This is a genomic window from Paenibacillus hamazuiensis (assembly GCF_023276405.1).
Classification (GTDB): Bacteria; Bacillota; Bacilli; order Paenibacillales; family NBRC-103111; genus Paenibacillus_AF; species Paenibacillus_AF hamazuiensis.
The window spans coordinates 1-115,343 of the sequence record NZ_JALRMO010000001.1 but is presented as its reverse complement, the minus strand read 5'-3'; the positions used below and the strand labels follow the sequence as shown (position 1 = coordinate 115,343).

Here is a 115,343-nt window from a genome sequence, read left to right as displayed (position 1 = left end):
CTGCGGCAGCGCGGTCGCCGGCGTTACGCACCACCTCCGCTGCCGCCCGCCGGGGCGGCTCCGCCGGAGCAGCGCGTTCGGCGGCAGGCCTGGCCGGGGCGGCTCGTTCGGCGGCCGGGGCGCTTCCCGCCTCGGCCCTTTGCGCCGCCGGCTTCTCCGGCGCCGGCGCTTCCGCTCGCTTCGGCGTCTCTGCAGCGGGGCGTGCGGCTTCTTTGGCCGGCTTGCTTCCCCTCAGGTTAAACACAACCAATCCGATCAGGGCCGCGATCACGATAATAGCAATGCCGTACAGCATACCGATTCCTCCGCTTCTTAGCTGTTCCTCGTCAGTTTTTCGGTGATCTCCGCCACCCGGCGTCCCAGCGCACGGCCGAGCGCCAGGTCGTTCTCTTTCGGCAGATTGGGAGGATCGTCCTCGGACAACTCCACCGGACAGGTTACCCCGACGCCGTAATACGAGCCGTAAAGCGCGTTCTCCGGAATGTTGCCCGGAAGGCCGACCACAATCATGCCGTGATGAAACATCGGCGTAATCAAATTCAGCATGGTCGCTTCAATGCCGCCATGAACGGTGGCCGTCGTGCAGAAAACGGCTCCGACCTTCCCGATAAGCTTGCCCTTGGCCCATAAATATCCGAGCCGGTCGATCCAAGCTTTCAATCCGGCGCTAATCGTGCCGAAATGGCCCGGGCAGCCCCAGATGATCGCGTCCATCTGCGCCAGCTCGTAAATATCCGCCTCTTTGACATGGTGCAGCCATACCTCCGCCTGCCCGACCTGCTTCGCTCCTTCGGCAATGGACCGGGCGAGCGCCTCGGTATGCCCGCCTTCGCTGTCGTAGACCACGTAAATTTTCATATCGATTCCCGCTCCTTATGTTTTTACCGGCTCCAGCTCGATCGCCTCCTCCAGCTGGGCCGGAGGCTGCTGCAGCACTTCCACCTTATCCTTTTTGACCTTCTTTATAAAAAAGGACAAAAAGAGTGCGATGAGCGCAAATATTGTCGCCACCAAAAACGCGTCATTGATTCCGTTGATCGTGGACTCCCGCATCGCCAAGCCATATACCGTTTGCACAGCAAGCGCCTGACCGGCCTGCGCCGGTATCCCCGCCGCTCCGGCAAGCGCACCCGCCAGCTCCTGAAACGACGAGACGATCTGCGGATTCGCGACTGAAATCACGTTGGCATAGTCACCCATATGAACCGTCGATCTTGTCGACATCACGGTAACAAGCAGGGCGGTTCCGATCGAGCCGGCGATCTGCCGCATCGTATTGGACATCGCCGTCGCGTGGGAGCCCAGCTGCAGCGGCACCTGATTCAAACCGGCGGTTTGCACGGTCATCATCATAAACGACATCCCGAAGCTGCGGACGGTATAAAGCGTCAGCATATGCGCATACGTCGTATCGGAGGTCAGCCGGCTGAACTCCCAGGTGGACACGGCGGTGATGACGAGCCCGATAATGGCCAGAGGCCTCGCCCCGATCCGGTCGAACAGCGCGCCGGATATCGGCGACATGACACCCATCAGCAGCGCCCCCGGCAGCATCAGCAGTCCGGCCTGCAGCGGCGTAAAACCGCGGATGTTTTGCAAATAAATCGGCAGCAGGATCATTCCGCCGAACATCGTGAGGTTAATGGCGGAGCCGATAATCGTCGTCAGTGTGAAGATGTTGTAATTGAAGACGCGCAGCTCGAGCAAAGGCTCATCGACCGACAGCTCCCGCCAGACGAACAGCGCGATAAAGATAGCTCCGACCACAAGAAACCCGACCACCGTCAAGCTTCCCCATCCGTGACTCCCCGCTTCGCTGAAGCCGTACAGCAGCCCTCCGAAGCCCAAGGTCGACGTAACGGCGCCCCACGTATCGAACTTGGGGAAGGTTAGCTTGCCTACGCTGCGCAGCCATTTCAGCGCAAGCACAATATCGATCAGGCCAAGCGGAACCATCATGATAAACAGGATGCGCCACGTATAATTTTCCACGATCCACCCGGCAAGCGTCGGGCCTACCGCAGGAGCGAAAATCATGGCGATGCCCATCGTTCCCATAGCCGCTCCCCGCCGTTCGGGAGGGAAAATCGTCAGAAACACGCTCATCACAAGCGGCATCAAAATCCCCGCACCGATCGCCTGCATGACCCGCCCGATCATCATCACGCTGAAGCCCGGGGAGATCGCGCAAACGATCGAGCCGACGGTAAAAAAGCCCATGGCGGCCAAAAACAAACTGCGCGTCCGGTATGTAGCGATCAGATAAGCCGTGATCGGAATGAGCACGCCGTTAACCAGCATATATGCCGTGGATAACCATTGGGCCGTGGTCGCCGACATGTTGAAGTCCGTCATGAGATGCGGCAGGGCGATGTTGATCAAGGTTTGATTCAAAATGGAGATGAAGGCTCCGAGCAGCAGGACGGCGAGCGTTCGGCCTACATGGATAGGTTCCACCCGAACACCCCCTAAATATGGATGCGGACGGTGGCGCTCATCCCGGGAGCCAAGGAGACCCCCTTGTAGCCGTCTAGTAAAATCGTAACCGGAAGCACTTGGGCGACCTTCGTGTAGTTCGCCGTCGTGTTCGAGGCCGGCATCAGCGAGAAGGAACCTGCGGTCGCCTGGCCGATTTTATCGACCCGACCGGTCAGCACCGTACCCGGGAACGCATCGACATACACATCGACGGTTTGCCCCGGCTTGATATCGTTGTACCTTTTTTCCTCGATGTTCGCCGTGATCCACAGGTTGTTAAGGTCATAAGCCCGGGCCAGCACGGATCCCGCCGCAACGAACGAATTGGGCACGACCGACTGCTGCACGACGGTGCCGGCCGTTGGGAAATCGATATCCACTTTGGCTGTCGCCCCGGCCGGAAGTATGCTGCCTATCCGGTCCCCGCCCGTGAACGTTTTCCCCAGTTGACCGCTCCAATCCGTCAACCGGCCGGAGGCGGTCGCCGCGATGGCGATCTGCTGACCGTCCACCCTGGCGTTATCCGTGCTGATGTAATTGACGCTCTGGTTGTAGTAGTAAACGCCGGCACCGAGCCCCGCGATAATGATGATGATGAGCAGCAGATTGACAAGAAGCATTTTCGAATTCATCGTTATCCCCCTACAGAAAGTTTTCTAAGATTAGGTTGCATTAAACGGTAACTGATTATTCAAAAAAGACCAGCATTTAGGGTATAATGTAATAGCGACGCTCATTTACATAACAGTAAAGTCCAAGGAGGGAACCACACCATGCTCAAGCGCTTCTACATGCCTCTGTTTCTTCATCCGGACACTTGGAACAAGCTGGGATTACGCAAGCATTTTGACGATTACGTCAGCAAATATTACGGATTCCACTAAAAATCCCGCCGAAACAAAAAACCTCCGCCACTGGTTCGTGGAACGGAGGTTTTTGCTTCTGCCCTATGATTAACGCTTGTTATTCGTATCCCTTGCGTTTTGCAAAGTTTGCGCCAATTGAGCGGAATTGACTTTGCCGATAAAAACTCGCTGCAGCTCGCTGAGGGCGGTTTGCGTAGTCGCCGCGTCGATCGCGACATCCAAGTTGAGATCTCCGCCTTGGACATTATTAAAAATGTTGCTGATATCGACGAGCAGCGGGGAAAACTCGTTCGGATTCAATTTGCCTTCGATTTTTTGCGCAATGCCGATCGGATTTTTCTTGTCGAGATTTACTTTCGGATAATTCTTCATCAGGTATGCGGCGAATTTCTTGGCCTCCTCCACGTGCTCTCCATTTTTAGCCACTGCCAGTCCGATACCCGGGGAAAGCAGGAACTCATTCGGATTGCCTTTGCCGGCAACGGTCGGGAATTTGAATACGCCGATTTCGCCGCCCGGGAAAGCCGCGCTGATTTCTCCTGCCGCATAGGTCGTATTATAAATCATCGCCGCTTTGGAAGATTTGAACAAGCTCTTGGCCGTATTGTTGTCCATCGACGTCGCCCCGTCCTGGAAGGCGCCGGCCTGGACAAGCTCCTGCAACTTATCGAGCGCCTGCACGAACTCCGGATCGGTAAATTTCTTTTCTCCGGTTGCCACTTTATCGAGAAATCCGACACCATGGACTCGGGTGAGCAGACTGGTCAGGAACAACGCCCCGGTCCAGGCGTCTTTCTCACCGACAACAATCGGTATCGTTCCCGCAGACTTGAGCTTTTTCGAGATTTCAATCAGCTCTTCGTAAGTTGCGGGAGGCTGAACTCCGGCTTGTTCGAACAGCTTCTTGTTATAGTAAAACAATCCGATATTGTTCTGCATCGGCAGCGCGTATAATTTGTTGTCCATCTTGTAATAATCGAGAACGCCCGGAAGGAACGTATCTTTAAGTTCCGGCATTAAATCGTCCAGCGGAGCGAGCAATCCGGCATCGGTGTACGGCTTCATTTGAGCTCTGGGATTGACGACAGTGAGATCAGGGATGTTGTTGGCTGCCGCTTGCGTTTTCAATTTGCTTTTTTGCTGATCCGTGCTTACGGCGTCCCATTCAATCGTAATATTGGGGTTTGCCGCCATATAGTCGTCCGTCAGCTGCCGCAATACCTGCGTTCTTGGAGTCGAGGCGTCGACCTCAATATGCTGGAATACGAGCTTAACTTTTTTCCCGGAAGCTGCGCCTCCGGGCGTAGTACCGGACGCACCGGCACCCGACTTTTCGTTTTGATTGTTGCCGCCACAGGCCGACATGATCAGGAGTATGACCGCCATCATGGAAACAAGCGCTTTTTTCGACTTCTTCATTTGCCCAATCCCCCACTCCGCTAATTTAGAACTCAATTAGGACATGTCTCATATCCACATTATAAGAATCTTGGTTTTTCATGTCAACTATATGTTATTAAACATAACATAAAATTCGGAAAGACGACTTCTTTCCGCCCTTACGACGCAAGACATTCGGCCGAACGGAGAACGTAACATTACCCCTTGACCGCCCCCGCAACCATACCGCGAGTGATACGCTGAGCCATAAAAAAGTAAAAGATTACGACCGGAGCAGCCGACATGACAAGAAACGCTCCCATCGAGCCGTAATTGGTCGAGAACTGGCTGATGAAGCTGTACACGCCAAAGGGCAGCGTTTTCAGCTCGGATGAAGAGACAAGAATCGATGCTTTGATATATTCATTCCATACAGAAATAAATGTGAGAATGACGACGGTCATGATCGGCGGTTTCATAATAGGCAGGATGATGGAAAAAAACAGGCGATAGACGGAGGCCCCGTCCATAAATGCCGATTCTTCCATTTCATAGGGAATGCTGCGCAAAAAACCGCTCAGAATAAAGACCGCCATCGGGATCGCGAAGGCAATATAGGGCAAAATGAGCGCGAGATACGTGTTCAAAATCCCCATATTTTTAAACAGGATAAGCAGGGGCAGCAGCACCGACTGATGAGGGATCATGATCCCAATCATGAATGCCGCCATGAAAAGTCCGCCGTATCGCCATTTGAATCTTGTCATTGCGTAAGATGCCATGGAGCCTAAAGCGACCACAACAATCAGCGTGGCTCCCGTTACAAGTATGCTGTTAAACAGCGACATCAAATAGTTTCCGCTGACAAAGGCGTTGCTGTAGTTGCTCCACAGCATCTTGTTCGGCAGGGAGAAAAAGCTTCCGTCCAATATTTCCTCGTCTGATTTGAAGGAATACAGAAGCAGCCAAACAAGCGGGTAAACCTGGGTAACGAACAGAACGGAGAACAACGCCCAGACTGCCGTGATCATCGCCTTTTTCCGCCACTGTCCCCTTTGGGAGCGGTCTTTGGCCGTAATATGCGCGCGATGTTCGACCGTAGATATTTTCATTCGTCCTCCTCCTCTCTACGAGATTCGCTTCTCGTACCGTTGGAAAAATTTATTGAGCAGCGCCGTTATCAACAAACATTCCAACACAAGAAAGACTGAAATCGCGCTTCCATATCCGTATTTGAAAGAAAGGAAACCCATATTGTACAGATGCGTTGAGACGACCTCGGTCGAGTTCGCCGGCCCCCCGGCTGTCATTACGACGATAAGATCGAATGCTTTAAGCGAACCCGTAATGGCGAGGATGATCGATATTTTCAGCACCGGCATGACAAGCGGCAGCGTAATATGCCAATCAGCCTTGAAACCGTCTGCACCATCGATTTTCGCCGCCTCATAAAGCTCGCTCGGAATATTCTGCACTCCGGTAAACTGAATGAGCACATGATAACCGAGGTACTGCCACAAGGCTACGAAAATAACCGCATAAATGGCGATATCGGGATCGGTGAGCCAACTCTTGGCCCAACTTCCGAGACCGAGCTCGACTAAGATGCTGTTCAGCATGCCGCCGAGGGAGGCCGGGTTATAGATCGACTTCCACAGCTGCCCGATAACGACAACCGACAATATGACCGGCAAAAAATAACTGGACACGAGAAAATTCGGCCTTTTCACAAACCGGGTCAATAAAATCGCTACCAGCAGAGCAAACGGCACTTCCAAGACGGAGAACAGAGCGAATATAAACGTCCGATACACGGAAGGCCAGAATACCGGATCGTTCGTAAACATCTCCGAATAATTTCGAAGCCCTACGAATTTGGGCAAGCCGACTCCCGACCATTCCGAAAAGGAGTAATAGAAAGAAAGAAAAATCGGCGCAAATACGATCCACGCATACAAAATAAAGCAGGGCAGTATAAATATCGCTATTGTTCGTAAGGAAACTTTGAGCACACCGTTCATCTATGGGTCCCCCGTCCTGCAGTCTATGGAAGGCGCTGTCAACGAAAGCCTTAACAAACCTTTACTTCCATTTAACCTCATGCAAACAAGATCTGTGCATGCCGCTTCAGCCAAGCCATGCTGTTGGCGACGCTGTCGAGCGGCGGCTTCTGGCATCTATCCTGCTCGACCACCAGCCACTCCACGCCCGATTCGCAGGCTGCCCCGATCACTTCGGAGATCGACACAAGGCCGGTACCGAGCTCAAGGGTTTGTGCCTGCCCCTGGGCGTCGACGCTGTAATCCTTAAGATGCAGTAGCGGCAGTCTGCCGGCGTAGTTACGGATATACCCGATCGGATCCTGCCCGGCATACTGAACCCAGCACACATCCAGCTCGATCTGAATATGCCGTGGATCCGACGACGCCATCAGCACATCGAACACACATTCGCTGCCGATCCGCCTTTCGAATTCAATCGCGTGGTTATGGTAGGTAAATACGATGCCTTCTTCGTGCATGCTCGCTGCCGCCTGACGGCAAGTTGCGAAGATATGCTGCCAATCCTGCTCCGTCTCCGTGCCGGCGCCCTTCAAGTGGGCGCATGTCAAATAGCGGCCGCCGATTGTTTTCATGTAGCGAATCTCTTCTTTCACCGCTTCGGAATCGCCAAGCTTATCGATTCCGAGATGGCCGCCGATGGCCGTCAGCTTCAGCTCCTGCAGCAGCCGAACAAGATCGCTTGCCTGCCAGCCGAAATAACCGGCAAATTCGATCCCCTCGTATCCAAGGGCGGCAACTTGACGAAGCGTACCTTCCAAATCCCGGGCCATATCTTCACGAAGAGTGAAAAGCTGCAGGCCAACTCGTGTTTTCTTCATTTCTTCCCGCTCCTTCGTTTCCAAAATAATAGAACGTCCCTATCCGGCATCGGCCGTCGGCGCCACAGCTTCGTCACGGCCGGCTGCCAGCCACCGGTCGATTTCCAAAATGGAAGAAAGCATCACATTGCCGACCTTCTCGATATCTTCGGGGGTGCTGTACTCCTCCGGAGAGTGGCTTTTGCCGTTGATGCTTCTGACGAATATCATACATGATCTGGTTACTGCCGCCACATGAACGGCATCGTGTACGGCCATACTGGAAAGATGCATGTACGGTTCGTTTAATCGCTTCGCCGTGCCGGCCAGTATATCCACCAGCTGCGCGTCGAGCATTTCGGGATCCTGATTCAGAATCAATCGTTCCTCGATGGTCACTCCCCGCAATTCGGCGATTTTTTTCCACTCCTGCTGAATAGAGGACAGCGCTTGACGAATTCCTTCCTTGTCCCCGCCTCTGATTTCAAGTATAAAGTCAACCTGGCCCGCGATCGTATTCGTCGCATTGGGCTTGACGTTCAGCTTGCCGACCGTCCCTACCAAATCCGAAGGAACCGATCTGCACACATCCTCGACAACCAGCACCATCTCGGAAGCGGCAGCCAGCGCGTCGACCCGGTGATCCATCATCGTAGTTCCGGAATGATTCGCTTCTCCGACTACTGTAACGTGCGTGCGATAAATTCCGACCACCCGGTCCACCACCGCAACGGCGATGCCCTTGCTCTCGAGCCGCTTCCCCTGTTCGATATGCAACTCCACAAACGCCTTTTTCTCGCTTCGCAGCTTCTTGAATTCCCCGTAACGCTCCAGATCCCCTCCGACCTGAACAATGGCATCCTTCAGCATAACGCCGTTCAAATCGGAAGCTTCCAGCATCTGCTCCTTGGACAAACGTCCGGCAAAAGCCCGGCTCCCCATGGTCGATAAATTGTAATCGTTCGACTCTTCCGCAGTGAACGATACGATCTCCAGATCATGATCCGTGCCGACATTGTTCTCCATCAAAGTGCAAACGATCTCTTTGGCCATAAGGACTCCCAACGCGCCGTCGTATTTGCCGCCGTTCGGGACGGTGTCCAGATGGGAGCCGATAACGATGCTCCCCGTCTTGCGTCCGCTTCCTCGTCTTTTGGCCCATATATTCGCAGCAGGATCCACAAAAACGTCGAGTCCCATCTCTATCATCTCGGATATGAACAGACGACGGACCGTCTGGTCGGCGGCCGAGAAGCTCGGTCTTGTGATGCCGCCTTCCTCGTTCATCCCGTATTGGGCATATCGCTCCAAGTCCGCCATCAAACGCTCAATGTTTATTTGCATGTATGGTGCCTCCCGCATGTCATGAAACCTTATGTCTGCCGATTAGTCGGTTACTCATCGCCTTTGACTCCAAACGAAGGCGCTTTGCCCGGCTCCAACGCTCTTAATTTGTATTGATCCGCTTGAGGTGCATACAATGCCCAAAGACGTTTCATGTCCTGCAGCGGATCGTCACTGTAATCGATGCGAAGGTCGACATAAGGAAAGGGGATGTCCGCCTGAAATACGATAAGGGCAATCGAATGCTCCTGGTCCATTTCCCCTCCCATAGCAAAGCCGGCCTCAATCGAAGCGAGCAGACGGTCCGCCAGCGGGAGATCCGCACTTGAGGCAAACAGGCGTCCCATTTCCTCGGGAATGCGGGCGTCGCTGAGCAGGTTGCCGATGCAAGCGACATCGTCCGCACAATAATCGCTGTGAATACCAAGCGCTTTGTCTCCGCTGAACACGGCGGATCGGCCGGATCGGTCGACCACGGCAAGCTGTCTGTATGCCTTATGAGATGTGGCGCCGACCATCGCCCCCATCGCTTCGTCCGCATCGTAACCGGCGCCCAGTGCAGCCAGACCGATGTCCGCAAGCCGGGGATCGGTTACATTCTGGGTCAGCACGACGCCCGTTCCGGACTTGATGCGCACACAGCGTGCCCCAACGGCCGGACTGCTCGACGTCACGACGGCGCCGATCGCCCCCGTACGCCGGCAGCGGCCGGCGACGGAAAACGTGCTTGTCGCCGGGATGCTCATTCGGCCGCACCCGATCCGCCGATGACCGCCTCCACATCGATTTCGACCAGCATCTCCGGCAGCGCCAGACCGCTGACGATAAGACCCGTGCTGCACGGATAAACACCTTTGAAATGCTCCGCAATAACCCCGTAAGCGGTGCTGCGGAAGGAGCGGTCCGTCAAATAAACGGTTATTTTGCACACATCGTTCATCGAACCGCCCGCTTCCTCCAATAACCGCTTGATGCAGCGGCAAGCATTGTGCGTCTGTTCGGCTACATCGTTCAAGCCGTGAAAATTGCCGTCCAGATCGAAGCCGGTCTGTCCGCGCATGAAAATTCGGTCCCCTGCCCGCACAACCATGCAAAATTCATTGACGACATGATGCTCTTTCTCGCCCATATGCGCCGGGTAGAACTTGGCGGTTTCGAACTTACGGAAGCGTTGGATCGTTGTCATGGGATATCTCTCCTTAAGTTAGCTGGATGGTTTATTTGCCGGAGACGGGCCAGCCTAACAGATGTTCGGCCTCACTCCACTGCTTGTTTTCGATAAGGGCGCGAATTCGGCTCGACGAGATGACGCAGCCCGCTTGGCATACGACGGGATCGAGAATGCATACCGCAAATTTTTCCCGAAGCGTATCGATTCCGCCGTCCCGGTCCCTTCCGAATCGGAAATCCGAGCCTTCCCAGATTTCAACCGGGTTCAACATTTCAAGTTCCTCGATAAAAACAGCCGAGCCGCGTGACACATAATCGGCGTTGAACGGCGCAACAATAGCGTGATCGACGCCCAGCGCTTTCAATCTGCTCAGCTTCTCCTCCCGCGAGGTCAGCATAAGGGTATGCTGAAAAAAAACTTTCGGCGGCGGGTCGAACGTATAGACGACCAGCGGAACCCCGCATTCATCCGCCCGGCTGCGCGCCGTCGCTATGAGCTCCCGATGCGCTTTATGGACGCCGTCGAACGCCCCTATGGTCAGGACGGAGCCCGGAAGACGAAGCGATCTGGCCGCGTGTACGTGCATTTTATCCTCTCCCGTAACAGGCTGGAGCAGCTGACGATCGATTACACCTTGCTCGGTTCCGGGTCCAGCTGCAAATCGGCCGCTTTCACAACAGCGCTGCGCATCGGAGACAGATCGAAGCTGTTGAATACGGCGTTATACTGGGCGAATGGCGGGCTTTGGGCGAAAAGCTCAAACGTCACCATATGGCCGGCATGCGAGGAGTTCATCAAATCCCTTGCAAAATAAAGCAGCTTGGAGCGGTTCTCCGCACTCCATCCGCCGACGGAATAATATTGGTCAATATATGTCTGCAATTCGGGCGCCGCAATCGTATCCGCATCCGGAGTCACCGCAAGCTGTCCGCCGACCAATTCCCGCGCCAGATGCACCATCGCCGGGAAATTGCTGAGAGCGAATACCCGTCCTGTATACAGAAGCGACTGGTTCGGCATCATCAGGCCGCCCGGACTCGGCTGAGCGTCCGCCACCGCAGCGGTCAGATGGGCGTTGATCGACTCCCTGTACGTAATGAGCTGGGCCAATTTCTCCCTAACGGCCGGAAGCTTGGTGAGCCCGGTCTGCTCCACGTTCAGCAGTGCCGCCCCGATCAAATAATCGGCGCGCTTCAGTATGCGCAGGACATAGTTGAAAGCCGAATAACGGTGCAGCGTGTTGCGGATATATTGAGCGGATTCCAAAGAACGGTGGAAGAGCACATTTTCCCACGGAATCAGTACGTCATCAAAAATAAGAAGGGTATCGATTTCTTCGAACTTTGTGGAAATCGGGTAATTGCGCGGATCTTTGCCTGCGCCGAGAGACGAACGGCATATATGCTTAAGTCCCGGGGCCCCCATATCGCAAATGAAGCCGCAGGCATAAGGTTTCATCGCCTCGTCGCCTTCCGCCCAATTCGTTATGGTCGGCTTGACGAACGCCTGGTGGGCGTAAGCCGCAGCCGTTTCGAACTTGGCTCCGCGCACGATGATACCTTTGTCATTCTCGCCGACAACATGCAGCAGACTGCCGCCTTTGCCGCTCAGCACCTGGCTGCGGTCGCCTTTCGGATCGGTGTTGGCGGATACGTGGAACAAGTCCTCCCGGGCAACGCGATCCACATGATATTTTATATTCTCGGCATAGGTCGGATCGATTTGATTCAGGCGATCCTGGGCGTCATAGAGCGACCACATCTCGCCGACCGTCTCATCGCCGACGCGGTAAACGACGCCGCCCAGATCGTCAAGCACCGTATCGACATAGCGACGAATGCCGGTCAGATCTTCTTTCGTTTTCGGAAGCTTGTAAGCCCGGCAAACGGTCGTTCCGTCCTCCAGCTTTGCGGTGGTGACCGCCTTGTATTTTTCCTCATGGTTAATGTCGTACATGCGGGCTTTCGCATCAATGATCGGCTTGAAGGCCGGGTGTTCCGTAATGCTGCCGACTTTCTCCCCGTCAATCCATACTTCCCTGCCGTCGTTCAATGAGCGACGATACTCATCCCCCGTCATTAAAGCCATTGCAAACTCCCCCTGCCCCGTAGTTGGAATAAACTCAGATTGATCCTCCGGCATTGTCGATCAGATAACGGCCCAGCTTCTTGGCTTCTTCGGTATGACGGCGAACTATCGCTTTGCTTGCCTCGAGATCGCCGACGATAATCGCTTCCGTCAGCCGGACGTGATCATGGGACAATGCGTCCAGCTCCCGGCAAGCCGTTTCGTCTTTCGCTTCGATAGCCCCGCGCAGCGCGCTCGTGATGACCGCCTCGGCGGTCAGTCGCCGGTAAGCCTCAAGCAGCGTCGCATTGCCTGCGCTTGCGACAATATAGTCGTGATACGCCGTGTTGGATTCGATATAACGGTCAACAGCTTCCAGACTGCCGCAATAATCCCGAACGGAATCTTCGGTCCGCCTTCGCAGCTCGTCAACCCCGCTTTGTTCCAGTTTGCCGGCAACCTGCTCCAGCGCTGCGATTTCCAGGGCGCAGCGCGTATCGAGCGCCTCCGTTAGCAGCTTCGCGCCCAGCGGCCGGATACGGAAGCTGCCATCGCTCTCCCGAAGGACCAGCCCCTCCGACTCGAGTCTCGTCACCGCATAATATACCGCCTGAGACGGACATTCCAGCAAAGCGGCCAACCCCTGCAGATCGAGATCGGCTTTAGCCGGCAGATCGCGCCGCACAACCATCCCTCGAACCTGGCGATACACACCTTCATCGGCCGCCCCCTGAAAACGCCCAAACTTCCCGCGAAAGTAGGCCAAAGGATTTCCTTCCGCCGCCGATGCCCGGACAGCTTCGGCAATAAACACGGTATGAGTCCCGCCGATGACTTCTTCGACTACGCGGCATTCGACTGTCGCAAGGGCGTGCTGCAGAAGCGGCCCGCCGAGTTCCCCTCTTACGACGTTAATGCCCTCAAACTTGTCCGTGTTCGGCTTCGCAAACCGGATAGCCAGCTCGCCCTGATGATCGTAAAGAATGTTGACACCGAAGAACCTTGATTTGGATATGGCATGACAAGTACCCGACTTTCTATGAATGCAGACAAGCAGCATCGGCGGTTCAAGCGAGAGACAGGCGACGGCGCTTGCCGTCAAACCGTAGTCGACATCTTCCGACCGGGTCGTGATAACGGTTACACCGCTCATGAAATGTCCGATAACGTGCTGAAAGCGTTCCTTGTCGATAACATTGTACGGATCCATCTTCCCCCTCCTCTCAGCGGTACTTTTTAGTTTTAGGATTTATTTAGGACGTGTCCTTAATTACATATTATCCATTCCTTTTTCGTATGTCAACTAAATTTATCAAGCCTTCAAAAAGCAAACGCATACATGACAAATATAACCTTTTCAAGTAATATAATATAACATTATATGATAATAAAAATAACTTACATTTCCATAAAATTCCTTATAGAAACAAAGCTGTGGTTTGGCAGCTAACCTTCGCAGCCTAAACGAAAAAAAGCGACGCCCTTATCCGATCTGGATAAAGCAGCGTCGCTTAAAAAACTACAGTTTGTCGCTAATCCGGTAAATGATCCGTGGTCTTCCTGACGCGGAGTGACCTTCTTCGCCGATTTTGACCGCGACTCCAGCATTCTCCAATTGATTCAAAATTCTGCGGGCCTGCCGCGGTGTGATCTTGAAGTGCTGCGCGATCTCCATTGATGAGATTTCTCTGCGTTCAAGCTTGTCCAGCAGATGGGATATTTTGGCGAGAGTTTTCGGGCTTATGCCTGCTTCTTGCGCAATCTGAACCATATCCCCTACGAGCTGGTAGTTATAAGTCATGGCCGCCTCATTATCGAGCGGACCGCTCACCTCACCGTTTAAGGAAGCGAAATAAGCACAATCCCCTCCCTCGTCCTGCGCGTGCTTCAGGGCGATTTTGGCATGCATCTCCGCTTCGATTCCGGTCAAGCCTTCACCGATGCCGACACTGATTCGGACGGGCAAATTCTCAAGCACCCGTTCGGGGATCGGATTGATCAGCCTGTCTTCCGTATATTTCTTATAAGCTCCGTGTGTGGTCACCAGGAAAAAGGAGTCCCGGCCGAGCGCGGTGAACGCGCCTTCAATATCACGCGCGTAATCGAGCAGCCGCTTGTGAAGCTCCAATTGAATTTGCTGGGCAGCGTATTCGGAACCGAGATAATGGACCAGATTGTTAAATTGATCGATTTGGATCAACTGAATCAGGATTTGGCCTTTTTGGGCATCTTTCAACATTCCGACCTGTATCGCGTTATCGATGCAAGATCTTATCGTAGATCGGGTCGGTCTGATCCGGAAAACGGGCACATTGTTTTTTTGCAGAAAGCCCATAGTGGCGCTTAATGTCGTAATGGCGGCATCTATTTTGCCCGCCTGCCACAGGTCCAGGTGGAACCGCCCCCACTCGTCCGGTTCTTTGTAGACCGTGTTCATATATACTTCTTCAAACGGCAGCTCCATTTCCTGAAACGCTTCCCGGACATCTTGCTCGGACAAAGTATCGATACTGATTCTAAGCGGGCGAATGGCATGGTGATAGTTCATTTCAAACAATGTCCGGTATAAAGCGGTTCCCGTATGCGGTATATAAAGCAGCGGCTTGGAATTCTCGATCCGGCTGGAGCGGACCAATTGGTAAGGAACCTCACCCGATACCAGAATGACGTCCGCTTCCTGCTGCTGGGACGCGATCAATTCCACGGTTTCCCGTACATCCTCGTAAGGTTGGAATTTCCAAGCGACATCCTGATATGCGGCAGACTCTTGCCGGATTGCATGAAGCGAATCGTTTGGCCCGATAACCGCTATTCGAATCGATTTTTTTCTAGCCATTGCCGCCCTCCCAACCTATAGTAACCGCCAAAAATCGTAGACTTGCGCCCTTTTCATAACAGTATGTATTTAAGTTTTTTGTGCCCATATAACAGTTCGATACGTCTTCGCAAAGTCCTTTTACCCGTAATAAGGACATGTCCATAATTAAAGATATTAATATTAATTTCAGGTGGTGTCAACTAATTGGGGAGATCTATCTGTAAATCCATGGATTTACAAAGGCAACTGAACAAGTCATGTAATAAAAGCAGCATGGCCGACAGCAACCATGCCGCTTCTATTGAGGTGATCGCTCCGTTAGATGTCCTCTTTTCCATCTTCTCCATCTTGTTTTTGATCGCCTTCAGAGGTTATTTCGCGAAGCTCGAACGTATGGATGAATTCTTGAATAATCGTATCGACCGCTTTTAATTCACCGCTGATCACTTGTTTGATGGATTCGTATTCGGGTTGATTCAGCTGCTGCAGCAAGGTCGAACGCCTTACGTTCAGCTTCTCCAGAAACGCGATGGCTCTGCTGCGCCGAAAGGTTTGCGCGCTTTGGAACCGCAGTTCGCCTTTGTCGGCATGTTCATGCCCTCTATGGCCGTGATGTCCTTTATGACCGTGATGCCCTTTGTGACCGTGTTTGCCTTCGCGCATAAAAGATTACCCTCCTTATCGTATACAAACGTATACATAATGCCTCACGTATACAAATGTATACGATCGCAAACCGGTTGTCAATAAGCTGCAATACCGAACGGAGCCCGTTCCGAAAAAAATCAGTTTAGCGATTTAGACCGAAGTCTAATGTGCTAGAATATGTTTATGTCTGCTAACGAGTTGTACAAGTATATTGGAGGAGGTTTATATATTTTATGGATTACAGGAATGTGCTTGAATCCGATTACATACCGGTCATTTCAGTAATAGATACTTGGTGGGGCGGCCGGCATATGGCCGACATGCTGCCCAAACTATTCTTTCAACATTTTCAAGACACAAGTTTTGTCGCCGAACAAGACGGTCAAATCATCGGTTTCTTAATCGGATTTGTCTCACAAACAATTCCGACTGAAGCGTACGTTCACTTTATTGGCGTGCATCCCGATTGCAGGAAAGATGGAGTTGCGAAACATTTATATCAGATGTTCTTCGAAAAGGTTCGTGAGAAGGGCTGCAACGCAGTTCGCTGCGTCACTTCTCCGGTGAACAAAACATCAATAGCTTTTCACACACGTATGGGATTCCGGATTGAAAAAGGAACCGGTATGGTTGATGATATACCGGTTACAATCAATTATGACGGGATAGGACAAGATCGAGTCCTATTTGTAAAAGAACTGTGACTGGCAGGAACATGCTAATAGGGCATCCAATTTGGATGCCCCGGCGTTTGTAATCCGCATAGGTCCCATCGTCACAAGCATATGCACGTGCGGGTTGAAATTTAAGGCTGTCGAGATATTCTCGACAGCCCCATGGCATCCTGCCCGATGTCCGATTGCCGTTCAGTGCCGGCAAAAGGTTTACCGTATTTCTCTCCCCGCATCATACAGGAGGTCCAGCATTTTTCCGATAATGGCTGCAGCCTCCTCCCGGGAAATCGGATTGTTTGCCCGGAACGTGCCGTCCGGGTATCCGTCCAGAATGCCGCTTTCGAACAAGCTGCCGATGTACGGCTTCGACCAGTCGGGCAGCGCCGGTTCATCGCTGAACGGCAGCTTGCTCAGGTCGCTTTGGCGGATCACCTCCTGCAGCATCCTTCCTGCCACCGCAGCCGCTTCCGCTCGGGTGATCGGACGTTCCGGCTCCAAATAGGCTCGTCCTTCGATGGACGTACCGGTGATCCATCCCCGGTCTATGGCCGCCGCCATATAAGGCTGGGCCCATGCCTGCACATCGCCGGCATCCGCAAATCCGCTCTCGGCCAAGCTGCCGGCCGTTGCCACCGTTCCGGCTACGCCGGCAAGCAGCTTCACGAGCTCCTGCCGCGTGATGGAACGCTCGGGTTCGTACCAATTCCGTCCGTCGTGGCTCACGCCGTTTACGACACCGATGGACGCCAGCCGGTTCACGTGATCCGAAGACCAACGATCCTTCATGTCCGCAAACTCAGGCAGGCCCGAATTCGAAAGCAGCGCGTACTTGCTGAAATGCTTCAGCCGCGCCGTTACAGTATGCGACGCCGGATCCAATTCGCCGCCGACATACTCCCATCGCTTGCTCCGTTCGTTGTACCAGTAGATGGCCAACGACTCCACGTTTACAGTCCCGGCGGGATCGAACCTCACTTTCAGCCGCGCCGGCTGCGTCAACCGAATCGGCTTGTCGAACTTGAATTCGTACATCGAGCCCATCACCTTGATCGTGCCGCTCTCGTAGGCTGACGGATTCTTAATCCGCCCGATGCCGAGCCCGACCCGATCCTTAGTGTTCATCTTCGGCAAAGTGAGCTCCGTCCGCTCGTCGATCGTGATGACGGTGTCCTGCTCCGGGGATAGGAAAGCGGACTTTATAAACTGTACGTTGCGCTCGTTTTCGATGATCGCTTTGATCATCTGCTCGAAATCGTTCGCCCCCGCCTTCGGTGTCCCGGCTTCCTTAACCGGAATGTTATCGTTCGATACGCTTGTGCCGGGGCTTCCCGCCGAACCTCCTCCCGAAGGCGAGTCCGAATCGGAATCGCCGTCCGAGCCCGAGCCCAAGTCGGGCTGAGAAGGTTTGTACCAGCCGCCGTAATCGGAGCTTGGCAGTTGGCCCGGGCCGCCGCCCAAAGAGGCCCGTACTTTGACGGTGAGCGCGTCCTCCAGCGCATACTGCTGCGATACGTTGTAGGCTGCCTTCAGAACGATGTCGCCTTCCTGCTTCGCCTCCAGCACACCATCGCCGGAAATACGGCCGTAGGAATCTCCGGCCAGCACGCTCCATGCGACATCGGCATTATCGATCACATATGCCTCGCCTGCCGCATCGATTCCGACAAGCCGGAAAGGCTGGCTGCCGCCCGCCGCGGCGACAAAGCCGCCATTCCCGCCGGTTGTCCCGGCCGATCCGTTCCCTGAGCTTGCGGGGTGAATTTCCACCCGGTCGAACGTCTCCACTTTCCCGTTCGTGACATCGGCTTCGTACACCGAACGGTTCCCCGCCGCGTCTTCCGCGGTCACGTTCAGATGCCGCTTCATATATCCGGTCATCTGCAGGTCTGCCGTAAAAATTCCGCTCTCCCCGACATCGACCTGCTTTCCGTTCACCGTCACCCGGCTATCCGCTTCCGCCATGCCTTTCACCAAAATCGTGCCATTGTCGTTCGGCATGACCCCGGGCCCCGGACTTTCCAGTTTCAATTCCGGCGCCGCGGTGTCGGCAACGATCTTGATGCCTGCCGCTGAGGAGTCTCCATGCTCGTTTACAGCGCGCACGGAAATCATATTGGCGCCTTCCTTCAAGGTGACGGCCTCCTGCCGGTCCGTTCCGGCAACGCTGCCCAAATCGGCATTTTCCGCCAGCATATCCATCGTCACCGTTTGATCCGAATGCACCTTCACCTGCACCGAGCTGCGGTTCACCAAGTAGTAAAGTCGGCCCTGTTCGTCGTATGCTTCTTGGAAAGGCCCATCCGCCGCATCCAGACTGATCGTGAGCTTCGCCGGACTAGGCTCGGGCAAATATACGCCGATGGAGCGAGCCTGGCCGCTGAAATGCTTGCGGCCTTCTGCCGACTTGTACGCCGTCACCGCTACTTGGTAGGTTACCCCCGGCTTCATGCCGATCTGGCGGCCCGTCTGGTCCACGAAAACTCCGCCTACGTAAGCTTCGCGCTGATCGCCCTTCACGTCGATCACACCGGCTCCCTGGACAGGCTGGCCCGCGGCATCCAGCAGTTGGATGTAATAGCCGTCGGCAGACTCGTTCATGCTCCATTGCACATGAAACACGCCGTCCCCCACAGGCGCCGCCGTCACCGCGGACGGAGCGGCCGGCTGATAAGGGTCTGTCACTTGCACGGTGTTCGTGCTGTATCGGCTGTCATAATTGGTTCCGTCCTTGGAAACAACAGCCCGGATATAATAGGAGCCTGTAGGCAGAGACGACGGCAGCGTCAGCTCCGCGGCGCCCGCATTCACGTCCAGTCCCTCCGTCAGCAAATGTCCCGGGTCCTTCTCATTGTTTTCGCTGATGTACAGACTGACCTTCTCGTCCTGCACATGGTCTCCCTGCCAGCTCACGCGAACCTTGTGATCTCCTGTCGTTTCGGCGCTCACCGACTTCAGGGAAGGCGGGATCGCGACATTGAGCAGTGCCGATTGGATCGGGCGATCGGAGACGACTTTCCAGTCGCCCGATTGCGGGTTGACGACGGAAACGTACATTTTTTGCTCCAAAGTCCCGGACTCGCTGACGTCGGCAGGAATTTCCTGAACCCGGAAGTTCTCATTCTCCTGAAGCGCATAAGGCCGGCCCGCCGGATCGGTTACTTGAACGTTTGGCACGGCACCGCTATACGTCAGCTCCAGCAGCGCGATCTCCTGGTTGCCGATATGTATCGTGTGCTGCATCTGGCTCGCATCGGCCAAGATAGCCGAAGGTCTGAAATCGCTCGACGCGTACCGCGCCCCCGATTCGGCGATCCGACGGATGTTGCTGCCGAAAATGAGAGTCCCCGTCGGCTCCCCGGTCGCTTCGTCAAAATACACTTTCCGTCCGATCCCTTGCGGCTCGAGGAACAGATCTTCCGCTCTCGACGAGGCGAGTTTCGGCATGCTGTCGCCCCAAATATATTTGAACGAGATAGGAATCTGCAGGAAATGCACCTTGGCGTAAACCTGTTCGGTGCTGAGCTGACCCTCGCCTCCCGCCAGCGCTAACCCGCCGATGATCGGGATTTTTTTGGGTACCTGTACTTCAATCTTACCGCCTCCGGCAAGCGAGACCGGACCAAACAACCCGTGTTTGGATGAATCGAAAGCAAACACCGCGTACACTTCTCCGGTAATGACATCAAACACTTCCAGCTTGGCGCCGGCTTTTAGCGACACGCCGAATTTTTCCAGGGAATCCTCCACCGAAATGCTGCCGTACACTTCCTTCAGCAGCTTGAACTTGGCGATTTCCAGTTCCCCGGAAAACTCAATGCCTCTCATCGACATTTGCAGCGTCAAATTGTCGCCCTTGACCACCTTCGAGATATCGAAGCCGCCGACCATCACCAGTTGAAGCGGCGGCAGCACGTTGAAATTGCCGGTCACGGTATCGTATAAATTGCGGAAGCCTCCGCCGCCTTTGTTAATGTAAGCGACGACCGACGGCGGGACCAACGGGATGCCCGGCTCCGCCCCGACGACAAATACGAAATTGTCGGGCACCGGGATGTTTCCGCCGGTAAACCGAAGCGTAAACAAACCGTTCAGCTCCACCACCTGAAACTGGACATTGGCTTCTATCTCGTACTTCCGGTCAAAGGTGTCGATGGCGATCCTTCCGCTCGCGCCGAGATCCATCCCCGGCACAAGATCTTTCGGCAACCCCGCTTCTCCTTCCGCCCTCAAACCCAAAAGGCCGTAGGAACCGCGTCGGCCGAACGGATCGTCCGCAGGGCGGATTCCGAACCTGGCCTCGTCAACCGATACGCTGACGACGGAATCGTCGTCGTCGTCCTCCTCGTCCTCTTCTTCGCCGCCGGATCCTTGCGAACCGTTCCCGTTGTTTCCTTGATTCCCGTTTTTTGAACCCGTTTGGCCGCCTCCTCCCCCGCTGCCTCGAGAGCCATTTCCGCTTGGAGAGCCGCCTGTCGATGAGTTTTTCTTCTTATCCTGGAACATCCCGAAGTCCAACGACAGCGAACCCCCGAACGAAACCGATTTGTCGCCGATGACCGCGTTTTTGATTTTGACAGGGAAAAAATCCATCTGCTGTATAACCGAGACGCTTTTAAAGGCGGACCAAACGATTTCGATAGGCGTTTCGCCGGCGTCCTCGTTCGCCTCCAGCGAGTAATGCTCGCCATCCTCCATCTCGATGCTGAAATCGCCGAACACAAACGGGAAGCTCGGAATGGACAGCATCCCGTTGCCTGTGATGGAAATATAGTCGCCTCCGTGGGCTAAATCGCGCGGTTGTTTTTGCACTACCATCCTCTGCGACTGTTCGCCGTAAAGTTTCTTGAGATCGCTGTTCGTATCGAAGCGAAGCACCGAATTGACGGAAGTGCCCGGCTGCAGCTCATACGCGCGCCCGTCGCTGAATGCGAGCTCCTTGATCTCGCCGCGCAGCTCCAGCAGGATCCGCTTCGAGCCTTGGTACTGCCCTTTCAGCCGGGCAAGCGCCGCTTCGTTTTCCACAGGCACCGCATCGTAGCTCTCGCCGTCGCCTACTACCAATAAAATGCCGTAGCTTCTGGACTTGTACTTCTCATCCGTCGTCAATTCGATCGATTTTTCAAACGAACCGTAGCTTCCTGTTGAAATGCGAAGCTTATAGGAACCCGGTTCCAGCTTGTCTTTCCCGGTCCAACCGGCATCGTTCAAAGGGATGCTCATGCTTTTGTCATCGTTAATCGTTATATCCGCGATAGGAATCGTATAAGCGTACTGGTCGCGCTCCCGGATCAGCTGGACCTGCCATTCCGCGGAGCCCTTAAGCGCTTCGTAGCCTGTCCCCTTTACGGCGATCGATTTCCGATTGTCGTACATGTAGAGCTTTTTCGGAGAAATGTCGAGCACCTGCATGCTCGGCTGCTGGCCTCTAAGCGCAGGCAGGATGACATAGTCCGTCTGTAAAATTTCTTCTTCCCCCTGCGCCTGGACGGACAGCTGATACCTCGCCGCCTTGAGCGATTGCTGGGGCCTCGCCTTCACCTGCCAAGACAGCGACTTCGTTTCGCCGACGCCGACGGCGGCAAGCGATTTGGTCGCTTTTTCCCCATCGGCAAAATCGAGCTCCTGCGGGAGCCGGACGGTCGCCGCTACATTCGTCAACGCCCTGGCATTCGCATTCGCGTTGTCGAGCTCGGCCTGAATCGTAAAGATTTGTTCGTTATATCCGTCCTTCGCCGCATTGAGCGTCAGCTTTTCAGGGGAGAAGATCTGCAGGTTATACGCCGCTTTCTGCAGCGATGTGAAGAAGCTGCCCAAGCCGTAATACGTTTCATAGCTCCGCTCCTCCCCTCCCTTGAGGACGGCCGGATTCCAATAAAGCGCCACGGCGCTGTCCGCCGTCTCGTATTTATTGTACTTGCTCGTAAAGTCGAGCTCCGGATTCACCGCATATTCCCACTTCGTATCGGAGATGCCGTTCCAGTGCGCTACGATCATCCGGTCCGGACTCTCGTTGCCCCATCCGCTCAGGAGCCCGTAGGAGATCACCTTCGGGGCGAGCGGGTCGTCAACCGCCTTCCAATAAGCAGGAAGGTTATCCAGCACCGTTTCCTTTTGAATATACTGACTGCCGCCCGATATCATCAGCGGCGAAGCGTCATCCGCGCCAAGCATCGTATCGAGCAAAATCCGCGAGCCTACGCTGGCGTCTTCGGCCGACGTATTTTTTACCTTGTAAGCGATCTTGACATTGCCCACATTCGGATTGGACGAGTCGCCCGACAGCGTAATCGTCTGCGTGATCGTCAGCCCGGCAACATGCCATACCGACTGATTGGTCAGGCCCTGCGTAACCGGACTGTAGGTAAAGGAGCCGTCCGTGCCCAAAAATCCGTACGGATTGCCGTAAATATAATCTTTGCCGTTAATTCGAAACGTGGTAAAGGAGGTCTCCGGCACCTTATGTTCAAACAGCAGAGGTTTGTTGCTGTCGCTGTCTCTGAGCGGCGAACCTTCCTTGGTGCTGACGCTGAATCTTCCCGTATCCTTATGGACCGAGACGGCCACGAAATCGTTATTCATGGCCATCTTCTTCTCTTCACCTGCGGCATGTATAATGCCGGCAGCCGATGAAAGAGACAAAAGCACGCTCAAACCTGCCGATATCCATTTTTTTATCATGCGAATCCCACATTTCCTCCGGCTTTTTTAAGGTTGAACAAACATGTACACATAAAACAGCTTCTTCTGCCGCTCCTGGTCCTGCACCAATATCGTATAATACCCGCTTCGGTCTGCGGTGAGCGAACCGTTTTCCACAAACCGGTCGACCGTTTTGAAATCGCCGATCGTTTTCTTGCCGTACGCCCACTTGGCTGTGACATCGCCCTGCACACCGAACAGGTCCAGCTTCACGGTCCGCCCGTACACAATCACTTCATCTTTATTGGGGCCCGAGCCGTTGACAAACACGTTCAGGCCGCTTCCGCCGCCAATCACTCGCGCTTTCCGGACGATCGACGCCTTATTTCCCGCCCGGTCGGTTACCATGTACGTCATGTCGTATTCGCCCTCCTGGGACGTGTTCACCTGGTGCTGAACAGTTACGTTCGCGGTCACATCGCCGTCGATCGCATCGGCAGCCTTTACGTCCGCCCCGGGGTTTACCTGATCGCCGACACGCAGCAGCAGCATCTCGCCGCCGGCGAACTCCATAATCGGTGCCTCCCTGTCGATGTTGCTCACTTCGATCCTTTCGGAAATAAGGTTGTTCAGGTTGTCTTTTGCTTCCAGCCACTGAACGCCGTTTGCCTTGAACACGAATTGATTGCTGCCGTTATTGTTTAAAATGGTCAGCGGCCTGTCCGACTGGACGGCGACCGTCACATCGTCCCGCGTGGGCTCCGTCGTGCTGTAGGCCAGCGTCACCTTCGGCTTCGATTTGTCGATGTTGCCGACGACAGCTTCAATCTCCGCCATATTGCCTGCCAAGTCCCGGATCGTAAACGTGAACCGGCCGTTGTCCGTGAACACGTATTGGTTTTTCCTGCCGTTATTTAGCACGAGAACAGGCTCGTTCGCCGTGACGGTCACAATCACCTGATCTTTCGTCTGCTCCTTCGTGCTGTAGGCGAGACCGGGTATCGGCGGGGTTCTGTCGATGTTATCGACCTTGGCCTTTACCGTCGATTCGTTGCCTGCATAGTCCTTTAGGATGAAGGAAAATTCCCCGTTGTCCTCAAAATCGTGCACCGGTTCCCCGCCGTTATTGACGACCGTGACCGGCTCGCTCGCCAGCAGCGTTGCCCGAACTTTGGCATTCGTCGGGCCTGTGGCCGAATACTGAATTTGCGCCGTCGGCGCCACCTTGTCGATTCGGTTCACGACAGCCGTTACCGTGTTCCGGTTGCCCGCCGCATCCGCGATTTCAAACTGAAACTGACCGTTGGAAGTGAACGTATGCTGCGTGCTGCCTTCGTTGTTCAGTATCCGGACAGGTTCTCCCGAATTGTCGGCGCCGCTCAGCGTAACGGTCACGTCCCGGTTCGTCCAATTGACGGTGCTGTACGTAAGCCGCGCCGTCGGCGGCTCGCGGTCGATCCAATCCACAAGCGCCGTCGCCTGGCCTTCATTTCCGGCGGCATCCCGATAGAAAAACGTATAGGAGCCGTTCGCTGTGAAAGTATGTTGGTTGCTGCCGCCGCTGCCGATGATCGTCACCGGTCTCGTTTCGTTGTCGAAAGTCAGCGTTGCGGTGACATCGCGATTCGTCCAGGAGGTTTCGCTGTAGGTCAGCACCGAATGCGGCGGATCCTTGTCGATGGTATCCACGCTTGCCGTCAGCTCGGCCGTGTTGCCCGCTTCGTCCCGGAAACGGAAGGTGAAGCTCCCGTTCTCCGTAAAGACGACCGTGTCGCTGCCGCCATTATTCAAAATCGTTACGTTCGAAGCATCGTCTTCAGCCACCAGCTTGACCGTAACGTCCGAGTTGGTCGGATTTTTAGTGCTGTACACAAGTTTGCCCTTCGGCGCCGTCTTGTCAATCCGGTTAACCAGCGCGCTGCCACCGTTTTCGATGCCGGTATCCAGATCGCGTATGAAATACTTCAGCTCGCCGTTCGTATTAAACCGGTACACCGCTTGCTTGATAATCGGAGTGTCCAAGCTGTAGACCGATTCGGTTACCCTCCCGGAACCCGCGCCATAGACGGAGCCGGCGACGGTGGCCGAGCCGGCGGCGCGATAAACCGATCCGCTGACGCTGCTGCCATCTTCAGCGATCAGGCTGAGCAGCTCCGCATCGCCGGTCGCCGTCAGGTTGAATAGCCCCCGCGGGGGATTGCCCGCAACGCTGACCGTAACCTTTACAGGGCCGCTTGTCCACGTGTTCGGTTCGAGCGTCACTTGCGCCGACGGCACGCTCGCATCGATGAAATCGACGACCGCCGTTGTCGTTCCCCGGTTGCCCGCCTCGTCCCGGAATTCAAACGTAAAGCTGCCGTTCTCCGTAAACGTATGCTCCCGGCTTCCGTCCGCAGGGCTGGTGACAGTCACGTTTCCCGCGATCTCCAGCATCGCGGTTACCGGGCCGGCGGTCCGGTTCGTCGTGCTGTAGCGAATGCTTCCGGACGGCGGCGTGTTGTCGAGCGCAAAATAGGAGCTGTGCCCTACCCTTTCGTTGCCGGCCTGATCCGCCGCTTTGACCCACAGATACCAGTAGCCGTCCACAGCGGAAAGCTGCGCGGTCTCACCATTGCCGATCGGCAGCCACAAGTCCTCCGCCGGCTCATGCTCCCCGTCCTGGGACCATCGGATATATAGTTTAAGGTCCTCGTCAGACGTGTGATCGTCCTTCGCATATACGACCGTGTTTGCCGATTGCGCCGGTTGCGTGCTGCCGTTTACAGTAAACCCGAATTCCGGCAGCGTCTTGTCGATATTGTTGACGGTAACCGAAAACGAATTTCGGTTTCCGGCCAAATCCTCGATGTCCAGCGTGTACGTGCCGTTTCGGTCGAACATTACCACCGGCCCTGTCTGACCGATAATTTTGATCTGTCCGGAAGGCGTCTGGTTATCCTGCAGCTGTACCGTTACCCGGACCGGGCCGTTCGTCCACCCGGTCGGTGTCTGCGCCAGACTCGCCACCGTCGGCGGTGTCTCATCGTAGGTGACGGTGGCAGGCACCTCGGCGCTTTCATTGCCCAGCGAGTCTTTGAATTTTACATAAATGGTGTGGACACCGTCCGTCTTGGGAATGATCGCGTTCAACGCCCCGTTTCCGGTAAAGGATTGCCATTCGCTCCAAAGCTGGTCGTCGATTTTAACGGCGGCTCCGGTTACTTGCGACGTGTCCTCGGCGAACAGCACAACCTGCACATTCTCCTGGTTCGTATATTCGCCGGCGATGCTCGCCGTGCCGACCGGACCCTGGTTGTCCAGTAAAAACGCGCCGCTGTGCGCCGTGTAGCTGTTGCCTGCATCGTCGGTCACGATCGCATGAACGTAATAAGTCCCGGTAAAATCGGCCAAATTGATGACCCCGTCGCTTGTCGTCACCCAGCCGGTTTCGGTGCCGGTCAGATCGGCCTGTTGTGTGACAATATATTTCATCGAAGCCGTATCGCCCGGCGTTCGCAGCTCTACGGTAAAGGAGCGTGCCGGTGCTCCTCCGCTGCCGCTTGGGCTAAAAAAGCTTTCCGGCGGCGTATTGTCGAGCATGAATCCGGCTTGAGCGTCCACCGTATAGCCGACGTTGCTTTCCGCCGGATATGCCGGATTGTCTGTCGCTTTAATGAACAAGTAGTAGGTCCCCGACACATTCGCCGGCGTCGAAATCATTTTCGTCGGCTCTCCCGTCCCGTCATAGAAAAGCGTCCAGTCGGTCGGCTGCAAATCGGCCCGTTCCGACCATCCGTAATAGGCGGGACCCAGCGTTCCTTTCGCATCCTCCAAGGTCACCTCCACTAGATGAGTCCGGGCCGGCTGATCGATTCCGCTGTAGCTCAGCGTCACTTTCGGCGGCGTCGTATCGACGATAAACCGGCTTTGACTGTTCCGGGTAATTGCGTTGCCGGCCTTGTCCCTGGCCGTCACGGACAGCACATAGGAGCCTTCCGCGGCGGGAGTGGTCACATCGCTGCCGCTGCTGATCGTGCCGCCGCTCACGACCTTCGGCTTGCCGGTCGCGCCATCGATTGCATCAGCGTCGCCCCAGGAATAATCCAGCGTATCCAGCCCGGACAGCTCGTCGGATGCGGTCACCCTCACCGTGTGGATATGACGGGCCGCTCCCCCCTCGGCCGACAGTTGAATCGCAGGCGGCGTATTATCGAGCAAAAACGAAGCGGCCTTGGTCGTCTCATTTCCGATGGTATCGACCGCTCTTGCATGCAAATAATACATTCCGTTTATATCCGACCCGGCAGGGGCGCACAGGAACGCCCCGCTGGGCACCATATCGGTCACGCCGGACCATGCCGGTTCGCCGTCGCTTGCATCCCATTTGTAATAGATGCCGCTTAGTCCGATGCCTGCGTCCGACGACGTAATCTGCACGCGGTCCTTAGGGCAGCCTGCCGCGGGAGCGGCGGAAGCGATCGCGATCTCGGGGCCTTGCGTGTCGATGCGGATGTCTTTCTTATCTTTAAAGGCTTGCACGCCCTCAGCCGGGAGCGTAATATCCGACGTGTTGTAGGCCGCATCGCGAATGTATTCGGGGTGAGTCACTCCGCTGATATCCAGATCAGCGACGTCCTCGTTCGGCTGAACGGTATATGTAAACTGCAGCGTATTCGTACCCGAGCCGCTACTATAGGCCGCCGTGGCTCCGTTATTAAGCGTCAGGGAAGGCAACTGCCCGCTGTCAACATAGACGTTCTCGCTAAACTGAAGCTGCAGATTGATCGCCTGTCCCGACTTGTACGCGTAATCCCCGGTTGAACTCGCCATCCCGATCAGCTTCGGCTTAACGGTGTCGATGTGGTAGTTGTGCAGGTTCAGCCATGCGTCCAGATTCGCCGACGGTCCGGGATCGAAGGGGATGCCGTTTCCGTTTCCCCAAAAATTCGTATCATTCCATGCATGCAGCTCCAGCTCGCCGTTGATCGTGTCGGGGGTGACGACGTATTTGAACGTCAGCGTATCCTTGCCGTAACCGTCGACGGCAGGCACATATATCAGTTGATTTTCCGGCAAGGTTACGAGCCATAGAGAAGGAGGACCATCGTCCCAATCCAGCTCCATATTAAATTTGGCATAAATATACAGATCATCCCCCGCTTTAAATCCCCGTCCGCTCGGATAGCTCGTAATATTGGACGTCATGGACAAAAGCTGCAGGCTCGTTGCCGCCCGCACCGGCTTGTCCGCCGTGAAGCAGCTCCCCAGGAGCGTAAGCAAAATGGCCAACGCGAAAATCTTTCTCAAGTTCACTCACCCTTTTGCAAAATGAATAGCGAATCAGGGACCTCCAACAGTAAAGCGGTCCAAAATCAGTCTATATGAACGTTCTCTCAAAATTCTCACAAACTAACGTCGACTCTACATATTTGCCAAAAAAGAAAAAGTCGACCATCTAGGCCGACCTTTTTCGGATTGCGGTATATTTTGCAGTTGGGATTACTGGGAGCAGCAGGTTTGATACCAAATTTGGTTCTCGGACTGTTCGTTGGCGTCTGGGTGAGCCGAATGTCCTTCAACAGGTGCTGGTCTTCACAGACATGGCTCGAATACTGCTTCTCGGTTTGATTCCGGTCCTGAACGCGTTCGGAATCTTGAACATGTGGCATCTATACGCGATAGTGATATTGGCCGGCGTTTGCAGTCTCTTTGAAACTGTGACGGCGCAATCTTTCGTCCCATGTCTTGTTCCGCGAGACCAACTGTTTTCGGCCAACAGTGCGCTCATGCTGAGCAATACTACAGTGAACACGATTGGATCGACTGTCGGCGGGTTCCTGGTCACGATTCTCACGGCCCCCCTTGCTATCGTAGCGGATGCAGTTTCGTTCTTGCTTTCCGCGCTTTTCAAAGCTCGAATTCGTACCTCGTACATGTCCACCGTCCAAAGCGATATGCAGCAGAAACAACCTATGTGGGCAGAAATATTCGAAGGTCTGCCCGCTCACTGCACGAGTCGGACTGGGCCCAGCCTATATCATAGGACAGATCGTAGCAGCCACCGCGGGAATTGTACTTGCGACGGTCAGCGGCCCTTCTTTATTGGCGTTTGTTATTACAGCCTTTGCACAGGTCTTACGTGGAACCGGACCATCTCTCTACGGCATCCCCCAGCAAACCTTACGGCAGACCTTGATCGTCCCCGAACTTCTTTCCTGGGTAATTGCTACCTGGCGATTCCTCGTTTACGGAATGCAGCCCGTAGGCGCACTACTCGGCGGACTGCTCGGATCAGCTATCAACCTGCGCGCCACCATGATTATCAGCAGCGTAGTCATATTCTTGGGTATCACGATTGCACCGAGTTGCAGATTTTGGATGCTTTATTGTCCAACACTGTTGGCGGCTCTTTTTTAGTGTTTAAATGTCATTTGAAGTACATTCGTTTCTCTTCCAAAATTTCTGGCCACTTTGATAGAAAACAGCTCTCTTTTAACAATCCAATTCGGCGCCACGAGGTACTTTTTGTACATCACATTCGGGGAAACCATGTCAATGTTGATATTTGCGGCAATGTCCTTTGGATCGCCGAACTTGCGCAGTCTCCTATAAATAAAGTGAGACTCGGGCTTAAGCAGCCGGATCAAATACCGGATCATATTTATTATAAAAAGGCAGATAAACGGAGCGCATACGGAAAGCAACGCATTCACATTGTTTTTCAAAGTCCCTGACGCATCCAGTTTAAACGGCAGTACATTGATCGGATCTTTGGAGAATTTTACAACGGCGTCGTATATTTCCTGCTCCTGTACCATCCCATACAAAGTGCCTGATACTTCTCCGGGCTCAAGCTTGTACTTGGTGTTTGCGGTTACCATCAGGTATTTATCCTGCACTTTTACAAAATGCAAATAATAATGGTTGAGTTCCTCAAATCTTTGAACATATTCATTAAAATCGGGCATGTTTCGTTTCAGCGTAATAGGCTGTTCCCCTTCATGCCGGAAAGTAACGTATCTGTTTTTAACCTCCTTAATATCTTTGACAGACGTTATTTCGCTTGCGTCCACCTCGACCGGACCGTTCCAAACATCGCGCAAATCGTTGGAATAGGCAAATAAAATCGCTGTTATGGCCGCAAACATCAGCAAGTTTGCCAGTAAGAAATTCCGGTTGCACCTTCCGATCTCTTTCTCGATAAAAATAACAATCCCCCCTAAGTAGATTCGCTGCGTCAAGTAATATAAATTCGACAAAATCCGCTCTTTTCCTTTTTTTGTCACATTACTCAACTCCATAATTTTCTATGAAGCGAAAATCCTTATGGATTGAACGATATCCTGTATATAGCGGCACCGTCCGTATTCCGCTGATAGCAGATCAGCATTTGGCTGTCTTTGCTCCATATCAGCTTATCTATAAATTGGTTCGATTCTTTATAAATCACTTCATGGTTGACGATTTGATTATCGTTAAGGCTCAATGCGTGTATTTCCGTCCCGTATCCGGCCGTATCGCTTTTTACGACGCTATAGGCCAACTTTTTGCCGTCCTGAGATACGCTCATATCGGTGACTTTCTGATTTTTCAAATCGATCAGCGGCTCCGGAGTATCGCTTTTCATATCGTAAAGGAAAATACCGTACTGATCCTGGAACAAACCTGTCGCCGCCAATTTTGTATCGCCTACTGGAACCGCATCAAAAAACTGCCCCTTCAAGCTGATCTTCGATTGTTTTTTCGTTTCCAGATCAACCGTCAGCAACCGGGTATTGTCATTGTTGTAGTACAAACATACCGTTCGGCCATCTTTTAACTGGGTTAAACTCAGGGACGTTTTCGGATTTTTCCCGGCGAACTCTGAGATTTTCAGCAAATCTTCCCTCTTTCCGCTTTTTGCATCCTGAACGAACAAATAATCGTCCATGCCTATGAATCGGATGCCGTCAGGCAGCCATTGGGCGGAAAATGTACCGTCAAGCGCATATAGCTTTTTGTTTGCCGCGGCATCGTACACATAGGTTACGTTCAGCTTATCGTCCGTCCCTATGTAGGAAACGAGTATCATTTTACCGTCGGCGGAGACGCTGATGCTGCTGCTTCTTACTTGGTTTTGCTGATCGGGGTCACCGATGATCATGTTTTTGGACATGTCGTAAAAGCCTGTTTCAACCGAATATTTCATTTGCGGATTGGGCCTCGTAAAAACGATCGTATTCATACTCAGGAGATCCGACTCCAGCAAATGGAAGGGAATTGTATATCTTACAATTTTGCTTACGGCAAAAGGATTCTCCTCATTATTTGTCGATTGAACTTTAAAAAGATCCTTGTCGAGTACGGTCAGATAGGAAGCTCCGTCTCTGAAAGACAAGCCGCTTAACCAATGAAAGCCCGCTATAAACGCGCACAGGATCGCTATGAGTACCATCAAACTTCCGAACGATTTCATAAATCCCCACTCCCGAACCGCAAAACGACTTCAGTTCCCTCATTCCATTTGCTTATAATCTCGATATGGCCTTTATGTCTCTCAACGATCTCCTTGACAATGGCCAGGCCGAGTCCCGAACTGCCCAATTCCCTTGATGCCTTTGGGGAGACCCGATAAAACGGATCAAAAACTTTTTCGATCAATTCCTCGGGAATTCCGGTTCCCTGATCCTGCACTTTGATGAAGATGACGTTATGCTGCCGATACGCATGCACATGAACGATTGAATTGACATTCCCGTATTTGATCGAATTGTCTATGAGGTTTATCAATACTTCTTTGAGCCGGTCCTTATCTCCTTGCATGTAAAGCTTGTCCTCGGCATGAGACTCTATGGCGATATTGTATTTTTTTCCTTTGATCATCATCTCTTCGCAAGTTTCTTTGATGAGCCCGCTCAGGTCGACATCGGCGAATTCGTAGCCGAACTTCTTGGAAGACGCTTTGGACAGCTCGATCAGCTCGATAACCATGTTATTGAGCCGATTGCTTTCATTGATGATGCAGGCAAGCCCTTTTCTGGTAAACTCGTCGTCTTTTATCCCTAAATCGGAAATGGCCTGGGCATATCCGGTTATCGTAGTGAGCGGGGTTTTCAGCTCATGGGTCACATTATCGAAAAACGATTTATTTTCCTTTTGCACTTCCTCAAGCTTATCCCTGTCTTGTTTGATGATATCGATCTGCTCCCTGATCTTACGGACCATCATCTTAAACCTGGAGCTCAGATGCCCGATTTCATCCGTTGACGCGATATCGACATCGACATTGAAATTCCCTTCAGCAACTTCTTCGGAAGCTTCCGTAAGCTTCATGATCGGTTTTGTTATTTGTTTGGAAAAAAAGTAAGAGGTCACAAATATGACTGCGAAAATGACGGTGGCAAAAAGGCTGATCATCCGTTTGAATCTTTGGTTATAGTCAAACAGCTCCGTATAGTCTTTATAATATCGCACGATGCCGATGCCGGCTTCTTTAATCGGATACGACAAGCTAACAATCACTTGGTTCCCTGTAAAATTCGTCGTATACGAAACCTCGCCTTCCGTAGCCTTTGACAAATCTTCGGATTGGCCGAGGCCCGCGTAGGGCGCCAAGCCGTAGGAAAGCTTTTGCCCTTTCATATCGTAAATATCCACGGCGCTTCCCACCTGCGCGGTCAGCTGCTTGGATATATGTTCCGCTTCGGAAAGGATGGAAGCTTCGTTTGCCTCCATATTGTTAAATAACAAATACTGGCTCAAATAAATATCGAGATTTTTTTTGATTTCGATCATATCCGCTTTGACGACGCCTTCGGTGTTTTGTTCGGTCGTGTGAAAGGCGGCGTAGGTCAGCACGGAAAATCCTGCGAATACGATGACGGAAACGTACATCAAAATTTTAAACTGAATGGAATATTTCATCAGCATACCTCAGCCAAGTTTGTATCCGATCCCGAAAATCGTTTCAATGACGGATGAATGCTTGTCTTCTTCCAGTTTTTTTCGGATTCTTCGGACATGGATGTCCACCGTTCTGCCGTCGCCTATAAATTCATACCCCCAGACTTGATCCAAAAGCTCCTCCCTCGCGATGACCCTTCCGCGGTGCTCCGCCAAATAGACCAGCAGCTCATATTCTTTATTGGTAAATTCGATTTTGATTCCGTTTTTATAAATCTCGCGTTTCTCCTTGTAAATCTCGATTTCTTCGCCGATTTTCATCGCTTTATACTCGGGATGATCGGCCGCCGCCACGGAAATCAGATCGATCCTTCTGAATATCGTTTTGATTCTCACAATAACTTCCCTGATGTTAAATGGCTTCGTAATATAATCGTCCGCTCCCAGTTCCATACCGAGAATTTTATCGATATCGTCCGATTTGGCGGTGATCATAATTATAGGAATAATGTAATTGGCGGAAATTCTCTTGCACACCTCAAAGCCATCGATGTCCGGCATCATCACATCAAGCAATATCAGATCGGGAGCGAATTCCTGTACGAGCTGCAGCCCTTGCTGCCCGCAATGAGCCGCTTTGGTTTGAAATCCTTCGCTCTTCAGATAATGGGACAAAATATCCGAAATATTCTCCTCATCCTCGATAATCAATATCTTTCTGTTTCCCAACGGGATTCCTCCTGTGTCCATTACAAGATTCTTTCCACTATTATACCATCCCGACCAGGCGGACACATGAACGTGCAAAAAGAGGGGGAGACCCCCTCCAGAGCGATTTGATGGCATATATATTTGTCGCAGCTTACCTTACATGTTCAATATCGATTCCGTTCGTATCGAACAAACTGCCGTCGTCGCTCACATTTTTGTACTCATAGAAGTAAGTGTACAGCAGATCTGTTTTACCGTTCTTTTCTTCATAAATTTCACCCTGCACCGGCAATCCGCTTTCATTCAAGAAAACCGATTCCATGTATGTAGTGTTGAACGCCTCCGATTTATCGGTTCTGGACAGCTTTTTCAGCTCTTTCCCGTCAGCAGTCCGCACCAGGCCTTCGTCCGTCCAGCCTGGTCGCCTTGTGCCCTCTTGGTATTCCTTGATGTACTCTTGTTTTTCGGCCACCAAACCGACGTTCCCGGCATCAGTCAACATGATTTCTCCCCCAACGAGATTGCCGTCCGTATCGGTACCGACTTTGATATACCTTTTACCGTTATCCAGTAAATAACCTCCGCCGACTCTATGGAAGGAATCCGCTCCTTTGACAGGCTCTTTATAATCAAGCCGCTTATTGTGGGTTACAGGATCCGCCCATGTTTCATCTACTGCGGCGATGCTGCCGTCCGGGTTGAGCAAAGTTTTCTTCGTGTACTCGATGATTGCTTTGCTGTCGTTTTGTACGGTCGTGGACACGATAGAAGCGCTTGACGCTTGCACATTGTCTCCGGCGGTTACATTTACTGCCGCAAAGGCAGTAGCGGAAGAGATGGCCATCGCACCGATAATTGCAGCAGGGATCAATACTTTTTTCATAGACTGAACACTCCTATCACTGATTGTTTTTTTATGATGATCATCATGTTCTTATTGTAAAAAATAGTTTTTTCTAACGTTAGAAAAAGTTGTTTCCGACTTGTAAACTATTTCTGCAGGAACAAATCCCCTAAAACCTAAACGACAAAAAAACCACGTTACCTAACGTGGCTTAAGATGCAAATATGAACTTTGCCGCCGCGCCTCGACAGCGCGGCAGCTTAGTTTTTCCCCCATATTACTGGATGTAGATTGCGGTTACGAGCCCCGCGCTGCCCTGCAGCACGATCGGGCGGTTGGACACCAGATTGGATAACTCGCCGTTGATCGTTACAGAAGACGACACATTGTAAATCGCCGTTTGCACGTTTCCGTTCGAATTCGTTTGATTAATCGAAATCGTGGTGATTTTCCCTTGATTGTTGAATGTGACGCTGCTAAACGTACCGGATACGGTGAAGTTTTGATTCTCGCCGCCGGAGAGCTGCGTCACTTCTGCAAAGATGACGTCATCGTTGTAGGAACGGGCAGTCACGACATCGCCTGCTTGCAGAGCGGATGCACCCGCAATCGTCCCATTGCGATAAACGAACGCTTTCGTGCTGAGCGTATAGCTCTTCGTCTGCCCTCCGTTAAGCAAGGTCAGCGTGCTGCCTGACGCACTTACGACCGTTCCGGAAACCTGGCTGATCGTAGGCAGCGGGGAATTCGTTCCTCCGGCAAGCTGGGAAACCTCCATATAAAGCACCGTATTATTGTAATAATGTGCGGTCAAGACGTCTCCGATGCGAAGCGCTCCACTGCTTGTCAATCTGCCGTTGCGGTAAACGAATGCATCGGCATGCAGCGTGAGGCGGTACGTTTGCCCGCCGCTGGTTAACGCGAACACGTTGTTGTTTGCCGGAGCGGTCACAGTTCCCGTGATCACACCGGTCGCCTGTGTGGGCTGCGCGGCGGCTTGCGTCACTTCGACAATCGCCGTCGAGTTTCTGTATGCGTACGTGCTCACGACGTCTCCCACCTGGAGCTCCGAAGCGCTAACCTGCACTCCGCCCCGGTATACAAAAACGCCCGAGTTCAGCGTCAGGTTTTGCGTCCGATCCCCGGAAGCGACCGTCAGCACATTGTTTGCCACCGGAGCGGCCACTGTTCCCGAAAGTGTGCTGCCGTAGTCGTCGGAATCGGAGCTGCCGGCCTCCCGGGTCACTTCGACGTAGACGACGGCATTGTTATAGGACCGGGTGCTGACCGTATCGCCCACCTGCAAGCCCGAAGCGCTGATTTGCTCCCTGTCCCGGAAAAAGAGCGCATTCGCATTCAGCGTCAAAGTGACGGTTTGCCCGGCATTAAATAAGGTGAGCTGATTGTTATTCACAGCGGCTGCCACCACCCCGGTATAAACTCCTCCGACAGGACCCGGATTCGGTGTCGTGCTGCCGCCTGTTGGCGTCGCTTCAATAATGATGGCGTTGTTGTTGTACGCCCGGATTCTCACGGTATCGCCGGTCTGCAGTGCCGATGCGCTGACGCGTACGCCGCCCCGGAATATAAACGCATTGGCATCGATCGTTAGAGTGCTCGTCTGTCCGCCGCTGACGATCGTCAAAGTATTGTTCGTCACAGGTGCCGCAACGGTCCCCGTCACCAAACCGTCTACGCTTCCCGGCAATTGTTCGCCGGCGCGGTCCAGAAGAGCGGCGATTTGCGCACGGGTGACCGGCTGATTCGGCCGGAACGTGTTGTCCTCGAAGCCGTTGATCAACCCTTTCTCGATTGCCACCTGGACGTAACCGACCGAACCGGCCGGAATTTTGTCCGCATCCTTGAACGGCAGCTTGACGTTCATCTTGGCTTCCGCTTCGTCCTGCAGCTTGAGCGCCTTCACAAGCAGTCTCGTCGCCCAAAGACGGTCTGCCGGCTCGTTGGGATTCACGGTCGTATCGGCTTCGGAGAAAAGATCGTTTTCCACGGCAACCGCAACATATCCGACTGCCCAGGAAGGAACTTTGTCCGCATCTTTAAAATTAAGCTTGGTTTGCATTTCAGCCGCCGATTCCGCCTGCTCGCGAAGACCCATCAAACGAACGGCGGCTGTAATCGCCTCAATCCGGCTGACCGTCTGCGATGGCCGGAACGAGCCGTCCGAATAACCGTCGAATACTCCTCTCGCGGCCAGGTTGATGATATAACGCAGCGCCCACTCGAACTCCTTGCCGTTCATATCTTTAAAGTCCAATTTGACGTTGCCGTAAGAGCGTCCGTTCCCATTGTTCCAATTCGATTTGATTTTGTTGTCCCTGCCGTTGCCCTTGCGGTCGTCGTCCTTCGCAAATGCGGTCGTTCCCGCCCCTAACAGCATGGACAAAGCGAGCGTGGAAGCCAGCATTTTTTTCAAGCGAGATTGTTTCATACGAATCATATCCCCTTTGCATAAGCTTATGAATCCCGTTGGTAATTCTTACATAAAGAGGATTCGCAGAGGGGATTCTTTTTTCGGAGGGTCACCCAAAAAATTTTTTTTCATTCCAGGCGGTATTCCAATCGGAGCCGGGTCGAACACATTTGTCGGACATACCGATACGATTGATTGCATTGAATTCAAGAGATGCCGCTTCTGAGCTTTTCCAAATGTTTGACCGTCGGCGTTAAATTCGCCAAAAAGTAAGCCTCCCTCAGCCGTCGCGACGGCTCGCTCGCTTGCAAATAGGCGGAGCCCCCCTGGTGCAGCATATCGGCTTGAACGGCCTTTAACGTCAGAAGAACAACCTGCAGCCGAAGTTCCAAAAGCGACTTCCACTGCTCGGCAGGATTCGGCATGCCGCAGAACGAATAGGTCATCTCCCGCAGCCGTCCAAGTTCCTCGTTCAGCTCGCTCCGTTGAACCGGCAAGTAGCGGTTGCAGCCGCCCTGCCGCCCCTCCGCTTTCTCAATGGACTTGATGGAAGCCGCAGTCACGCCAAGCCCCAAAGGAATTTGGTAAAGCAAAAAAATCGGCCTGATCCGAACGATAAAATCGTCCGCGTTTTCGGAGAGGACCCACTCGTCCGGAATCGGCGTCCGATCGAACGAGCAGGCGTACGTTGCACTGCCGTTCAAAGCCAAATAACCGAGCTTTTCCTTCATGATCAGGTTCGGGACATGACAGGAAACGAAGGCCATCATTCGATAGCGGTCCTCCACCGATGCGACGATGCCGAACCAATGGTCCGCTCCCAGGTTGGACACCATCGGGAGCTGTCCGGAAACCGTATATCCTCCCGTATCCGCCCGCTCTGCCGACAGATGAAGCTTTTCCAGCCCCCCGTAATATTTCATCGGGTTGGACAGTCCTGTGCCTCCGCGCAGCTTGCCGTTTTCCAGCCCGGTCAGCACAGTATGCTTAAGGTAGCTATTGTCGCTTCTGCGCAAATAAGTGGAAGCAGCCAGATGGCACCATAGATTAAACGCTGTGGTCATACACGTTTTCGCGGTTTCCTCGATCAGCATGACGTCTCTTCGCACGGTTTCCGCCGGGGAGATATTGTCCGATCTGAGGAGACCGGAAGTGCCGAGCGTTGATAAATATTCCAGCGGGTAGCAGGCATCCGCATCGATTTTTCGAACAATCGGTTTCAGCTTCTCCCGAATGCATTGTTCCAGGACCGTCTTCCTATCAGCCGTCTCCATTCCGTTCAAGCTCCTTCCGGACCGTTTCAATCTAATTGCGCTTTAGGCAAAATTTCCGTAATGCTGTCAATCGGAGCTTTTACCGCTTCCCGCGCCCGCTTCACAGCAGCTTCATCCGGCGCATCGTAGAAGCAAAGACATTTGGTCATGTCCTCGCATACGTACGTTCTGGAGAACGCCACCTCCGGCACCTCGGCATAGTGAACCGAGTTCGATTTCTTGCGTTCCAGGTACTGTTCCATCGTAATGCCGTCGGGCAGGTTCCATTCCACCAAATAATTGACGGCGTCGGTCTTTCGCTTGACGGCTTCGACATCCTGACCAATCAGCCGTACCGGCTTGATCAGCGTGACGGAGATGCCCAGTTCGCGCAATCCCTCATTAATGAGGCCGCGGTTTTCGCCGTCGAATATAAAAAACGCTCTGGAAAAATCGCGGGATACTTGAACCTCGACGAGACTTACGTTTTTTCGGGCGAGCTCCCGACCGATCGTTGAGATCGTCCGCTCCAGTTGATCCTGATCTTGAACTGCTTTCGTTAATACGGACTCCACCAAAAACAATGCCATGTTTCATCTCTCCTTAAAATCATATATAATTTTAACTAAGTATATTTTGGGAACCTAATATCCATGCCAGTGGAAGCTTATATCTACGGAGGTTTTTTCCCTATGAAAGAACGTTACGATTTGCCTTGCAATATAGCTCAAACGTTAAACATTATCGGCGACCGGTGGACGCTGCTCGTCATCCATGAAATATTGGTAGGCCGAAGCACGTTTAACGAGATCAAAAAGGCGCTTTCCGGCATCTCCTCCAAAATGCTGTCCGACCGGTTAAAGTATTTGGAGGACGGCGGACTCGTCGTCTCCACCCTCTACTCCGATCATCCGCCTCGTTATCAATACAAGCTGACCGACAGCGGCAAAGATTTGGAGGGCGTCTTTAACGCCCTTCTTCTTTGGGGCCGGCAGCATCTCGAGAAATGTTACAAAAAGCTTATTCATCGGAAATGCGGCCACGAAATCGAGCTGACTTATTACTGCCCGCACTGCCGGGAAAATGTGGACGATGTGTCGGCCGTCGAAATTTAGCTCAGACGTCGCGGGTAATTCCCCACTGCCTGTTGATCCACCGCTCCAGCAAACGGATCGAACGGTCCAGCAGCAGCCCGCACAGCCCGATAAAGATGATGCCCGCCAGAACCAGGTCGAGACGAAGCTGGTTTCTGGCATCTACGATCATATAGCCAAGGCCCGATTGCGTGCCGACCATTTCACCGGATACCAGAAATATCCATGAAGTCCCTACTGCAATATGCAATCCGTTCGCGATAAACGGGAACACCGCGGGAAAGATGATTTTCGTCAGCAGATGATAGCGCGAAATTTCGAAATTTTGCGCAACTTTCAAATAGATCGGGTCCACCTTTCGAAGCGCGGAAACGGTGGACAGCAGCACCGGGAAAAAAGCGGCCAAAAAGATGATGACGATGGCCGGCGCGTCCCCGATTCCAAACCAGAGTACGATAAAAGGCGACCAAGCGATCGGGGACACCGGCCTGATCAACTGTACGACCGGATCGACGAACCCCCATAACCACAGAAGCCTTCCCAGAATAAGGCCGATGACGATAGCTGAAATCGATGCACTGACATACCCTGTGACAAAACGGAACAGGCTGACCTTCAAATGTACCAGCAGCGTTCCGTCCGCAAGCAGCTTCATAATCGCCTTCCCTACACTCCGCGGGGAAGGCAGCAAGCTCGGCTCGTACCCGCCGAAAACGACGACGGATTGCCATGCTGCGACCAATACGACGATTGCGACCAGCACATGGATGAATGTTCTAGCGGCTTTCATATCAGCCTTTTACTTGATCGAAAAAGGAATTGTCGACAAAATCCTTATATGCCGGGGGATTCGCGGACAACCCCATTTCTATCATATAAGTTCTCAACTGCTCGTAAGCATCTTCGGTTAATTTCAGATCGCCATAGGAGATCCACTGAAGAGACAGCTCCAGGACGTCTTTCTCCACATTCATATACTTTCCTAAAATGTTTTTGGCCTGCTCATCTTTTAACTCCGCTTTTTTCCCGGCCTTCAGGTATTCTCCGATGAATTCCAGCGCAGCGTCCTTGTTGTTTTTCAGCAAATCGTTTCGCAATACAAGCGCGCAGTCTACGGAATTTTTCCAGATTTCTTCGGATTGGAATAATGCTTTCCCCTTTTTAATGACCACGGATTTGGCGCCGAACGGCTCCGCCACCACGTATCCGGATATTCTCCCTTCGGCCAGCGCGGCCGGCATTTCGGCGGGAGCAAGCTCGATCACATTGACATCGCTGTACTGCATACCCGCTTTTTTTAACATTTGGTAGAGCAAAACGTTATGTGTGGAAAACTTGTGCGGAATGGCGAACTTCTTCCCTTTCAGATCTGCCGGCCGGTTGATGTCGTTGGAAGTCACGATAACGTTGCCGTCCTTATGCCCGAGCGCCACCGCCTTTAAATCGATCCCCTGCTCCTTCGCTTTCATGGCAAGCTCCACGAGTACGGATGCCCCGTCGATTTTCCCCGTGCTCAGCGCATCCATCAGATCGGGCCATGAGCCGAATTTGACAAGCTCCAGCTTGAACTTGGTAAAGCTGTCCTTGCCCAGCGCATCTTCAATATAAAGCGGTGCGGCATGGGTGATCGGCAAATAGCCGATTTTGATCGTTTTTGCTTCTCCGGATGCGGCACCTGATGCCGGTTCTGCGGCTTGCTGCTTCGTTTGACCGCACGCTGTAATCCCTATCACCGCAATGAGCAAAAACAATGACATCATACGCCTGAAGCGGTTGTTCATGAAACGTTCCTCCCGGTTAAATGCTGTACTCTTCCGCGGACGGTCCATCCGTAAAACGGAATTCATCCAAAATCAATTTCCTGTAATGCTGGAATTCGTCGTGTCCGCGGTCTCTGGGTCTGGACGATTGCAAACGAAATTCTCTTCGGATTTGTCCCGGACCCGCTCCCATAATAAGAACGCGATCCGATAAAAAGACCGCTTCGTCGATATCATGAGTGACTAAAACAATCGTCGTTTGTTCTCTCGCATGAATGTTAAGAAGCTCGTTTTGCAAGTAATACCTCGTAAATGTGTCCAATGCGGCGAAAGGTTCATCCATCAGAATGATTTTCGGTCTGATGGCAAGCGCTCGAGCCAATGCAGCCCTTTGCTGCATTCCGCCCGACAATTGATGCGGGAAATGGCCGGCGCGATCGCCCAGGCCCACCAGCTTCAAATAAGCAAGGGCGCGGCTTCTTCTCTCTTCTGCCGGCAATTCAAGCAAACCGAGCTCCACGTTGCTCGCAACAGAGCGCCAAGGCAGCAGCCCGTAATTTTGAAAGAGCATGACGCAGTGTTTGGCCGGCCCCTTCACTTCTTGTCCGGACGTGAGAATGCGTCCTTCGTCCGGTTTGTCGAAGCCCGCAATTAATCCAAGCAGAGTGCTCTTCCCGCAGCCGCTTTGGCCCAAAATCGAAACGATCTCCCCTTCCCGGACATGAAAAGAAACGTCGTTTAATATTCGTTCATGTTTGCCTCCGGCTGCGAAGCTTTTAGTTACATGATGTACCGCAACGGAAACGGCCGGCTCCAAGATGGATCCACCTCCTTCATCACCAATAATTCCTAGTTGTTTAATAGGTATTTATGTAAAAGTTATTTTATTATACTTTGTTAAATTATGCAACCTTGTTTTAATAAAAAAACACCGCCTCGTTTTGGCGATGTCTTATCCTTTCAACTGCCGTCCCTCCCATACCCCAAGTAATGTTTCCATAGCATTCGCGTTTCCCCCTTTTTGACCCGAAAATGCCGCTTGGTTTTTGCACCTATGTACGAAGCGAGGGAGCGCTGCAGGTAAACAATATGGACTCTAGCACCTTATTCGCTTCTTCGGCATCGGCACCGTCGATGATCAATTGTATTTCCTCGAATGTTCGGGATTGCGAAAAGAACGACACCATGCCGAGAACCCCTTTACAATTCAACACATACCCTCCCGATGAGAACGAGATATGGCTTTTGAACCGGTTTGCCTCATTAACGAAATCCAGGGTTTGCTTTAGCGACAACCCCTTAAGCAGCTTATATCGTCGTAAAATAGTCAACAGTACCTTCTCCTTCCTTCAACTGGTGAAATTAAAAAGGAGATTCCAACCTATAAAATAGGCGAATCTCCAGTCGTCCGGTTAATTCATAATTCCAATTGGAATACTATGTTTTATCGTATTATAACTTTATTCGTTTTTTTCGTCAATGCCTGTATATTATGTTTGTTGCTCCAAAAATACTATTTGACACAAATATATCGATCGATTAACATATATCCAATAATACCCACTTAAGTAGTATGAATTAAAAAAGTACCAGCCGTATAAGGAGGCAATAACATGACTTCGTCCCGCTTTACATGGTACAAAACTTTGCAGACCGCCGTTTTGGCCACCCTCATTGCTGCGGCATTGGCGCCTAATGCGGCATATGCGGAAGAATCCGCACCGGCTGTCGCCGAGAAGTTCGGGCTTGAGGCCAAGGAGTACCGGGAATATCTGCAAGACCGGTATGACATCGGCGTGTCTCCCTCCCCGACGAAGGGCGAATTTATCAATCATATCGCCCGAATTCTCAAGCTTGAGCCTAAACATTCGAATTCTGTTACCGATCTCAAACACGATAGTCCTTATTATCGCGCCTCCAATGCCCTCTATGAAAGCGGAGTGATCACCGACCCAAACGTACAGGCCGAACAGCCGTTAACCAAGCTCGGGGCCGTCTTCCTTTCCCTGAAAGCCGCGAATTTGAAAGAGCTCGCCTACACGTATCCGGAATCCAAAATTCGCAGCGCACTGCTCAAGATTCACGCCGAACGGGATGATTACGAGCTGCAGGCGGCTCAGGAATTGGCCGCAGCGGTAGATACCGGATTGCTTCCTGCGGAGTTGCAAGATTCCTTTCGCCCCGCTGAGGAGGCATCCGGTGATTTTGCCGCAATTCTTCTGGGGAAAATCATCTCGTTTCACGGCGATGATAAACATTATGTTGCCCGCGTGCAGGACGATACGGTTTTCAGCCGTGTATATCAAGCTTTCCGGGCCGCAGATCTGATTCAACCGGAAGAGTTGAAATCGATTTTCGATACCGCCCTTAAGGACAATCTGATTACCGGCTACAACCTGAAGGATTCGCGTTATAACCCGAATTTTGACCCGGAGCTGTCGTTGACGTATGGTCATGACGATATCACGCACGCTCTGCAGCTTATCGGCCTGCTGCGCAGCGAAGGATTAAACGCCAAGGTGCAGGTTGAGCCGAAAACCTCCGCTTATATTTATCTCAAGGAGTGGGGGGATCCGGTTCAGACCGACAACTTCCATGTCGTACGCATCGAGAACGGCAACTATATCGCTTATGCCAAAGAATACGACATTTCCTTTGAATTCGATACGGTTGATCAAAAAGCCCAATTTAACTCCATCATCCATCAATATGCAAAGAAAAATGCCGAAGATCAACCCGGGCTGATTTATTCCTCCTGGTGGCAGCCGCTATATTATTCGCTGACGGAACAAACCGATTACAAAGTCATCGCCAACAACAAGGTTGCTAACGGCTCGTATTATGCGCAGTCGTTCTCGCTGGAAAATAAAGCCGCCGAAATTGCCGCCGGTCTGAACAAAATCGCCCCCAAGGTCAAAATTGAATCGTACAAATTTTGGGTGGACGAGCCCTTCTATAATTATTTGCTCGGCGGATATAAATAAATGCCGGTAAAAACATGGCATAATTTTTATGCAAGATCATAAGTAAACCGATAGCTCCCACTGCCCAGATGCACCGATACACCCGAATTGGTTTGCCGGTACGAAAGAATCCCTAATGCTTCATTCAGAGGCATTTCGGATTCTTTCACATTTTCATGCATGGCATTCGGAAGAATGACAGTACCCGTTGTATTCGGCGGTATGATGGCTGTAACGGTTATCCGGCGCCCCTGCTTGCTCCAGCCCGAGACGATGGTCCCATACCGGGATTCATATTTCGCCGACGCATGGGACAGCCCGCATTCAACGTCCGGCTGGATGCGGATTTTCTTATATCCCGCTTGCTCTTTCCGGAGACCGGCGACTTCCCGGTACAGCCAATCGCCGACGCAGCCGAACGCGTAATGGTTAAAGGACATCGAAGAAACGGTGCCGTCCGGTTTAATGGCATCCCAAGCTTCCCAAATGGTCGTTGCGCCCCGCTCCACTTCATACAGCCATGAAGGGCATTCCGTTTGGAATAAAAGCTTGTATGCCAGATCCCGTTTGCCGTATTTACAGAGCACATCCAGCAGGAACGGTACGGAGACGAATCCCGTGTCGAGCCGGCAGCCATTTTCTTCGATGAGGCGGGCCAATTGCTCCGCCACTTTGCCGCGGGCCTCTTCCGGAACAAGATCGAACTGCAGTGCCAGCACATAAGCGCCTTGAAAATGAGCGGACAATGTTCCGTCATACTGCAAATATTGTTCCGAGAACGCTTTCCGAATACGCCGGTTCAAGTCGGAATAGTATTCTGCATCCGAATGCTTGCCGAGCACATCTGCAATTTTGGAAAGCAGCGCAGCAGAATAAGCGTAAAAGGATGTCGCTACCGGTTCTTTGGTCTTTATGGCGCTGTCCTGGGGGCTGGAAGCGCTTGGCATCAGCCAGTCGCCAAAGTGATATCCGGTATTCCAGAGATACTTCTGTCTTTCCTTCTGTACGTCATCCATTTGATCAAAGTTGTCCGGCATCTCGTTTTCCGCAGTCCGGCGGACGTAATCGATCCATTTGACCATCGGCTCATAAAATTCCTCAAGCACCTTGACATCGCCATACGCCTCGTACAATGCCCAAGGAACGATGATCACCGCATCGCCCCAGCCTGCCGAAGAATCTTTTCCCATCAAGGTGTGGTCGATATGTATAAAGCTTTTATGATAAGGGACGCCATTCGGCACCTCTCCGTTCGGCAGCTGTTCGAGCGCAAGGTTGCGGAGCCAGCGCGTTAAAAATGCGAGCACGTCCATATTGAATGCCGAGGTGGGAGCAAATACTTGGATATCTCCCGTCCAACCGGCGCGCTCCCTTTGCGGACAATCCATCGGGATCGACAGCATATTCGTTTTCTGGCTCCACATAATGTTCATCTGCAATCGGTTGATTCTCGCATCGGAGCATTCAAACGAGCCGGTATATCTCATGTCCGAAGATAGAACAGCTGCCGTAAAGCGTTCGGGCAACACGACGCCCGGATAACCCGATACCTTCACATAACGGAACCCGTGAAACGTGAACAAAGGCTCGAACGTTTCCGGCTCTCCTCCGCGGAGAATGTAGATATCTTTTTGATCTTTATGCCGTCCCTTAATATTGTTCAGAAAATTCCCGTGTTCATCGAGCACTTCCGAATGCTCCAGGGTGATTTCAGTGCCCGCCGGCCCTTCCACTCTCATGGAAACGCGCCCCGCTATCACCTGCCCGAAATCGATGACCGTTTCGCCTTTGGGAGTCGTTATCACCCGAACGGCAGGCAACGTTTCCACAACCCGCACAGGCTCGCCATAATGCGCAACCAGGCCCGACATATCGAAATGAGCTGCACTGACGGGATCCCATGCGGAGTCATCGTAATCCGGAAGTGTCCACCCGTCTTTGATCAGTCTGGCATCCACTTTTTCACCGATGAATATATCCGAGTAAATAAGATGACCGGTTGAACATTTGACTTGCTGATCGGAGACGATGATCTCCTGCGTTCTGTCTTCGTATTCGAGCTCCAGCTGAAACAACAGCCCTAACTTGTCGCCATATTGGCAGCTGTTTCCGGCGAGACCGATTCGCCCTGCATACCAGCCGTCCGCCAAAATAGCGCCGATGGCGTTCTCTCCGTTTTTCACCAAATCCGTCACATCGTAAGTTTGATATTGAAGGTAGCGGTCATAAGATGTAAACTCGGGCGCAAGTTCCTGGTTGCCCGCTTTTTGACCATTGATCTCGAATACATAGACGCCGTGTGCGGTTGCATACAGCCGTGCCTTGCGTACGGCGGATGAAGCGGAAAATGTTTTGCGCAGATAAGGGCATGGGTGCAATACGGACGTATCCGTCGGGTTATCGCATTGCAGCGCTTCGCGTAAGCTTAGGATAGGGTCCTCCGCCACAGGCTCTTGCTTCGGCTCGATCCACAGTGCCTTCCAATCTTCCCGCTGCAGCAGCCCCATTTCCCAATAAGCGACCGTACTCCAATCCGATTCGGCTTCTGTCTGATCCCATACTTTCACGCGCCAGTAATACCTTTTTCGGGAAGTTAGAGGTTCGCCCTCATAAGTGCAAAATACCGACTCGTCGGACTGCACCTTGCCCGAATCCCAGCAAAGATCGGTACATCGCAGCAGGTTTTCTTCACTGTCCGCCACCATAATGCGATAAGCCGCTTGAAGCCCCCCGCGCCGCTCCGACTTCAGCTGCCAGCTAAAACGCGGGGCCAACATGTCGATGCCTACCGGGTTGACCATCGATTCGCATAAAAGCTGTCCCGCCTCCAAATCCCCAGTTGCCATATGTTCGCCCTCCCAAATAAAACTTGGTTTCTGTACGTTTCAACCACATGATTATCCGAATCAAATATGATCTTATATGTCATTCACTCTTATGATAAGATAATCTTGAACCCATTCAAATATCCATACCAAGTCAGTTTATTAACCGTTTCAAACTTTTTGTGCAAGGAGAGGTTTTATGGACATCCAAGATGTCGATCCGTTCCTCCGCAGCATCAATGAATTTGAGCGCAAGCATTGGGGGCAGCCTTGGCTGCTGCAGCACACGGGTGACATATACGTCAACGATAAAATTAGCGAAAGCTTCTTTTTTAAAACGGATCAACACATTGCCATCAATAAGCATCCGCGATTTGCCATTATTCCGGAGCATCGGCATGAATTCATCGAAATGAGCTACGTTTACTCGGGAACGCTTACCCAAACGATAAATAACAACAAGATCACTTTGTCGGAAGGCCAGCTTATTATTCTGGATACGAATGTCGCTCATTCCATCGAAGCAGCCGGAGAAAACGACATCATCATTAATTGCTTGATGAGAAAAAGCTATTACGACAGCCATTTAATCCACAGGTTAGCCGGCAATAATGTGCTCTCCGAATTTTTTGTCAATGCCGTATATAAAAGCCAGGAGCACAGCGAATACATCCTGTTTCCGTCGCAAAGCAGCCCGCGGGTTCGCAGTTTTATGACGGAACTGGTCCGCGAATACTACAGCTCCGACATATGCTCCGAAGAAGCGATTGGCAGTTATCTGGTTCTGCTATTTACCGAATTGCTGCGTCTCCATAAAGATGCCAATGCCGGCAGCGAAACGGACAGCGTCAAGAGAACGGTAAACATGGCGGATATTATTCACTACATGGAGAGCCGTTATCAAACGATAGACCTGACTTCAGCGGCAAAGCATTTTCATTTTCATCCGAACTATTTAAGTAAAATCATAAAAGACCATTTCGGACAAAGCTTTATCAAAGTCGTTCAGGATATCCGGGTAAAAAAGGCAAGCCTGCTGCTCAAAAACACCGATCTTAACATCGCCGAGATTTCGGAACATGTCGGATACAAGAATATTCATTTTTTCTATAAAAATTTTAAGGAACGTTTCCGGATGAGTCCCGCGGAATACCGTGCCGTTCATCGCAACCATTGACACGGGCCTCTCCGCTCATCCTTTAACAGCTCCGCTGGCCATGCCTTGGATAAATTGTTTTTGCAAAACAAGGAACAGCAGGATAAGAGGCAAAGAGCCTATGATGACCGCCGCAAAAATCAAGTTCCATTGATTGACGAATTCCCCCGTGAAGGAATAGATCGAGAGCGGAATCGTCCTGGCTTGTTTGCTTTGCAGGAAAAGCAGCGGAACGAAGAAATCGTTCCATATGGTCAGCGTGTTCATGATTAATAATGTCGAAGTGACCGGCTTCAGCAAAGGAAACAGGATCGACCAAAACGTTCGATAAGGGCCGCAGCCGTCGATCAAAGCGGATTCCTCGATCTCCTGCGGGATGGACTTGAAAAATGCCGTATACAAAAAAATGGAAAATGGCAGGCCGAGGGCGATGTATATAAAAATAGGCCCCGGGTATTTGCCTATCAGGTTCAATTGGCCCAGCAGTTTGTATAACGGAATCATGGTCATTTGAAACGGAATCATCATGCCGGAAAGAAAATACAGGTATGTGACCGTTGCCCACTTCTTTTTCCGGCGGGACAGCGGGTAGGCCGCCGCCGAACTGAGCAAAATGATCGTAATAACGGAAGTTCCGGCTATCGCGATGCTGTTCATCAGCGAGCTGCTCATCGCACCTTGGTTCCATGCGGCGGCAAAATTCGCCCATTCCAGGGAGGCCGGCATGCTCAAGGGACCTTGCGCCAGTTCGGAAGGCGCCTTTACTGCGACGAATACGACGATCAGGATCGGAATCAGCACAACGATCGCCCATAAGGCCAAAATGAACCGGGTCAAAAGGCTGTTTCGATTGTAGAGATCCATATCAGTACTCGACCTCCCTTTTTCTAAGCAAAGTAATTTGCACAATCGATAAAATCAGGATGGTCATGAACATAACGACGGCAATTGCGCTCGCATACCCCATCCGGTCAAAGCTGAAAGCCTGCCGGTAAAGCAGGATGGAGAGATTTTCGGTCGAAGTGCCCGGCCCTCCGTTTGTCATGACGAAGATCGTATCGAAAATTTTGATGCCTACAATCATGTTGACAATCATATTCACCGTGAAGGACGGTGCAATAAGCGGAAACGTGACATTTTTGAACATGCTCCATCTTCCTGCTCCGTCGATATACGCCGCTTCGTAAACTTCGGAGGGGACCGACTGGAGCCCGGCAACATAAATAATCATGGTGAAGCCGACGAAATGCCAAATGCTGACAAAAATGATGCTGTAGATGGCAAGATCGCTTTGACCAAGCCAGTCTCGGGCGAGACCGTCCAGATGGAGCATTCCCAGCAGCGTATTGATTACGCCGTCGGACGGACTGTACATATAAGCCCAGATGTAACCGATGGCCAGAGCGCTCAGCATAACCGGAATCAAATACCAGACCCGCAATATTCGATGGATTCTCCCCGTCCCCTGTAGTCCGAGGGCCAAAGTCAGTCCCAAGACGTTTTTCCCCACAGTAAGGCAGATGGCAATCAGGAACGTGTTTTTAATCGCATTCCACACGTCCTGATCGGTCAACAGCTTGAAATAATTGCTTAATCCGACAAAATGCGTTTCCGGATTCAATCCGTTCCAATCCGTCAAGCTGTAATAAAAGCTGCTAAGGACCGGGATGACCAGAAACACAGTAAAAACAACGAATGCCGGGAGAATAAACGTTCCGTCCACCCAGTATTTTCTCATCGTACTCCCTCCTCACAAAAATACCGGACGCAATTCTGCGCCCGGCCCCTTTTTCTCGCCCGCATTACTGCTGAGCCGCCCCATCCTTGAACGCTTTATCCATGGCAGTTAACATTTCTGCAATTTTCTTGCCTGCAAATACGTTTTGGATTTGTTGGAACATAATCGGCTGAACCGTGTTCGGCCATACCGAGTCAAGGAAGGCATAACTTCCGACCTTCAACCCTTCCGTAATATCTTTAAGCGCCGGATCTAGTTCGGCAGTTACGTCTTTATAAACCGAAAAGGAATTCGTCGCTTTCAGGATCGTTTGCGCGATCTCCGGACTGGCCAGAAACTCGAAATATTTTTTCGCTTCCGCGGGGTGCTTCGTCTTCGCATAAATCCCGCCATAGATCGCCGGCATCGACGATACCCAAATTTTCTCCCCGGCTTTGACATAAGGGAGCGGGAACATTCCCAATTCAAGATTGGCATTTGCCGTTCGCAGCGCAGCAATGCGGCCATGCAGCGTAACCGTCATTGCGATCTTTTCCGAAGCCATCGTTTGCATCACCAGGTCATTGGAAGTCCCGAGCGGATCTTTGTTGAAATATCCTTTTTCATTAAGCTCCAAGTAATCTTTCATCATTTGTTCCCAGGGAGAGCCTGTAAACGTTATCTTCCCTGCGTACATGTTTTTGTCGAAATCCGGCTGATTCCGGTAAATAGCCGAAGGCGCCATCGCGTACGGAACAAGCTGGGTTACGAATTGATCCTTCATTCCAAGCCCGAGCGGAGTGATGCCGGCATCCTTGATTTTTTGACACGCCGCCAGAAACTCGTCCCAATTGGTCGGTACGGCAATTCCCAGATTGTTGAATATTTTTTTGTTGTATATGACGCCAATTACGTTTTGTCTGTTAGGCAGGCCATACACTTTGCCATCCTTGCTGGAAACCTCTTTCGCCCCGTCCGTTAGTCGGCTGACCCAAGGCTGGTCGCTTAAATCCATGAGATAGCCGGCTTTCACAAAGGAGTCTTTTTTCGTTCCGGCGTAAATGGTGAAAATATCCGGTGCATCTCCCGAAGCCAGTTTGGTTTTGATAACGGTTTCAAACTGATCGACCGGCGCCGTTTGCAAATCGATTTTGATGCCGGGATTTTGTTCTTCGAATTTGCGGTTCACCTCCGGCATTATCGCCATATCCGAAGTATTGGCCATATACAATTTCAAGGTAACCGGCTCGTTCTGCTTGCCGGCAGGCGTCCCGGTTTTGCCGCCGGCCCCTCCCGCTCCGCCGCACGCCGTTGCCGTTAAAGCCAACGCCGCCATGGCCGAGAGCATGGACGTTTTTTTGAAGCGTTGAAACGGTTTCATTTTCAAGTCAACCTCCCCTTTTGTCTTAAACACATCTTTTATTTTAAAGATTTCTTCATATGTTGAAGTTATAATTATTTTCCGATCCGGGGGGAATTTTTTTTCTGTTTGCCGTATTCGCTCGGAGTTATCCCGTAGGTTTTTTTAAACAATTGGCTGAAATACTTGGGATCGTCATAACCGACGCGACGGCTCACTTCCGCAAGGCTCAGCGTTCCGATATCGAGCAGAGACCTGGCTCGTTCCATACGGATCTCGAGCAAATAGTCGGAGAAATGGATGCCAAGCTCCGTTTTGAACATTCTGGACAAATAACCGGCGCTCACATGATGCTCTTTGGCGAATTGCTGCAGGGAATCGGGCGCTTCAAAGCTATGTTTGACTTGATGCATCAGCATTTGCACGAGTTCTCTCGCATCCAGGTTGTTCGTTCCGAGTTTATTCAAGTACTCCAACAATTGCTGCTGAAGCCAATCTCCCAGCTCCGCGTAGGAGGTCATTTTTTTGATGGACGATGCAATGTCGTCAACCTCTGCAATTTTTTTGCTAAGAGACTGGGTCAAATTGTACTGCAGAGCAGTGAGCATGTCCGTCATAAAGATCACCAGCTCTTTTACGGTCAGCTGGCGGATCTTCAGCTCATTTATCATTTTGTCGATTTCGGGCCGGACTTTTTGCAGTTCTCTTTTGGATAAGTAAATTTCGAGCATTCTTACTTTCTCCCAGGTTCGCGTGAGATCGGGATGGGCGTGCCGGGAATAACCGTCCGTGATCGTACTGGAATCGAGCCTCATTTGCTGTTCGATTCTCTGAACTCCCGACGCATAGGCGGAATGTAAAGTGTCGCCGCTTTCCTTGATGAAAAAAGTCGTATGAACGCAAGTGCCGGCTCGGCGCAAAGCCGCCTCATGAATTTTTCTCGCCCAGCCGCCAAGCTGGTGGACGATGGCCTCTTTAGACCGGCACGTTACAATCACGCATTGTTTTTTGGAATCGGGATATACGATGCGGGTTTCGGGAGGAAGCCCCTCAATGTCGCCGGCTTGAATTTGCAGATTAGGATCCCATACTTCGGAGCTGGTTTCGTTCCCCAAGAAGGACATCACAATGCCGCATGGCTCGCCTGCCAAATTTTCCGACGCATCGCTTGCTTGTCCAAGCAGCTCTCTGATCAATGTCCAATCGCTCAGCTTCCGATTTTTTGCCATTTCCTCCTGAAGCTCGCGGATCGCTTTATCCACTGCCTGATGAAGGGCGCTTTCTTTAAGCGGTTTTAGCAAATACTCTTTTACGCCGAGCTGCATTCCTTTGCGGGCATAGGAGAAATCGTCATAACCGCTTGTGATGATCGCCGCCATGTCGGGAAAATGCCGCTTTAAGGCTCCGATCAGCTCCAGCCCGTCCATTTGTGGCATTCGAATATCGGTAATGAGAACGTCGGGCCGAACTTCCCGGCACAGTTCCAAAATCTTAAAGGCGTTTTGAGCTGTATAAACGGAATGGCGGTCCGTGTACGTCTGAAGCATGTATTCGATTTCCTCCAAAGCTATCAGTTCATCTTCCGCTACCAAAATATTCATGATTGTGCCTTCCCTCCCTGTCAACGATAGAATCTGAATAGGGTACCGTTAAAACAACTCTTGTCCCAATGCCCGAGGCGCTTTGAATGCGAAGTCCAAACGTATTGCCAAACAGCAGCTGCAGCCTCTTTTGTACATTCATAAGGCCGATGCCGAGTTTTCTTCCTTCGTAATCGGGCGCATCCGAAAGATCGTCTCCGCCGCCCGCAAGGTGGCCCCGGATCCGCTTCAGCCGCTCCTTCGGAATACCCGGCCCCGTATCCGTAACGGAAATGACAACCGTTTCTATGCTTATCTGCCCGTTTTCGCTCCAAATCGTTCCGTGCCTGGCCGTAACTTCAACCGTACATTTGTCCAACGATTGCTCGACGCCGTAAATCACCGCATTTTCCACTAACGGCTGGATGGAAAGCCGGACAACCTGGGACCGCGTCAACGGCTCGGGCACATCGCAGCGGAATTCCAATTTATTGGGAAAACGCAATTCCTGAATGCGCATATAATTTCGGATATGCCCGATCTCTTCGCTCAAAGTTACCGTTCTTTTCCAATCCTGCAGGCAATAACGAAACAAATCGGCCAAAGATTCGGCCATAAGCGCCACATCCGGAACTTCCCGTTTACGGCAGAGCGCCTTCATAAGATTCAGGGTGTTAAACAGCATATGTGGGTTTATCTGCGCCTGGAGCGCCTGAAGCTGCGCATCTTTTTCCCGAAGCTCCGCTTGGTACACCCGATGAATCAGATGATCCACGCTTTCCAGCATCATGTTAAAAATGCGGGAAAGCTGCCCGATCTCATCCCGGCTGCCTCTCTCATATAAGCGCACTTTAAAATCTCCCATCTCAACCCGTTTCATCGTCACCATTACTTTGGATAACGGCTGTACGATTCTTGAGGCAAGATAATATGAGAATAGCGCGATGATGATGAGAAAGGAAATGCCAAGCCCTATCAGAAGGTTTCTTATTTTTATCGATTCTTTGACCGATTCCGAATACGGCAGGATGGATACCGTTTTCCAATGCGTGCCGGACGATTCGGCGGCGGAATATAAATAGCGCTCCCCATCCCAGACCATAAGACCCGACTTTCCGTTAAAGCTTTGAACCGCCGCATCGTCCAGCTTCTGTCCGGTCAGCCGATGATGGCTGTCAAACATCACGTTCCGGTCTTGCAGAACGATGTACCTTATCTTTAATTGCTGATCCAGCTGGGAATTGTTTACGGTTATGGACCCAAAAAGCTCGGTTTGCAAATCGATTTTCATGAATGCCAGACGTTTCCCGGTATCCAAATCGTTGATCGGGCGAATTAACGAAAAAACCGTCCCCGGATTCGGAACCGATGCGGATGCCGATCCCGTCGGCATATAGAGCAGAACGGGAGCGCTGGTGCTTGACATCAAATCGTACCACGGCTCGTCCCGTACGGAGAAATCGGACCCGGGATCGTCGCCGCGAGACAAATTAAAAACCCGGCCGTCTTCCGAGAATATATTTACCCCTTGGATATAAGGCCATGGCGAAGACAGCAGCAGCATTCGGTAGTTCATTTCGTTGTTATCTTCCTGCACCCCGAGTTCCGACGGTTTTCTGAGCACTCTTTGTATGATGGGATCGCTTAGAATGGACACGGATAATCTTTCGATATTTTGCATGTGGACATCCATCGTTATATTCATCTGTCGGATCGTGGCATCCATTAAATTAAGCGTCCGCTGTTCGTAGTCCTTTGCCATTTTGTAATAAACCAAGGTGCCGATCACGATAAGGCTGAAGCAGAAAATAACGGATATGGCGGCGGCAATTTTATTTTTTAAACGCCAGTTGGCTGGGTGCATCATCGCAAATTGTCTCCTATTGTTTTTTATTCTGTTTCATCGCATACCGACTCATGTCCCCCAAAGCGACAACCATCCTGCATTTTTCCGTCTGATTCGTTATAGGTATATAAACTTAACATCAGCTTGCGCTGGCTTTTCTCATTCTAAGTGAAACGACATAATCCGTAAAGTTGGAACCGATTTCTTTTTTTGAACATTAACACCCCTGCCTTAATAAAAAAACGAAAGAGCCCGCCAACCTGGCAGGCCCGCTGGTCCATCCGTATTTAACTGTCGTTTTTAGCTAAACAAAGCAATGCCGACCAAGGCGGATATAAGAATGACCGCAAGCACGTTCATCTTGTACTTGATGATGGCGGTGATCACTCCGGCTGTTATTAACAAACTCGCATAGATGTGCCAGTCAATGTCTTGACCGCCCTTTGGGTACCCGAAGTGAATCGCCGCATAAATAATAAGCCCCGTAACTACCGGACGAAGCCCGTAAAAAGAAGATCTGACCCACTTATGCCGGTTGATTCGATAAAAGTATGCTGCAATCAATATGATTAGAATTAGCGATGGCAGAATCATTCCAAGCGTAGCAGCGATCGAACCGATAATACCCGCCGTTTTATAACCTATCAACGTGGCGCTATTCGTGGCTATGGGCCCCGGCGCCATTCCTGCCAAAGATACGGCATCCGTAAACTCTTGATCGGAAAGCCAGCGATGGCTTTGAACCTCCTGCTGGATAACCGGAATCATCGCATATCCGCCGCCGAAGGAGATGAAGCCGACCTTGAGAAAAGTAATGAATAGACTCCAAATGGTATACATCATCTGATCATATTCCCTCGGCGATAAAATAATCGGAATAGCGGTATTCCCGTGAAGATGTCTCTTCACCTTCGGCATGTTCATTTTTTTCCAAACGCACCTTGTAGCCGAACTTCTCCTTTACCCATACGCACGGCAGTCCTACGAACAATCCGATCAGGATTGCCGCAAGCGGATTCAGATGGAGCGCCAGTAAAGCACCCGCCGTTGCCGCAGTCAAAATCAATGTTGTTTTGTCGTAGATCGCCGACTTTCCCATGTTGTATGCGGCAACTACGATGAGTCCGACAATGGCCGCATGGATGCCCTCCAGCGCCGCCTGAACCTTCGGATTCGAGTCCAGCATGGAGAAGAGCAGGGTAAGAATTAAAACGATCAAAAAAGTTGGCAGCGCAATGCCCAGTACGGCAGCCGCCGCCCCTTTGGTCCCCGCCAAACGATAGCCGATAAAAGCGGAGGCGTTAACGCCGATCCCGCCCGGCGCAGAGCCGGCAATGGATAACACGTCGGACATTTCGTCTTCTTTCACCCACTGCTTTTTCTCTACAACTTCCTTATGGATCACGGGAATCATGGCGTAACCTCCGCCGAAAGTAGATGGTCCGATAAGGAAAAAGGTCCAAAAGATCTCGAATAACCGTTTTCGATCCCTGCTCATAAGCATGCTCCCTCCAGCTTGTTCTGTTGATTTTATTTTACACCACTTTAATTCATTTTGGAATTAATAATTATATATCGTTTTAATAAGTTCATATTATCGCCGCAATATTATCCATTTTTTGTATAAAATTGACTAGGAATTATTGCGTAAAGTCCGATAAGATTAGTTGTTTATTTCAATATGGAATAAAGACCGAAAAATGAAAAACTTCCAACGAAGTCCTTCCAGGATGAACGACCGATTCGGGGGAAGTTTCTGAACATCATTGCATTAGAGTTGGGTGCGGTAAAACTCTAACGGTTGCCACGTAGGTTATTGCGAGGAAATTGCGGGTTTTAAAATTGTAACGGTTCTGGTTAAGGGTTATTTGAGCAATATGGCGATCTCATATCGGTAAATCTTCAAAAAAGCTCAGTGGCAAACGTTAAAATTTGAAAATGAGCATTTTCAGCTAAATAAGCGCTATCACAACCGTTACAGTTTATGACCATCGCTCGGGCCTTGACTTATGTGCTTTAATGCTCATTCAACAATCGGAAGATGCAGGGCTGAGCACGTTTACAAAAAAAAGAAAATTATCGCAATTCATCCTGTGCCGCCCACACGCGGCGTTACCCAAATCCGGTCATGCCGACGGAACGTGCCCGAGTCTCAGCAGCCTGAACAACTTAGTGCCGGTATCGGCGGTTCGTGCGGCGAGTACGATCGTGCGGCGCAATTCGGGTTCCGCTATCGGTATCGTGTGCAGTCCCAGCCGCTCCGCCTGTGCCCGGAACAGTTCAGGCAGCACGGTAATGCCGGTCCCGCCGGCCACGACGCCGAGCAGGAAGTCGCTGCTGTCTACTTCCAGCTTAATGTCGGGGCGGTAGCCGTGCTTCTCCGCAAGCGTTGAAAATCGGGTGTGCGTATCGCATAACGTCGTGAGCACAAAAGGCTCGTCTTTCAACTCCGTCAGGCTTAAAGCGGTGCGCCCTTGCAGCTTATGGCCTTCCGGAATGACGGCTAAATAAGCTTCGGTGAACAGCTCCCGGATCCACAGCCGTCCTCCCGCGCAAGCGGCATCCATAAGAGCGGCGTCGAAAGCCCCTTCCTGAAGTTCTTCCCGCAGCTCGGCCGATCTTTGCCGGACTTTGATAGTAATCGGGTTGCCCGCGGCATGATATTCCTGCAGCCGTCCGAGAAGCACCTGCGTCGCTACGCTCGGCAGACTGCCGAGTGTATAGCCCGGTTCGGCCGCATATTGGCGCATTTCCAACTCGATTGTATCGAGCGATTGCACGACGGGCATAATCCGCTCCAAAAACAGTTTGCCGGCTTCCGTCAAATCGACACCCGCGGCTGTTCGTCTGAACAGTTCGACGCCGTAGGCGGTTTCCAGCTGCCGTATGTGCTTGCTGACAGCCGGCTGGGTCAATCTAAGTTTGTCGGCAGCTTTGGACAAACTTCTCCATTTCGCCGCTTCCGTAAAACTACGGTACCATTCCACCTGCATCCGGCAGCCCTCCCATAACGAAATGTTATATCTATACTACGAAGAGGAAGTTCCATAACCGTCCTGTTCGCGTTATCATCAATTGTATCCATCATAACACAGCGTATAGATAATAGAGAAGTCGGAAGGAGAGGTACCCATGTCAATAAAAAAAGGATGGTGGCTGGGGCTGATCTGCTGCTTGTTCGCAGGGGCAGCCTTCGGAGCGCAGTTTCCGGTGGCGGGACATATTTTACAAAACGTGTCCCCGTTATACTTCGTAGGAATTCGTTATTTGCTTGCGGCAGTGGCGTTCGTGCCTTTGCTGGCGTTCAGGGAAGGCTTTAGTTCCTTTAAACCGGAAGGTAAGGCATGGCTGGTATGGCTGTTAGGCACGCTGGCGTTTACGGGTTATAACGGGCTCGTTTTCATCGGCCAACGTTTGGCGGGACCTTCCGGGCCGATCGTTTCTTCGGTGATGATGGGGGTCATGCCTCTTGTGACGGCTATCATTTTGCTCATCTGGAAAGGGGTTCGAATGTCGCTCACAACAGTCTTCTGCATCGTGGTCGGACTGGTCGGCGTGTTTCTCGTGGCAACCAAGGGCAATGCCGGAGGGCTCATTGCCGGCGGCAGCACCGTATGGGCCATTGCGCTCATGCTGGCTGCCGTCGTGTGCTGGTGCACGTTTACGGTCGGGGCATCGCTGTTCCCTTCCTGGTCTCCGCTTCGCTACACGACTCTCACCTGCATTGGGGGGACTATAAGCAATGCGGTAATTATTATCGCAGGCACCAAGCTCGGCTTGCTGGAACCGCCTGCATGGCACGATTTGACGGCGAACACGGTGCCCTTCCTCTACATGGGGCTGATTGCCGGCGTAGCCGCCGTGCTCGCCTGGAATACGGCCTGCAAAATCATTTCACCGGTCGATGCCTCGGTAATTACGAGCAATATCGTTCCCATAATGTCGACGGCAATTACCGTGATCTCGGGTTACCGCATCGGCGTTCCGGAGTTGGCCGGTATCGTTTTGACACTGCTGGCGCTTATCGCAAACAATGTCGCCGGACGAATGCGTGCGAGGAAACGGGAAACCGCACCCTCTGCCTGAGATAAATCCGACAGAGGCGCGCCAGATGGCGTGCCTCTGCCGCGGATCATAGCGCCGTTGCCTTGAGCCTGGAAAGAAATCGTCGATTAAAAGGGATAAGGACAAGGAAACCGTTCCCGACGATTAATCGACAGTCTGGGAAAGGCGCTGCTCCGAGCGACGGCGAACTGCCGAGAGCAGCCGCCGCATCCCAACTACGTGCCCACCGGTCCCAATGACGAGCAGCCGATAGAGGCGTCCGGCCAGGCCGGGAAAAGCAGCCCGACTTTCGGCGCTTATCCGCGACCTCCCGGGACTTTCATTTTCCAGGCGTACGATCATGGAATAGGACGAGAAACGGTGGCATCCTTCAAGCACCAGCTTTCGTCCCGGGACTGAAGAAACTACCCGAAAACCGGGAAACGTCGAACCCGCGGCAAGGGGCCGAGGTCCGGTTGCTGTGCAATAAACGGCTCCAACGAATCTCGCGTAGCGGGCCATTCCGGGGCGCGAGAAGGACCGCTCCACCGTTTCGCACAGACCGCGCCAAACGACGTCGGTCTCCGCCGCAATGATCGTCGTGTGCTCATCGATGTACGGCAATGAGGCGATGTGCCTTAAAGTCTCCGCGGTGTCCGATTGCGGAAGGCAAAAAGTATACCCGGGTCTTCCGCCGCGGGCGCTTCGTCTTCTTATTCCGACAATGAGAAGAAATATGAGGGCAGCAAAAAAGATGAACGATAAGATTGGCAAACCGAGATCCCCCCTGTATGAACGCGGCATATGCACCCGTCAAAAAAAGAACGACAGCCGGCCTTAATGGGCCGGCTTCGTTGCCGTTATCCGAGAATGAGCGACCTGCCTCCGTTGTCATCGAACCGGATATGTGCCAGCTTATCCGGGTTGGCCACCAGATAAATGTGCGATATTTTATCGTCCCGGTATTGAAACGACCAGGCCGTTTTATAGTTATCGGCACGTGCGATCATACCCGGCTCGCCATTAATGGACAGCAGCCGATACGAGAGCCCGGTTGCGGATTTTTTCCAAACCCCGTCAAAGAAACGGCCAATTCGTTCCGCCGTGAAGATGGGGTGAATAGGCGCGTTGACTTTACCTCCCCCATCGGATAGCAGGATGGCGTCCGGCGCGAGCAGCTGCAGCAGCTTCATGATGTTGCCGGCTGCAAGAAACTCGGCAAACTGTTCGACCTGAACTCCTCTGGTTGCCTTCAGCTCAGCGCTGTCTTCGGGAAAGTCGCCGATGCTCCGCTTCGCACGGTGAAAAATTTGCCGGCAGTTTGAGCTGCTTTTGCCGACAATGGCGGCGATTTCATCGTATTCGTATTCGAACACCTCGCGCAGCAAAAATACGGCCCGTTCCACAGCCGACAGCTGCTGCAGCAAAAGCAGATAAGCGGTAGACATCGATTCTTTCCGCAAGTAAGAACGGGCCGGATCGCTAATAGCCCCTCCGTTGCTGTCGCTTCTTTCCCTGTCGTAGGCGAGTGGTTCGGGCAGCCACGGCCCGACGTACATCTCCCGTTTTTTGGCGCTTGACCGCAATATATCGAGACAACGGTTCGTGACGGTTTTGCACAAATATGCTTTCATGTTGAGAATTTTCTCGCCAGAAGATGCTTCACTCAGGGAAAGAAAGGCTTCCTGTACGATGTCTTCCGCATCCATGACGCTCCCCATCATGCGGTAGGCCAGCGAAAACAGCAATGGTTTGTAAGTGTGGTACAGCTGATCCGTATCCACGATCATCCCTCTCTCTCAATGCAATGCGGGAACGGTTTGCAAAATGTGAAGCGCTGCCCGTCTGGCGCTGGCGAATGACGCATCGACAAGAAGTTCGCCGTGTCCGGCCCAATCTCCGGCCACATACAGACCGCCGATTTGCGGGACCGCCGGTCCCGGCGACTCTTTACGGCCCGTATGCTCGAAGTCCTGCAGCACGGTAATATTCGGTAAATACTGACGAACGGCCACTTCTTTCCGCCATCCGGGATGCAGCGTGTCGAGCGCCTTCTCCAGCATCGCTTCATCCGCTTTGGAGTCGCCGTTATGCACTCCATTGTACTTCAGCAAGTGCACGACGGCGGTTCCGTCATCGCTTAATTTCGCGGCTCTCGATTGGTTCGTAAACAGCAGCGGCTGATCGATTCCCATCGCAAACTGATGTTCCGGGTTCGGCAGCCGGCGCAGGCCGAGATCAAGACAGGCCGCTTTGATCGGCAGCGCCTGCTCCTTCCATTTCCGCAGCGAAGTGTGCTCAGCTCCCTTGACCATGCGGAAAACCTCTGCAGGGGATGCCGTTACAATAACGGCATCGGCCGCAAGCAGCGTCCCGTCCGAACAACGCACCTGGGAAACCCGCCCGTTTTCGTGCACGATTTCGGCTGCGTTTTTACCGGGCAGCATCGCTGCCCCATGATTCTCGGCCAGGAGTCGCAGCTTCGAGACGATCGTTTCCCAACCGCCGTCCACATACAGAACGGATTCGGTCAGCGCTCTTTTTAACTGCTTAATCGTAGACTGCGCCCACAGCAAGTCGGGATCGTTCACATACGTTGCGGTTCTGGTCAAAGCGTAGAACAGATGGCGGACCATCGGATCGCGCACTTCCCGCTCCGTCCATTCCCGCAAGGAGACCTTCGGAACGGCATGCACATCGATTTTACTGAGCTTCATCATGAACCGGGCGAATTCCATTTTACCGGATACGGAAAGCAGCGGAAAGGATATCATCGACATCATCCCGGTCGGCACCAGGTACGATTCGTTTTTCCATAATCCGTAGGTTTTAACGGAAGGAATGCCCCCTTCGAGGGTAATGCCGAACTCCTGCAAAATGTCGCAAGCCTCCCCGCCGCGGTATAACGCGTGTCCGCCGAGATTCAGCTTGACCCCGTTTTTTGTAATCGTGTCCGCCCTGCCGCCGAAGCGCCCCAATTTTTCCAGCACCGCAACCTTCCGCCCCGCCTTGGCCAAATATACCGCAGCTGTCAAGCCTGCAATACCTCCGCCTACGATTGCCACATCGAATTTGTCCATCGATCAACACTCCTTTTCATTATGGTATACACAAGACGGGGAGGGAAGCGGTTTTGTGACAATTTTTATCAAAAAAAAATGAAGAAGTGCGCATACCGGCCTTGCTTTCGGATGAACCTGCTTTCCATTTTAGGGAACGATAGTATATGATCGTCCGCCTTCATGTTCAAAACGGGTTGACTTACGAAGAAATCCAAGATAAAATGAGGCAGTAATTTAGTAAATTACTAATTTAGTAAATCAGTAAATAAGTAAACGGAAAGAAGGAAAGAACAATGAAAATACCTACCACCTTAAAACACAAGCCCGTTGTCGTATCGGAAAACTATGAGCAGGTTGACGGCCGATTAGCCGGTAATACCGATGCGAAAGGCCTTTCTCTGGGATTGGCCCAATGGAACGATAGAGGCAAGGTCGACATTTCCGCCAAGGTGTGGAGATATACGGGAGAAAAATGGTCGAGGCAATCGGAGGAACTGCCGCTCCATCGCGTTCTTGATTTGTCCATTCTGATTTGCCGGTCTTTGGCTCATTTTCGCGAAGCTTACCGATATGAGCATTTGTATGACCCGCAGCAGCCCGTCATCGACCGGGTCGGCCTGCAGGGGGATGCCATGACCGTGGCGATCTGTACGGACAATGAGAGAATTAATGAAGATATTAAGCTGTTCAGCAAAACTTTGAGCGAAGACGATGAGATGATCGGCGAACGTCTGCGCACGTTATCCAAGATATTAAAAGATATGGGGTATTAACATGTTTTCCAATCGTTATGTTCGAACCATTATCCTTTCCCGGGTGCTGCTGCACCTGGGAATTTGGATCCGGAATTATGCCGTACTTCTTTATGTTACCGATTTGACAAATAATAATTCAGATTATGTATCGCTTATTTCGGTTGCGGAATTCGCTCCGATCTTTCTATTCGCGCTTATCGGCGGGACCTTTGCCGACCGATGGCGACCGAAGCGGACGATGGTGTGGAGCGACCTGCTGTCCGCCTTGTCCGTAATGGCTGTACTGCTCGTTCTCATGAACGGCGGATGGATTGCGCTTCTTGTCGGATCGTTTATTTCCGCCAGCCTCTCGCAATTTTCACAGCCTTCGGCTATGAAGCTGTACAAGCGGCATGTGCCAAGCGAACAGCTGCAGGGCGTGATGGCGATGTCCCAAACGGTTGTCGCCGTCTTTACGGTTTTGGGTCCGGTCATCGGAACGTTTATATTTATACAGTTTGGAATCCATGTTTCACTTGTCCTGACGGCAGTTCTGTTCCTGGGGTCCTCTCTTGTCTTGTCGTCCCTGCCTCGTGACGCAGAGGAACCGAATCCCGGCAATGCCGGCGGCTTCCTGAAGGAGTTAACGGCCGGCATGCACTATATTCGCTCCAATCGATCCTTAAGAACGCTCAGCTTGACTTTCGCGGCTGTCGGATTGGCATCGGGGATAACCCAGCCGCTTCAGATTTTTATTGTCATCGAAAATTTGGGACAGGACAAATCGTTTCTGCAGTGGCTCGTTATGACCAGCGGGGCAGCCATGTTGGTTGGCGGAGCAGCCATAATGGGGATAGCCAAAAAAGTGAAGCCGCAGCTGCTGCTCACGGCAGGCTTACTTGTCGCCGCTGTCTGTACGGTTGGAATAGGCGCTTCTACTCTGATTTGGCTGACCATTGTTCTTCTGGTGATCAACGGTTTATTTTACCCCTGCATCCAAGGCGGAATCCAGACGCTTATTGTGCGAAACACGGAAGGTGCATTTATGGGCCGGGTATCCGGGGCAATCACACCTGTTTTTATGGGGATGATGGTGATCGGCATGTTCCTGTCCAGCTATCTGAAGGATACGTTTTCCCTGCCGGCGGTATATGTGATCAGCGGCGGTTTGATCGTTGCCGGCGTGCTTACGCTGCTTCCCCTTATCGCCGACAAAAGCGCAAAAGCGAAGAGAGCTCAGGCTTGAAAATTGCCAATATCATTTTGGAAGGGGATACACATGGACAAGAATAAACGCAAGGAGCTTCTTGAGGATTACAAGCAGATTAAAACTTACATGGGCGTCGCCCAAATCAAAAACAATGTGAACGGCAAAATCTACATCGACAGCTACCCCAATTTGAAAAACAAATGGTTCACCCTGCAGATGCAGCTCGATATGGGGAGATTTGCGAATGCCCAGCTCCAGAAGGATTGGAAGGAATTCGGAGCCGATGCGTTCACTTATGAGGTGCTGGAGCAGAAGGAAACCGACAAGGTGACCGACATGAAGTGGGAGCTGAAGCAAATCTTGAAGCCGTGGCTGGAGAAGCTGCAGCCCTACGGAGATAAAGGATATAATAAACCTCCGAAGGATTAGCAATCGATAGGAAAACCCGATAGATCTCAAAACATTTACCCGGTGCAGCGGTCGGTTTCGGCTGAAACGGGACATGGTGCAACGGTTGCAGGTGAGCTTAAAAAGGCCAAATGAGCGATTTCAGAACGGTTGCCAGATTGGTTATTTGCGAACTTTCATCTTATTGAGGGATATAAGATAAGAAATAAGCTCATCTGCAACCGTTACAATTTAAAAATGACGTTTTTGCGCCAAATAAGCTCGGCAGCAACCGTTACACTTCCCATGATCCATGTCGTACATGCTATCAAAGCTTTTTATGCCCGGTACATAGAATAATGCTCGGGCCGGCGTCCGGCGAGGCAGCCGGACCAAACCTGACAAACGTGTAACGTTCGGTGTAGATGCACGTATTTTTATCCAAATCGCTGTCGGTCCACCCCGGTTTGTCTTTAAAGCTGTCGGGCCCTACTTTGTAAACCTCGCCTTTGATGTGATGGTGAGGGCCGAGCAAGTTGCGGCAGCTGCCGACGAGCTCCAACTCCACCGTATTCGTACCCATGCGCAAAAACGACGTGATGTCCGCCTCATACGGCTCCCATAAAAACGTCCGAACGTCCAGGCCGTTCACGCGGAGCCGGGTGACGATCGCATCCGGCGGCGCGGAAAAGCTCCACCTCGCCGTACTCCAGCCGGTATCGATCACGACCTCCTGCTGCAGATGAAGCTTGCCTGCGAAAAACGGGAACCCCTGGCGCACCAGATCGCCGGTTCCCACCGCCTGAGGCGGCTCAGTCAAAACAAACGGACCGGCCGAATGAACGGCGCCTCGTTCTCCGTCCGTAAACGGAGAAATGGATTCAACCCCGAACGAGCCAACGAGATAGATGCTTTCGATTTCGGTATCGAAGGTCAGTTTGTTCCCCTCCGACTCGAACTGCTTTGCTTTTTCAATGGCGGCATAGGTTTCCGGGGCATTGTAAAATAACGTCTTTAAGCGGATCCGGTTTGTTCCGTTCGCAACTCTCCCGGCTATGTCGAGCTTGCGGAACGAAGCGTCTCTCCACCAGCCGCAGCTCTCCGGTGCGACAGGCTGTCCGTTCAACTCGATGAAGAAATTCTCCGGATTCTCCAACACCAAAAACATATCACGGGGAGCATCGACATTAAACCTTACCTGGAACTCGAACTCCAGCTCGACCTGGACGGGCCGACCGTAAGCAAGCAGCCGATCCTGCAAGAGCACCACCGGCGTAACTTCCGACCACTCGCCGTCTTCGATGCGGAAACGGCACGTATCCAACGTGAGGCTGTTCGGATCGGCATGAACGATCCGCCAAACGCCATCCAATGAGATTTGTCGTTCCGGTTGTCCGTTCCCCTGCCGAGAGTCCGTTTCGTCCTGCAGCCGGAACCATGGCCCGCGGAATCCGGATAGCCCCGTTTCGTCCTGCTCATTCCGCTCAGGCAGCAGCATCAGCATCCGAGATTGCCCCGGGCGAAGCTCCAGCAAAACCATCACACCGCATTCCGTGTCGCTCTGCCGGATCGGTTCCGCTTCGCCTGTTTCCAAATCGAGCAAAACGGCCGTACCTGATCCCCGCAGCTCCACGTGCAGGTGCAGGTAACTTTCCCGCCCGGAATTTACGAGGTAATAAAACGTAACCCCTTCCCACACCAACGTCTGTGCGTTCAGCGTGTCCGCCGCCACGGCGTCTCCGGCCTCGTCCGTTATACGCAGGAACGGCGGAGAGACGGGAGTAACGGTGGCGGCCAGCGCCACCGCGCTCCATTCCGGCCGGACGGCGCCGGCGATGAGCCGGTCCAGCTCCTCGTTCCGCTCGCCGTCGATGAGCTCCGGGAACGGGGGAAAGGCGATCAGGCGGCCGCCTTGCCGGACGAACTGTGCCAGCAAAGCAGCCGTCGCCCGGCTTATTGTTACGCTTGGCGGCATGACGACGACACGGTAAACAGCTTCCCCTACGATAAAGCGGCCGCCTTCCACCCTGCCGTGACGTTCGATGATGCTTTCGCTGCCGTAATCGTGCTCGATCAACGATTGGCACATCCAGCGCGTCAGTTGGGCGAACGATCGATGATACGGCTCAATATCCGCAGCGTCTTCGCCGCGCTGCTTGACCCAAGCCGAACGGACCGGGTGCAGCAGCAGCACTTCGGCTTGGCGTGTTCCCTCCGCCAGCAGCATCGATAATCGAGTGAAATAATCATTGAACGATTTATAATGCTCCCACCACGGCTGCTGAAAATACAAGGACGGCGGGTAGTCGCGTTTGCGTCCCCCCCTTAGAGAGTAGCTCTGCAAATGCTGGCACAACATATTGATACCGTGCACAAACTGCCATTCGCCGATCCTTTTCAAATCGTCAAATCCGACGTTCCAGCCTGCGCAGCCGAAGCTTTCCGTAATGGCCATCTTCCGTCCCAATTGGCGGGCAACGGAGCTGACCTGCTTCGGCACGATCGGCTCTTCGCCAATAAAACGCCCCAACCAGTCGCAGCCCGGAATATGCAAATATTCGTAAAAAGCCATCGGGTCTCCGGTGGATGTCACCTGCCTCATAAGCGCAGGCTCGTCGACCACATGGCCGGTGGAAAGCCATCCCTTGCCGCGGCACCAATCGCCGATCTGCTTTGCGAATGCGCGCGTGAACATCTCGGTCACGCAGCGCCAGTAGTCATACCTGGTCTTGCTGCAGCTTCCTGTCTCGAAAAAAAGGTCAGGAAGCACCTCTTTCAAATCATATCCGTTCTGAAGCGCAAATTCCTCCGCCAGCTCGAACGACCACGGCAACTGCCCCCTGGCGAACTGCGGTTCGTCGGTGAATACTCCTCTAAGCACACCGCCGAACTCCTCTCCGAGCCGTTCCCCGTATACCTCATGGGTCGACTTGAGGAAAGCACGAACCGCTTCCATGCTCAGGGTGTCCGTATAATAAGGATTCACCTCGTAAAACACCCTCAGGTCAGCACCGCTTTCCTCTCCCGCGGGCAAACGCCGGTATCCTTGCGGCGTCTTCGCAAAATACGCGATTGTTCTTTCCGCAGGGCTGGGGAAAGGAGCCTCTTGACAGATCAGCCTTTTTTGCTGATACGCGGCCCCTATGGCCGGAACTTTGCCATCCGCAAAGCCGCTGGGCCAGCCGTTTTCGTCGTACAGCCACGGATGCATGCCGAGCTCCCTCGCTTTTTCAATACAGGCCTCAACCGCGGCCATCCATTCCTCTCCCATATAAGGTGTGCGCAGCCCTTGCCGGGCATGCATAAAAAAGCCGCCGATGCCGGCTTTATGCATTTCCTCGATCTGCCGCAGCAGCTCACCTTTGTCCAATGCATCGTTCCATGACCAAAAAGGAACCGAGCGGTATTCGCTCGGCGGATTGCGAAACTTGTCCATGATGTTCTGCACCTTAAACACCCCCGTACGGCCAGTCGTTGCGAAACACCGTCACGAACCTGTCCGCGACTTTGACGACCCCGGCGTTAAAGTCGAGCGTTGTCGGATAAGGCACCATCTTCGCCTCCAGCACGGGATTCGCGGGATGACGGCGGATCGCCGGGCTTGATGTCAGGATTTCGGGCACAGCATAAGTCATAAGATCAGCCTCCTTCATATAGGGAAAATAATGCTACAAACCGACCTCTGTATGCAGTTCCCTGTATTCCTGCGGAGTCAGGCCGGTATATTTTTTGAACAGCCTCGTAAAATAAGCCGGCGTCTCGAATCCGGTCATCCGGCTGATGTCCTGGACCTTGTGGCGCGACAGCTTCAGCAGTTCCTTCGCTTTCTCCATCCGCACCTCGAGAATGAATTCCGAAATTCCTGTCCCCGTCAGCTGCTTGTATAACCTCGACAAATAGGACGGATTCATGTACACCTTCTCCGAAAGGCGGTTTAGAGACAAGTCCTTGTCCAGATGTTCGTGAATAAATCGGTTGATTTTCTCAACGAGTTCGTCGGAGCGGTCTGTCCTCTCCTGCTGCTTCTTTTCGAATATAAGCGACGCCGTTCTGTGCAGATGGGCCGATGCCTCGCGCCAGTCTGCGTGATAGCGGATATTCATCAGCCGGTCGAGCTGCTCGGCCCTCCATCCGTCGGGGTACGCTCCCGCCCGGTTGAACGTTCTCAGCAGCAGTTGGGCCGACGCGTAATACGCTTCGGTCTGCAGCGGATTAAACGGCGTTTCGGCCGCGACGGTTTGCAACACCTCGTCCAGCCACTCGAAAAACGGCTCTTGATGCCCGTTCTCCAGCGCCGCCTCGGCTCGGTCGATCCGCTTCAGCAGGCGGTACAGCTTCTGCTCCGTTTCCTCCGAATGCGCAAGTCTCGCTTCCGCAGCGGGTTCCCGCCGCTCTGTCAAAATGACCTCCTGCCCGAGGCCAAGCCCGCGTCCAAGCAGCAGCTCCAGCTCCATCCAACGGCGTCCCGCCTCCGCCCAGTCCGCCGGCCGCTGGCCGACGGCGAACGACACGGAAATCTTGAGATATTTTTTGCAGGCGGCTTGAATGTTGTCGAGCATGCCGCTGACAAACATGTACAGCGGATCCTCCCGCCCGCCCGCCGCGGGTTCAGCCCGGTCCCCCGGCTGTTCCGGCGGCACCGGCTGGACGAGCATCACGAATTTATTGACGGAATAGGAGGCAAATGCCACCCGGCACCTCGACAAATACTCCTCGGAAATATTTTGCACCGCATAAAGCAGCAGCGCCTTGTCCGGTCCCGACATGTCAGCATGCCAGTTGTCAACCCTGCCCAGCACAAGCAAAACCGGCCGTTCAGGATGAAGGCCGATAGCGAGTTCTTCAAACCGCTGCCTTCGCACGTGATCTTTCTCTGGGACATCGCTTTGAACCAGGTGCAATAAATATTCCCGCTGCAGGGCGGGCCGAGCCAGCTGCATCTGCCGCTTCGCCTTCTCCAGCAGCTGTTCGGCGTCCAGCTCCCGCGAAACGGAGTGGGCCGCTTTGTAAAAGGCGGCGATAATTTTCTCATCGCCTTCCGTCTTGAGAATGAAATCGGCTGCTCCATTTCTCACTGCGCTCTGCACATAGGAGAAATCGCTGTAGCCGGTCAAAAAAATGATTCTGCAGGCCGGCCATTGCGACACGATCAGCTCCTGCAGCTGAAGTCCGGTCATCTCCGGCATTTCGATATCGGTGATGACGATGTCCATCTTGTTGCGGCGGATCGTCTCGAGCGCCTCGACGGCGGAGTAGGCTTTATAAATCGTCAGCTCCACATCCCGGATTTCCTGAAACAGTTCATACAAGCCGTCCACAATGATCGGCTCGTCGTCAATGACGATCAGATTGAGCATGCGGCTCGCCTCCTTGCAGCGGAATCGTCATTGTGACCTTAAGCCCGCCGAGCTCGCTCCTCGCCAAGCGGAGGCCTCCGGCTTCCCCGTATTTGATCTTTAGCCGGCGATGTACATTGATCATGCCCGTCGTTTCGATCTCGCGCTCAGCGGCGAACAGCCGCCCGCTAAGCTCCCTCACCGTTTCGTCCGCGACGCCAGGGCCGTTATCTTCCACGACAATGCGGAACTCACCGACCGCCGGTTCATAACCGATATGCACGATTCCGTCCGCCAGCTTGTTGCGGAATGCGTGCTGGTACACGTTTTCAATAATCGGCTGCACGATGAGCCGAGGGACAACCAGCTTCTCCGTAAGCTGCGGGATATCCTCGAAAACCGCCTCGATGCGGTTGTTGAAGCGGATCGACTGGATCGCCACATAGTTTCCGGCGTGGGTCAGCTCCTCCTTGAGTGGCACCTCGTCGGCCCCGCTTCGCGTAATAAACCGGAAATATTCGCCAAGGTATTGGGTCAGCTTCATCACGCTGTCGGTCTCCTGCAGCTTAGCCATCCGATAAATGATGAAGAAACTGTTGTAAAGAAAATGCGGATTGATTTGCGATTGCAGCTGCCTGTACTCCGACACCTGCAGCCGGTAGTTTTTCTCGTATACCTCCTGAATGAGCCGCTTGATTTCCGCGACCATCCCGTTAAACTGCACAAACAAATAGCCGAATTCGTCCTCGCTCTGCCTCGCCACAGTGACCTCCAGATTTCCTTTCTCCACGCTGCGAAAGGCGGAGACGAGCTTTTTGATAGGTTGGTGAATCCATTTGTGGATCCAATAGGAAAACACCGCCACCGCGAGCATGGATAAAGCACACAGCAGCCAAAACCAGATGCGGTACTTCTTCAGAGGTCCGAGAAGCTCCGCCTCCTCGACGTAAGCGATTAAAGCGATGCCGAGCGTCGGCTCGCGGTCCATCGCCACTACGTAAGGCCGGCCGTTCAGCTGCAGCGACGGTGTGACGGAGGCCCCGGATCCATGCGGGTCTTGTGCCACAGAGGAAGCAAGCCGCGGGCCCACCGTTTCATCCGCTTCGCTTGAGACGATCCATCCGTTTTTTGTGGATGCGAGCACAGCGCCCCCGCTTCGTCCGAAGCGAAACTGGGACAGCGTTTGCTGCAAATTTGCCTTGGACAGCTCGATCGCAAACACGAACAAAGGCTCCTTTGACCCGATTAAAGCGATGCCGTCCGGATAAGAAAAACTGATATACTGCTTGTCCCGCCACGGAATGAGCGGCGAATCCATGAGCCGCGCAGCTTCTTTCATCGCTTCGTACTGTTCCTGCACGATCGCCTGCACCGATCCGTCATTCGCCGACAGTGTGCGGCTGATGGCTGGGATGTAAACGACGATATCCTCAATGAACGCATTTTCGCTTTTGAACTGCCGTAGCTGCTGCTGCAGCCTGACGATAGCCGCCGTTTTGTCGACTTCCGTCATAACCGGTGACTTGAACGCAAGATCCATCAAATCCGGGGAATTGATGTATTCCCGCTGCCTGCGGATGGCCCGGTTCAAATCCATCGCAATGAGATTTAAATACTGCTTGGCCGAGGCTGACATGGAGTGGGTGATTTCGCTGCGCACGCTTTCCGCGCCCATCGCGTTCATGCTCAGGCTGACGCCCAGCACCGGCAAAATGATCACGAGAAAGCTCATCACCAGCTTCGGATATATCGTCAGCCGCTGCCACCAGCGTATCCATAAAGTCATGGGCGAAAGCACCTTCCGTTCAGCAGAGTTCGTTAGCTCTACTGTACCATGCGTCTGTTCAGCAGGAAATACAAAGCTACTCCTTGACGCTGCCGAGCGTCATTCCTTTGACGAAATACTTTTGCAAAAACGGATAAACCAGCAAAATCGGCAACGTCCCGAGAAAAATTTGCGCCGCCTTCGAGGTCCGGTCGGACACCTCGGCGAGCGAGCTGAGATCTTGCGTCGCTCTCAGCAGCGAGTCCATATCGATGACGACCGTCCGCAAATAGCTCTGCAAGGGGTAATGCTCCGGTGAATTCATCAGAATCAGTCCGTCAAACCACGCATTCCAGTGACCGACGATGGTGAACAAGGTGATGGTGGCCAGCGACGGTGTCGAGAGCGGGACGTACACGCTCCTTAAGGTGCGCCAATGGCCTGCGCCGTCGATAAACGCCGCTTCCTCCAGCTCCTTCGGCAATCCCCTGTAAAAGTTCAGCAGCAGCACGACGTTGAACACATTCACCGCGCCCGGAAGCACGAGCGCCCATATCGTATCGATCAGCCCGACGTTTTTGATCGTGATGTACCATGGAATCAGCCCACTGCTGACCAGCATCGTAATGACAAAATACCAGACGTACACCGTTCTCCACCGGAACGCGCGCACTTCCTTCGAGAGGGGGTACGCCGTGACGATGATGAGCGACATGCCGACCGCGGTCCCGAGCACAACCCTTTGGACGGAAACCGCGAGAGAGGTCAAAAATTCTTTTTTCTGCAAAACGAATGCATACGAGCTCGTTGTAAACTCCACCGGCCAAAATTTCACAAACCCGGCGGTTACCGCCGCGCTGGAACTAAGCGACATGGCGAGCACGTGCACGAGCGGCAGGATGCATAACACCGAAAGCGAAATCAGCAGGGCGTAGTTCGCGATGTCAAACGCGATTTTGCCGGCTGAGGGCTTGGTTACCATAAGCGGTCACTCCTTTGCAAATTCAGCCGTTAAAAGATCCGGTAGCCCGCAAACCGGTACGCCAAGAAATACGAGAGCGAAACGAACAGAAACGAAACCAGCGATTTGAACAGCCCTACCGCCGTCGCTACGCTGTATTGGGCGTCCACGACGCCGAGACGGTACACGAACGTATCGAGAATGTCACCGCTTTGATACACTTGCGGACTGTATAAATTAAATACCTGCTCGAAGCCGGCATTTAAAATTTGTCCCATGCTCAGCGTGCCCATCAGCACGATGATCGGTAAAATCGAGGGAACCGTAATGTGAAGAGTTTGCTTCCAGCGCCCGGCCCCGTCCACGATCGCCGCTTCATACAGCAGCGGGTTGATGCCGGACAGCGCGGCCAAATACACGATCGTGCTGAAACCGAACTCCTTCCACTCGTTGGAAATCACCAAAGTGATCGGGAACCAGCTGTTATCACCCAGGAAAAAAATCGGCTTGAAGCCCAGCCACTGCAAAAAAAGATTAGCGATCCCAGTCGAGGGAGACAGCATATCGATCAAAATGCCCCCCAAAATAATCCACGACAGGAAATGGGGGAGATAAATGAGAGTTTGGATGCCCCTTTTCACAAACTCCATCCTCACTTCGTTCAGCAATAACGCGATGACAATCGGAACGATAAGACCGGCGACTATTTTCATCAATGCGATATACAACGTATTGAACAGCACCTGCATCGTATCCGGAAGTAAAATCAAGTAGCGGAAATTATCGAAGCCGACCCATTTGGACCCGAAAAAACCTTTGACCGGGACAAAGTTTTGAAACGCGATGACGTTGCCGAGCATCGGAATATAATGAAACAGAAATACAAGCAGAACGGCCGGAATCAGCATGATGTGCAGCGGCATTTCCCGTTTCCAGATGGACATAAATTTCCCCCCTAGTGTGGCGCCCCCCTAAAGCCCCCCACCGGGGGGACCCCAGGCCTTGCGCCCTGGACCCGCCCGCAGGAGCCGGTGCTCGCTTCTCGTCCGGGCACGCTTTACCTTGGTAGCGGTGTTGCATGGTGAATCTGCGTGCCTCGCTTCCGCGATTGTCTGCCATGGTTTGCCGGCGCAAACCTATGGCGGACACGCTTCACAGCCACAGTATGGTGTAAAAATCATTACTTACGAGCCGCAAAGGCGTCGTTTATCTCTTTTGTGATCTTCATCGCCGCCGAGTTTCTTCCAGTCGCTGACGAATTTGTCGAAGTCGTCGAGCGGAGCGCCGAGAATGATCGACGTGATCATTTGATCGCTCATCTTGTCGAGTGTGCTTTTCTTCTGCACCATCGTCGGCGTCGGAGCCAAATACATTTCGTCCTTGATGAGCTGGTTGTTGGTTTTATAATTGTTAATAATCGTGTAGACGCTGTCTTCGCCGAATACCTTGGCCGTTCCCCAGCTTTTCTGGTCGCCGCCCTGGTATTTGAGAATCGTATCGTAGGTCGATTTTTCCTCGCCGTTCAGCTTGGACGTGTCCTTCGATTTCAGCGCTTCCGCCACCTTGTGATGCTGGGTCAGGTTTTTGTTGGCCGCAAACAGCGTGACCGGCGGATATTTATGGAACGCCAAAGTGGTCGCTTCCTCGCTGGTGAACGCCGGATCGGCCTTCGCCCCCCACATTTTTTCGACGAACAGGTTCAGTACTTTGATCACGGCTTCGGGATGCTTGGCGTTTTTATTGATCGCCGTGAAGTAGGAGTTGCCGCCCGGCGCGCTGTTTTGCGCAAAAATCGGTTTCCCGTCGGCGGATACGACCGGGAACGGCTTCCAATCGGCGTTCGGATCGTTGTTTTTGTTCGCTTGCAGCGTGGTGAGCGGAGCCCAATTCGGACCGAAAAATAGCCCGTTTTTGCCCGAAGCGACCGTCTCTTCCACCTTCTTCGTATCTTTGACGCCGAACTCCTGGTCCATGAGCCCCGCTTTGTACAGCTTTTGCAGCTCGCCCAGCGCCGTCTTCATCTCCGGTTGAATACCGCCGTAAACCAGCTTGCCGCCGCCGTCCTTGATCCAAATATTCGGGTACGCATGGTAACCGTTAAAAAATCCCATAAGCCGCGGGTAGCCAGTCCACAACTCCTTGGAAGCAAGAAACCCTACCGTATCTTTCTTGCCGTTACCGTCCGGATCTTGATTTGCAAAAGCTTCGGCGATTTTCAGCACCTCGTCCATCGTCTTCGGCTCGGGCAGCCCTATCTTCTTCAACCAATCCATGCGGACCCAAAGAATCGGAGAGCTGTCGACGATCGAGGCCATCGTTGGAATGCCCATCAGCTTGCCTTTGAGTGTCGCCGTTTCGAGGGAAAGACCGCCGTCCGACTTCAAGTATTCCTTCAGCATCGGGGATCCGAATTTGTCCACCAGCGACGTTATATCCATCAATTGACCGTTATCCATCAGCTGCACGAATTGAGTCGGAGACAGCGACATAAATTCCGGCAAATCGCCCGAAGCGATCGCCACGTTCATCTTTTGCTCGTATTGGGCGCCGTTGACGGTCCAACTGTTTTTGATTTTGATGCCCAGTTCCTTCTCGATCGTTTTGGACCAGATATTGCTGTCTATGTTTTCTCCTTCGCGGAATTTCAGGTTAGGGTCCAGCGAACGGACGGTCGTAACCTCAATGGGCGGATCGTATTTGCCCAAAGGATCGGTGTTCACGGCCTGTGCCGGAGCGGAGGGCTGATCCTTTGACGCTGTGCCTTCACCCGTGCTGCCGCCGCATGCCGTCACAAACACCATAGCGGCGGAAATCATGCCGATTGCCAGTTTGAATTGGGCGCTGCCTTTCATTTGTATTCCTCCCCTTTTTTGCTGCTGTATTCGTTCTCATCTCCTATTATAAGAACACATCGGAACTAAACCTATATGAATATCTTTACCTACCCTATAAGCCGTTTACTTCTTTACGGGGAATAACAAGCAAAAAAAGAGAGGACGCCTCGAATTCATTCGTTCATGAATTCGAGGCGTCCTCTCAAATCGTTTATTATCACCGATTAATACACATCGCGCTGGTAACGCCCTTGCTCCTGCATTTCGTTTAAATACGCTTCGGCCGCTTCCCGGGTCATTGAGCCTTCTTTTTCAATAATGTCGATAAGCATGTTGTGAACGTCTTTCGCCATATATTGCTTATCCCCACAAACGTAGAAGTATGCCCCGTTTTCCAGCCATGCGAATAATTCCTTGCTGTTTTCAAGCATTTTATGCTGCACATATACTTTTTCCGCCGAATCGCGGGAAAACGCGGCGTCCAGTCTAGTCAAAACGCCGTCTTTTTGATACTTTTCCAATTCGTCCCGGTACAAGAAATCCGTTGCCGAGTGCTGGTCGCCAAAAAACAGCCATGCTTTGCCCGGCGCTTTCTGTACGGCACGTTCCTCGATAAAAGAACGGAAAGGTGCGATGCCCGTTCCCGGGCCAACCATAATAATATCTTTATCCGGAGACTCCGGCAGATTAAAATGTTTATTTTGTTGTATAAATACCGGGATCGTATCGCCTTCATGAAGACGTTCGGCGCATAAAACGGAGCAAACTCCTTTGCGTTCGCGGCCATGAGCCGTGTAGCGCACCGCGCCGATCGTCAGATGCACTTCATCCGGATGAGCGGCGATGCTGCTGGCAATGGAATACAGCCGCGGCATCATTTTTCTGAGCAAATTGACAATCTCTTGGGCGGAAGCTTTCCAGGGCCCAAAATCCCGTAACAAATCGAGCAAATCGCGTCCGTCGATATATTGCTTCAGTTGATCGGCGTTTTCATTGGACACCAGCTTTTGCAGCTCTTCATTTTCCGATAACTCCGCTGCCTGCTGGACAATTTTTTTCGTCAATAACGTAATTTCAAAGTGTGCTGCCAGCGCTTCTCCCAAGGGAAGCGTATCCCCTTGCTTATTAATGGAAACGGACAGGTCGGCATCCCATTTCATTTCTTCAAGAAGAGCGGCCACCAGCTCCGGATCATTTTCAGGGATAATACCGAGGACATCGCCCGGGACGTAGGAGAGTCCGGATCCTTTTAACGACAGCTCGAGATGTCTCGTTTCTTTGCTCGAGCCGGCTCCGTTTAAGTTTACATTTTTGAGAACTTTCGCTTGAAACGGATTGGATCTTGAAAATGTTGTCGTCACTGCACTAGTAGATTGCATACGTTCACCCCAAAAAGTTGTATATGTGTAGGATAACACAAAGAGCCGCGCAGTGACAACGAACCGTAGCTGTTCCGATTATTGCCTTGAACGAACCTGGATGTTATGGGGAAACGCAACCGCGCAGCTTTATGATTACGTTATGCTTTCAGCCATAAGAGCGGCTTGGGATCGACGGTGAACACGCTGGAATCGAAGCTTTTTTTCATGAGCTCGAGTTTTTTGGGCAAGTACTCCGGCACGTCCCAAAGATTGTCGAATTCGTTCGGATCGGTCCCATGATCGTACAGTTCTCCGACTTCTTCCCCATGGAACACGACAAGCTTGTATCTTCCGTCATAATACATCGTCGCGTATACGTTGTCGTGCGAGCCTAACAGCGCATAATAATATTCGGAATATACATGATCCTTATGAATGTATCCTTCGCCTTCCGTTCCTTGCAAAATCGGAAGCAGGCTTTTCCCCTGCACATAATAAGGAATTTCAATACCGGCCAGCTCCAGCAGCGTCGGGGCAATATCGACAAGCTCGACGAGTCCGTCGAATCTCTTGTTTTCCTTAAAATGTCCGGGCCATGAGATGATGAGCGGCACGTGGACGAGCCCTTCATAGAAATGAGCGCCCTTCAAGATCAATCCGTGGTCCCCGAGCATCTCCCCGTGATCGCTCATAAAGATGATGACGGTATTTTCCCGCTGGCCGGTTCGCTCCAGTTCGTCGAGCAGCTTTCCGACATTATAGTCGACGAGCTCGATCATCGCATAATAATCGGCCACATACTGTTTCTTCTCCAAATCGCTCATATGGGCGCAGCTCGGCCCGACGCCGCCCTGCCCGCCGTTCAAATAATCTTCTTTCTGGATGCGCGGTTTGTTGTCCAGCTCCCCTTTCTTCCACTTGGGCAGCGGCATATCTTCCGCGCGGTAGCGCTCCTTGTAGTTTTGCGGAGGATCAAACGGCTCGTGCGGGTCATACACGTTGACGCTCATGAGCCATGGCGCCTGGCTGTTATGTCTGATGAAATGGATAGCTTCGTCGGTAGCCCACGTCGTTTGATGATATTTTTCATCGATACCGCCGTTTCGTCCTTTGTAATGCTCGCTCCACTCGATTCCCTGCTGCTTCAGCCAAATCTGGTAATCGTGTCCGATCGGCCACGCATCGCGCTGGGCCGGGCTCCATTTAAAGACGCGGTACCCGTCGTCATTGCGCGGTTCGATCCGCCCGATAATTCCCGACAAGTGAAGCTTCCCGGCGAGGCCGCAGTCGTAACCGTGGTCGGCGAGCATCTTGGTGACCAGCACTTCATCCTCTGGAAAATACGGAGCTCCGTTTTTCGTCACTCGCGTCGTTCGCGGATACCTTCCCGTCAAAAAGCTGGCCCGGCTGGGAGAGCATACCGTGCTTTGCGCGTATGCCCGGGTAAAAGCCACGCCTTCGCTGACGAGTCTGTCCAAATTCGGCGTATGAATATACGGATTGTTTAACGCACCGATCGTGTCAAACCGCTGCTGATCGGTACAAAACCATAAAATGTTCGGTTGTTCCTGTTTCGTCTCTTGTTTCATGGCGATTCCCCTATCCCTTCACGCCCGAAGTGACGATACCTTGGACGTAATATTTTTGCAGGAAAATAAACAACAACAGCATAGGCAAAGCGATTAACGTTGTGGATGCCATAATGTAATTCCACTGAAGCCCCGCTTCCGATTTAAACATGCTCAAAGCGAGTTGCACCGTTTTCATTTCATCGGAATTCGTAATAATCAGCGGCCATGTGTATTGGTTCCAGTTATTGATCGTCTTTAACAAGGCGACGGTGGCGAAGATCGGAAGGCTGAGCGGAATGTACATGCTAAAGAAGGAACGCAGTCTGGAGCATCCGTCCACCTTCGCCGCTTCGTCCAATTCCTTCGGAAATCCCAGGAAAAATTGACGAAACAAAAACATGCCGAACGGATGCGCGAGATGCGGCACAATAAGCCCCCAGTACGTATTCAGCCAGCCCGTTCCTCCATCGCCCCATACATCGTTGCCGCCGGCAAAGGGAATGCCTTTGATTTTCATAAACACGGGGATCATGATGACCTGCTCGGGAATCATCAGACCTACCAGCGACAAGAGAAACAACAGATCTCTGCCGGCAAAGTTTAATCTGGCAAAAGCAAACCCCGCTACCGACATAATGATAATTCCAATTCCGACCGTAATCGTCGTGACCGTAACGGAATTTAGAAAATACCTCGGCCAGTTACCCTGACTCATCGCTTCCGCATAATTCGAAAACAGGAATGATCGAGGCAGCAGCTGAAACGCAGGCGACTGAATTTCCGCCATCGACTTCAGCGACGTCACAAGCATGATGATAAACGGAAGCATAAATATGCAGGCAAACGCAATAACCAATCCTTGAACGATCCATCTTTTGGCTGTAGTCTGTGTCATCCGATCCCCTTACCTTCAACCGATTTACGCCTTATGTTTCGAGGCGCCGAACTTCATATTTATCAAGGTGATGAGTACAACTCCAAGCAGCAGAACTACGGATTGAGCCGAAGCGTAGCCCATCTTGAATTCCGTAAAAGCCCGCAGGTAAATTTGGTGTACGACGGTTGTCGTCGAATTGACCGGCCCCCCGGCCGTCATGACGTTAACCTGTTCGAAAACGTTAAACGAAGCGATGATTCCCGTTACAAAGAGAAAAAATGTAGCCGGAGCAAGCGACGGAATCGTAATGTGCAGGAATTGATGCCATTTTCCGGCGCCGTCTACGTCCGCCGCTTCGTAATAGTCTTGGGGAATTCCCTGCAGTCCGGCCAAAAAAATGATCATATTGTAGCCGATGCCTTTCCAAATGCTCATCATAATAATCGAAAACAGCGCCCATTTCGGATCGAGCAGCCACTCTTTCGGCGACATGCCCAGTGACTGCAAAATTCGGTTCAAGATGCCGTGGGACGGGTCGTACAGCAGCATCCATACCATCGAAACCGCCACCATGGAAACGATATAAGGTGTGAATACGAGGGTTCTCGCCGCTTTCGTACGTACCCATTTGATATTCATGACGACGGCGGTCAGCATGCCGAGCGCCATCGTGGGCACAATCGTGCAGACCAAATAAATCAGCGTGTTTTTAACCGATTTGAGAAAGACATCGTCCTTCAAGAGCTTCATATAGTTTTGCAAGCCGATGAAATGCTTTGGCGCGAACATATTGAAATCCGTAAAGCTGTACATGACAACCTCGACAGCCGGTATAAATATAAAATACAGAAAGAGCAAGTAAAACGGCGCAATCAGCAAATAAGCGACCGGATCTTTAAAATGATTTTTCCGCAGCAGCGTTTTTGAAGACATATCGTTTGGTTTCCTCCGGATGTTATGCCTTACTTGGAAACTTCTTCTTTCAGCTTGGCAACCGCGTCCTTCAACGCCTGATCGACCGGTTTCGTTTTAAAGGCCGCTTCCTCGTAGCCTTGTGTCGCATATTTTCTGTAAAGCGGGGACCAGGTCACGTTCGGCCGCCCGGCGCCAACCGCAATCGCATCCATAACCGGCTTGTTAAAGGCGGGGTCGAGTTTAATATACTCGTCGACGAGCGATTTTCTCACGACCGCCGTGTTGGTGTCCTTCATTCTGGCGGTCATTTTCTCCTTGCCCATCAAGAACGTGATCAAATCCCAGGCAGCGTCTTTATTTTTGCTTTTTTCCGACATCGAGAACAGCCTGAGTCCGCTGAAGGTCGCCGGCTTTTTGCCGGGCACGTTGCTGACGATGCCGATTTTGTCGGCTAACGAGGGATCGTTTTTAATCATGTTTTTGATCGTGTCGGGCAAGAGGTAACTCATTGCCGATTTTCCCTTCGTAAACGGGATGTTGTCGACTTTGTTCATATCTGCGAAAGGAATGGAATACGGCATCAAATCGACCAAAAATTGCACCGCTTCCACTGCTGACGGCTGATCGAATACGGGAATCTCGTTCATTTCGTCGACAAGGATGTTCCCGTTTTGTCTGGCGAAAATTTCGAACAATAACGAGTCTTCCTGCTTTGGAATATCGAAACCGGCCCTTACGACTTGGTTTCCATCTTTCTTGGCAAGCTTCATCGCGTATTCCTTAAGCTCATTCCAGTTTTTCGGAGGCGAATTCGGGTCCAGCCCCGCTTCCTGGAAAAAATCTTTGCGGTAAGCGAATACATACGGTGTCGGAGCATAGCCGATTCCGTACACTTTTCCTTTAAATTTGCCGAGGTTGATAATATTTTCCTGGATGTCCGCCTTGTCTTCCCACTTTTGAATGTAATCGTCCAATGCGGCGAACTGATTGAGCTGGGCTCTGCTGGGCAGGTTGACGATGCCGACATCGAACAAATCCGGTGCGGTTCCGCCGGCAAACGCGGCATTCCACTTGGTTTCCACGTCGGCTATCGGCACAAAATCCGCCTCGATTTTCACATTCGGATGTTTCTGCTCGTAATCTTTAAAATCCGCAACCAAGCTTTTATTCAGCGGTTCGGAGGCGTTCCCCCGCAGCCAAAATTTCAGCACCACATTACCGGCCGCGCTTTTCCCGGTATCCTTATTCATCTGTTCCACGGCGGGGCCGCCGCCGCAGGCCGTTAATAAACCGGCCGTCAACGTTGACAATACGAGCCCTGAGGCAACTAACTTTTTCACCCAAATCCCCCCTGTAAGATGCAAAGGCGAAGCATTTTGTAAACGGTTTACGGAATGTTCAGCCTTTGTTTTTTCTTAATATAAGAGAAAAAAGAACAAATAACCATGCAGCCCGGTTATTTATTCTTCAGCCGTAATTAGATCTTTAATTTGGAGTTATCCTCCTCTTTCGCCGTGCTTAGAGATTGTTTCGCGATTCTTAGCTCTTCCAAAAGATGTTTGGGGGATTTGCCGAAGTATAATTTAAAGACTGTGCAAAAATGCGATTCGCTGGCGTACCCTACCTCGGGAGCGATTTCACTGATTTTCATTCTTTTTCCCGTCAGCATTTGCTTTGCGCGCTCCATACGAATCGACAATAAAAAACGGGTTACGGATTGTCCCGTCTCTTTTTTGAACAGCTGGGAGATATAGTTTTCATTCAAGTGAACAAGCCGGGCGAGCTGCGCCATGTCCACTTTTTGCGAGAAGTGGTCGTGCAAATAACGGATGATCCGGTTGGTCGCCTCACTGTAACGGTACATATGCCGGGATGCCGCTTCCAGCATCGCTTCAAGTTGCATCATAACGCGGTCCCGGAACGATTCCTTAAACTCGCCGATCGTAAGGAGCTCCTCCGGATCGTAAAGAAGCCGGGGGATTTCAGACGTCTCAGCCGCTTCCATCAGCTTATGGCTTAACAGCTCCAACATTCGAATTATCATTTTTTTCGCTTCCTGAGGAGGAAACCCGTGCCGCCCTTCTTCAAGAATCCCGTCCAGAACCGACAGTACGTGACTTGCCGCATGCCGGTCCGAACCTTGAAAGGTTCTGATCAATTCGTGAATGCTCATCAGGCAGCGGTCACGCGCCGCTCCGTCCCTCGAATGCCGTTCAAACACATGTACGCCGGAGGGGCCGGAATAAAATTTGTAATCCTTCGCTTCGTTCGCCTCCGCGTAGGACTGTTTCATGCCTTCCATGGACTCAAATGCCGTGCCGATTCCGATCGAAACCGTACAATCAAATCGCCGGCTTATTTCGCCATTGATGTTCGTGCAAAGATCGCGCAAACGTTCCGTTATCGAACTCCTCCCGACATCACATCTTTCAACTATGAGGACATGCTCGTTTTCATCCGTCTGTACGGCGGCAGAAATGGGAAAGCTCATCTTAACGCGATCCTGTATAAACTTGGACAGCAAGGAAAGATTCGCTTGTTTCTCTGCCTCCGTCATGTGAAGCGCCCACGCGGTATAATGGTCGGCCGAAAGCGCTAATATATACTTCGAGCGTGAGGAAGCGGCAAACAAATAGTCCGCGATCTTCTGCATCGGTTCGTGTCCGAGCGAGTTATGGCGAAGATAGTCGCGAATCAATACTTCTATAATTTCCGCGTTTTCCTCCGGGCTTCCCGCACCCCCGATCTGTCCCCGGCTCCCAAGGTGCGTGCGGATATTGCGCAGCGCTTCGATGATCTCCGCATCCGCCGTCTCCGCCTTCAGCAAGTAGTCTCTGGCTCCCATAACCAGTCCTTTTTTCACATATTCAAAATGATCGTAATTGCTGAGAATTAAAAATTGCGGCGCGCCGCCCCGGTCTTTGACCGCCCGAATAAGCTCGAGTCCGTCCATAACCGGCATGCGTATATCGGTAATGATTATATCCGGCCGACGCTGCTCATACATATGAAGCGCTTCTTCGCCGTTCGAGCAAATGCCGACAATTTCAAATTCTTCATCGTATTGTCGGATGACATATTCGAACCATTGGCGAATCGGCTTTTCGTCGTCGACAATAAGTATCCTTGAGATCGTTTTCATCCGATTACATCCTTTCCCGAATGACGGGGAGATGAATGGTCACCTTCGTCCCCCGGTTTTTTCCGCTTTGCAGCTTGATGCCGTATTTTTCGCCAAAATGCAGCTTGATCCGCTGCTGAATGTTTTCGAGACCGATCCCGTTGGATTCCTCCCGGCCGGACAGGCGGCCGCCCGATAAAGGAGAATTCCATTCGCTCAAATCCATGCCGACACCGTCGTCGGTAATTTCCACGATCACCTTATCCCCCTCGGGATAGACGCCCACCCGAATCGTTCCTTGGCCGTCTTTCGGTTCGATGCCGTGGAAAATCGCATTTTCCAAAATCGGCTGAAACAGCAGCCTTAACGTGTAAAACGAAAGGATCTCTTCGTTAAAGTCGTACACCACGTCAAATTTATCGCCGTACCTGATCTTTTGAATCAGAATATAATCCGATAAAAACTTCAATTCCTCCGAAAACGTTATCCATTCATGGCCTGCATTAAAGTTTTGCCGAAGCAGCCTGACGAGAGAGATGATCATGTTGTTGGTGACCTCGGGCTGATTCGTTCTTACCATCCACCGAATGGAATTTAACGTGTTGTATAAAAAATGCGGGTTCATCTGTGCCTGAAGCCCTTGCATTTCCGCTTTACGTTTCTTCTCGTGCTGAGCGACAATTTCTTTCATCAGCGAATCGATTCTCTCCAGCATCGTATTATATTTAGCTACGAGAAAGCCGATTTCATCTTTTCTGTTCACGTCGATCATATGGTTCAAGTTGCCGCTGCTCGCCAAGTGAATGGATTTCACCAGCTTTTTCAGCGGAGAAGAGATCGCAAACGCAATGAAATAAGACAATACGAACAAAATGACGAGCTCCGCCAGCGCGATCAGAACCACATATTTCTTGATGCTGCTCATGCCTTCCATCAAAGCGGACAAAGGCGTCACATCGACAATATACCAATCAAGCTGCTCCACTTTATAAAACGAAACCAATGTTTCGCCGCCCTCATATCTTGTGAGGAAGTAACCGGACCTGTTGCCGCTCAGCTTTTTAAAAAAATCGGCGCCCGCCGCACTGGTGCCGAGCTGCGATTTGTTTTGGCCGGATATCATGACGCCTTGCGAATTGAATATCATGATATGTTTATCTTCCAGATTTTTGTAGGTATCGTATAAAATATTTTCGCTGAAATCGAGAATGAGCAGCCCGGTTCCTTTGCCCGTGTAAACATCTCTCATATAACTGACCGCAGAAAAAATATAATTCCCGTCCAGCAGATAAGTGTCCGCCCAAAGCATCTTGTTTTTATCCTCTTCGAACGTGATCATCCAATTTTGGCTGCGCAGCTCGTCCTGCTCCCGCCGGTCGGTCCCTTCGTCGTTATAATAATTTCCGTTAAATCCGAAAAGGGTCAACTTATGTTTTAAAAATTGAAAGTTGTTGTTCACCGTATCGTTCAAAGCCTTCACTTGATTTTGCGTAACCAACTCTTCGTATTTGCGGTCCGTCCAGTCGCTTTTTACAAGCCGCCGAATATTCGGATCGAGAAAATACATCGAAGAAACCGATTTCACATTACCGTTTATAATTTGAATTTTATCGGCAATTTGGTTTAACACGTTTAAGTTGGCCTCGCCGGCTTTATTCAAAATATTTTTTTCCGCAAACGTGTAGAAAAAGAACGTGATCGACAAAATGACCAGAAAAAAGAGAGGGGAGAACGTTATGAATATTTTGTTTTGGATCTTCAAATTATTAAACAAACGAACCACTGTTCAGCTCCCCTCCGCTTTGTCGAAAAATGCCGCCGAAGATACGGATATTATACTTCACTTTATTCCATAATGGAATTATGCTTTTGCAAACCTTGTCTGCAAAATATGGTGCCTTCAAACAAAAAAAAACGGCATCATGTCAGATGCCGGGAATTTGAGATTTATTTAACCAAGCCAATCTTTTTAAGTATTTGTCCATTTAGATTATAACTTTCCGTTATAATCTTCTGAAACTCATCGGAGCCGGCGTAATTAAGCTCAATGCCCGCCGCGTTAAAAAGCTGTATCGCTTCGGGGTCTTCCATTGCCTTTTTGAAAGCATCATGGAGGATAGCGAGGATATCTTTAGGCAATCCTTTGGGGGCAATGATTCCAAAATAAATATCCGAAGCTGCATTGATCCCCTTATCCTTTAAAGTCGGTACGTCTTTATAAAAATCGCCCTTACTGCTGCCTAAATTGGCTATCAGCCGAATATTGCCCGAATCCAGCTGTCCCTTGATCTCCTGGGAAGCCGCGCTTGCTCCTTGAACATGACCGCCGAGCAAAGCGGTAAAGGCTTGGCTGCTGCTGTCAAACGGAACGTTTTTGGTTTGGGCGCCCGTAGCGTTATTAAACGCTTCCACAGCAATATGTCCCGGATTACCGGCACCTGCCGAGCTGTACGTGAATTTGCCCGGGTTTTTCTTAACGTAGTCAAACCATTCGTCAAATGTTTTCCACGGAGCATCGGCTTTTACAGCCAGCAGCAACGGACTGGAAGCTATTCGTATTACGGGCTGAAAACTGTCATGGCTGAAAGGAATATTTCCATAATGCGGTTGAACGGAAAGCGGTCCGCCGGCCACCAACGCAAGCTTGTACCCGTCCGGCTTAGCTTGAAAAACCTCCGCAGTTCCAACCGTCCCCGCGCCTCCCGTCTTATTCTCAACGACAATATTTTGTCCATTGGGCATATACTTTTTCAGTACTTTTTCCAATATGCGGGCAATTTGGTCTGTTCCGCCGCCTGCGGCATAAGGAACGATAAGTGTAATCGGTTTAGTCGGAAAATCGGCATCGGATCTTGCCCCTGCGTTTTTTTGATTCTTTTGAGCTTGCGGAGCCCCTTGAGCGCAAGCTGTTAATAAAAGCGCGAAAATCATTGTGATGAAAGCAAACTTATTCTTCATAGCGAGTCCTCCCAATCGAATATAGGTTACATATCGGCAGCTTCTATGCCGCCTTTCTTTTTCAGCCAGCCGAAGATGCTGAACGCAAGCAGGATGATGCAAATAACCATCAATGTCCCCGAAATCGGACGCGTAAAGAAGATCAGCCCACCGTTGTCCGAGGTCGCCAGCGATTGAAGCAGCGTAGACTCAATCTGCGATCCCAATACGAAGGTCAATACGGTGGCGGCGATCGGTATATCCAATTTTTTCATGATATACCCGATTATGCCAAATATTATCATGAGCCCCATATCCCACAAGCTGTTATTGACGCTGTACGCCCCCAATAAAGAAACAATCAAAATCAAGGGAAACAGCAGCTTATAGGGGACTTGGGCGATTTTAGCCCACATATTTGCCATCGGCAAATTAAAGATAAGCAAAATCACGTTACCGATGAACATACTCGCTATAACGCCCCAGACGAAATCCGGATTTTTATGAAACAAAGCCGGACCCGGCGTTAAACCGTGCATGACGAATGCCCCGAGCAGAATGGCCACCGTAGGGGAACTCGGAATACCCATCGTAAATAAAGGAATCATCGCCGCGCCGCTGTGGGCGTTGTTTGCGGTTTCCGGCCCGGCCACACCTTCGATCGCTCCTTTTCCGAACCGGGAAGGATCCTTCGCGATCTTTTTCTCCAAGGCGTAGGAAATTAAAGATGCGATCACCGAAGTAGCGCCGGGAATTAATCCGAGCAGCATGCCTATGCCCGTCCCTCTGCCGATAGCTTTGGCCGCGGGTTTCCATTCCTCCCGTTTCGGCATTAGACCTTGTATTTTAAGCGGCGTATCCGCCTCCATCTTGTTTTCGGCATTCAGCAAAATTTCCGAGATGCCAAACAGCCCCATCGCAATGATCGTAAAATCAAATCCGTCCAGCAGCTCCATCCGGCCGAATGTAAAACGAACCGCACCCGATACCGGGTCCATGCCTACCAGTCCTAAAAGCAAGCCAAAAACAGCAGCGATCATTCCCTTGATTAACGATTTTCCCATCAATGCGATCAGCATCAATAAGCCCAACATCATTAAAGAAAAATATTCGGGCGGACCAAATTTCAGCGCATACCGGGCTAACGGAGGACCGATAAACGTCAAAGCTATGATTGCGGTGACCCCTCCTATAAATGAACCGATTCCCGCGACGCCCAAAGCCGTCCCCGCCCGCCCCTGCTTCGCCATCTGATGACCGTCCAGGCAAGTAACAACAGATGCCGCCTCACCCGGTGTATTAATCAAAACCGAGGTGATCGTTCCTCCATACATACAGCCGTAAAAGATGCCGGAAAGCATAATAATGGCCGAGACAGGCTCCATGTCATACGTAATGGGGACAAGCAGCGCAGTTCCGGCAACGGGGCCTAAGCCGGGCAGCACCCCTACAAACATGCCGATGGAAACCCCGATTAAACAATAAAGCAAATTCCACCAAGTACCTGCCACCTCAAAGCCGTGTAACAACGATGCCAACGATTCCAAAGAAAGTCCTCCTTACCATCCAAATGCGTTAACAGGCAGCGCGACTTGAAGAACCGAGCCGAAAAGCCAAAACAGGAAAACGGATACACTTAACGATATGGCAATGTTGGCATACCATTTATATCCGCGGTAAAGCAGCAAAAACAAAAACAGGGTGCCGGTCAATACGAAGCCTATAAATGAAATCAACACCACAAACAAAACCAAACAACCCAGTATAAATAAAATGTTTCGCAAAACGTCGCCTCTTGGAAACGTCGTCTGACTGTTTTCTTTAGATTTAAACGAATCATATATATAAAAGCAGGACAGCACCATCAGGATGACGCTTAGCCAAACGGGGAAAAATCCCGGTCCCAATCCCAAGCCGATTTTTTTGTAGGGATAAGAAAAGGACGTTACAAGCAATACCAACGACAGCAGTAAAACAAAAAATCCCGCCCACACTCCAGGATTCATTTTTTTCAAAAATATCTCCTCCGACCTGCCTCATCTTGTAGACCGAATTTTAAAACTTAATCCCACCCGAACGGATTCTGGTGGGATAATTCTATAATGAATTACTTATAGCGCTTTCTAAATAAAGGCCTTAATTCGTCAATCGGCGCATTGCTGACTATCAACTCACGCATTTTATCCTCTTCCGCAATGATGGATTTTGCCGTCTCCAATACGATTTCGATTTTATCAAAAGGCACAACGCAGATCCCCGAATCGTCCGCGATAATGAGGTCCCCGGCATCCACCACGATATTATGAAGAGTTACCGGCCCGTTCATTTCGATGGCTTCGAGCCTGAATTTTCCGGTCATCGGAGTATGTCCGAAACTCCATACGGGATAGTCAATGCTTCTGATCGTCGAAACATCCCGCACTGCACCGTTAACAATGCTGCCTGCCAAACCGCGGGATTTGGCCACTGTGCAGGATTGTCCTCCCATATTCGATACATCCGGATTGCCGCCGAAATCAGTTACGAGCACATCCCCCGGCTCAGCCAGGTAGTAAATGTCACGTGTCGACATGCGGATAACATCTTTATCGACGTATCCCTGAGTGGGTGTTTTTCTTTCGGGAATATTTCTGATTGTAACGGCGTGCCCCACGATTTTTTTACCCGGTATAATAGGACGCAGATGGGATGCGGCAACGACTCCGCAAATCCCCATGGAATCCAGAATATCCGATACTGTTGTAGTGAGATCGTCCAGCTCCAGGAACTGATTGATAACATTCCGGCTGACGCGCGGGAATTTAATTTTTTTAACTCTTTCTTGAGGGATTAATCCCCATATTCTTCCCTGCTCCTTATACTCTTGATATTCTTTTTCCAATTGTGTGCTCATTGAAAATTCCCCTCGTCTTTCTTTTTTTGATAGCGTTTTCTTTTTCTATTTTATTAAAACACATAATCATTTATAATGTGTAATATGAATTTCTAATGTTAGTATAAATTTCATTTATGTAAAGGAGAGCTGCTGCTTGCGACTTGATCAATTACAATATCTCGTTGAGGTCTCCGATTGCGGTTCCATCACCATAGCGGCAGAAAGGCTGCATGTTTCTCAACCGAATGTCAGCCAATCCATTGCAAGCCTGGAAGAAGAATTAAAAACAACCATATTTATTCGCTCCAGATCAGGTGCGAAACCAACGGAAGCGGGCAAAGCCATTATAGACAGAGCAAGAGAAATCCTTAATCAAGTGGCCGAACTGAAAAAAGCGGCACGAACCCAAGATTCCGAGTTAACGGGAACGATTTCCATTGCGACGATCCCGAGCATGTGTATGACTTTATTGCCCAAAACCTTAGCTGTATTTAAAAGCAAGTTTCCAAAGGTTCAAATTGAGATTATTGAAGCCGGATCCATTAAAGCAAAGGACTCTGTTCTGAATGGAGAAGTGGAGCTTGGTCTCGTTTCACGCCGCCAGCCCTCCGATTTTGACGATGCAAAACTGCAGTTTGAGCCCTTGCTTATCGGAGAAACAATGGCTTGTGTAAGTAAATATTTTGCTTTATCTTCCAAAAAAAACATCTCTTTGGAAGAGATAATTAAACACCCGATCGTTATTTTTAATCAAGAATACAGGATGAACTCCTACATTCTCACCCGGCTGAAGCAGTATGGGGAGCCGAATATACTTTTTACCGCAAGCAATCCCGAATCTTTAAAAAAAGTGATCGCAGAAGGTTTGGCGATCGGTTTTTATGCCGATTTCGCTTTAAAAACGGATCCTTATGTAAATAATGGAGATATTATCCCGCTTCCTATCGCCGAACAGCAAATGAACACTTTATTTGGCGTATTGCGTAAAAAAAATAAGCATTTAACGCCGGCAAGCGAAGAATTTATAAGTGAATTGAGAGCGCAAGCCGTGCACTTTAAACGGATATACAATCTTGCGGATTTAAATATCATTTAATATCCATTCCCCGAATTTGCAAGAAAAGGGCTATACTTGTGGCTTTGTTTGGCTACTGCCGGACTAACCCCCGGCCTGATAAAATAACTACTGACTATGACAGGAGTTGTCACTATTAGCGGTTACACTATCAGAGAAAGATCAATTCTAAAGTTGAAGGAGCTGTGTAACTATGGAAGTGCAACTAAACCCGTATATTATGCTGGACGGAGGCGCTCGTGAGGCGATCGCCTTTTACGAGCAAGCGTTGGGAGCGAAGGTGGCATTCAAGATGACCTTCGGCGAAGCTGGACAAGCGGTGTCGGAGCAGGCAAGGGACCGAGTGGCCCATTCCGTCCTGAAGATCGGTGGAACGGTTCTGTTTGTCGCCGATACGGACCCGGGGGTTCGGTTCGCGCAGGGCAAGCAGGTAAACATCTGCATCACCACCGCCGATAAGGAGCAGGCCCGGAAGTATTATGAGGCGCTGAAAGAGGGCGGACAGGTCGATCACCCCCTGCAGGAGGTCTACTTCAGCCCCGCGTACGGGATGGTAACCGACAAATTCGGCGTCACCTTCCAGATTTTCACGCAAAAGGCGTAATGGCGGGTGAATTGAAATTCTAATGAGATAGCTTCGAGGAGCAGTATTTAGCATCCCTACAGAGATTGTCGATTAAATGGGATGAGGGCGGGGAAATTGATTTCAGGGCGAGTTTTGCGATAGCTTTGACACCGATAAATTCAATCAAATCAAAGCTATCGCAACATGTTTGAGCTTCGAAATCAATTCCTTGGACCGTTCCCACCGATTAATCGACAGTCTCCTACAATTCGTTAAACGTAACGTTAAGCCAAATTTTTCAGCCCTTCGGCTAAGGCTTTCCCAACCTCATCAGTGCATCTTCCCTCGGGACAGCCTCCTCTCGAATCATTTTTTCCAATATCACGTCCCGATTCCAATATGCTTCAGCGCCTCTTTCCGGCTCAGCGGCTTCAGTTCATGATGCAGGACGAAGTCCCTGACAGCCTGCGGGTTTGCCTTGGCATATTCACGCAGCGCCCAGCCGAGCGCTGCAGCCAAAGCTGCTCCGAGTCGATCCATCGGCTGCCGTACGAAGCCATAAGCTCGGGATAACGCGCGAAGCCCCCTAACTCAAGTCGTCATTTTCGCATACACGACAAAGAACATCATCATTTCTCCGACGATTACAAAATTAGGCACATAAAAAAAGTTGTCCACCGCAAAAAAACATCCGAGCACACCCAATAATATCGCCAAATGGTACACTCTCAGCCTCAGATGTTTCAATCTGTACCGGTGAAAAACCAGCGATGTGGAAATAAAATAAAGCAGCACGGACCCGAAAACAAAGGCCAGCATAAACGGATAATGCAGCTTCTCCTGAAATACCAATTGGATCGAAGCCGCAATCAAACCCATGGAAACATAAATGAATAAATGGCCGTAAATAATCGCCTGACCGGCTGTTTGTATCTCTTTGCTCACTTTCCGTTCAATATTGTCAAAATATTGCCACCACATGGCTATCACAAGGATAAACGTAAATAAGGCGAACAAAACCGATGTCCACGTCCAGTTGTTTGATTGTAAGACGCTGAGAATACCGATGATCGACTCGCCGATAAGAATAAGCGTAAATAAGGCAAAACGTTCCAGCAGGTGATGCGGATTTGTGGGTGTGACAACCAGGTACCGCCTGCCCAGTAACGGCAGCATGATATCTATGGCAATTCCGGCATACAAAATCACATAACGGACCCACGTGTCAATAAAAAGCGAGAAGGAAGATATCAATATCCCTATCAAAAAGCAAGTCCCCAAATATTTGGCGGTCATTCGCTGATGGTTATTGGTTGATTTGTGTACCGCAAGATATTGAATGGCCGTTAACGCTCTCGAACCGATATAACCGATAAAGAAAGGAATATAATATCGATCAAAATCAACGGATAAACTTGCCGTCATGATTAAAGCAAAAAACAACTGCAAGATCATGAAGATCCGATGAGTTCCTATATCTTGTCCAAAGCGATTGTTAAACAGTGTTTGTCCTACCCACCCCCACCAAATCGGAATGAATATTAAAACAAATTTGCTTAAGTATTCAAAGGGGATGATCCCGTTTTCCGCATGCAGCAAGACGTGATTCGCTTTCGACACGGCCGCTACAAAAAGCAGATCATAAAACAGCTCCAGCCATGTTACCTTTTTCTCGACCATATTCTTATCCCTTGTCTCCATCCGGCGTTTTCACTTCAATCTGCGGCAGGTTATCTTCGATTTGACCGCGCAGCGGTTCGAACCATTCCGGGAGCATCAATTTTTGACCCAATGCATCGGGAGCTTCATCTCGCGCGAACCCCGGAGGATCGGTTGCAATCTCAAATAAGATACCGCCGTCTTCCCGGAAATAAAGCGCTTTGAAATACTTCCGGTCCAAAATTTGAGTTGGCGCAAAGCCGCATGCGGTAACTTTCCGGTGCCACTCTTCATGCTCCTGAAAGTCTTTCGCACGCCATGCGATGTGATGGACGGTGCCTGCCCCTCCATGCCCGCGCTGCTTATCTTCAAGAGCAACATCGATCAGATTCCCGATAGCTGCGGGGGATTGAAAACGCGCGTAACCGGCGTCCACCCCTAGTTTTTTCAGCCCCAGTACGTTTTCAAGAACGTGTATCGTTTTCTCTGCATTTACGCTGAACAGAACGGCACCGCCTAATCCCTTAATCGCTTTGTCCGCAGGAATTCCACCAAACGACCAGCTGCTGTTTAATCCCTCCTCGCGCTCGACGATTTCCAGTTGAAGCCCCTCGTTATCGCAGAATTGAAGGTAGGATTGTTGAAAACGGATCGCTTTTGTTGGAGTTATTCCAAAGCTATTAAGCCGCTTCTCCCAGAAATCTAGCGAGCCGGGAGGCACGGCAAACGCAGTGATTCCTACTTGTCCACCGCCTATTTCTCCGCGGCGATAGTTAGGGTAAGGGAAGAAGGTGATGACCGTGCCGGGGTTTCCCGATTGATCTCCGAAATACAGATGATAAACCTCCGTCGCGTCGAAGTTAACGGTTTTCTTTACAAGCCTAAGACCGAGTACGCCGGCATAAAAATTGACGTTGTCCTGCGGGTTACGCGCAAATGCGGTAATGTGATGTATTCCTGCGGTTTCTAATATCATAAGATTTCACCCCTATTTTTCATATTTCCTTAACCGATCCGTCCTCAAAACCGACAATCACTTTCGTCGCCATCTTAATAAACAGTCCGTTCTCTACGACTCCCGGAATCATATTGATTGCGTTATGAAGCTGTCCCGGACGTTCTATCGTTCCAAAATCGCAATCGGCAATGTAGTTCCCGTTATCCGTAATGAACGGTTTATGATCAACAATCCTTATTTTTGGATCACACCCCAGAGTACGCAGCTGTTTCAGTGTGATTTCATTTCCGAATCTAACTATTTCTACGGGCAGATGGAATTTGCCAAGACGGTTGACCTGTTTACTTTCATCGACGATAATCATCAGTTCCTTGCTGAAGGAAGCTATGATCTTCTCCCGCAAGAGAGCTCCTCCTCCGCCTTTTATTAAGTTCCATTCACCGTCGACCTCGTCAGCTCCGTCAATCGTAATATCAATTTGTTCAATCTCGGAAATCGGTATTAGCGGAATTCCTAATTCCTTGGCCAAGTTTTCAGAGCTAACGGATGTTGCGACCGCCCTTATATTCAAGCCGTCCTTTACTTTCGCTCCTAATTTTTGAATGGCCCAATAAGATGTGGATCCTGTACCTAATCCAACTACCATATGGTCGCGTACATATTCCGCCGCTTTTTCGGCAGCCGCCTTTTTTGAATTCATTTGAACCTCCTGGACAAATTCATTGACTTAAGACCATACTACCACACCATTGTAATAAAATGTGAACCAGTCAAGAAAAACGAACCCGGAAAAAAAGCCGAAGGATCCTCAAGACGAGGAAACTTCGGCTGCGTTTAGTTATGTTCTTCGGTCGCTTCGCTACTCCGCTACCAATACGGCTTTTCGAACTTCGTTCGGATGGGTTTCAATCAATTCGATGGCCCGATGAATGTCTTCCAAAGGAAAACGGTGCGTCACAAACGAATCCGCTTTGATCGCCCCGCTGTTAATCCAATCGATCACCTCGTGAAACTTTTCCGACTGCAGACGCGAGCCGGCAATCGTCAGTTCCTTCTTGGTGATGTGAAGCTGGGCAATAGCGGAAGGGGTTTCGCTAAAACCTAGTACGACCACTCTCCCTGCAGCGGAAGTGATCTCGACCGCCTGCTCAAATGTTTTTACCGTGCAAACCGCGTCTATCGTTACGTTAGGTCCCAAACCGTCCGTAATCCGTTCCACTTCGGAAGTAATGGTATCTCTCAACGGATTTAACACATAGTCCGCACCTAAAGATTGGGCATAGGCAAGCTTGTCGTCGCTTAAATCCGAAATGATGCAGACGGCGCCTTTCAATTTCGCCACTTGCAGCGCACATAATCCGATGGGACCGGCGCCCATGATGAACACGACGTCTCCTTTTCTGACGTCTCCCCGCCAGTTGGCTTGCGCGCCGATAGTGAACGGTTCGACCAAAACCGCTTCGTGCCAGTCAAGCCGCGAATCCACTTTGTGCACGATATGTTCGGGAAGCACGATGTATTCTTGGCAGGCTCCGTCCTTATGAACCCCATAGACCTGCAGCCTCGCGCATACGTTTCTGCGGCCGTTCCGGCATGCGTAGCATTCCCCGCACCATTCGATCGGCTCCATAACCACCTTGTCTCCGACCGACAGCTTTTTCACGTCGAGACCGACCTCTTCTATTTCGCCGACCATTTCATGGCCGATCACGCGCGGATAGGTGGCGACAGGCGAGGTTCCGTGATAAATATGCATATCGGAACCGCAAATGCCGATCAGACGGACCTTGATCAGAACTTCGTTTCCTTTGCTTATGCGGGGCATTTCTTTCTCGATGATATCGATTTTCCCCGGCTTAACGACTTGTATGGCCTTCAACCCTGCTCACTCCGTTCTCTATATACTGTTTACATTTGCGGATTTAGTAAAGCTACGGCACGAACGGGAGACCCGGAGCCGTTTTTGATTTTTAAAGGCAGCGCTATGAAAAAAACGAAATGTGGCAATTTTCCCAAATTTGTCAAATTTTCTATAATGGGTATTCCATTCGGGAGGAATATGCGGTGGGCCGGATTGTCGCTGCCGAACGCATCGATGGACATGGCATCCGTACCGACCGCCCGCACTCCTTTGCCCGCCAAATAACGGGCCGCCTCTTCCCCGATACCCGGCCAGTCCTTCAAAAACATCGCATCCCCGGGTTTTACCCCCCAGTAACGGTCCCAGCCGAATTGCAGCAATACGATATCGCCGGTTTTCAGTACCCCGTGTTTATTCTCCCACTCTTGAACGAACTCGGAGCCAACCGTTCCGCAGGGGCCGATTTCCGTTGCGTCTATAACCGCAGCGCGGCCCATGACGTGGGCAAGCGGAACTTGATCGATTCCGTCTCCCCCCGCCACAAAATGCAAAGGTGCATCCATATGCGTCCCTGTATGCTCCGACATCGTCACGCCATGATGGCAGGACACATCTCCGAAATGGTAGGACTCGTACACGGTATGACTGAATCTCGCATGAGTCGGCCAACACGGGATATGTTCTTCAAGAGTATGGCTAAGATCGACGACGGTAAAACCGCTTAGGGAACCAACAAGCGTTTCGACACAATTTATCCGATTCACCCCGCAAGACCTCCTGACAGACTATGCTCCACCGATGGGCCGCTTTACTTTTGAGAGCCGCCCGTTTGATTTACAAGATTCGCTTCCACCCATGCCTTATCGTATTTCGGGCTGGCTACCGCCGTTGCTTCGAGATTGGCGTATTTCGGCAAGTCGTCCTGCGTGACGGTAAACGAAGGCATGATCATCACTTTCGGCACTTTCTTTCCGTTCAAAATATCCATCGCTACGTGAAGCCCCGCAGTGGCCACCCAAGGATTGGCGGCTACGGAAATGGTCGTGTACCCGTTTTTCTTATTTTGCTCGCTCCACCAGGTCAGGAAGTTGCCGCGATTTCCGCCTGTAACAAGCGGCACCGGTTTGCCGGCCGCCTCAAACGCCTGAATCGCACCATAGTCGTCGCCTCCTTGGCCTACGACGGCATCAACGTTCGGAAGGCTCGGCAAAATGGCGGCGATTTTGGTCTGGGCGACGGTGTTCGTCCAATCCGCATTTACGGTAGCGACAACCTTGATATCCGGATACTTTTCAAAAACTTTGGTATAACCTTCGTGCAGCTGCTTGTCCGCTTCCGTACCGGCGACGCCGCGCATAATGATGACATTGCCTTTTCCGTTCAGCCGTTTGACGACGTATTCGGCTTGAATTCTCGTAATTTCGGACAGGTCGAAATTGATCTGGTACGCATCCTTGCTCGTAACGGGGCCGTCGTTCACGACGATAACCGGTATACCTGCAGCCGTCGCCTTGGCGATGGCTCCATCCAGAGCCGTACCCGAGCCCGGGTCGACAATGATGGCGCTGACTTTTTTCAAAATCAGGTTTTCGATTTGCGTAATTTGCTGGTTAATATTGTTGTTGGCTTCCACGATCACATAGTCGGAGATTTCGCCGGATTTTTTCATTTCATCCGCCGTCTCTTTAAAATAGTTCTCCATGACTTGCCGGTAAGAATTCCCGTTAAAAGAATTGCTGAAGCCGATCACAATATCTTTCTTTTTGCCGTCCTTTTGATCCGCTTGAACGCCCGTATTTCCGGAAGCAGCCGTGTTACTCGCGCCCCCGGAACCGCAGGCGGCCAAACCTAACATGGAAATAATAAGTGCGCTGGCGATGAACAATTTGTTTTTAAACATTCGGATAACCTCCTCTTATTTTGCACATACGTCATTGTTGAAGTTTTTTTCTATTTCGCTTTCATGCAGCCGCGACTTTGCTCCCCGCCCTCCTTCCCCGCCTGAAATCGTCACTCGTTACCGGGCTGACTGTCTTGATTTGGATGCAGTCAAAATCAAAATCAGAGCCGCACCCTGGATGATATATTGATAACCTGCCGTCAATTTGGTCAGATTCAAAAACGTAACCAATAATGTCAGCAGAAGGGCCCCGCCCAAAGTTCCCGCCACGCTGGATTTGCCTCCGGAGACAAGAGTCCCTCCGACCAGCACGGCTGCGATCGATGTCAACAAATACGCGTTCCCCATATCCATAAACGCACCGCCGATATAGGCCCCGAGCAAAACACCGGTCAATCCGGCCAAAAAGGCGCTGAACATAAATATGAAAACGGTCATTCGCTCCGTTCGGATGCCGGCCTTTTGGGCTGCACGGCTGCTTTGTCCCATCGCATGAATTCTTTTGCCGAAAGGCGTTTTGTATAAAATGACGGCGACGATGAAACTTAACAACAAACTGATGATCATCAAAGACGAAATGCCCATATACTGAAACTTTACGAACTGCGACAACACGTTGTTAGGCACGCCCGGAGTATGCCGGGAATACACCAACACCCCGGAAAAGGTAATATATCCCGTTGCCAGCGTCGTGATGATCGGAGGGACGCGAAGTTTGGTAATGACGATTCCGTTGATGCACCCGATGGCGACGCTGACCAGAAGCGCAGCGAGAAGTCCCGGAATGATATAGGGATTGCCGCCTTCCATAATGGAAGTGGATATAAATGCGGACAACGTTACGATATACGGCATCGTCAAATCGATGGCGCCGTCTCCGCTGGTGATCACCGTCATTTGTCCGAAGCCGAGCAATACGAGAAAACTCGCCAAGGTGGCATTGTACAGCACCGTTTGCAGTGCGATGTGCCCGGAAATCAAACCGATCAAAACCCAGAGCAGCAGAGACCCGAGCACCGCCCAAACCCAAGTGTTCCTTCCGATCCAGTTGCCTGCTTTCATCGTTAGCTCACTCTCTTTCGAATAACTAAATTAGCCGCCAAAGCCGCTAACAGCACGATGCCGACCGCCGCCGACTGGAAATCCGTACTGATGGAAGAAAATACAAGCAAGGAAGAAATAAGCGAAATCGCTACGGCCCCTCCGACGACGCCGATCGGTTCCACAATTCCCCCGGCAAAAGCGCATCCGCCTAAAATGATCGTCGCTATGCTGGTGAGTGTGAACGTGCTCGACGCATTGACGTCGGAGCCATGGCTGATTGCCGTAGCGGCCAATCCCGCCAGGATGACGCATACTCCTGCCATGGTATACAGCGTAACCCTCGCGCCCAGGTGAGACCATCCGGCATGTGATACCGCTTCCGGATGATTGCCGAACCCTCTCAGAATGACACCGTAGCGGGACCTCTTAACGATCCAAAATGTCGCCGCAGCGGCGACGATACAAATGCATGCCGGCATCGGAACGACGGGTACGGGCAGCGAGAACAGACCGGTAAGCCATTCCGGCGCCGTTCCGCCGGGGGTAGGCTGAATCAATAAAGCGATTCCAAGCCACAGAAAAGAAGTTCCGAGCGTAACGACGATCGACGGTATTTTTCGTATATGGATCAAGGTGCCCATTGCCGCGTATGCCCCCGTCAACAAGATGCAAGCAGCTATTCCGATAACCGGATTATCCGCCAGGAGCGTGGCCGCCAAAACATTGGCCAGGCCTAACGCCGAACCGATCCCCAAATCGATATCCCCGGCCAGCGTAATAAACATTTGCGCAAGTGCGGCGAACACAAGCGGGATCGCGGCTCCTACCAGCAGGTTGATGCCCATATACGAGACCGTATTGATATTGAAGGCGGCGTTTAATCCCAGCAGCACCAGAAGCGTAACGAGAGGGAGCGTTGAACGGCTTCCTCCCAGCTCCTTCAGAAAATGGAATGCCGCTTTATCGTTAACATCACGGACCGCCGTCTTTGAAATGGAACCGTTTTCTTTGCTTTCCTCAAAGGAAGCTTGAACGATATTGCCGGGTGTTATGTCGCTGTCAACCAACTCCCGGACAACACGGCCCGAGCGCATCACGTAAACCCGATCGCACTGCTCCATTTCGGCATCTTCGGTGCTGTACAAGACGATCGACTTTCCGCTTGCCTTCGCTTCGTGAAGCAAACGATAAATTTCCTGCTTGGTCTCGATATCGACCCCTCGCGTCGGATCGTCGAGCAGGATAATATCCGCTTGCGAAGCAATTCCTCTTGCAATCAATGCCTTTTGCTGGTTTCCCCCGCTTAATGCGGTGATTGCGGCATGCTTGCTTTCCGCCTTAAACTTCAATTTTTGAAACCACTCTTGGGCAAGCGCTTCCGCTTTATCCCTTTGAATGATGCCCCACCGGGTCACCTGCTGCAGACCGGAGATGAGCATATTGTCGGATATGTCCCACAGATGAAAAATGCCTTCGGTCTGCCGGTCTCCGCTTATAAAGGCAACGGATTTATTGATCTGTATGCCCGTTCGCTTCCGGCCCATAGCTGCGTTGTACAATTCGTTAAGCAGCTGCTTTTGCCCGGACCCCTCAAGTCCCGCAATCCCGACAATTTCTCCCTGCCGCACTTCCATATTCACTTCACGCAAATGTCTCGTATCCAGATGGTTGACGGCGATCACCTGTTCCGCCGATTTGCTTGTCTCTCGTGTTATCCGTCCCTTCTCGGATACATTTCCCCCAAGATGTTTAATCAGATCCGCCGTGCTGATCTCGGCCGATTGACCTTCCCAGGTTTGTTCGCCGTTTTTCATCAGGACGACCCGATTCGAAACCTGCTTGATTTCCTCCAATTTGTGGGATACGTAAATAATCGAAACGCCTTTTCCGCAAAGGTGTCTCATATAATCGTGAAGCTGCTTGATGCGGTCCATCGTGAGCGAAGATGTCGGTTCGTCCAGAATGAGAACCTTCAGATTGTGCGTGCTCATTGCTCTAGCAATCTCTATCATTTGCCGCTCCGCCAAGGAATAATGCTCGACGGTTTTGGAAACGTCAATCCGATGATCGGGGAATACTTCATCCAAAGACTGCCGGGCAAACGTTTTGGCTTTGCGCCTCCAGTTTCCGTCTTTGAAGTCAGGCCCGTCAAAATGGGTCACCATAAAATTTTCGTACACGTTCAGATTCGTACATAACGAAAGCTCCTGATATACGCAGGCAACCCCATGCCGGTTAGCCAGCTTCGGAGATCAAATTTCACCATGGTCTCTCCGTCTATGAGGACAGAACCTTCGGTAGGCTGAACAACGCCGGTCATAATTTTCATAAGCGTCGATTTCCCGGCCCCGTTGGCCCCGACCAAACCGATGACTTCCCCCGGATATATCTCCAGATTCATCTGATGCAAGGCCCGGGTTACGCCATAAAATTTGGATATGTTCATCATCTTCAGCACAGGAGTTGCTCCCGGATTCGAATGCGGCACGCTGCTTTTACTCCCTTCGTTCATATCGAGCAGTAATGAATCGATCAATGTCCCACCTCCAAAATGAGTCGTCCGAGACAAGAAATGTCAACTGTTATACTAGCATACAAGTTTTGGCGAGCTTATACGATATTCAAGCGCGTATTTGAAAGCGCGCCCGCTAACTCTTAAAATAATGAGGATATTTTTGAATAATCTGGTCCATGCTGTCCTCAATCCAACGAATATGATCGCAAAGCAAACGTTCGGTTTGTTCGACGTTTTTGGATACGATCGCTTCGAAGATCGCTTCGTGCTCGGCAACGAGTTTTCTCGTATGTTTCGTTTCCTGCAACTCCAAATAACGCATGCGGTTCAAATGCCCCCGCATTTGATTGATGATCGTTATTAAGGTGGAATTGTCCGTTGCCTCCAAAATGGAATAGTGGAACTGCTCGTCCAGCTTAAAAAAAGTTTCGAAATTTTGTTCATCAATCACTTTCTTCTGCTCTTCCAAAATGCCTCGGATTTTATCGTAAAGCATTTGAATTCGCGGATTTGCCGGATCCCAATGCTGTGCCGCTTCCTTGAAGGCGCTTACTTCCAGGCTGACTCTTACAAACCTGGCTTCATTAATCTTCTTCTTCGAAATATAAGCGATTCTCGCGCCGCGCTGGGGTTGAACTTCGATCAACTCCTCGGCCATTAAACGGCGAAAGGCTTCCCGTATAGGGGTTCGGCTAACTCCCAGCGTTGTGCCCAGCTCCCCCTCAAACACCAGCTTCCCCGGCTCGAGACGCAGCGTAACGATCGCTTCCCTGATGACGTGATACGCGTGATCGGATAACGTTTCTCTCTTTCTTGAAATGTTTGAAAGAAGGTCCATGTTCTCACCTGCCTCTTGTAAACGTTTTACACACATTATACTAGCATCCTTGTATACAAGTCAAATAAAAGATTTATTCATCCTGCCGGATGATCGCGGGGACGATGGCGCATGTAAGCTTAGGAGCAAGAAGAAGCTGCCGTCGATAGTGATGCACTTTCGACAGCAGCTCCCTCAACCCGTTAATTTAAATCATTTTTGTTGCCGGAAGCAAAACCGCTGTATTGAACATTTACTTGCCCCTCGGCGGAATGATACTGAACGGTATATGTGCCGGAACGAACGCCATCCGGGTAATCGGGAACGCTTCTCCAAGTATCTTCCGAACCGCCGGGAATTGTTTTTGAATAGTATTCCTTATCGGACTCATGTTTTATAGTGATCGTAACTGGCTGCGAATCTTTATTGTAAAACCGCATTTTCACATAACCGTAAGTAGGAGGCACAACAAATTGAGACGTGGCCGTAGCCGGGGTATTGTCGGACGTAACGGTATTGCTCCACGAGCTGCCAACCTCCGCGGGGATAAAAATTCCGTCTGTCACATTAGGACTGGCGTTTACAGCCTCTTGAGCGAAGGAAGAAGCGGACAAGGAACAGGCAATCGCAGCAGATAAAACCGCGGATGCGATCTTTCTTTTCAAAAAAATGATCCCTCCTACTGTTACAGCAATCCCTGATCTCTCATCGCTTCGAATAACACTTCATATCCGGCCAGCCCCGCTCCTTCGCCGCCAACCCATTCGTTCAGTCCTTCCATCTCCATCATCTTGCGGATTTCCGGCACCGCGGGGTCCATCCGGAACAGCAGGTCTCTGAAGCGGTTCCCGAGTGCGTCGTCAAAATCGGGGAGCACGGTGAAATTACAATGGCTGTAGCCCGGCGACGTCCAGACGGCTCTGATTTCATCCGTGTTCACCTGCCCCAGCTCCAGCAAGCGAATCCACGTCGATTCGCCGATCGCTCCCGCATCCGCTTCTCCCTGCTTCAACGCACGCAGAACTTCCAATTCGCTCGTTCCGGTATCTCCGTGCTTGCCTACATCGAGATTGAACCGGATGAGAGTAAGATCCTTCTCGGGATCAACCCCGTTCATCTTCACGAAATGATACGGCAAAATCGCGGCCTGCCCCGAATCGGCGCTGCCCAATGCAAAACGCTTGCCCTTCAGATCGGCCAAGCTTTCGATTCCTTTGTCCGCTCTGGCGATAATTTTCGAAGTAAACCCTATGTCCGTGTCGCGCATCGCCAGCACCTTCGCTTTGCCGCCAAGCCTTTCCTGGATGCGCACATAGGCGACGTTCGTATTCCAGGCAATATCGATAAAACCGTTTAGCAGCGCTTCGACCTGCGCTTCGTAGTTGGAAAACAGCACATAATCGATCGGAAAATCATTTTGTTGATAATAGTCGCGAATGATGTCCCAAATCGGAATCACCTTCGGATCGTAAGCGACCGCTCCCACCATCAGCGCTTTGTTAGGCAATCTCTCCATGCTCGTTCCCTCCTTGAAAGTCCTTGATTTTTAAAATAACGGAATGCCGGCGACGGATTTGCCGACCCATTCCTTCAGCACCTCGGTCGTCGGGGCCATGACCGCTCCCGCTCTGGCGTCACGCAAATATCGTTCTACCGGAAGAGCTTTCGTATAACCTTGTCCGCCGCATACCTGCATGGCCAAATTCGTCACCTTGATCGCGTGCTCGGAGGCGATGATTTTCGACTGCATGACGTGCATAATGGCGTCGGCTTGGCCGCTCAGCGCCGCTTTTGCCGCGTTTTGCACGTAGACGGAGGCCGCCTCGACAGCACCGAACATATCGGACAAGTAAAATTGAATCGCCTGAATATCCGCCAGCGCCCTGCCGTCGGCATAAGTTCTCGTCTTCGCATGCCGGAGCGCCGCTTCGTAAGCCCCTCTGGCGATGCCGGCGTTCACTCCGGCGACGCCCAAAATGAAAGTGGGGGCCACAACCTGGAAGATGAGACCCATGCCGTCCCCTTCCGCCCCGACCAGCCCGGAAGCGGGTATTTTCACGTTGTCCAGCTGCAGCGAAATGCTGTTATTGCCGCTGAGGCCGATCCCTTGCCATTCTCCTTCAAAACGGACACCCGGCATATCGGTGTCGACAATGAGCATATCCAGCCCTTGCTCCGCGGCCGCCGCATTGGTCAAAACGATGAGAAAATCGGCGCGCTTTCCGTTCGTGACGAAGCCTTTTTTACCGCTGAGCACGAAAAAATCGTCCTCCCGCTTCGCCCGGATTTCCGGAATATAGAAATGGGCTCCCGTTCCCGTTTCGCTGAACGCCAGCGTCCCGAGCTTCTCGCCTTGGGCGATCGGCCGAAGATATGTTTCCTGCTGCTCCGGCGTCGCTTTGGAAGCAATGACGGCCGTCGCGCAAGAGTGCATGAGGAAGCACATCGCCGTCGAACCGCAGGCGGCTCCGATCGTCTCCGTAACGGCGGCCAGATCCGCCAGATTCCCCCCAAGTCCACCATGTTGTTCCGGGACGAGCAAACCGAGCAGCCCGGCCTTGCCTAATGCGCGGATACCTTCCTCGGGAAAGCGGCGAGCGGAATCGATTTCTGCGGCGAGCGGGGCGATGACCTCGTCGGTTATTTGTTTGGCAAGCAGTACGAAATTCGACATCGTCGTAGTCTCCTTTTTATACAAATATGATCTACATGAAATTCGGCGTATGCGCCTGAGAGATGGTTTCCGCCGTCTCGCGGTCCAGGCCGATTTGCAGCAATCGCTGAATGCGGTGCTCGTACATGATTTCTTTCAGCTTGCCCACGCGCTCGAAGCCGGTTTTCAGTTGCTCGGGGGAGCGCCCGCCGCCGGCCAAAATCGCCAGCGCCTCCAGGAAATACGAATTGTCTCCGGTATCCACCGAATGCAAATACTGATTGCGCTCCTCCGCGGCTTCGATCAACGCTTTCGCCATGTTCGGGTTCCGCTCCAGGATGTGGCGCACATGGCCGATACCGTACGCCACATGGCGGCCTTCATCGATTTTCGCCAAATTGACGATCTGCCGCGTGACCGGGTCCGGCGCGTGTTCTTCGATAAAGTTCAGCAGATCGAGAAACGTCCCTTCTCCGAGTACATGAAGCAGGAAGGATGATTTGAAATAGTCTTCCTGAATAAACAAGCTGTGAAGAGAACGTTCCGTTAAGGCGGAGGAATACTGCAGCCCTCCCCCGTTGGCGAGCGCACGCTTCGTAAAAGCTTCGATATGCCTGGATTCGTCTTGGATGAGCGTGGAAAGGTACATAACCGCTTCGATATAATGCGGGTTGATTTGTGCGATAAATTTAGCCGGTATGTACAAGGCCGAATACTCGTTTTCCGCGAGAAAGGTCATGGTCTGGCAAACCGCCCACTCCAGATCGTCCGGAAGCGGCGTAAGCTCTTCCCAGGCGATATCGGACGTTGCGTTCCATTGATTTTCCTTCGCCTGCTCGTACAGGTCCAGCAAATTATGGGACCAGACATCGTTTTTCTGGTTAAGATCGAAGCCGAAGTCGGGCACGCCGGGCTCCGGGACGGCTCCGCGCGGAACAAAACCGACATAAGCCGGAGCCTTCTCCAGCATGTCCCCGACTCTGCCTTGAAACCAATCGCGGATATCGAGCTTGCCGCCCTTGCGAACGGGGAGCTTGATGCCCCAGTCGGGCTGTTCTCCCGCGGCATGCGGCTTGTTCCCGATGAGGTAACGGTAGTGGTCGCCACCGTCCAGCGCCATGAGGAACGAATACCGGTGCAGCCTGCACCAGCTTTGCAGCGCTTCTTTAATATGGGGGTTCGTGCTGATGAGCTCGAGAATTTGGCCCTGTTCCATTCTTTGCAGCGCATTTTTCAAAAGTAGAAACAGATCCGAGCCGGCCGGAAAATTTCCGAGGTCGAGCTGTTTGTCCGGAGTGAGGCCATGGACATCCATTTGGTCAAAAGATGATTCGCTAATCACCGACCACTCCTATCGTTAAAGTGTATTGCTTGTTTTCTAGTTCTATGAATCCTAAAATAGCATAGCACAATTTTCCTTTTTTTTGAATGTTGATAGTCATTACCCGTAGAAAGCGATAGATTTCCGACCCCCAAACGGCAAAATCCCCAGACCCTTTTCAAGGTTTGGGGATGTACCGAATTTCGCGAAGACGCACTCCTGCCCTGCCGGTTATTCGATCAGGAAGTCCGTTCGGGTTCTCATCATATCCCGGTATTTGCCGGGAGTAATATCTTTATATTTACGGAAAATGCGGATAAAGCTGTTCTCATGCTGATAACCGACCATCACCGCGATGTCGGAAATGCGGGAATCCGTTTTGACCAGAAGTTCGGCCGCCCTATCCATACGAATTCGGGTCAAGTAGTTATATATCGTCTCACCCGTCTCCTGCTTGAAAACTTGGCTCGCCAGACTGCTGCTGATTCCTATGGAGTCGGCAATTTCGGGAATGCCGATCGGCTCGCCGAGATGCTGCTTCATGTAGTCGATCATGCGGCGGCACATGATAAAGTCCTTGCTTTCAACGAGCCGGCGGTACCGCCTGACCAACGGATCGATCCGCCGGTCCAGCTCCTGCCGGATGTCGTCCAAATGCAGCGTCTCGAACCGCTCGTAGGCAGGCTCCGCCTCCTGCTCTTCAGCCGGTCCGAGCTGTCCGATCCGCTCAACGAATTCCTGCAGGAAGGAAAAGACGGCGGAAGGATACCCATATTCGGTGCGCAGGTGCAGGAACATGCGGTCCAGCCCTTCCGAAGCTGCGGCTTCATCCCCTTCTTGAATGGCGCGAACCACATCTTCGAGCTCCTGTCCGGCAGGCTGATGATCTTTCAATTCGTGCTCGGACACGTTATGGAACGGGATCACCTGACCGTACCCACGGTACACCCGGTACGACAAGGCATTCTCCGCCTCCAGCATCGCCTGCTTCAGGCGGTTAACATCCGGCTGCGGGGTGCTGACTCCCGCAGATATGCGGAATTTGAGCAAATCGAATACAACTTGAATCGCTTCCGCCAGCTTGGTTTCGAGTGGGGCGCCTGTCTCCCGCGGCTGCAGAAGTATGGCGGTTTTGTCTTTGCCGAAATCGGCGCAGACGATTCGCCACTGCGGTTCGAACAGCTCGGCTATAATATTGGCCAGCGCGAACTTCATGAGCGAACGGTCCGAGTCGGAATACTGCCGAGACCAGTCTTCGTACCGGTCAATCGACAGAATGGCTACCGATACCGGGGCCTTCAGCCAGTCGCCAAAATACCGGTTCCATTTTTCCTGGATATCGCGTTTGCCGGTCAGGTTGCCGGTATAAATATCGTGGAGCATCTTGGAGGAAGCCTCCGACATCGTTTCCCGAACGAGCCGGGACAAATGCGCATGGTTGCTCAGCAGCTCGTCGGTCAGCTTCTCCAGATCGATGCCGCCCATGCCGCTCTCTTTTCGTTCATAAGCGCTGAATAATTGCCGCAGACGCCGGACAGGACGGAACGCTTCCGCATTAATATAGAAAATCGTCACGCCGCCGAGGGCCAGCGCGGCGATCGATACCAGCAGTACGGCGTCGCGGACCCTTTGGGACTTGGCCAGCAGGCTGTCCTGCACAACGATGGAAACATATTTCCAGCCGGTTACGGGCGACTTCAATTGATTCACCAGCAGCTTGCGGTTCTGATAAGCGATATCCCCGCTGGCTGTTTCCTTCAGCTCGGCAAGCGCCTGCCGGATCGCTTCCTGGTCGAACTCCACATTCGATACGGAATATAACACCTCGTCACGCCCGTCCAGGATGAACCGCATCCGGTTAATGCCGTTAAGGCTGGGATTCAGCCGGGCAAACAGCTCCTCGTCCTTCAGGTTCACGGCAACGATCCCTTTAAACTCGCCCCGGATGTTGATCTTGCGAAACAATGTAAAGTTCGAGCCGCTCTTGTTCCCCCCTTCGGGAACTTGCCGCTTCTTGATCACCGTCGGCTTGTCCCCGAATTCGTCAGCGACGCTCACCCAGTCGGAATCCACGAACGTCAGCTTGCTGGAGCTGAAGCCTTGCGGAATGGCGACAAAGCTGCCTCTTTGAAGATCGTACACATAGATGCTCTTTATATATTTCGAATTTCCTATGAGCGTCGTCAGCAGTTGATAAAGCTCCGTAATGTTGTTGTAGGAGGCCTGATGGTCGCTCGTTAAAAATTGGTAAACGTTTCGATTTAACGCGACCTGAATTGCGACCTGGTCGCTCTCTTTGATCGATTCGTCAATCACGTTCATATTGAGCTGCAGGATTTGGCGCTGAGGCTCGCTTAACTCCTCCTGCAGCACCGACTTGGACGTATAATACGAAGTCAGGCTGACAGCCAGAATTATCAGAAATACCGATACGGTCAAAATCGAGACAAGCCGAATTTGCGTATGGGCCCAGTTGATCTTAAGCCATTTCTTGAGGGGCTGCATCACGAATTTCTTCCCACCTTATGCCGGATATCTTAACCATTATAACGCGATTCATCCCCCAAGACACGCATGGCCTCTCCTGCGCGGAAGCTAACGCTTCTCCGGCAAAAATCCATCCCCTTCGCTCTTTTTCACCGCTCTTCCAAACGACTGTTATTTCTTAACCTTCGCGTACCATTCCTGAGCGCGCTTCGTCACGGTTTCGCCGCCTGATTTGTTCCAGCGGTCTACGAACTCGTCGAATTTCTCGAGCGGCCAGTCGCCGATTACAATTTTGGCCAAATATTCCTGGAACAGCTTGTGCGATTGAATATCCGGGAAGCCGTCGTATACGGTGCTCGGCAGGCCGTCTCCGGCGATCCGGCGGGCGTCGGCGGTGTTAACCGCGAAGATGTCCTGGACCATCTTCTGCATATCCTCAGGAATCGTTTCCTTGATGCGGACGTCCATATCCTCCTTCGTAGTCAGATTCCGCATGCCGAGCGCGAGCGGGCGGCTGTCCTCCGGCGGAAGCAGCACCTTCTTACCGTTCTCCACCTTGTGCTGCAAGCCTTCGATTCCATAACGAATGAATTCGTCGTTTTTCTCATCGTAGAAAAAGTCCAGCAGCTTGAGGGAGGCCTCCGCTTTGTTTTTGCGGGCAAGCGGGATGATCCACTCGGGCTCGCCCATGCTCTTTTGCGTGACAAAACCTTTAAAGCCTTCGACCTTCGGCACCGGCATCCCCACCACATATGCGTCCGGAGCTGTCTTCCTCATCGCATTGACGCGGTCGCGCAGGTTGGCCGGAAGGTGATACCAGCTGCCCACGAGGTTATTGTTGATTTTGGCCTGCCACACGTCCCCCTTGTTCAAGAAGGTCTCGTTGTCCAGCAGCTTCTCCTTGTACAAGTCGCGAATGTATACGATCGCGGCCTTCATGTTCGGGGTCACTCCGGCATACTGCAGTTTTCCGTCATAAATGTCCCACTCCGGGCTGCCTTCCCACATCGCCACGCCGTACATGCCGAAGAGGTGATCCATCCATTTTCCGAACTCCCGGCCCGAGGTCGGCAGCTCGTCCTTTTTCCCGTTGCCGTTCGGATCCTTGTCGCGAAAAGCACGCAGCACCTCTTTGTACTCTTCCGCCGTCTTCGGCATCGGGAGCCCCAGCTTGTCCAGCCAGTCCTTGCGAATCAGCGGCGCCCGCTCGGGAACGAGAAACACCTTGGGCACGTAGTAGATATGGCCGTCCGGCGAAGCGGAGCGTACGATGTCCCAAGCCTCCTTCGGAATGTTCTTCCATACGTTCGGAGCGTATTTCGGAAGCAGATCGTCCAGCGCCAAGGCGCCTCCTTGCTGAATCAAAGTTTGCTCGATGCCCCCGATCGGACGAAGAATGTCCGGCAAATCCTCCGAGGCGATCAGCAGATTCAAGTATTCCGCCGGCTCCGAGCCGGGAGGGGTGGTCATCAGCTGATATTCGACTCCCGTCTTCTCGGCAACATATTTCACATGCGGGTTATTGCTGTCCGGAATCGCTCCGACTCCCATATGGCTTTTGAACACTTTAACTTGAACGGGCGCGCCGTCCGGAGTGATGGTCTCGGAACCGGAACCATTCTCCTTTGCACCGGAGCAGCCGGCGAGGGCCGTTGTCGCGGCAATCGCGATCAGCGCTGACCAGGCCGCCGATTTGCGGAGTATGCGTTGGGTCATGTTTGGATTTCCTCCCTTTTTGGCTTTGTTTCATATATATATCAAGCTGATTTTGTAGCTTAATACCGGGTTACGGCTATTCCTTGAGCGATCCCAGCATGGAGCCTTTGACAAAATACTTTTGCAAATAAGGATACACCAGAACGATCGGAATCGTCGCGAATAAAATGGTGGCGGCCTTCAGCGTCGTCGTATTAAAATCGTAATCGCCCAGCGCCAGGTTGACGGACGCAAGCTCCTCGGGCGACGTCAGGTAGGCGCGAAGCTTTACCTGCAGCGGCCATTTTTGCGGGTTGCGAATGAACAAGACCGCGCGCTGGAACGTATTCCAATACCCTACGGCGTAAAACAAGCTGACTGTCGCCAAAACCGGCTTCGAGAGCGGCAAATAGATGCGGAACAGCACTCCGGCGTCATTGCAGCCGTCGATACGGGCGGAGTCGTACAGCTCCGAAGGCAGCCCCATAAAAAAGGTGCGGATGATGATCATATTGAACGTCCCGATCAATCCGGGAAGAATCAAGGACCACAGCGAATTCATCATCCCCAGCTCGCGAACCGTCAGGAAAAACGGGATCAGCGGCGCGTTGAAAATCATCGTCACGATAATGCCCAGCATGATCGGCTTGCGCGCGAGAAACTCCTTGTGGGCCAAAGGATACGCCGTGAGCACCGAAAACAGCATGCTGAGCAGCGTGCCTATTATCGTAATATAAACCGTAATGCCGAAAGAGCTCCATAAGCCTTTGTTTTGAAAAATGTGAACCCACGATGCCGTCGTAAACTCCACGGGGAGCATGAACACCAATTTCGAGTCCGCGGCAATCGGGGAACTTAAGGATACGGCCAGAAGGTGCACCAAAGGCATCAGCATCGTTGCGGACGCGGCGGCCAGCAGCAAATAGTTGATCATTTGAAATATTTTCTCTCCCGCTGTTTGTTTCATTACCATAACCCCTGTTCTGTTTTTCGAGCCATCCGGTTGAAAACCCACAGCAGCACGAATCCGATGACGGACTGGAATAACCCGATGGCGGTCGTTACGCTGTATTGTCCCTGCAGAACCCCTGACCGGTAAACATAGGTTTCGATAATATCGCCGACCGAATACGTCATGGGCGTCAGCAGGTTGTAGATCTGATCGAAGCCGAGCTCCAGGAAGTTGCCGATGTTAAGCAAGAAAAGCACCAGAATGGTCGGGAACATGGCCGGGAGCGTAATATGCATCGTTTGCTGCCAGCGGCCCGCGCCGTCCATCACCGCCGCTTCATACAGATTCGGATTAATGCCGGCAATTGCGGCTAGATAAATGATCGTTCCCCAGCCGACCTCTTTCCAAATGCCCGAAAGGACAACGATGGTACGGAAGTAGGCCTGCTCCTGCATAAAGAGGATCGGTTCGAGACCAAGCCACCCCCGGATCATGTTGGCCATGCCTTGAGCCGATAACAGTTCAAACACGATCCCTCCGACAACGACCCATGATAAAAAATGCGGAAGATAAAACAAGCTTTGAATGACCCGTTTGGCCAGCACGATTCGGAGTTCATTCAGGAGAAGGGCCAGAACGATCGGCGCCGGAAAGCCGAAAACCAAATGATACAAAGCGATGGTCGCCGTATTTCTCAGCACATGGTAGAAATCCCGATACGTAAAGATGAATTTAAAGTTGTCCAACCCGACCCATTCGCTGCCCATCATTCCTTTAAATATTTGATATTTCTGGAAAGCGATCGCGCTTCCCGCCAAGGGCACGTATTTGAAAACAAGATAAAACAGCAGCCCGGGAAGAACCATCACATACAGCATCCAATGTTTTTTCACATTATTGATATAAAGATGCAAGGTTGAATGCGCTTTCTCCGCCGGCGCCTTTGTAGAACCGGTCTTCTTATGGATATACGCTTCCGCCACGCCGCAAACCTCCTTCGTTTTCGATAACGTCATCATAATGGCTCCCGCCCCCTTGGACAATCGTTCAATCCTCCAGATCATGCACAAAAAATATTTCAAGGCATTTATCCGATTTGTGTATGCCGCCCGGAAATCGTTGATGCCAAGAAGTCGGGAATAACGGGCGAACAGCGGCTTTTGCAAGGAAATGCTATACCGGTTTGGCGAAGTGGTTGGTTGTGTGGAGGATCGGTTGGTTGCGCGCACTACAAAAACGACTGCTCCCGATTGGCGTATCGGGAGCAGTCGTGTCGGAACGTTAGTTCGATCTCAGGTGAGATGGAAGCCGCGCGGCGGGATCGTTCTAGAGAACGATCCTCGCGGCAGGCTGTTGTTTCATGGCTGCGTGCCGGCTTGATTTTTCAGATAAGCAAGATCGGCCAGCAGATGCTGCGCGAATGTCGCATCGATCTGTTTGCCCGCTTGTGCGGACACTTCGTTTTCCAAAGCATTCAAGCCGTTAACAATTTTCTTTGTATCGGTTTCCATTTGAATCCGGCTCACCTTGGCCAGCAAGCTGTTCAGCACGCCATGATTCGAGATAAGGCCTTGATCCCTTGCCGCTTTCAGCGCTTCATCCAGGTAATCGCGATTCATTACGACGTTCAGTATCGTATGCTGAACGGTGACGTTGCCGGCATGGTCGACCGCCTTAACATCAATCGAGTGCTCGCCGATCGACAAGGTATACGGCGCCGCCGTAATCGGCAGGCTCGCCGCCTTGCCGTCGAGGGTCGCTTCCATGCGGTCAACACCGCTCAGCGCATCCGTAATTTGGAACGGGATGCTCACGGCATCCGGATGATAGACCGATTGGATGACGGTCGGTGCAATCGCCGGTCCGGTGAGATCGATGCTCACGGTTACCGACCGGACGGCTTCCTTGTTCCCCGCCGCATCAACGCTGTAGAAACGAAGCGTGTGCACCCCTTCCCCGCTGATCTCGGCCCGGTTCCCGGGTGCATACGGAGCATCGTCTACGCTGTAATAGGTCGATACTGCTGAGCCTTCGGCGTCGAAAGCGGTCAAATTGACGATTTGAGCCGTATTTTGCCAGCCCATCTTGGCATCGGTTGTCGTTACCGGGGGCGTCGCGTCCTTCGGCTTCGTTCTGACCGTAACGCGATTGGACGGCTCCGATTCCCCGCTGGCGTTTTTCGCTCGGACGAAGTAGGTATATTCCGTTCCCGGTTCGGCCGTCCGGTCGTAGTACGTATCCACCTTGGCAAATCCCACATATTGAGCCGGTTCGCCCGCGAATTCCCTGTAAACATTGTATTGAACCGCTCCGCCATGGGATGTCCAGATGAGTCCGACGAACGTTTCGCCCGCCAATCCGGCAAAAAGATCCGTCGGTGTTCCCGGCAGCGGCATGGCCATCGTCAATTCGTCCGACGATGCCGATTCGCCCATCTCGTTCTCCGCCGTTACTTTGTAGCTGTAGCCCGTGCGATCCGCGCTAATGCTGCGATCGACATAGGAAGGGACGTCCGTGCTGCCGATTCGGGTGAAGCCGGTGTCACCGCTGCCCTTTCTATAAATCCCATATCGTTCCGCCTGATCGACCGGATTCCATTTCATCCCGAACGAGGAGGTCGAGACGGCGGTCGCGGACAAACCTGTCGGCGCTTGCGGGGCGACAACCGGCGGTTTCGTCGTTGCGCCTACGCTGCCGGACGCTGCGGATTCCCCGCCTGCCGCCATCGTCGTAACTTTATAATAATAGGTCGTGGACGGATTTACCGTTTTATCGGTATATGCCGCGGTAGACGCGCTGCCCACTCTCTCATACGCACCGTTCGGAGCGGCGGACCTGTAAATCCCGTAGCTGACGGCGTCCTCCACCGGCGCCCATGCGAGTGCCACGGAAAGACTTCTCGCCGCTGTAACCCGCAAATCCGCCGGCGCCGGCGGAACGGGCTTCGATGCATCGAACGCTCGCACTTCCACTGCCTGAGAATGCGGGGATTCGCCGCCGGCATTCAGCGCGGACACTTTGTAATGATAAATCGCTCCGAAATTAGCGCCCGCATCCGTATATGGGGTGGCGGTGGAGCTTCCAACGACTTTAAAATAAGGATCCATCGACGAGGAACGGTAAATCAGATAAGTGCCCGCCCCGCTTACAGGTCCCCAGCTGAGTGAAACCGCCGGTCCGCCGGTCAATTGACCCGCGAGCCCCGCAGGCGATTGATCGGGAGGAACTATGTTCGGCGCAGTCGGCTTCAGGATGACAAAGTAATTCATTTTGGAGGTGCTGTTATTGGGTCCCATGACCACGTGAGAGCCTGCCGGAAAATGTTTCTTAAACAGAGTATACTGCACCGGCTGGTTATCTTCGATAAACAAACCCGTGTCTTCGTAGGCCGATGTGAGCCAGGTCGGCCGCGGCGAGATCCTCGAATCATGCGCGACATACACATCGCTATCGGCGGTCAAGTAGAAGGAGAGCAGATCCTCGCTTGTGGAGCTTCTGGAGCCGACCGCCGAGCGAATCCATTCCATGCCCTTCACTTCATCCGGAATCGAAACGAATTTGTACGGCTTGCTTCCGGTCATTCGGTCCCCGGCCACGTAGTCTCCGGCCTGGAGATTCTCTTGAACCGACCAATTGGCCGCATTGGTGTTCCCGCTTGAGCTGTTATCATTGACGATCACATTCCGGATTACATTCCCATCCATGCTTGGTTTCGGCTCCGCTGCAGTTTCCGGCTCCGGTTCGACCGGCGGGATGTAAGGCGTTCCCGACCATGCCGGCGGGGTTTTCGGGTAATTCGCCGGAAAGCCGGGTTCGGCCAGCTCGTTCAGGTAATCCTCCAGGTTTGTGTAACCGTCTCCATTTTTATCGCCGTTTCGGTCGTCCGGATTGTTCGGATTCAGCCCCTTGGCCGTCTCCCACGCATCCGGCATCCCGTCTCGGTCCGTGTCCAGCGGAGCTTTTTCACGTGCGAGCTGCGGAAATCCGCCGACATCGTTCTCGTGACCGATGATGACGCCGGTTTGATTCCGCACGCCCTCCACCACGCGCTGATCGACTTGATCCCGGACGAGCGACGCACCGGAGTGATCCAAAATATATTCGTAAGCGACCTCCGGATCCTGCGTATGTACCGGCGGGTATTCAAACCGCTCCGGAACGATGAGGCTCGGTCTTTCCGCCTCCATCATCCCGGTCCCCGTATCGGTTCCGTCGAGAATGCCGTTTTTGTTGCTGTCAATGCGGTTATTTTTCAGATAAAGGCTGTAGTTCTCATTGCCGCGCACGACCGCATACTGCGGACTCGCCGAGTTTAAGCCCGCGATGAAATAGTTGCCGACCACATTTCCGTACCCTTTGGTACCGGATTCGCCGCCGGCTACATAGGGATAGCCGCCCCAGTTGTAGACGATGTTGTTGATGAAATCGATCTGGCCTTTTGTTTTCGGATTGCGGTCGTTGTTGTGGGCATACAGGTTATGGTGCATAGTGATCGTATTCATTTCGATTAGACCGCCCATGGAGTGGGTGAGCAGCCCTTCCGAAATGATCGACCATTGCACCGTAATGTTTTTGGATTTCGGGTGATCGTAATCCTTGCTTTTGATCGACAGCACCTCGTCGGTTCCCCACGAAAAAGAGGAGTGGTCGATGATGACATTTTGGCAATCTTCAAAATACATCGTATCGTCGTCAAAGTTTTGTTCGCCCAATCGGAAGCGCATGTATCGAATAACGATATCGCTGCTGCCGACAAAGCGGATATTGTTGCCGCGGATGGTCACCCCTTCCCCCGGCGCGGTTTGTCCGGCAATGGTAATGTTGGACTTGTCCTTCACCACAATCTGGGGGATCGTAATTTCCCCGGAAATATCGAACACGATGGTACGCGGCGTAGGGCCTGCCGTCATAAGCGCATCGTAGAACGTACCCGGGCCGGTGAGCTCGTAGCTGTTCACATGATACACTTCGCCGCCGCGTCCTCCTTTAGCCGCGTACCCGAAGCCTTCCGCCCCCGGAAATGCCGGGAGCGCTTCATAGCCGGCGTGCACGGCGGGAATCGGCAATCCGAATAATGACAAACCGAGAACCATACTTAAAAAAAGCGCTAGCCATCTTTTCATGTGGAACCTCCTTGTTATTAGTCTAATCTCATGCTCCATGCCCGCATTGCTGTTGTAAAGGCTTACAACATGATGGTTACAATTTCCGTCGCTGGCTCGACCATAATTCCCCTCCCTTGTCCGAATGTATCGCTATCTTACCCATGAATCAGTTCACATTCAACACTCCGATCCTCCACTTGATGAACAAAAACGGGATTTAGTGGAAGCTATAATACTCCTCGAGTCAAAATAACAGCTCTTTCTTCAACAAATTCTTTGGAGGAATTAAGAAAAGAATTGGAGATTTTGAAAGAAAGTCTTATGCCTTAAACCGCACAGCGACTAGATCGTTAATATGCGTACTGGACAGGAAAAAGCGAGCAGCCCTTAGCTGCTCGCT

At 51.8% G+C, this 115,343-nt stretch carries 88 protein-coding genes and 1 pseudogene (1 of these 89 running past the window's edge); 10 read left to right on the top strand and 79 right to left on the bottom strand.

Features of this window, described 5'->3' with window-relative positions:
- The 16 genes from MYS68_RS00440 to MYS68_RS00365 all read right to left on the bottom strand — a co-directional run.
- A protein-coding gene (locus MYS68_RS00440; RefSeq protein ID WP_248923925.1) for a hypothetical protein crosses the window boundary here: on the bottom strand, positions 1-295 show its 5' portion. Its footprint begins 236 nt before the window's first position; 295 of the gene's 531 nt are visible here — the first part of the coding sequence; it begins with the start codon at positions 293-295; its stop codon lies beyond the left edge, outside the window.
- Positions 296-312: 17 nt separating this feature from the next.
- Entirely contained in the window at positions 313-858 is a 546-nt protein-coding gene (locus MYS68_RS00435) for an NAD(P)H-dependent oxidoreductase (protein ID WP_248923924.1), read from the bottom strand.
- Between the two features lie 15 nt (positions 859-873).
- On the bottom strand, positions 874-2,457 hold the full coding sequence (locus MYS68_RS00430; RefSeq protein WP_248923923.1) for a DHA2 family efflux MFS transporter permease subunit: 1,584 nt from the start codon (positions 2,455-2,457) through the stop codon (positions 874-876).
- 11 nt (positions 2,458-2,468) lie between these two features.
- On the bottom strand, positions 2,469-3,110 hold the full coding sequence (locus MYS68_RS00425; protein WP_248923922.1) for an HlyD family secretion protein: 642 nt from the start codon (positions 3,108-3,110) through the stop codon (positions 2,469-2,471).
- A 321-nt stretch (positions 3,111-3,431) separates the two neighbouring features.
- The gene (locus MYS68_RS00420) at positions 3,432-4,763 is read right to left on the bottom strand and encodes an ABC transporter substrate-binding protein (RefSeq protein ID WP_248923921.1); all 1,332 of its coding nucleotides are present in this window, start codon (positions 4,761-4,763) and stop codon (positions 3,432-3,434) included.
- Positions 4,764-4,942: 179 nt separating this feature from the next.
- The gene (locus MYS68_RS00415; protein WP_248930767.1) at positions 4,943-5,755 is read right to left on the bottom strand and encodes a carbohydrate ABC transporter permease; all 813 of its coding nucleotides are present in this window, start codon (positions 5,753-5,755) and stop codon (positions 4,943-4,945) included.
- 96 nt (positions 5,756-5,851) lie between these two features.
- Positions 5,852-6,745 (bottom strand): carbohydrate ABC transporter permease, encoded by an 894-nt coding sequence (locus MYS68_RS00410; RefSeq protein ID WP_248923920.1) that lies wholly within the window; start codon positions 6,743-6,745, stop codon positions 5,852-5,854.
- Positions 6,746-6,822: 77 nt separating this feature from the next.
- Complete coding sequence (locus tag MYS68_RS00405; protein ID WP_248923919.1) at positions 6,823-7,605, bottom strand: sugar phosphate isomerase/epimerase family protein; 783 nt, start codon at positions 7,603-7,605, stop codon at positions 6,823-6,825.
- A gap of 39 nt (positions 7,606-7,644) precedes the next feature.
- Positions 7,645-8,928 carry a Zn-dependent hydrolase gene (locus tag MYS68_RS00400; RefSeq protein WP_248923918.1) on the bottom strand — a complete coding sequence of 428 codons (1,284 nt, stop codon included), beginning with the start codon at positions 8,926-8,928 and terminating at the stop codon, positions 7,645-7,647.
- Positions 8,929-8,978: 50 nt separating this feature from the next.
- Positions 8,979-9,674 (bottom strand): DUF1028 domain-containing protein, encoded by a 696-nt coding sequence (locus MYS68_RS00395; RefSeq protein ID WP_248923917.1) that lies wholly within the window; start codon positions 9,672-9,674, stop codon positions 8,979-8,981.
- Entirely contained in the window at positions 9,671-10,114 is a 444-nt protein-coding gene (locus MYS68_RS00390; RefSeq protein ID WP_248923916.1) for a RidA family protein, read from the bottom strand. The genes MYS68_RS00395 and MYS68_RS00390 overlap by 4 nt, the downstream gene beginning before the upstream one ends.
- A gap of 31 nt (positions 10,115-10,145) precedes the next feature.
- Positions 10,146-10,685, bottom strand: coding sequence for an FAD synthetase family protein (locus MYS68_RS00385; protein ID WP_248923915.1), 540 nt, complete (start codon positions 10,683-10,685; stop codon positions 10,146-10,148).
- Positions 10,686-10,726: 41 nt separating this feature from the next.
- Positions 10,727-12,187 carry a 4-hydroxyphenylacetate 3-hydroxylase family protein gene (locus MYS68_RS00380; RefSeq protein WP_248923914.1) on the bottom strand — a complete coding sequence of 487 codons (1,461 nt, stop codon included), beginning with the start codon at positions 12,185-12,187 and terminating at the stop codon, positions 10,727-10,729.
- A 34-nt stretch (positions 12,188-12,221) separates the two neighbouring features.
- Positions 12,222-13,376 (bottom strand): flavin reductase, encoded by a 1,155-nt coding sequence (locus MYS68_RS00375; protein WP_248923913.1) that lies wholly within the window; start codon positions 13,374-13,376, stop codon positions 12,222-12,224.
- Positions 13,377-13,685: 309 nt separating this feature from the next.
- A complete protein-coding gene (locus MYS68_RS00370) occupies positions 13,686-15,002 on the bottom strand; it encodes a helix-turn-helix domain-containing protein (protein WP_248923912.1) in 1,317 nt (438 codons plus the stop codon).
- 300 nt (positions 15,003-15,302) lie between these two features.
- Positions 15,303-15,647 carry a hypothetical protein gene (locus tag MYS68_RS00365; protein ID WP_248923911.1) on the bottom strand — a complete coding sequence of 115 codons (345 nt, stop codon included), beginning with the start codon at positions 15,645-15,647 and terminating at the stop codon, positions 15,303-15,305.
- 218 nt (positions 15,648-15,865) lie between these two features.
- Here MYS68_RS00365 and MYS68_RS00360 point away from each other — a divergent pair, with 218 nt between their 5' ends.
- Positions 15,866-16,336, top strand: a complete 471-nt coding sequence (locus tag MYS68_RS00360; protein ID WP_248923910.1) for a GNAT family N-acetyltransferase — start codon at positions 15,866-15,868, stop codon at positions 16,334-16,336.
- A gap of 180 nt (positions 16,337-16,516) precedes the next feature.
- Here MYS68_RS00360 and MYS68_RS00355 read toward each other — a convergent pair whose 3' ends face one another.
- From MYS68_RS00355 to MYS68_RS00310, 10 genes are all read right to left on the bottom strand, one after another.
- Complete coding sequence (locus MYS68_RS00355) at positions 16,517-22,984, bottom strand: S-layer homology domain-containing protein (protein ID WP_248923909.1); 6,468 nt, start codon at positions 22,982-22,984, stop codon at positions 16,517-16,519.
- 27 nt (positions 22,985-23,011) lie between these two features.
- Positions 23,012-28,231 carry an immunoglobulin-like domain-containing protein gene (locus tag MYS68_RS00350; RefSeq protein ID WP_248923908.1) on the bottom strand — a complete coding sequence of 1,740 codons (5,220 nt, stop codon included), beginning with the start codon at positions 28,229-28,231 and terminating at the stop codon, positions 23,012-23,014.
- 1,106 nt (positions 28,232-29,337) lie between these two features.
- On the bottom strand, positions 29,338-30,210 hold the full coding sequence (locus MYS68_RS00345; RefSeq protein WP_248923907.1) for a hypothetical protein: 873 nt from the start codon (positions 30,208-30,210) through the stop codon (positions 29,338-29,340).
- A gap of 38 nt (positions 30,211-30,248) precedes the next feature.
- Positions 30,249-31,379, bottom strand: a complete 1,131-nt coding sequence (locus MYS68_RS00340; RefSeq protein WP_248923906.1) for a hypothetical protein — start codon at positions 31,377-31,379, stop codon at positions 30,249-30,251.
- Entirely contained in the window at positions 31,376-32,827 is a 1,452-nt protein-coding gene (locus MYS68_RS00335) for a sensor histidine kinase (protein ID WP_248923905.1), read from the bottom strand. Before MYS68_RS00335 ends, MYS68_RS00340 begins: the two co-directional genes overlap by 4 nt.
- A 9-nt stretch (positions 32,828-32,836) precedes the next feature.
- Positions 32,837-33,535 (bottom strand): response regulator transcription factor, encoded by a 699-nt coding sequence (locus MYS68_RS00330; protein WP_248923904.1) that lies wholly within the window; start codon positions 33,533-33,535, stop codon positions 32,837-32,839.
- 133 nt (positions 33,536-33,668) lie between these two features.
- Entirely contained in the window at positions 33,669-34,400 is a 732-nt protein-coding gene (locus MYS68_RS00325; protein ID WP_248923903.1) for a hypothetical protein, read from the bottom strand.
- 238 nt (positions 34,401-34,638) lie between these two features.
- Entirely contained in the window at positions 34,639-36,810 is a 2,172-nt protein-coding gene (locus MYS68_RS00320) for an S-layer homology domain-containing protein (RefSeq protein ID WP_248923902.1), read from the bottom strand.
- Between the two features lie 188 nt (positions 36,811-36,998).
- The gene (locus tag MYS68_RS00315) at positions 36,999-38,066 is read right to left on the bottom strand and encodes an acyl-CoA dehydrogenase (protein WP_248923901.1); all 1,068 of its coding nucleotides are present in this window, start codon (positions 38,064-38,066) and stop codon (positions 36,999-37,001) included.
- A gap of 26 nt (positions 38,067-38,092) precedes the next feature.
- Complete coding sequence (locus MYS68_RS00310; RefSeq protein WP_248923900.1) at positions 38,093-38,635, bottom strand: DUF4242 domain-containing protein; 543 nt, start codon at positions 38,633-38,635, stop codon at positions 38,093-38,095.
- A gap of 102 nt (positions 38,636-38,737) precedes the next feature.
- On the opposite strand from MYS68_RS00310, the gene MYS68_RS00305 reads away from it, so the two are divergent.
- On the top strand, positions 38,738-39,160 hold the full coding sequence (locus MYS68_RS00305) for a winged helix-turn-helix transcriptional regulator (protein WP_248923899.1): 423 nt from the start codon (positions 38,738-38,740) through the stop codon (positions 39,158-39,160).
- Position 39,161: 1 nt separating this feature from the next.
- Here MYS68_RS00305 and MYS68_RS00300 read toward each other — a convergent pair whose 3' ends face one another.
- From MYS68_RS00300 to MYS68_RS39000, 4 genes are all read right to left on the bottom strand, one after another.
- The gene (locus MYS68_RS00300) at positions 39,162-39,929 is read right to left on the bottom strand and encodes an ABC transporter permease (RefSeq protein WP_248923898.1); all 768 of its coding nucleotides are present in this window, start codon (positions 39,927-39,929) and stop codon (positions 39,162-39,164) included.
- A gap of 1 nt (position 39,930) precedes the next feature.
- A complete protein-coding gene (locus MYS68_RS00295; protein ID WP_248923897.1) occupies positions 39,931-40,920 on the bottom strand; it encodes an ABC transporter substrate-binding protein in 990 nt (329 codons plus the stop codon).
- A gap of 16 nt (positions 40,921-40,936) precedes the next feature.
- Complete coding sequence (locus MYS68_RS00290; RefSeq protein WP_248930766.1) at positions 40,937-41,719, bottom strand: ABC transporter ATP-binding protein; 783 nt, start codon at positions 41,717-41,719, stop codon at positions 40,937-40,939.
- A 232-nt stretch (positions 41,720-41,951) separates the two neighbouring features.
- Positions 41,952-42,194 (bottom strand): HPr family phosphocarrier protein, encoded by a 243-nt coding sequence (locus tag MYS68_RS39000; protein WP_420852195.1) that lies wholly within the window; start codon positions 42,192-42,194, stop codon positions 41,952-41,954.
- A gap of 318 nt (positions 42,195-42,512) precedes the next feature.
- Between MYS68_RS39000 and MYS68_RS00285 the strand changes: the two genes are divergently transcribed.
- Entirely contained in the window at positions 42,513-43,883 is a 1,371-nt protein-coding gene (locus MYS68_RS00285) for a hypothetical protein (RefSeq protein WP_248923896.1), read from the top strand.
- 26 nt (positions 43,884-43,909) lie between these two features.
- Here the strand turns inward: MYS68_RS00285 and MYS68_RS00280 are convergent, their stop codons facing one another.
- Complete coding sequence (locus MYS68_RS00280; RefSeq protein WP_248923895.1) at positions 43,910-46,708, bottom strand: alpha-L-rhamnosidase; 2,799 nt, start codon at positions 46,706-46,708, stop codon at positions 43,910-43,912.
- A 178-nt stretch (positions 46,709-46,886) separates the two neighbouring features.
- On the opposite strand from MYS68_RS00280, the gene MYS68_RS00275 reads away from it, so the two are divergent.
- A complete protein-coding gene (locus MYS68_RS00275) occupies positions 46,887-47,864 on the top strand; it encodes an AraC family transcriptional regulator (RefSeq protein ID WP_248923894.1) in 978 nt (325 codons plus the stop codon).
- Positions 47,865-47,879: 15 nt separating this feature from the next.
- Here the strand turns inward: MYS68_RS00275 and MYS68_RS00270 are convergent, their stop codons facing one another.
- From MYS68_RS00270 to MYS68_RS00235, 8 genes are all read right to left on the bottom strand, one after another.
- A complete protein-coding gene (locus MYS68_RS00270; protein WP_248923893.1) occupies positions 47,880-48,707 on the bottom strand; it encodes a carbohydrate ABC transporter permease in 828 nt (275 codons plus the stop codon).
- A 1-nt stretch (position 48,708) separates the two neighbouring features.
- Complete coding sequence (locus MYS68_RS00265) at positions 48,709-49,581, bottom strand: carbohydrate ABC transporter permease (RefSeq protein ID WP_248923892.1); 873 nt, start codon at positions 49,579-49,581, stop codon at positions 48,709-48,711.
- Positions 49,582-49,645: 64 nt separating this feature from the next.
- Positions 49,646-50,941 (bottom strand): ABC transporter substrate-binding protein, encoded by a 1,296-nt coding sequence (locus MYS68_RS00260; RefSeq protein ID WP_248923891.1) that lies wholly within the window; start codon positions 50,939-50,941, stop codon positions 49,646-49,648.
- Positions 50,942-51,015: 74 nt separating this feature from the next.
- Positions 51,016-52,521, bottom strand: a complete 1,506-nt coding sequence (locus MYS68_RS00255) for a response regulator transcription factor (RefSeq protein ID WP_248923890.1) — start codon at positions 52,519-52,521, stop codon at positions 51,016-51,018.
- Complete coding sequence (locus MYS68_RS00250; RefSeq protein WP_248923889.1) at positions 52,496-54,367, bottom strand: cache domain-containing sensor histidine kinase; 1,872 nt, start codon at positions 54,365-54,367, stop codon at positions 52,496-52,498. The genes MYS68_RS00255 and MYS68_RS00250 overlap by 26 nt, the downstream gene beginning before the upstream one ends.
- Before the next feature lie 279 nt (positions 54,368-54,646).
- Positions 54,647-55,189, bottom strand: a complete 543-nt coding sequence (locus MYS68_RS00245) for a chromate transporter (RefSeq protein ID WP_338043536.1) — start codon at positions 55,187-55,189, stop codon at positions 54,647-54,649.
- A gap of 4 nt (positions 55,190-55,193) precedes the next feature.
- On the bottom strand, positions 55,194-55,844 hold the full coding sequence (locus MYS68_RS00240) for a chromate transporter (RefSeq protein WP_275983401.1): 651 nt from the start codon (positions 55,842-55,844) through the stop codon (positions 55,194-55,196).
- 628 nt (positions 55,845-56,472) lie between these two features.
- The gene (locus tag MYS68_RS00235; protein ID WP_248923887.1) at positions 56,473-57,339 is read right to left on the bottom strand and encodes a LysR family transcriptional regulator; all 867 of its coding nucleotides are present in this window, start codon (positions 57,337-57,339) and stop codon (positions 56,473-56,475) included.
- 139 nt (positions 57,340-57,478) lie between these two features.
- Between MYS68_RS00235 and MYS68_RS00230 the strand changes: the two genes are divergently transcribed.
- Positions 57,479-58,432, top strand: a complete 954-nt coding sequence (locus MYS68_RS00230) for a DMT family transporter (protein ID WP_248923886.1) — start codon at positions 57,479-57,481, stop codon at positions 58,430-58,432.
- 818 nt (positions 58,433-59,250) lie between these two features.
- Here the strand turns inward: MYS68_RS00230 and MYS68_RS00225 are convergent.
- Entirely contained in the window at positions 59,251-60,174 is a 924-nt protein-coding gene (locus MYS68_RS00225) for an RNA polymerase sigma-70 factor (protein ID WP_248923885.1), read from the bottom strand.
- Between the two features lie 15 nt (positions 60,175-60,189).
- On the bottom strand, positions 60,190-61,470 hold the full coding sequence (locus tag MYS68_RS00220) for a phytoene desaturase family protein (RefSeq protein ID WP_248923884.1): 1,281 nt from the start codon (positions 61,468-61,470) through the stop codon (positions 60,190-60,192).
- 275 nt (positions 61,471-61,745) lie between these two features.
- Between MYS68_RS00220 and MYS68_RS00215 the strand changes: the two genes are divergently transcribed.
- The 3 genes from MYS68_RS00215 to MYS68_RS00205 are packed head-to-tail and all read left to right on the top strand — an operon-like array spanning position 61,746 to position 63,825.
- A complete protein-coding gene (locus MYS68_RS00215) occupies positions 61,746-62,225 on the top strand; it encodes a DUF6530 family protein (RefSeq protein ID WP_248923883.1) in 480 nt (159 codons plus the stop codon).
- Between the two features lies 1 nt (position 62,226).
- Positions 62,227-63,432, top strand: coding sequence for an MFS transporter (locus MYS68_RS00210; RefSeq protein ID WP_248923882.1), 1,206 nt, complete (start codon positions 62,227-62,229; stop codon positions 63,430-63,432).
- 33 nt (positions 63,433-63,465) lie between these two features.
- The gene (locus MYS68_RS00205; protein WP_248923881.1) at positions 63,466-63,825 is read left to right on the top strand and encodes a GIY-YIG nuclease family protein; all 360 of its coding nucleotides are present in this window, start codon (positions 63,466-63,468) and stop codon (positions 63,823-63,825) included.
- A 286-nt stretch (positions 63,826-64,111) separates the two neighbouring features.
- Here the strand turns inward: MYS68_RS00205 and MYS68_RS00200 are convergent, their stop codons facing one another.
- From MYS68_RS00200 to MYS68_RS00115, 18 genes are all read right to left on the bottom strand, one after another.
- Complete coding sequence (locus MYS68_RS00200) at positions 64,112-67,231, bottom strand: glycosyl hydrolase (RefSeq protein ID WP_248923880.1); 3,120 nt, start codon at positions 67,229-67,231, stop codon at positions 64,112-64,114.
- 1 nt (position 67,232) lies between these two features.
- Positions 67,233-67,418: a hypothetical protein gene (locus MYS68_RS00195; RefSeq protein WP_248923879.1), complete on the bottom strand. Its 186-nt coding sequence runs from the start codon at positions 67,416-67,418 to the stop codon at positions 67,233-67,235.
- A gap of 33 nt (positions 67,419-67,451) precedes the next feature.
- A complete protein-coding gene (locus MYS68_RS00190) occupies positions 67,452-69,140 on the bottom strand; it encodes a response regulator (RefSeq protein ID WP_248923878.1) in 1,689 nt (562 codons plus the stop codon).
- Positions 69,118-70,905 (bottom strand): sensor histidine kinase, encoded by a 1,788-nt coding sequence (locus MYS68_RS00185; RefSeq protein ID WP_248923877.1) that lies wholly within the window; start codon positions 70,903-70,905, stop codon positions 69,118-69,120. The genes MYS68_RS00190 and MYS68_RS00185 overlap by 23 nt, the downstream gene beginning before the upstream one ends.
- 76 nt (positions 70,906-70,981) lie before the next feature.
- Positions 70,982-71,866, bottom strand: a complete 885-nt coding sequence (locus MYS68_RS00180; RefSeq protein WP_248923876.1) for a carbohydrate ABC transporter permease — start codon at positions 71,864-71,866, stop codon at positions 70,982-70,984.
- A 29-nt stretch (positions 71,867-71,895) separates the two neighbouring features.
- Positions 71,896-72,789, bottom strand: a complete 894-nt coding sequence (locus tag MYS68_RS00175) for an ABC transporter permease (RefSeq protein WP_248923875.1) — start codon at positions 72,787-72,789, stop codon at positions 71,896-71,898.
- A gap of 240 nt (positions 72,790-73,029) precedes the next feature.
- Positions 73,030-74,697, bottom strand: coding sequence for an extracellular solute-binding protein (locus MYS68_RS00170; RefSeq protein ID WP_248923874.1), 1,668 nt, complete (start codon positions 74,695-74,697; stop codon positions 73,030-73,032).
- A gap of 206 nt (positions 74,698-74,903) precedes the next feature.
- Positions 74,904-76,058 carry a sulfite reductase subunit alpha gene (locus tag MYS68_RS00165; RefSeq protein WP_248923873.1) on the bottom strand — a complete coding sequence of 385 codons (1,155 nt, stop codon included), beginning with the start codon at positions 76,056-76,058 and terminating at the stop codon, positions 74,904-74,906.
- A 140-nt stretch (positions 76,059-76,198) separates the two neighbouring features.
- Positions 76,199-77,629, bottom strand: a complete 1,431-nt coding sequence (locus MYS68_RS00160) for a sulfatase family protein (protein ID WP_248923872.1) — start codon at positions 77,627-77,629, stop codon at positions 76,199-76,201.
- Positions 77,630-77,639: 10 nt separating this feature from the next.
- Entirely contained in the window at positions 77,640-78,506 is an 867-nt protein-coding gene (locus tag MYS68_RS00155; RefSeq protein ID WP_248923871.1) for a carbohydrate ABC transporter permease, read from the bottom strand.
- Between the two features lie 24 nt (positions 78,507-78,530).
- Positions 78,531-79,421: a carbohydrate ABC transporter permease gene (locus MYS68_RS00150; RefSeq protein WP_248923870.1), complete on the bottom strand. Its 891-nt coding sequence runs from the start codon at positions 79,419-79,421 to the stop codon at positions 78,531-78,533.
- A 29-nt stretch (positions 79,422-79,450) separates the two neighbouring features.
- The gene (locus MYS68_RS00145) at positions 79,451-80,743 is read right to left on the bottom strand and encodes an ABC transporter substrate-binding protein (protein WP_248923869.1); all 1,293 of its coding nucleotides are present in this window, start codon (positions 80,741-80,743) and stop codon (positions 79,451-79,453) included.
- Positions 80,744-80,880: 137 nt separating this feature from the next.
- A complete protein-coding gene (locus tag MYS68_RS00140) occupies positions 80,881-82,545 on the bottom strand; it encodes a response regulator (protein WP_248923868.1) in 1,665 nt (554 codons plus the stop codon).
- Positions 82,546-82,549: 4 nt separating this feature from the next.
- Positions 82,550-84,307 (bottom strand): sensor histidine kinase, encoded by a 1,758-nt coding sequence (locus MYS68_RS00135; RefSeq protein ID WP_248923867.1) that lies wholly within the window; start codon positions 84,305-84,307, stop codon positions 82,550-82,552.
- 164 nt (positions 84,308-84,471) lie between these two features.
- The gene (locus tag MYS68_RS00130) at positions 84,472-85,482 is read right to left on the bottom strand and encodes a Bug family tripartite tricarboxylate transporter substrate binding protein (protein ID WP_248923866.1); all 1,011 of its coding nucleotides are present in this window, start codon (positions 85,480-85,482) and stop codon (positions 84,472-84,474) included.
- 26 nt (positions 85,483-85,508) lie between these two features.
- On the bottom strand, positions 85,509-87,008 hold the full coding sequence (locus MYS68_RS00125) for a tripartite tricarboxylate transporter permease (protein WP_248923865.1): 1,500 nt from the start codon (positions 87,006-87,008) through the stop codon (positions 85,509-85,511).
- Positions 87,009-87,020: 12 nt separating this feature from the next.
- Positions 87,021-87,467 carry a tripartite tricarboxylate transporter TctB family protein gene (locus MYS68_RS00120; protein WP_248930764.1) on the bottom strand — a complete coding sequence of 149 codons (447 nt, stop codon included), beginning with the start codon at positions 87,465-87,467 and terminating at the stop codon, positions 87,021-87,023.
- A gap of 101 nt (positions 87,468-87,568) precedes the next feature.
- Positions 87,569-88,354: an RraA family protein gene (locus tag MYS68_RS00115; protein ID WP_248923864.1), complete on the bottom strand. Its 786-nt coding sequence runs from the start codon at positions 88,352-88,354 to the stop codon at positions 87,569-87,571.
- A 136-nt stretch (positions 88,355-88,490) separates the two neighbouring features.
- Between MYS68_RS00115 and MYS68_RS00110 the strand changes: the two genes are divergently transcribed.
- Both MYS68_RS00110 and MYS68_RS00105 read left to right on the top strand, forming a co-directional pair.
- Complete coding sequence (locus MYS68_RS00110; RefSeq protein WP_248923863.1) at positions 88,491-89,432, top strand: LysR family transcriptional regulator; 942 nt, start codon at positions 88,491-88,493, stop codon at positions 89,430-89,432.
- A gap of 172 nt (positions 89,433-89,604) precedes the next feature.
- Complete coding sequence (locus MYS68_RS00105; RefSeq protein ID WP_248923862.1) at positions 89,605-90,015, top strand: VOC family protein; 411 nt, start codon at positions 89,605-89,607, stop codon at positions 90,013-90,015.
- A gap of 342 nt (positions 90,016-90,357) precedes the next feature.
- Here the strand turns inward: MYS68_RS00105 and MYS68_RS00100 are convergent.
- The 20 genes and pseudogenes from MYS68_RS00100 to MYS68_RS00005 all read right to left on the bottom strand — a co-directional run.
- A pseudogene (locus tag MYS68_RS00100) lies at positions 90,358-90,486 on the bottom strand (DNA alkylation repair protein); the annotation flags it as partial.
- A gap of 81 nt (positions 90,487-90,567) precedes the next feature.
- Positions 90,568-91,656, bottom strand: coding sequence for a low temperature requirement protein A (locus MYS68_RS00095; RefSeq protein WP_248923861.1), 1,089 nt, complete (start codon positions 91,654-91,656; stop codon positions 90,568-90,570).
- A 4-nt stretch (positions 91,657-91,660) separates the two neighbouring features.
- A complete protein-coding gene (locus MYS68_RS00090) occupies positions 91,661-92,611 on the bottom strand; it encodes a ring-cleaving dioxygenase (RefSeq protein WP_248923860.1) in 951 nt (316 codons plus the stop codon).
- Between the two features lie 19 nt (positions 92,612-92,630).
- Complete coding sequence (rpiA, locus tag MYS68_RS00085; RefSeq protein ID WP_248923859.1) at positions 92,631-93,293, bottom strand: ribose-5-phosphate isomerase RpiA; 663 nt, start codon at positions 93,291-93,293, stop codon at positions 92,631-92,633.
- 159 nt (positions 93,294-93,452) lie between these two features.
- On the bottom strand, positions 93,453-94,472 hold the full coding sequence (locus tag MYS68_RS00080) for a zinc-binding alcohol dehydrogenase family protein (protein WP_248923858.1): 1,020 nt from the start codon (positions 94,470-94,472) through the stop codon (positions 93,453-93,455).
- Positions 94,473-94,501: 29 nt separating this feature from the next.
- Positions 94,502-95,218: a cyclase family protein gene (locus MYS68_RS00075; protein ID WP_248923857.1), complete on the bottom strand. Its 717-nt coding sequence runs from the start codon at positions 95,216-95,218 to the stop codon at positions 94,502-94,504.
- A 44-nt stretch (positions 95,219-95,262) separates the two neighbouring features.
- The gene (locus tag MYS68_RS00070) at positions 95,263-96,354 is read right to left on the bottom strand and encodes an ABC transporter substrate-binding protein (RefSeq protein ID WP_248923856.1); all 1,092 of its coding nucleotides are present in this window, start codon (positions 96,352-96,354) and stop codon (positions 95,263-95,265) included.
- A gap of 117 nt (positions 96,355-96,471) precedes the next feature.
- Positions 96,472-97,416, bottom strand: coding sequence for an ABC transporter permease (locus MYS68_RS00065; RefSeq protein WP_248923855.1), 945 nt, complete (start codon positions 97,414-97,416; stop codon positions 96,472-96,474).
- 2 nt (positions 97,417-97,418) lie between these two features.
- A complete protein-coding gene (locus MYS68_RS00060) occupies positions 97,419-99,578 on the bottom strand; it encodes an ATP-binding cassette domain-containing protein (RefSeq protein WP_338043534.1) in 2,160 nt (719 codons plus the stop codon).
- Between the two features lie 2 nt (positions 99,579-99,580).
- A complete protein-coding gene (locus MYS68_RS38430) occupies positions 99,581-99,934 on the bottom strand; it encodes an ATP-binding cassette domain-containing protein (protein WP_275983399.1) in 354 nt (117 codons plus the stop codon).
- Positions 99,935-100,046: 112 nt separating this feature from the next.
- On the bottom strand, positions 100,047-100,751 hold the full coding sequence (locus MYS68_RS00050; protein ID WP_248923854.1) for a GntR family transcriptional regulator: 705 nt from the start codon (positions 100,749-100,751) through the stop codon (positions 100,047-100,049).
- A gap of 182 nt (positions 100,752-100,933) precedes the next feature.
- Positions 100,934-101,395: a hypothetical protein gene (locus tag MYS68_RS00045; protein ID WP_248923853.1), complete on the bottom strand. Its 462-nt coding sequence runs from the start codon at positions 101,393-101,395 to the stop codon at positions 100,934-100,936.
- Between the two features lie 20 nt (positions 101,396-101,415).
- A complete protein-coding gene (locus MYS68_RS00040; RefSeq protein ID WP_248923852.1) occupies positions 101,416-102,246 on the bottom strand; it encodes a phosphate/phosphite/phosphonate ABC transporter substrate-binding protein in 831 nt (276 codons plus the stop codon).
- A gap of 30 nt (positions 102,247-102,276) precedes the next feature.
- Positions 102,277-103,404 carry an acyl-CoA dehydrogenase family protein gene (locus tag MYS68_RS00035; RefSeq protein WP_248923851.1) on the bottom strand — a complete coding sequence of 376 codons (1,128 nt, stop codon included), beginning with the start codon at positions 103,402-103,404 and terminating at the stop codon, positions 102,277-102,279.
- A 31-nt stretch (positions 103,405-103,435) separates the two neighbouring features.
- Positions 103,436-104,725 carry a sulfurtransferase TusA family protein gene (locus MYS68_RS00030; protein WP_248923850.1) on the bottom strand — a complete coding sequence of 430 codons (1,290 nt, stop codon included), beginning with the start codon at positions 104,723-104,725 and terminating at the stop codon, positions 103,436-103,438.
- Positions 104,726-104,935: 210 nt separating this feature from the next.
- A complete protein-coding gene (locus tag MYS68_RS00025; RefSeq protein ID WP_248930762.1) occupies positions 104,936-107,209 on the bottom strand; it encodes a helix-turn-helix domain-containing protein in 2,274 nt (757 codons plus the stop codon).
- A gap of 153 nt (positions 107,210-107,362) precedes the next feature.
- Positions 107,363-108,907 (bottom strand): extracellular solute-binding protein, encoded by a 1,545-nt coding sequence (locus tag MYS68_RS00020; protein WP_248923849.1) that lies wholly within the window; start codon positions 108,905-108,907, stop codon positions 107,363-107,365.
- Positions 108,908-108,983: 76 nt separating this feature from the next.
- Positions 108,984-109,853, bottom strand: coding sequence for a carbohydrate ABC transporter permease (locus MYS68_RS00015; protein ID WP_248923848.1), 870 nt, complete (start codon positions 109,851-109,853; stop codon positions 108,984-108,986).
- Entirely contained in the window at positions 109,853-110,716 is an 864-nt protein-coding gene (locus MYS68_RS00010) for an ABC transporter permease (protein ID WP_248930761.1), read from the bottom strand. Before MYS68_RS00010 ends, MYS68_RS00015 begins: the two co-directional genes overlap by 1 nt.
- Positions 110,717-111,196: 480 nt before the next feature.
- Positions 111,197-114,961 (bottom strand): OmpL47-type beta-barrel domain-containing protein, encoded by a 3,765-nt coding sequence (locus MYS68_RS00005; protein ID WP_248923847.1) that lies wholly within the window; start codon positions 114,959-114,961, stop codon positions 111,197-111,199.
- Positions 114,962-115,343 lie beyond the last annotated feature (382 nt).

Coding starts and splice junctions, on each gene's coding strand:
- MYS68_RS00435 (WP_248923924.1), bottom strand. CDS start 858: ATGAAAATTTACGTGGTCTACGACAGCGAAGGCGGGCATACCGAGGCG.
- MYS68_RS00425 (WP_248923922.1), bottom strand. CDS start 3,110: ATGAATTCGAAAATGCTTCTTGTCAATCTGCTGCTCATCATCATCATT.
- MYS68_RS00420 (WP_248923921.1), bottom strand. CDS start 4,763: ATGAAGAAGTCGAAAAAAGCGCTTGTTTCCATGATGGCGGTCATACTC.
- MYS68_RS00415 (WP_248930767.1), bottom strand. CDS start 5,755: ATGATCACGGCAGTCTGGGCGTTGTTCTCCGTTCTGTTCGTTACCCAG.
- MYS68_RS00410 (WP_248923920.1), bottom strand. CDS start 6,745: ATGAACGGTGTGCTCAAAGTTTCCTTACGAACAATAGCGATATTTATA.
- MYS68_RS00405 (WP_248923919.1), bottom strand. CDS start 7,605: ATGAAGAAAACACGAGTTGGCCTGCAGCTTTTCACTCTTCGTGAAGAT.
- MYS68_RS00400 (WP_248923918.1), bottom strand. CDS start 8,928: ATGCAAATAAACATTGAGCGTTTGATGGCGGACTTGGAGCGATATGCC.
- MYS68_RS00395 (WP_248923917.1), bottom strand. CDS start 9,674: ATGAGCATCCCGGCGACAAGCACGTTTTCCGTCGCCGGCCGCTGCCGG.
- MYS68_RS00390 (WP_248923916.1), bottom strand. CDS start 10,114: ATGACAACGATCCAACGCTTCCGTAAGTTCGAAACCGCCAAGTTCTAC.
- MYS68_RS00385 (WP_248923915.1), bottom strand. CDS start 10,685: ATGCACGTACACGCGGCCAGATCGCTTCGTCTTCCGGGCTCCGTCCTG.
- MYS68_RS00380 (WP_248923914.1), bottom strand. CDS start 12,187: ATGGCTTTAATGACGGGGGATGAGTATCGTCGCTCATTGAACGACGGC.
- MYS68_RS00375 (WP_248923913.1), bottom strand. CDS start 13,376: ATGGATCCGTACAATGTTATCGACAAGGAACGCTTTCAGCACGTTATC.
- MYS68_RS00370 (WP_248923912.1), bottom strand. CDS start 15,002: ATGGCTAGAAAAAAATCGATTCGAATAGCGGTTATCGGGCCAAACGAT.
- MYS68_RS00365 (WP_248923911.1), bottom strand. CDS start 15,647: ATGCGCGAAGGCAAACACGGTCACAAAGGGCATCACGGTCATAAAGGA.
- MYS68_RS00360 (WP_248923910.1), top strand. CDS start 15,866: ATGGATTACAGGAATGTGCTTGAATCCGATTACATACCGGTCATTTCA.
- MYS68_RS00355 (WP_248923909.1), bottom strand. CDS start 22,984: ATGATAAAAAAATGGATATCGGCAGGTTTGAGCGTGCTTTTGTCTCTT.
- MYS68_RS00340 (WP_248923906.1), bottom strand. CDS start 31,379: ATGAAATCGTTCGGAAGTTTGATGGTACTCATAGCGATCCTGTGCGCG.
- MYS68_RS00335 (WP_248923905.1), bottom strand. CDS start 32,827: ATGAAATATTCCATTCAGTTTAAAATTTTGATGTACGTTTCCGTCATC.
- MYS68_RS00325 (WP_248923903.1), bottom strand. CDS start 34,400: ATGAAAAAAGTATTGATCCCTGCTGCAATTATCGGTGCGATGGCCATC.
- MYS68_RS00320 (WP_248923902.1), bottom strand. CDS start 36,810: ATGAAACAATCTCGCTTGAAAAAAATGCTGGCTTCCACGCTCGCTTTG.
- MYS68_RS00315 (WP_248923901.1), bottom strand. CDS start 38,066: ATGGAGACGGCTGATAGGAAGACGGTCCTGGAACAATGCATTCGGGAG.
- MYS68_RS00310 (WP_248923900.1), bottom strand. CDS start 38,635: ATGGCATTGTTTTTGGTGGAGTCCGTATTAACGAAAGCAGTTCAAGAT.
- MYS68_RS00305 (WP_248923899.1), top strand. CDS start 38,738: ATGAAAGAACGTTACGATTTGCCTTGCAATATAGCTCAAACGTTAAAC.
- MYS68_RS00300 (WP_248923898.1), bottom strand. CDS start 39,929: ATGAAAGCCGCTAGAACATTCATCCATGTGCTGGTCGCAATCGTCGTA.
- MYS68_RS00295 (WP_248923897.1), bottom strand. CDS start 40,920: ATGAACAACCGCTTCAGGCGTATGATGTCATTGTTTTTGCTCATTGCG.
- MYS68_RS00285 (WP_248923896.1), top strand. CDS start 42,513: ATGACTTCGTCCCGCTTTACATGGTACAAAACTTTGCAGACCGCCGTT.
- MYS68_RS00280 (WP_248923895.1), bottom strand. CDS start 46,708: ATGGCAACTGGGGATTTGGAGGCGGGACAGCTTTTATGCGAATCGATG.
- MYS68_RS00275 (WP_248923894.1), top strand. CDS start 46,887: ATGGACATCCAAGATGTCGATCCGTTCCTCCGCAGCATCAATGAATTT.
- MYS68_RS00270 (WP_248923893.1), bottom strand. CDS start 48,707: ATGGATCTCTACAATCGAAACAGCCTTTTGACCCGGTTCATTTTGGCC.
- MYS68_RS00265 (WP_248923892.1), bottom strand. CDS start 49,581: ATGAGAAAATACTGGGTGGACGGAACGTTTATTCTCCCGGCATTCGTT.
- MYS68_RS00260 (WP_248923891.1), bottom strand. CDS start 50,941: ATGAAACCGTTTCAACGCTTCAAAAAAACGTCCATGCTCTCGGCCATG.
- MYS68_RS00255 (WP_248923890.1), bottom strand. CDS start 52,521: ATGAATATTTTGGTAGCGGAAGATGAACTGATAGCTTTGGAGGAAATC.
- MYS68_RS00250 (WP_248923889.1), bottom strand. CDS start 54,367: ATGATGCACCCAGCCAACTGGCGTTTAAAAAATAAAATTGCCGCCGCC.
- MYS68_RS00245 (WP_338043536.1), bottom strand. CDS start 55,189: ATGATGTATACCATTTGGAGTCTATTCATTACTTTTCTCAAGGTCGGC.
- MYS68_RS00240 (WP_275983401.1), bottom strand. CDS start 55,844: ATGAGCAGGGATCGAAAACGGTTATTCGAGATCTTTTGGACCTTTTTC.
- MYS68_RS00235 (WP_248923887.1), bottom strand. CDS start 57,339: ATGCAGGTGGAATGGTACCGTAGTTTTACGGAAGCGGCGAAATGGAGA.
- MYS68_RS00230 (WP_248923886.1), top strand. CDS start 57,479: ATGTCAATAAAAAAAGGATGGTGGCTGGGGCTGATCTGCTGCTTGTTC.
- MYS68_RS00220 (WP_248923884.1), bottom strand. CDS start 61,470: ATGGACAAATTCGATGTGGCAATCGTAGGCGGAGGTATTGCAGGCTTG.
- MYS68_RS00215 (WP_248923883.1), top strand. CDS start 61,746: ATGAAAATACCTACCACCTTAAAACACAAGCCCGTTGTCGTATCGGAA.
- MYS68_RS00210 (WP_248923882.1), top strand. CDS start 62,227: ATGTTTTCCAATCGTTATGTTCGAACCATTATCCTTTCCCGGGTGCTG.
- MYS68_RS00205 (WP_248923881.1), top strand. CDS start 63,466: ATGGACAAGAATAAACGCAAGGAGCTTCTTGAGGATTACAAGCAGATT.
- MYS68_RS00195 (WP_248923879.1), bottom strand. CDS start 67,418: ATGACTTATGCTGTGCCCGAAATCCTGACATCAAGCCCGGCGATCCGC.
- MYS68_RS00190 (WP_248923878.1), bottom strand. CDS start 69,140: ATGCTCAATCTGATCGTCATTGACGACGAGCCGATCATTGTGGACGGC.
- MYS68_RS00185 (WP_248923877.1), bottom strand. CDS start 70,905: ATGACTTTATGGATACGCTGGTGGCAGCGGCTGACGATATATCCGAAG.
- MYS68_RS00180 (WP_248923876.1), bottom strand. CDS start 71,866: ATGGTAACCAAGCCCTCAGCCGGCAAAATCGCGTTTGACATCGCGAAC.
- MYS68_RS00175 (WP_248923875.1), bottom strand. CDS start 72,789: ATGTCCATCTGGAAACGGGAAATGCCGCTGCACATCATGCTGATTCCG.
- MYS68_RS00170 (WP_248923874.1), bottom strand. CDS start 74,697: ATGAAAGGCAGCGCCCAATTCAAACTGGCAATCGGCATGATTTCCGCC.
- MYS68_RS00165 (WP_248923873.1), bottom strand. CDS start 76,058: ATGCAATCTACTAGTGCAGTGACGACAACATTTTCAAGATCCAATCCG.
- MYS68_RS00160 (WP_248923872.1), bottom strand. CDS start 77,629: ATGAAACAAGAGACGAAACAGGAACAACCGAACATTTTATGGTTTTGT.
- MYS68_RS00155 (WP_248923871.1), bottom strand. CDS start 78,506: ATGACACAGACTACAGCCAAAAGATGGATCGTTCAAGGATTGGTTATT.
- MYS68_RS00150 (WP_248923870.1), bottom strand. CDS start 79,421: ATGTCTTCAAAAACGCTGCTGCGGAAAAATCATTTTAAAGATCCGGTC.
- MYS68_RS00140 (WP_248923868.1), bottom strand. CDS start 82,545: ATGAAAACGATCTCAAGGATACTTATTGTCGACGACGAAAAGCCGATT.
- MYS68_RS00130 (WP_248923866.1), bottom strand. CDS start 85,482: ATGAAGAATAAGTTTGCTTTCATCACAATGATTTTCGCGCTTTTATTA.
- MYS68_RS00120 (WP_248930764.1), bottom strand. CDS start 87,467: ATGAATCCTGGAGTGTGGGCGGGATTTTTTGTTTTACTGCTGTCGTTG.
- MYS68_RS00115 (WP_248923864.1), bottom strand. CDS start 88,354: ATGAGCACACAATTGGAAAAAGAATATCAAGAGTATAAGGAGCAGGGA.
- MYS68_RS00105 (WP_248923862.1), top strand. CDS start 89,605: ATGGAAGTGCAACTAAACCCGTATATTATGCTGGACGGAGGCGCTCGT.
- MYS68_RS00095 (WP_248923861.1), bottom strand. CDS start 91,656: ATGGTCGAGAAAAAGGTAACATGGCTGGAGCTGTTTTATGATCTGCTT.
- MYS68_RS00090 (WP_248923860.1), bottom strand. CDS start 92,611: ATGATATTAGAAACCGCAGGAATACATCACATTACCGCATTTGCGCGT.
- rpiA (WP_248923859.1), bottom strand. CDS start 93,293: ATGAATTCAAAAAAGGCGGCTGCCGAAAAAGCGGCGGAATATGTACGC.
- MYS68_RS00070 (WP_248923856.1), bottom strand. CDS start 96,354: ATGTTTAAAAACAAATTGTTCATCGCCAGCGCACTTATTATTTCCATG.
- MYS68_RS00065 (WP_248923855.1), bottom strand. CDS start 97,416: ATGAAAGCAGGCAACTGGATCGGAAGGAACACTTGGGTTTGGGCGGTG.
- MYS68_RS00050 (WP_248923854.1), bottom strand. CDS start 100,751: ATGGACCTTCTTTCAAACATTTCAAGAAAGAGAGAAACGTTATCCGAT.
- MYS68_RS00040 (WP_248923852.1), bottom strand. CDS start 102,246: ATGGAGAGATTGCCTAACAAAGCGCTGATGGTGGGAGCGGTCGCTTAC.
- MYS68_RS00035 (WP_248923851.1), bottom strand. CDS start 103,404: ATGTCGAATTTCGTACTGCTTGCCAAACAAATAACCGACGAGGTCATC.
- MYS68_RS00025 (WP_248930762.1), bottom strand. CDS start 107,209: ATGCAGCCCCTCAAGAAATGGCTTAAGATCAACTGGGCCCATACGCAA.
- MYS68_RS00020 (WP_248923849.1), bottom strand. CDS start 108,907: ATGACCCAACGCATACTCCGCAAATCGGCGGCCTGGTCAGCGCTGATC.
- MYS68_RS00015 (WP_248923848.1), bottom strand. CDS start 109,853: ATGAAACAAACAGCGGGAGAGAAAATATTTCAAATGATCAACTATTTG.
- MYS68_RS00010 (WP_248930761.1), bottom strand. CDS start 110,716: ATGCTGTATGTGATGGTTCTTCCCGGGCTGCTGTTTTATCTTGTTTTC.
- MYS68_RS00005 (WP_248923847.1), bottom strand. CDS start 114,961: ATGAAAAGATGGCTAGCGCTTTTTTTAAGTATGGTTCTCGGTTTGTCA.